We start from the raw sequence: 115343 nt of genomic DNA, 5'->3' as shown, positions 1-115343 counted from the left end.
GCCCACGGTCAGCACGACCATGTCGCCGTGCGAGGCAAAGCCCTTGCTCACCACCACCTCGATGGCTTGCTGCAGCGCCGTGTCGCGGTCGCTGCTCGTATCGAGGTGCAGCGGCGTGACATTGCGGTAGAGCGACATGGCGCGCTCGCTGCCCGCGCGCGGCGTGAGCGCAAAGATCGGCACATGGGTCCAGTGGCGCGACATCCAGAGCGCGGTCGAGCCCGACTCCGTGAGCGCGACGATCGCCTTCGCGCCCAGGTGGTAGGCCGTAAACAGTGCGCCCATGGCGATCGACTGGTCGATGCGCGTGAAGGTGCGGTCGAGGAAGTCCTTGTCCAGCTCGGATTGCTCCGACTTCTCCGCTTCCAGACAGATCGCGGCCATCGCCTCGATGGTCTGCACCGGGTACTTGCCCGCCGCCGATTCTGCCGAGAGCATCACCGCGTCCGTGCCGTCGAGCACGGCGTTGGCGACGTCCGAGACTTCGGCGCGCGTGGGTACCGGCGCGTGGATCATCGACTCCATCATCTGCGTGGCCGTGATGACGAGCTTGTTCGAGTCGCGCGCCATGCGGATCATGCGCTTTTGCAGCGCCGGCACGGCGGCGTTGCCCACTTCCACGGCCAGGTCGCCGCGCGCGACCATGATGCCGTCCGACGAATCGAGAATTTCCTGCAGCGCCGGAATCGCTTCGGCGCGCTCGATCTTCGCGATCATCTTCGGCTTGATGCCGTACGGCGCGCCCGCGATGTTCGCGAGCTGGCGCGCCATTTCCATGTCGGTGGCGTTCTTCGGGAACGACACGGCGACGAAGTCCGCGCCCAGCGACATGGCCGTGCGGATGTCTTCCATGTCCTTCGCGGTGAGCGCGGGCGCCGTCAGGCCGCCGCCCTGGCGGTTAATGCCCTTGTTGTTCGACAGGTCGCCGCCCACGCGCACGACCGTATGGATCTCGCTTCCGATCACGCGCGAAACGTCGAGCACGATCAAACCGTCGTTGAGCAACAAGATGTCGCCCGGCTTCAGGTCGCGCGGCAGGTCCTTGTAGTCGAGACCGACGCGCTCGTCATTACCGAGCTCGCATTCGGCGTCGAGGATAAAGGGATGACCCGGCTCGAGCGTCGTCTTGCCATTCTCGAATTTGCCGACGCGAATCTTCGGACCTTGCAGGTCCGCCATGATCGCAACTTCGCGGCCAGCCTGGCGGGCGCAGTCCCGCACCATTTCAGCACGCTGACGGTGGTCGTCGGCGGTGCCGTGCGAAAAGTTGAGGCGCACCACGTCCAGTCCTGCGCGGATCATTTTCAGCAGGATGTCCGGCGTGCTGGAAGCCGGACCGATGGTGGCGACAATCTTGGTGGCGCGATGCATGAGTCTCCTCGTCTGGATAGGATCGCTGGGAAAACCGTTGCTGCGAGAAGTGCTGGCCGGCTGCGCCGCGGGTGCGGATGCGCCGGAACGCGCACCGGGTGTACCCGGCGTCGCTTTCTTGGAGGACGCCGCGGGGCTCACACGAGCCGCTGCGGCGCTTTCTACCTGCGTAGTCATGTTCGATGCGGGCGTGGCTGTGCGCCCTGTCGGATTCTGTGCGGCTGTCGATTCAGCAGTCGACTGCGTCGCCGCAATGTCCATTTCGGCAGCGGCGGCGGGCGGCGCGTCCGTCCTCGCCTTATCCGCTTCTGCCTGGGGCGCTGCGCGCCCCTTCTGTTTTGCTGCGGCCCCGGCTGCGCTGCGCGACTTCTGTGCGCTTGCACGAGGAAGTTTGCTCATGGCCTTCCCGGCCGGGGCGCGCGGCGCCACTTAACCGGCCGCCCGCGTTTCGAGCACCTCGACCGCCGGCAGCTTCTTGCCTTCGAGGAACTCGAGGAAGGCGCCGCCGCCAGTGGAGATATAGCTGACCTTGTCGGCAATGTTGTACTTCGCGATGGCGGCGAGCGTGTCGCCGCCGCCGGCGATCGAGAACGCGCCCGAACTGGCGATCGCATCAGCGAGCGTCTTCGTGCCGTTGCCGAACTGGTCGAACTCGAACACGCCGACCGGGCCGTTCCACACGATCGTGCCGGCCTGCGCGAGTTGCGCGGCGAGCGCGTTGGCGGTGACGGGACCGATGTCGAGGATCATCTCGTCGTCGGCCACGTCGGCCACGTTCTTCGTCTCGGCCTTGGCCGTCGGCGAGAATTCCTTCGCGGTCACGACGTCGGTCGGGATGGGCACCGAGGCGCCGCGCGCGCGCGCCGCTTCGATGATGGCCTTCGCATCGTCCACGAGATCCACTTCGGCAAGCGACTTGCCGATCTTCAGACCCGCGGCCAGCATGAACGTGTTGGCGATGCCGCCGCCGACGATCAGCTGGTCGACCTTCTCGGCCAGCGACTTGAGGATGGTGAGCTTGGTCGAGACCTTCGAGCCCGCCACAATCGCCACCAGCGGGCGCTTGGGCGCGCCGAGCGCCTTGCCGAGGGCGTCGAGTTCGGCCGCCAGCAGCGGACCCGCGCAGGCGACGCTCGCGTACTTCGCGATGCCGTAGGTCGTGGCTTCGGCGCGGTGGGCGGTGCCGAACGCGTCGTTCACGTAGATATCGCAGAGCTTCGCCATCTTTTGCGCAAGCTCGTCCGAGTTCTTCTTCTCGCCCTTGTTGACGCGGCAGTTTTCGAGCAGCACCACGTTGCCCGGCTCGACGTTCACGCCGTTTTCAACCCAGTTCGCAACCAGCGGCACGTCGCGGCCGAGCAGTTCGGCGAGGCGCCTGGCGACCGGCGCGAGGGAGTCTTCGGGCTTGAAATCGCCTTCGGTCGGGCGGCCCAGGTGCGAGGTGACCATCACGGCCGCGCCGGCGTCGAGTGCGGCCTTGATGGCCGGCACGGAGGCGCGCACGCGGGTGTCTTCGGTGATGTTGCCGTGATCGTCCTGCGGCACGTTCAGGTCGGCGCGGATGAATACACGCTTGCCCTTCAATTTGCCTTCGGAGATCAGATCGGAAAGACGCAGAACCTTGTTCATGGGCATGTCATCTTGATGGTGGGAAGGCGGTGGCAAGGCGATGCGGCGCCGCAGGCCATACTCTGGCGCGGCAAGACGTGCGGGGCGGCACGGCGCGGGATCCGGTTTCGAACGCTGTCTCGGGTCGCGGCTCCGGGTCGCTGCTCGTCGCTGGCACGAGCCGGCATCGAATTGCGAGATCGGTATTTTAGCTGATAGCCAGGACGATCTGAGACGTGTCCAGGCGAATCTCCCGTATTTGGGCAGACGCTGCTCGCCGGGCGGGCGTTCTCGCGATTTGCTGCGATGCAGCATGCGTTAACCCCGAAAAAAAATCGCCGGGAAACGGCGCGAAACGACCCTAAAATCGCCCGAATACCCCGCCCCACGCGCCCGCGGGCGCGCTGGAAGGCGTCAAATGACGCTAAAATAATCATCTTTGCCAACCGCAACCACGCGGCGCGCGGCGAAACCCCTGTATAAGCCCGATATTTACTGCACTTGTCTGGAGAATCGTATGTCAATGGCCGACCGCGACGGCAAGATCTGGATGGACGGCAAGCTGATTGATTGGCGCGACGCCAACATTCACGTGCTGACCCACACGCTGCACTACGGCATGGGTGTTTTCGAAGGCGTACGCGCCTATCAGACCGCCGACGGCAGCACCGCCATCTTCCGCCTCGCCGAGCACACCAAGCGTCTGCTCAACTCGGCCAAGATCTTCCAGATGGACGTGCCGTTCGACGCGAAGACGCTCGCCGACGCGCAGCTCGAAGTCGTGCGCGCGAACAAGCTCGAGTCGTGCTACATCCGCCCGATCATCTGGGTCGGCTCGGAAAAGCTCGGCGTTTCGGCCAAGGGCAACACCATTCACGTGGCCATCGCCGCATGGCCGTGGGGCGCCTATCTCGGCGAGGACGGCCTCGCCAGGGGCATCCGCGTGAAGACGTCGTCGTTCACGCGCCATCACGTGAACGTGTCGATGGTGCGCGCCAAGGCTTCGGGCTGGTACGTGAACTCGATCCTCGCCAACCAGGAAGCCACCGCCGACGGCTACGACGAAGCGCTCCTGCTCGACGTGGACGGCTATGTCTCGGAAGGCTCGGGCGAGAACTTCTTCCTCGTGAACAACGGCAAGCTGTACACGCCGGACCTCGCGTCGTGCCTCGACGGCATCACGCGCGACACCGTCATCACGCTCGCGCGCGACATGGGCATTCCGGTGATCGAAAAGCGCATCACGCGTGACGAGGTGTACACCTGCGACGAAGCGTTCTTCACCGGCACCGCCGCCGAAGTCACGCCGATCCGCGAGCTCGACAACCGCACCATCGGCAGCGGCTCGCGCGGTCCGGTCACGGAAAAGCTGCAATCGGCCTTCTTCGACGTGGTTTCGGGCAAGAACGAGAAGTACGCGCACTGGCTCGCGAAGGTCTAAGACATAAAGGTCCGGGCGCCCCTTCGCCCGGCCCCCACAGCTACACAGAGAATCGTCCTCATGAGCGAAATTAAGGAAATGCCGCTGGTCGAACTTTCGGCCAAGGATCTGCCCGCTTACTGCCCGAATCCGTCGATGCCGCGCTGGAGCAACCACCCGCGCGTGTTCCTCGACGTGACGCACGGCGAAGCGAAGTGCCCGTACTGCAGCACGCGTTACAAGCTGCGCGCGGGCGAGGTCGTCCACGGCCACTGACGCGTTTCGCCTCACTCGCGGCGCGCCGCCGTGCATGCGGCGGCGCGTCTTTCCGTGATGCCGCTGCCGGTTCATCGGCGCGCGGCTCGTCCTCTTTTTCCCAACCGTGTTTCGCGCGCGGCCCGATACGCCCCCAAGCCGGCCCCGAGCCGGTCCCAGGCGGGCACGCCGCACGTGCAACCTTTACCCTCTCCGGACCCTGACTCCCGATGCGTCGCGCGCTGGTAATCGCACCGAACTGGATCGGTGACGCACTCATGGCGCAGCCGCTTTTTTCGCGGCTCGTGAAACTGCACCCGCGCATTCAGATCGATGCGCTCGCGCCAACCTGGGTTGCGCCCGTACTCGAGCGCATGCCCGAGATCCGCGACGTCTACGCCACCGACCTCGGCCACGGCAAGCTGCAGCTGCTGCGCCGCTGGCAACTGGCGGGCGATTTGCGCGCCGAGCGCTATGACGCCGCCTACGTGCTGCCTAATTCGCTCAAGTCCGCGCTGATCCCGTGGCTCGCCAATATCGGGCTGCGCATCGGCTACACGGGCGAGAACCGCTACGGCCTCTTGAACGTGCGTCATGCGAATCCGCCGAAGGACGAGCGAGCGCCAATGGTCGGGCACTACGCCGCGCTCGCCTACGCGCCCGGCGCGAGCGTGCCCGATGACCTGCCGATGCCGCGCCTCGAGTCGGACCCGAACGAGGCGTCGCGTGTGTCGGCGCGCTTCAATCTCGATACGCGCGTGCCGCTGCTCGTGTTCTGCCCCGGCGCCGAGTACGGCCCGGCCAAGCGCTGGCCGCCCGAGCATTTCGCGGCGCTCGCGAAGATGGTGGGCCAGTCGTTCCCGTATACGCAGATCGTCGCGCTCGGCTCGCCGAAGGACGCCCCGCTCGCCCAGGCCATTGCCGATCGCGCGCCGAACGTGCGCAACCTGTGCGGGCAGACCGCACTCGGCGAAGCGTGCGCGCTGATCTCGCGCGCGAATGCCGTGGTGACCAACGATTCGGGCCTGATGCATGTGGCCGCCGCCCTGCGCCGCCCGCTCGTCGCGCTGTACGGTTCGACGGATCCGCGCCACACGCCGCCCTTGTCCGAGCTTGCAAAGGTACAATGGCTGCATCTCGAATGCAGTCCCTGCTTTGCGCGCGAGTGTCCGCTCGGGCATCTGAACTGCCTGCGCGAACTGAGCCCGGAGCAGGTTTTCGGCGATCTGCGCGGCATGCTGCTCGGGCAGCGATAAGCATCAGGCATCGCCAGCAGCGTTGGGCGGCTATGTACCGCCCGCCACGCTGAAAACATCGCGCACACAAATGGATGTGCGCCACGCAACGGACGCCACGCGCGTTGCGCGCGCCCAATAGAGGCATCGAGGCGCGGGAGGGACCAAAGCGCCGCATCGGAGCACGTCACAGGCCTGTCTCGCGAAAGCGGCATGCTCGCGGCAAACGCGCGGCACGCAGCGACAGCCGCGCAGCGACGCAACCGATCAATCGCCAACCCGCGCCCAGGTAGACGCCGAATGCAACACCGAGCGCACAAGACCAACGAGCCATGCCACGTTTTGCCCACATCTTCGAAGCCGCCGCGGACACCCTCAACGCGTACTACCAGGCCGTCGCGGAAGTCAACATCGACAGCTTGATGGGTCTGTGGATCGATGAAGAATTCGTGAGCTGCATCACGGCGGAAGGCGCGCATCTGCACGGCCTGTCGAGCATCCGCGCGGGCCTCGCCGCGCAGCTCGAAGCGGCGCCGGTGTCGATCGAGCCGCTCGACATCCGCGTGTACGACAGCCTCGGCACCGTGGTCTACGCGATCGTGGAAGCGCACCGCCCGGTCGATCCCAGCGCGATTCCCACCATGGTCTTCACGACCTACGTGATGGTTCACGAGCGCGGCGAATGGCGCATTGCGCACATTCACGCGAGCCGCATGCCCGACGACGCAGCTACGCAGTTCTCGGCCAAATTGCGCCACGGCCAGGGCGCGCTGCACTGACATAAGGGCGCAAAGCAGGGGGCAGTGATGAGTACGACCGACGACACCAGCAGGCCCGGCGAGGCAGCCCGCGTCGCGGCCGCGCTCGATGCCCAGACTGCCCTGCTCGGCCCCCACTACGACAACGACTACCGCGCGCCGTTCTGGCTGCCCGGTGCGCACATCCAGACCATCGTGCCGGCGCTGTTCTCGCGCCTGCCCGCGCCCGCCTACCGGCGCGAGCGCTGGGACACGCCAGATGGCGACTTCATCGAAGTGGACTGGCTGGACGGCAAGCAAGCCGGTGCGGATTCACGCAACGCCCCCAACGTACGTAACGCCCCGCTGTTCGTCCTGTTCCACGGCCTGGAAGGCGGCTCGAGTTCCCACTACGCGCGCGCGCTCGCTGCCGCCGCGCAGGCGCGCGGCTGGCATGCGGCGATCCCCCACTTTCGCAGCTGCAGCGGTCCATTGAACCTGCTGCCGCGCTTCTACCATCTCGCCGATTCCGCCGAAGTCGACTGGGTGCTACGCCGCTTCGCCGCCCGCCACGCAGGGCCGCTCGTCGTCGCGGGCGTGTCGCTCGGCGGCAACGTGCTGCTGCACTGGCTCGCGCAGCGTCGCGAGGACGCCGCGATCGTCGCGGCCGCCGCCGCGATCTCCACGCCGCTCGATGTGCATGCAGGCAGCGAGATGCTGACGCAGGGCTTCGGCATGATCTACACGCGCAGCTTCCTGAGGACGCTGAAAGTGAAGGCGCTCCAGAAACTCGAGCAGTACCCCGGCCTGTTCGACGCGCAAGCCGTGCTCGCCAGCCGCACGATGTACGAATTCGACAACGTCGTGACCGCGCCGCTGCACGGTTTTCGCGACGCCCACGACTACTACACCCAGGCGACGATCCGCCCGAAGCTCGGCGAAATCGCCGTTCCCACGCTCATTCTGAACGCGCGCAACGATCCGTTCCTGCCGGGCCGCGCGCTGCCCGCGCGCCACGAAGTGAGCGCCGCCGTCGAGCTCGATCAGCCCGCGCACGGCGGCCACGTCGGCTTCATGACGGGGCCGTTCCCCGGCCGCAGCGACTGGCTCGCGCAGCGCGTGTTCACCTATCTCTCGCCTTTCGTCTCTCATGGATGACATCGTCAAACAGGCGCTCGCGCGCTGGCCCAACGTCCCGCATTGCACGGGTTGGCTGCTGCTCGACGCACGCGGCAACTGGCGCATGCGCGACGAGGCCGCCCAGGCGCAGAACGCACCCGGCGCGGCGATCCGCCACGAAGCGCTGCTCGGCTTCATCAACCGCAATTACGAGCGCGACGAACAAGGCCAGTGGTACTTCCAGAACGGGCCGCAGCGCGTGTACGTCGAGCTCGAATACACGCCGTGGATCGTGCGTCTCGCCGCGGGTCATGACGGCGGCGATGACGCGTTGACGCTCACCGATCAGGGCGGTCAGGCGTTCGAGCCCCTGGCGGCCTACCTCGACGAAGCGGGCAGCGTGATTTTCGCCGATGCAAGCACGCCACCGCGCGCGGCGCTGCTGCACGACCACGACCTCGACCTCTTCACGGACCACGCCACGCTCGCGGACGACGCCGAGAGCGGCACGTTCCACTGGCGCGCTGGCGCCGCGCTACCGCTGCAGCCGATCAAGCGCGCCGACGTGAGCGCGCGCTTTGCCTTCGTGACGAGCCCGGCGCGCGCCGAGCGCGAGGCGCTGGCCGCGCAGCACGGCGCGAGCGGCGCGCCGCCTGCATCCGCAGACTGAGCGCCGGCTCAGCCGCGACCCTCGTCCTTCTCGTCCTGACGCTCCTGCTTGTAGCGCGCCTCGAAATCGTGGAGGCGCGCTTCGATGGTCGACAGATCGTAGTAGCCCACCGATTTCATGTCGCGCGCCTCCTTGAGCTGACGGATGGCCGAGGGCCAGGCGCCGTCAAGCGCGAGCTTCTCCGCCATCGCCCGATGCTGGGTGAGCGCGTCGCCGAGTCCGGCGCTCGCCTGCGCCAGATAGAGCCACCATGCGTCCTGCTGCGGTTCGGCCTCGGTTGCGCTGCGCGCGAGCGTCTGCGCCTCCTTGAAGCGCCGCGCCGCGATCAGCGCCTGCAGCAGCGCATCGGTGGCTGCGTGGGAGTCTGGCCACGCCTTGTGCGCGGCCAGGGCCAGCCGCACGGCGTCGTCGGTGCGGCCTGCGCGGCGCGCGATGTCCACGGCGAGCACGTCCAGACTCGGCGAGTTGCGTGTCTTGCTGCCATCCGCTGCCTCGAACTGCGCGAACGCCGCGCGCGAGTTCGCGAGCGACGCCGTGGCGTCGTCATAGCGCTCCAGCAGCATCTGCGCGCAGGCAATGCCATACCAGTTCGCGGCGACGTTGAGCGCCGTGCGGTCCTCGAGTTCCGAGCGCAAACGCGAAACCTCGTCGATGTACTCATTGCGCGTGCGGTCCTGAAGCACACGCACACGTGCGCGCACGAAACCGTACTCGGGCGCCTGGCGCGGCTGACGGTATGCGGCGCGGCGCGCGCGGTCCTGCATGTCGGCGATGCGCTCGCCGGTCAGCGGGTGCGTGCGCGCGTAGGCCGGCACGCCCGTGTCTTCCATCGAATCGCGCTCGAGCCGCTCGAAAAACGCCACCATGCCCCACGGGTCGTAGCCCGCGCCGGTGAGCAGCTGGAAGCCCACTCGATCGGCCTCGTGCTCCGCGGCGCGCGAGAAACGCAACTGGCTGTCCACGGCATACGCCTGGCTGCCGAGCGCAATTCCGGCGCCGAGATCGCCGCTGTGCGCGAGCACGCCCGCGAGAATGCCGAACAGCACGCCGGCCAGCGCGGCAAGACCCGTGCGCTCGCTCTGCGAAAGCATACGTGCGATGTGCCGCTGCAATACGTGGCCCATTTCGTGACCGAGCACGGAAGCGAGTTCGGATTCCGTTTGCGTGACGACGATGAGCCCCGAGTTCACGCCGATGAAGCCGCCCGGCAGCGAGAACGCGTTGATCTGGCCATCGCGGATCGCGAACAGATCGAAGTCGGGCCGATACCCGCCGATGAACTGCGCGCTAGCGGCCGCGGCGAGGCGCGCGGCGACCGAATTGAGGTAGTCGCGCACGAGCCAGTCGCCGATGTAGTCGGGGTCGCGGCGAATCTCGCGCATCACGCGCTCGCCGATACGGCGCTCGGCCTGCGGCGTGAGTGCGCCGCCCGAGCCGTCGCCGAGGTCGGGCAGTGGCGGCACCCAGGCGGGGGCGCGCACGCTGGTATTGCCGCTCGAAGACGAAGCTGCGCCTGCGTGGCCTTGGGTCGCAAAGCGGCTCTGCGCGCCGCCGTAAGTGCCGAACACGCCCTGCGCGATCGAGGCGGGGACGACGGGGTCCGCCGCGTCGTCGAACGGGCCGCTCACGAGTGCGGGCGCCGCATTGGCTGCATTCGGTGCGGGTCTGGCGGGGGCCGGGACGGGCTGCACGGCTGTCGGCGGGGCCACGCCGAGATTGAGCACGGCGGCATTCGACGCCTGCGCGTACGCTTGCGGCGAAACCGCGAGCGACGCGCACAACCATGCAGCAAGCAGCCGTTTCAGACGCATTGATGACAGGATCGGGGAATGCGGAACACTGGCGCGTCGGTGCGCCCGGTGCGGACCGCCTGCGCGCTTGCGCCAACCGATCGATTGTAGCCCGCCTTACAACTCTTGCGGCGCGGCAAGACGCGTAGAAAGCGCGGCGTGCCGCACTGTTAAGATAGGTACCCCTCAAGGAAGAACCCACCATGCCTGAACTCACGCATTTTGACGCCGCCGGCGACGCTCATATGGTCGATGTCGGCGGCAAGGCAGAGACGAAGCGCATCGCGCTCGCGAGCGGCACGATCCGCATGTTGCCGGAAACCTTCGCGCTGATCCGCGACGGCCACGCAAAAAAAGGTGACGTGATCGGCGTTGCGCGCATCGCCGCAATCCAGGGGGCGAAGCGCACCTCGGACCTGATTCCGCTGTGCCATCCGCTCGCGATCACGCGCGTGAAGGTGGACTTCGCGCTCGACGAAACGCTGCCCGGGGTTCACTGCACGGCGCAGGTGGAAACGCTCGGCCGCACGGGCGTGGAGATGGAAGCGCTGACCGCCGTCCAGGTCGGACTGCTGACCGTCTACGACATGTGCAAGGCCGTGGACCGCGGCATGACGATCACCGATGTGCGCGTGCTGGAAAAGCACGGCGGGAAGTCGGGGGATTGGGTGGCGGAGCGCTGACGCCATGACGCTCGACGAACTGCTCGCGCAGGTTCTGGCCTTCCGCGACGAGCGCGACTGGAAGCAGTTTCACACGTTGCGCAACCTGATCGTCTCGACGAACATCGAGGCCGGCGAGCTACTGGAAACGGTCCAGTGGAAAACCGATGCGCAGATCGACGCACAGCTCGCCGATCCCGCGCATCTCACGCATCTCAAGCACGAATGCGCGGATGTCTTCATGTACCTCTTGCTGGTCGCGCATACCGCCGGCATCGATCTGGTCGAGGCGGCAGCGGAAAAGCTCAAGCTGAACGCGCAGCGCTACCCCGTGGAGAAGGCGAAAGGCAGCGCCACGAAATACTCCGAGCTTTGATTGCCGCAGCGGCGGCGCAGAACGCGGCGGCGAACTGACGCGCCGCCGCTTCCGTGGGCTGCTCGTCGAGCAGGCCGTAGAGCGAAGCGAGTTGCGTCTGCCAGTCGTGTAGCTCCGAGGCGAAAATGCGCAGACGCTCCACCGTGTCGAATGCGCCCGCCGTGTCGCCGTCCAGCGCCTGCAAGACCGCGTAGCGGCGCAGCACCGTCTCGCCGGGCAGCAGCGCGATGGCGCGCTGGTGCGCGTAAAGCTTGCTCGGCAGGCTCGCGGCGTTCATCGGCAACAGCGTGGCCATGCCGTAGTCGCCCCACGCGCCGAACAGGCGCGAAGGATCGTCGCCGTAGTCGCGCGCCGGGTGCTGTCCGTAATACAGCACCTCGGCGCGGTTGTAGTCGCGCAGCACCGGGTACAGCGCCGCGACGCCGCCGAACACGACCACCGCATACACGCCGAGCGAGACGCGCGACGGCACGGCACGCAGCGGCTTCGTCTCCAGCAGACCGAACACGAACATCGCCGGCAGCAGGAAGAACATGTACTGCTGCGGATACTCGACGAGTGCATGCATGACGACCACGCCGATCAGCATGAAGCCAAACACGCGCTCGGCGGTGTGCGGCGCGCGCAGCCCGCGCACGAACCACGCGACGAGCCCGATCACGACGATGGCAAGACCGACGAGGCCAGTCTTCGCGAGCAGGTCGAGGAAGATATCGTGCGCGTTGTTGGCGATCTCGACGCCGCCAAGCGAGCGCACCAGCTCGAACTGATGCATCGGGAAGTCGCCCCAGCCGACGCCGAGCACCGGATGCGACTTGAACATCGTCCAGCCGTAGCGCCACAGCGCGAGGCGCGGCGCAATCTGGCTGGCGTCCTTCATGCGCTCGGCGGCCGACTGCGCAAGGTCGAGGCCATAGTGGACGTTGGCCCAGCGCACGCATGCATTCATGCCGAAGAAGATCAGCACGAGCACGACCGGGATGGCCCAGGCGCGCACGCCGCCAGCCTTGCGGCCCGAGCCCGCCGCCGATGAGAAGCCTTGCGCGAGCGCACCGCGTCCCTCGTCTGCTTCGCTGCGGCAGCCCGCAAGCGCGATCCACAGCCCCGCGACGAAAATCACGCCCATCTGCAGCCACGGCCCGCGCGACACGGTGAGCGCGAGACCGCCCGAATAGATCGCAGTCAGCGCGCCCCAGAGCAGCATGTTCAGACGCCGCGTGAGCACGAGGTACATCGCACCCGCCATCGCGAAGGCGATATAGGTGGCGAGGTGATTGGCTTGCGCCATGTTGCCGAACGGCCGGCGATCGACGGTAATGTTGTACGCCACCACGAGCGGCGTGACCTTCGTCTCCAGGTGAAAGAGCTGGATCCCCTGGGTGAATACGGCGAAGAGGCCGCCGAACTGCAGCGCGAACGCCCCCCACACGAGTGCGGACTGCATGAGGCGCGCGCGCGTGATGGTGTAGCCCGCGTGCGTCGCCACGAAGGCGGCGAGCAGATAACCCGCGCCGAGCCAGTTCATCGAAGGCTCGGCGAGCGGCAGTGCGAAGGTCTGCACGATCAGCAGCAGACCGAAGAAAAACGGCACGAGCGCGACCGCGGGCGACGCGAAGCCCCCGCCCGTGCGCGCCGGACGAACGAGCAGCAACGTCGCGGCGCCCATCAGCACATAAAGTGTCAGTGCAACGAATTCCGCGTAGAAAGTCGGAATCGGATAGGTGTGGTTGACGACCGCATAGGGCAGCGTCAACGCGAGGGCCAGCAAGACGAACGTAAGGTAACGCGCAAAATTGGAAGGCATGGTTGGGCGGGGGCGTTCAGCAACGGGGCACTATACAAAACTTTTCCCCCGCTGTGCGGGTGTGGCCGGTTGGGTCGCATCGGCGTGCGGTTGCGCGCATGCGCTCGAAAGCGCTCATGGTTGCCCCCGCACCTGTGCGCAAACCTTATGCGCGGCAATCCGGCGGCGCGAGATTGCTCGCCAGCGTTGCGGCGTCCACTGGCGCTGGGCCCGCGCCGGGCGCCCCCAGCGACGAAGCCGCCTTGCCCGCTGCGAAGCACTCCCACGTGAGCGTCCCGCCCTGCACGCTGCCCTGCGCGAGCGCGACGCGCGCGGTGGGCGCATCGGCATTGTCGGGCACCGAGGGCACGAGCACGATGGTGTTGCTGCCCTCGGGCGCCACGCGCGAGGTGAAAGCAACCGTGATCTGACCGGTCGTATCGTCGATATGCAGCGACTGCACGTTGCGGGTGGCGGGCGGCACCGTGTAGCCCGCGCCGAACGCGTTGCCGCTCGCCGCGTTCTCCGCCACTGCAAGGCGTGCGGAAGACGCGAGCGAAAGGCCCTCGCCCACGCGGCTGCGGGCGAGGTAATCCTGGTACGCGGGAATGGCGTAGGCGGCGATCACACCGACGATCGCGAGCACGATCATTAGTTCGATCAGCGTGAAGCCACGCGCGGTCCAGCGCGCGGCAATGCTGGCGAGGCGCGAGAGTCTGGCAAAACACGCGCAGCCGTTGCGCGGCGGCGGGCTCATGGAAAGGGGGGATACGGTCATCGTCAGGGCTCCTGAAACAAGAAACGCCTGCTCACAGTCGTGAACAGGCGTCTTGATCGTATCGGCGGCCCGCTTTGCGCAGCAGTCGGCCAGATGGCCCAGGCGCAATGGCACAGCCATGCGCGCTCAGTGCGACTGCGGCCCCTGCGCCGCGCTGCGCCGCGCGTTGCGGCGCCTGAGCCACGACCCGAGCGCGACGACGAACACTGCCCCCGCCACGGTCATGCCATATTCGGCCGCAGGCGTATCGAGCAGCGGCCAGCGGTCGCCGGCGGGATCGTTGATGATGAGCCCGCCCGCGATCCAGCCGAGCAGCGCTGCGCCGAGCGTCACGATCACCGGGTAGCGGTCGAGCAGCTTGAGCACGAGCTGGCTGCCCCACACGATGAGCGGAATGCTCACCATCAGCCCGAAGATCACGAGCGCGATGCGATGGCGCGGATCGGCAGCTTCGGCAGCGCCCGCGATCGCGACCACGTTGTCGAGGCTCATCACCGCGTCGGCGACGATGATCGTCTTGATCGCGCCCACCAGCTTCTCGGCAGGCTTCACGTTGGCGTGCTCGAGATGACTGGGCGCGAGCAACCGAACGCCGATCCACAGCAAGAGCAGGCCGCCTGTGAACTTGAGGAACGGCACGTTGAGCAGCACCACGGCGAACGCGATCAGCACCACGCGCAGCGCGATCGCGCCTGCGGTGCCCCACAGAATGCCGCGCATGCGCTGCTGCGAAGGCAGGTCGCGGCAGGCGAGCGCGATCACCACGGCGTTGTCGCCGCCGAGCAGGATGTCGATGACGATGATCTGGATGACAGCGCCCCAATGGAGCGTCGCGAAAAACTCGAGCATGGAGACGAAGACTCAGCCGTGACTCAGGATGGGCGGCTCATACGGCGAGCCAAATAAAAAAGCGAGGAGGCCATGACTGGCTCCCTCGCTTTTGTTCGGAAACCTCGTGAAAGGATTCCGCAAGCATATCAAAAAACGCCGGGCGCCCGCGCATGCATGATGCACGAGCGGCAGCGCATTTCGCAATTTACAGCATCGCCTTCAGCAGACGGCCCATTTCCGACGGGTTGCGCGTCACCTTGATGCCGCACGCGTCCATGATTTCCAGCTTCGCGTCGGCCGTATCCGCACCGCCCGAGATCAGCGCGCCGGCGTGGCCCATGCGCTTGCCCGGAGGCGCCGTGACGCCCGCGATGAAGCCGACGACCGGCTTCTTCATGTTGCCCTTGATCCACTCGGCGGCGTTCGCTTCGTCCGGACCGCCAATTTCGCCGATCATGATCACGGCGTCCGTATCCGGATCGTCGTTGAACATCTTCATGACGTCGATGTGCTTCAGACCGTTGATCGGGTCGCCGCCGATACCGACTGCCGACGACTGGCCGAGGCCGATCGCGGTCAGCTGGGCAACCGCTTCATACGTCAGCGTGCCCGAACGCGACACAACGCCGATGCGGCCCTTGCGGTGGATGTGACCCGGCATGATGCCGATCTTCAGCTCGTCCGGCGTGATCGTGCCGGGGCAGTTCGGGCCCAGGAGCAGCGTCTTGCGGCCTTCGCGGCGCATACGGTCCTTGACTTCGATCATGTCGCGGACGGGAATGCCTTCCGTGATACAGATCGCGAGATCGAGGTCGGCCTCGACGGCTTCCCAGATCGCAGCAGCAGCGCCTGCCGGCGGCACGTAGATGACCGAAACGGTCGCGCCGGTGGCGTCCTTCGCTTCACGCACGTTCGCGTAGATAGGAATGCCTTCGAAATCTTCGCCGGCCTTCTTCGGGTTCACGCCAGCGACGAACGCTTCACGGCCGTTCGCGTACTCACGGCAAGCGCGGGTGTGGAACTGACCGGTCTTGCCGGTAATGCCCTGCGTGATGACCTTGGTGTCTTTGTTGATCAGAATCGACATGTATTGACCTCTGTTCGTCTGGCGTCATGTAGCCCTGCCACTTTCATTACAGTGGCCGCGCCGGCACCACGCCATTCGTGTCCGGTGAAAATTACTTGCCTTCGGCAGCCGCGACGACCTTCTGCGCGGCTTCTTCCATGCTGTCTGCCGAGATGATCGGCAGGCCCGATTCGGCCAGCATCTTCTTGCCGAGGTCCTCGTTCGTGCCCTTCATGCGCACGACGAGCGGCACCTTCAGGTTCACGGCCTTCGAACCGGCGATCACGCCTTCTGCGATCACGTCGCAGCGCATGATGCCGCCGAAGATGTTCACGAGGATCGCCTTCAGGTCCGGGTTCTTGAGCATGAGCTTGAACGCTTCCGTAACCTTCTCGGTCGTGGCGCCACCGCCTACGTCGAGGAAGTTGGCCGGCTCGCCGCCGAACAGCTTGATGGTGTCCATCGTGGCCATCGCGAGGCCTGCGCCGTTCACCAGACAGCCGATGTTGCCGTCGAGCGAGATGTACGCGAGGTCGAACTTCGAGGCTTCGATTTCGGCCGGATCTTCTTCGTCCAGGTCGCGGTAAGCGACGATTTCCGGATGACGGGCCAGTGCGTTGGAGTCGAAGTTGAACTTCGCGTCGAGCGCGATAACCTTGCCGTCGCCGGAGACGTTCAGCGGGTTGATTTCAGCCAGCGATGCGTCGGTTTCCCAGAATGCCTTGTACAGGCCTTGCAGGATGGCGCGGGCTTGCGGAATCGAAGCAGCCGGCACGCCGATCTTCGCGGCGAGGTCGTCGGCCTGGGCGTCGAGCAGACCCGTCGACGGCTCGACGATGACCTTGTGGATCAGTTCCGGGTGCGTTTCGGCGACTTCTTCGATGTCCATGCCGCCTTCGCTCGAACCCATCAGAACGATCTTTTGCGACACGCGATCAACGACGAGGCTGACATACAGTTCCTGCTTGATGTCGGCGCCTTCTTCGATCAGCAGACGGTTGACCTTCTGGCCTTCCGGGCCGGTCTGGTGCGTGACGAGCTGCATGCCGAGGATCTGGTTCGCGTATTCGCGGACTTGCTCGATCGTCTTGGCGACCTTCACGCCACCGCCCTTGCCGCGGCCGCCAGCGTGGATCTGCGCCTTGACGACCCAAACCGGACCGCCCAGCTCTTGAGCGGCCTTGACCGCGTCATCCACCGAAAACACCGGGATGCCGCGCGGGACCGCGACTCCGAATTTCCGCAGGATTTCCTTACCCTGGTACTCGTGAATCTTCATGCGTGATTCCTTCAGTCTGAGAGTTGGAGTGAACTTCGATTCCGCTGTTGTTATTCATGCGAGACGGCGTCGGCCCTGCCCTCTTGGCCCGGGCTCCGGCTGTCGCGCACGCTGGGGATTTCCGCGCCGCGTGCTATCGAACGCGGCACATGGCCATACCAGCGCGGATAAAACTGCTTCACCGCCTCCCCGTCGAACCGCAGCGCATGGCAGCGGCCAAGCTGGAAGGGCGGCTTTTCACCGGCGGCCTCATTGCCTCCGGCGGTCTTGCCGAGTTCCGGTCCGGGCGCTTCACCCGGCGAGCCATTCGATGTGTCCCACACTGCCCCGACGAACGCCTGGACCGCAGCCGTTGGCAAAACGCCCAACATTTCTGTGAGGTGTGTGCAGCCGAGCGTGCCGGCGAGGAGCCGGCCCGCTTCGCGGCGGAAGTTGTCGAGGAGATTGAGCCCGATAAGGGCCCGATAGGCGGGATTAGCGTTCTGGCACTGACCGTCGTAAGGCACCCAGTCGGACGACGCTTCGGCGTCGACGACGTTGAGCTTGCGATCGATCGTAATGCGCAGCCAGAGTTCATGGATCGGCAGACCATTGGGCCGGACACCGGCGGCGAGCGGCACGTCGCGTGGCTTGTGGTCGGTCAGGCACGCGTCGATGTCCCACAGGCCGTCTTCGCGCTCATAGGCAACCGCCCGGATGGCGCGCTGATGGCGCAACTGGCGGGGCACGGGCGGAGAAAGCGGCATGCTAAAGGTAAGACCGGATGGGAAAACCTCGCGATTTTAACATACCGGGTATTTGAGACAGCCGCGAACACACAGGCCGGGCGGGGACTTGCCTGCGCGGATTTTCGAGACGGCCGGCTCAGTTGTCGGACCAGTCTTCCTCGATTCCCTTGAGGATCTTGCCGATGATCGACATCGAGAAGCCGCGCGCCGCGAGAAAGCGCGCCTGGCGCGCGCGTTCGGCAGGCGTCTCGGGCAACTGGCCGTACTTCTTTTGCCAGACCGTGCGGGCACGCACGAGCTCGGTCTCGCGCAGTTGCGAGCTCACCTCTTCGATGAGCGCTTCGCCCACCGCGTGACGCTTGAGTTCGCTGACGATACGCCCCGCCCCCACGCGCGACGCGCGCCGGTGCACGACGCTTTCGGCAAAGCGCGCGTCGGAGAGCCAGCCTTCGCGTTCGAGCGAATCGAGCAGGACTTCGAGTGCGTCGGCGTCCTCCGTGTACGGCATGAGCTTGCGCGAGAGTTCGGCGCGGCTGTATTCGCGGCGCGAAAGATAGCCGAGCGCGCGGCCCTTGAGGGAGCGCTCGGGGCGCTGCTTCGCCGTGGACGATTGTTCGCGCTCGCTAGCGCGTGCGGCGCGGCTGGCCGAGCTACGCTCGTATTGGTCGGCTTGCGGCGCACTGGATTCGCGCGCCGTTTCGAGAGGCGCGCGACGCGATCGCTTGAATGTTGGTTCGGACAGCGGCGGCTCTGGTGGCATGTTTGCCGCGGCTTCATCGGCCCCGCTGAAGAAAGCCTCGAACGGGACTTCGAAGACCGCGCCGCCATCGTCGCTGAGATCGGCGGGCGGGGAATACGCCGCACCAGAATGCGCGAAGCCGCGATCGCCCGCCTGGGCGTCGCGGCTTAAATGGCTTGAGCGGCTCGTGCGCGACTCGGCAGGCTTGACGGCGGAGCGCCGCTCGGCGCCCCTGTCCACAGACGAACCCGCACGCGGGTTAGCCTGCTCGCCGGAAGGCGAGGACATGTGTGACCCGCCCTTGCGCATCAGCTTGCCTTATCTACGAGAGCCTCGTGGACTTACTCTTCGCCAGCGACTTCGACTTCGCCGGAATCCTTGACGCCGTCCGGCATCGTGCTCACGCCAAGCGATTCGCGGATGCGGTTTTCGATCTCGCGAGCAATGTCCGCGTTCTCGCGCAGGAATTCGCGTGCGTTGTCCTTGCCCTGGCCAATGCGCTCGCCGTTATAGCTGTACCACGCACCCGCCTTGTCGACGATCTTGGCCTGCACGCCGAGGTCGACGATTTCGCCCTGACGCGAGATGCCCTCGCCGTAGAGAATGTCGAACACGGCTTCGCGAAACGGCGGCGCGACCTTGTTCTTCACGACCTTCACACGCGTTTCGCTGCCGATCACTTCGTCGTTCTTCTTGATCGAACCGATGCGGCGAATGTCCAGACGCACCGACGAATAGAACTTGAGCGCGTTGCCGCCCGTGGTGGTTTCCGGGTTGCCGAACATCACGCCGATCTTCATGCGGATCTGGTTGATGAAGATCACCATGCAGTTCGTCTTCTTGATCGTGCCGGTGAGCTTGCGCAGCGCCTGCGACATCAGACGCGCCTGCAGACCCGGCAGCGAGTCGCCCATTTCGCCTTCGATTTCGGCCTTCGGCACGAGCGCCGCGACCGAGTCGATCACGATCATGTCGATCGAGCCCGAGCGCACCAGCGCGTCGGTGATTTCGAGCGCCTGCTCGCCCGTGTCCGGCTGCGAGATGAGCAGTTCGGGCACGTTCACGCCGAGCTTGGCGGCGTATTGCACGTCGAGCGCGTGTTCCGCGTCGATGAACGCCGCCGTGCCGCCGAGCTTTTGCATTTCGGCGATCACCTGCAGCGTGAGCGTGGTCTTGCCCGACGATTCCGGACCGTAGATCTCGACCACCCGGCCGCGCGGCAGACCGCCTACGCCGAGTGCGATGTCGAGGCCGAGCGAACCGGTGGAGACTACCTGGATGTCCTCGACCGCATCGCCGTCGCCGAGTCGCATGATCGACCCCTTGCCGAACTGCTTTTCGATCTGCGCGAGCGCGGCGGCCAGCGCCTTGCTCTTTTCAGCAGTCAGCCCAGCCGAGCCTTTCTTGCTATCTTCCATGAATCGTCCTTTGCTATGATGAACGGCGTCTCGTGACCATGCGCACGCCTCATTCGGGCTAATGCACACGAACGCAGACACTGTATAAAAAAACAGTGGTTTTGGCAAGCCTTTCTGGCTATCCAGAACCGCAAATTTCGGGAGACCGCCGCGCGTCGCCTGACCGCGCCTTCAAGGACGCGGCGCGGCGCGGGTGTTACGAGCCTAACTACGAGGTCAAAAAGCCTCGAAGGCGACGCTGGCGCAACATGCGAATCCTCATTGCCGAAGACGACAGCATACTCGCGGACGGGCTCGTGAGATCACTCCGCCAATCGGGCTATGCCGTCGATCACGTGCGTAGCGGCGTGGATGCCGATACTGCCTTGTCGATGCAGTCGTTCGACCTCTTGATTCTCGATCTGGGCCTGCCGAAAATGCCGGGCCTCGAAGTGCTGCGCCGTTTGCGCGCGCGCAATTCCAACCTGCCCGTGCTGATCCTCACCGCCGCCGACAGCGTGGACGAGCGCGTCAAAGGCCTCGACCTCGGCGCCGACGACTACATGGCCAAGCCCTTCGCGCTCAACGAGCTCGAAGCGCGCGTGCGTGCGCTCACGCGGCGCGGCGCGGGCGGCGGCCCGACCGTCGTGCGGCATGGCGCGCTGGCGTTCGACCAGGTGGGGCGCATTGCGCGCATCAACGACCAGGTGCTCGATCTTTCCGCGCGCGAACTGGGCGTGCTCGAAGTGCTGCTGCAGCGGCTCGGGCGGCTCGTCTCGAAGGAGCAGCTCGTCGACCACCTGTGCGAATGGGGCGAGGAAGTCAGCAATAACGCCATCGAAGTCTACGTGCACCGGCTGCGCAAGAAAATCGAAGCGGGCGGTGTGCGCATCGTGACCGTGCGTGGGCTCGGCTACTGCCTCGAAAAGGAGGCAAAGGAAGCGCAGGCCGGCGCAGGCCAGACGCCCGCCCGGACCGAGGCCGGCGCGCCCGACGCCGCGCCGGCGATGCCCCCCAGCCACTACTTCAAGTAGGCAGGATCGACGATGGCCGGGCGTCCTCCCATCGCGCGCGCCGTGCCGCCCAAGGGCGCCGCAGGCGTGGCCGGTTCGGCCGGCGACAGCGCCCCGGGCGCGAGCGCATTCGCGGCCGACGCCCTCGACGACGACGCGCGCGACGCCCGCTACGCCAATCCGTTCGCCCCGCCCGACGAAGCCGAAGCCGTCGCCGAGGCGCGCCCGCGCTCGCTCTTCGGCGAGATTCTCGACTGGATGCTCGCGCCGTTGCTGCTGCTCTGGCCGATGAGCATCGCGGTCACGTATCTGGTAGCGAAGTCGATCGCCAACGGCCCCTTCGATCGCGCGCTCGAGACCGATGCCTACGTGCTCGCGCGCCAGATCCAGCCCGTCAACGGCGTGGCCGAGCTGACATTGCCCGCCTCCACGCGCGACTTCCTGCGCGCCGATAACGTCGACAGCGTGTTCTATCAGGTGCTCGGCAGCCGCGGCGAACTGATCGGCGGCGATCGCGACATGCCGCTGCCGCACGACGACGACCGACCGCCGCCGGGTCTCGTCGAATTCCGCGACGACACGCTGCGTGGCATCGACATCCGCGTCGCCTATACAACGGTGGAGCCGACGCATCCCAGCGCCGCCGATCGGCAAGGCCAACCCGTGCTCGTGCAGGTCGCGGAAACGCTCGACAAGCGCCGCCAGCTCGCCAACGACATCATCAAGGGCGTGATCCTGCCGCAGTTCGTGATCTTGCCGCTCGCGATCCTGCTCGTGTGGTTCGGCCTCTCGCGGGGCCTCGCTCCCCTGCACGCGCTGCAGTCGAACATCCGCATGCGTCGCCCCGACGATCTTTCGCCGCTCGAAGCGCGCCGCGCGCCGCCCGAAATCGAGCCGCTCGTCACCTCGTTCAACGACCTGCTCACGCGGCTCGAACAGAACATGGAACTGCAAAAGCGCTTCATAGCCGACGCCGCGCATCAGATGAAAACGCCGCTCGCGGGCCTGCGCACCCAGGCCGAACTCGCGCTGCGCCAGAACGCGCCCGCCGAAGTGCACCGCTCGCTCGAGCAGATCGCGACGAGCTCCGCGCACGCCGCGCGGCTCGTCACGCAGCTGCTCGCGCTCGCGCGCGCGGAAAACCGCATGTCGGGGCAGGTCTTCACGCCGGTGGACGTAGCCGACGTGGCGCGCCACGCCGTGCGCGACTGGGTGCAGCCGGCGCTCGCCAAGCAGATGGACCTCGGCTACGAAGGCCCCGAAACGGCCTACGGCAGCGAGGAAGTCGATGGCGAAGCGGCGGCGCGCGTCGAAGTGGACGGCAACCCGGTGATGCTGCGCGAGATGCTCTCGAACCTCATCGACAACGCGATCCGCTATACGCCCGCGGGCGGGCGCATCACCGTGCGCGTGCGGCCCGAGCCCGCGGCGGGCGTGGTCCATCTCGAGGTGGAAGACACGGGCATGGGCATTCCGAGCGCCGAGCGCGAGCGCGTGCTCGAGCGCTTCTACCGCATTCTCGGGCGCGACGGTGAAGGCAGCGGGCTCGGGCTCGCGATCGTGCGCGAGATCGTCACGATGCACGGCGGGACACTCGCCATCGACGACCACGTCTATCAGGATACGCCGCGCCTCGCCGGCACGCTCGTGCGCGTGACGCTGCGGCTGCGCGCGCTCGCTTGAGCGGCCGCGCCGGCGCTTTGGCGGCGAAACCACTGCGAAACCAACTGATCGCGTCAGAAAACCGGGATGGGACTTACCCTTACCCGATCCGCGGCGCATGGCTCAAAGATCAAACTTTATAAGACGTTCCAATCGGAATGCGTGATTTTACTCGCGCATTCGGCGAATATAGCAGATCAGACCCCATTCCTATACCACATTCAGAAACCCACACGCGCGTCAGAAGCCCGTAAGTTTCCATTCCAATAATGCTCCGCAGGACCGCGGGTCTAAGAGTCGCCTGCCCGACGGACCACACGCATATCAATACTGGAGACATCTATGGCAACCGTTGGCGGACACGCCTCGCACGCGCCGATGACCAGCGACGAAAAACGCGTGATTTTCGCGTCGTCGCTCGGCACCGTGTTCGAGTGGTACGACTTCTACCTGGCCGGATCGCTTGCGGCCTTCATCAGCAAGAGCTTCTTTTCCGGCGTCAATCCCACGGCCGGCTTCATCTTCACGCTGCTCGGCTTCGCCGCCGGCTTTGCCGTGCGTCCGTTCGGCGCGATCGTGTTCGGGCGCCTCGGCGACCTCGTGGGCCGCAAGCACACGTTCCTCGTCACGATCGTCATCATGGGTATCTCGACCTTCGTGGTCGGTTTCCTGCCCGGCTACGCGGCGATCGGCATTGCGTCACCGGTGATCTTCATCGGCATGCGTCTGCTGCAGGGTCTCGCGCTCGGCGGCGAGTACGGCGGCGCTGCGACCTACGTCGCGGAACACGCTCCGCCCGGACGCCGCGGCTTCTACACCTCGTGGATCCAGACGACCGCCACGCTCGGCCTGTTCCTCTCGCTGCTCGTGATCCTCGGCGTGCGCACGTTTGTTGGCGAAGAACAGTTCGCCGCATGGGCCTGGCGCATTCCGTTCATCGCCTCGATCCTGCTGCTCGCGGTTTCGGTGTGGATCCGTCTGCAGCTCGACGAATCGCCGGCGTTCAAGCGCATCAAGGCGGAAGGCAAGATCTCGAAGGCGCCGATCAAGGAAGCGTTCGGCCAGTGGAAGAACCTCAAGGTCGTGCTGCTCGCGCTCTTCGGCCTCACGGCCGGCCAGGCCGTGGTCTGGTACACGGGCCAGTTCTATGCGCTCTTCTTCCTCACGCAAACGCTCAAGGTGGACGGCTCGAGCGCCAACATCCTGATCGCGCTGGCGCTGTTGATCGGCACGCCGTTCTTCCTGTTCTTCGGCGCGCTTTCGGACAAGATCGGCCGCAAGCCCATCATCATGGCTGGCTGCCTGATCGCGGCGCTCACCTACTTCCCGATCTTCAAGGCGATCACGCACTACGCGAACCCGGCGCTCGAAGCCGCTACGCAGCGCGCGCCGATCGTCGTGATCGCGGATCCGGCCGAATGCTCGTTCCAGTTCAACCCGGTCGGCACCTCGAAGTTCACGAGCTCGTGTGACATCGCCAAGAGCGCGCTTTCGAAGGCCGGCCTGAACTACGAGAACGTCGCCGCCCCGGCGGGCACGCTCGCGCAGATCAAGGTGGGCGACGCGACCATCGACACATTTGACGGCAGGGCGCCCGGTGCGAAGGAAGCCGGCTCGCTGTTCGAGAAGACGCTCGCGGCCACGCTGAAAGCGGCAGGCTATCCGCTGAAGGCCGATCCCGCGCAGCTGAACTGGCCGATGACGGTGGTGATGCTGACGATCCTCGTGATCTTCGTGACCATGGTGTACGGGCCGATCGCGGCGATGCTGGTGGAGATGTTCCCGACCCGCATCCGCTACACCTCGATGTCGCTGCCCTATCACATCGGCAACGGCTGGTTCGGCGGCTTCCTGCCGGCGACGGCCTTCGCGATCGTGGCGGCGCGCGGCGATATCTACTCGGGCCTCTGGTACCCGATCATCATCGCGCTGGGTACGTTCGTGATCGGCATGCTGTTCGTGAAGGAAACCAAGGACTCGGATATTTACGCGCAGGATTGAGGCTGTGAGCGCCGCGGGGAGGGGCTTCTCGCCCGGCGAGCGCCTTCCCTGCAGAAAAGATGACGAGGGGGTTGACAACTTCCGGCGGTACCGCGATAATTCTTTTCTTCGGCGAATTAGCTCAGCCGGTTAGAGCGACGGAATCATAATCCGCAGGTCCGGGGTTCGAATCCCTGATTCGCCACCAGTTGCAAAAGAAAGCCGCTGTCCCACAAGGACAGCGGCTTTTTTCATTTCCGGATTCCGTGCTCGCGCCTGGCGAACCGATTAACCGCAGTCCGCCAGACAGCGGCACCGTTCACCTAACCTGCTTGCGCTCCCGCTTCGTTTCGTACATCGAACGATCCGCGTATTCGATCAGCGCCGTCATCTCGGTGCCGTCTTCGGGCAGGATCGCAACGCCCACGCTCACGCCGAGATCGATGCGATGTCCTTCGAACTCGAACGGCTCGCCCACGGTGTCCACGAGCCGGCGGCTGTAGGCCTCGGCGTCCCCGCGCCCCGCGATGCCCGGCAGGATCACGGCGAACTCGTCGCCGCCGACGCGCGCGGCCGTGTCCACGCGGCGGCTGTGACGTGCAATGCGCGCCGCAGTCTCGCGGATCGCCGCGTCGCCGGCGCGATGGCCGTAGCGGTCGTTGATCGGCTTGAGGCCATCCATGTCGAGATTGAGCACGCCGAGTCCGCCCGACGAGCGCACCGCGAGATCCACCGACTGGCGCAGGCGATCGTAAAAGAGCGCACGATTGGGCAGACCCGTGAGCGCGTCATGCGTCGCGCGCAGATAGAGTTCGCTCGTCTCGTGTCGCGCGGCATGGAACATCGCCGCGGCGATGAGCTCGGACATCAGCGAGAGCGTGCGGATGTCCTCGTCCTTGAAGGCGTCGACTTCCGAATTCGTGACTTTCAGAACGCCGACGATCGTCTCGAGATGCTTGAGCGGCGTGACGATCATCGAACGCAGGCCGGCGCGCCGGCAAGCTTCGCGGTCCACGCGCGGGTCGCTTTCGGAGTCGTCGCAGCGCAGGATCTCGCCCTCGCGCACGCACATGCCCGACAGGCTCGTTTCGCGCGCGAGGCGCAATCCAAGGAGGTCCGCGACGTTGCCCGAGGCCGCGCGGTACACCATGTCCTCGCCTTCGGCTAGCTCGACGACCGCGCCTTGCGCTCGCGTGAGCTGCTCGGTGCGCTCGGCCACGTAGGCCATCACGCCGCCGAGATCGAGCCCGAGCTTCGCGATGTCCGACTGCGCCTTGATGATTTCCAGCAGGGTTGCGTTGTCCAGTTGCGTGTCTTTCGCTTCGCTCTTCTTCATCGCTTAACCGTTAGCCTTGCCTTTGACTTGTTGACGGCACTGAAAGCCAAAGCGCCGTGCGATCGGGCTAAAGCATAGCAAACGCTATTGATTGTGCCAGCGCAAACGTTTTACATCTGCAATTCGCTGCGCTTTATGCGATTCGTTGCGAAGACACCCATTAGGCATACGCGTTCAGCGCTCGATGCGCTCGCGCGTCACGCGCAGCAGCGCCGCCATCGCGCGGCTCGCCGCATGGGCGTCGCGTTGCGCGATCGCGTCGTACACGAGGGTGTGATCGGGCAGCGCAGCGTTGAACACGTCGGCGCGCTTCGCATTCACGCGCAACTGGCCTTCGAGCGTGCGCTCGATCAGCGTGCCGAGCGGCACCAGCAATTCGTTGCGGCAGGCGCCCAGCACCGCGAGATGGAAGCGCAGGTCCGCGCGCACCCACTCGTCTACATTGCGCGCCCCAGCCATGGCCGCGTGCGCGGCGGCGATCGAGGCAAGCGCATCGGCGTCGTGCGCGTTCGCGGCCAGTCCTGCCGCAAACGGCTCGATCATCTCGCGCATTTCCTGGAGCTTGAGCGCGAAAGCGAGCGGCGGCGCCACGCGCGCGTACCAGTCGAGCACGTCGGCATCGAGCAGGTTCCACGCTTCGCGCGCCCGCACCCGCGTGCCCACGCGCGGGCGCGACTCCACGAGCCCTTTCGAGGTGAGCGTGCGCAGCGCCTCGCGCAGCACCGTGCGGCTCACGTCGAACGTTGCCATGAGTTCGGCCTCGCGCGGCAGGACCGTCGCGGGAGGGTAGTCGCCGCGCAGGATCGCGCTGCCGAGTTCGTAGGCCACCGTGCCGTGCAGATCGCGTTGAATCGCCGTTCTCCTGGATATTGGGAAGCGTTGCTAAATAATACTATTAATAGCACTTAAAGGCGAATTTTGCAGTAGCATGTGCGCTTGAAGACGTTGCCGCTCGCGCGTAGCGCGAGCGCCGCCCTACCGCTTAAGGTCATGGAGACACCGCATGAAAATCACCAGGCTCGAAACCTTCGTCGTCCCGCCGCGCTGGCTCTTTCTGAAGATCGAAACGGACGAAGGGATCGTCGGCTGGGGCGAGCCGATCGTCGAAGGCCGCGCGCATACGGTAGCCGCCGCCGTCGATGAACTCGCCGACTATCTGATCGGCCGGGATCCGCTCCTCATCGAAGACCACTGGCAGGTGATGTATCGCGCGGGCTTCTACCGCGGCGGCCCGATCTCGATGAGCGCCATTGCCGGTGTCGATCAGGCGCTCTGGGACATCAAGGGCAAGCACCATGGCGTGCCGGTTCACGCGCTGCTCGGCGGCCAGGTGCGCGACAAGATCAAGGTGTATTCGTGGATCGGCGGCGACCGTCCGAGCGACGTCGCCAACAACGCGCGCGCCGTGGTCGAGCGCGGCTTCAAGGCCGTGAAGATGAACGGCTCGGAAGAGCTGCAGATCATCGACACCTTCGACAAGGTGCAGGGCGTCATCAACAACGTCGCGGCCGTGCGCGAGGCCGTGGGCCCGAACGTCGGCATCGGCGTGGACTTCCATGGCCGCGTGCACAAGCCGATGGCCAAAGTGCTCGCGAAGGAACTCGATCCGTTCAAGCTGATGTTCATCGAGGAGCCCGTGCTCTCGGAGAACGTCGAGGCGCTGCGCGACATCGTCAACCAGACCAGCACGCCGATCGCGCTGGGCGAGCGTCTGTATTCGCGCTGGGATTTCAAGCACATTCTCGCAGGCGGCTACGTGGACATCATCCAGCCCGACGCCTCGCACGCGGGCGGCATCACCGAGTGCCGCAAGATCGCCGCGATGGCCGAAGCCTATGACGTCGCGCTCGCGCTGCACTGCCCGCTCGGGCCGATCGCACTCGCCACCTGCCTGCAAATCGACGCGGTGAGCTACAACGCGTTCATCCAGGAGCAGAGCCTCGGCATCCACTACAACAAGGGCAACGACCTGCTCGACTACATCAGGAATCCCGAAGTCTTCAAGTACGAAGACGGCTTCGTCTCGATTCCGCAGGGCCCGGGTCTCGGCATCGACGTGAACGAGGAGAAGGTGCGCGAAATGGCGAAGACCGGTCACCGCTGGCGCAATCCGGTGTGGCGTCACGAGGATGGCAGCGTCGCCGAATGGTGATGCACAAATGAACGCAGAAACGCGCGGCGCACAGCGTAACGTGACACGCCGGGCGTCGCGCGTTTCGGCGAGGTAACGTTTTGCGCGGCTTTGCGCGCTCAGGCGCGCGCGCTCGCGACACGCGCGAACGGCTTATGTCGTTTGCGCACACAGCCAGTTCATGGAAGGCCGCGCCGCGCAAGGCGTGGCCATCAGCGAACGCATTCTCCGCCAGAGAACGCCACCCACTGGCCTGCTCCTTGCTGATTCCTTTTGCAACCCAACTTCGGTGTTGCAAAGGATTCCATGGACGCGTCGCTTCCCGACTATCTGATCCGCGAACAAGCCGCCGTCGGCGCACTCGTCGCCTTCGGCTTCCTGCGCGTGTTCGCTGCCGCAATCGCCTTCACGCGCGGCTGGCGCATTCGCTGGGTCGAGTACGCCGCGATCGGCGCCGCGGCGCTGTGGTGCGCGCCGCAGCTGATTGCGCTGATCGCCAATCCAATGTCTGTGGCCGCGCTCGCGGAACTCGAAGGCAACGCCACGGGCTGCGCCCTCGCCCTCTTCTTCTCACCGATCCTCAGTCACCGGCTCGGCTACGAATAGGTTGCAGCGACGACGTTTCAGCCCTGCAACACGTAGGCCGGCACGCTGTGCGCGAGCGCGGCCGCGGCCACCAGCACGCCGATCATCACGATCGCTTCGAGATGGATCACGTTGACGAAACGGCGCGCCGCCGCTGTCGACGCCGCGCGCCGCAACTCGGGCATCGCCACGAGCCGGTTGAAGCCGCCCATCGCGAGCGCGAGCAGGACGAGCACGGCCTTGAGCATCAGCACGCGGCCCCAGGTGCTGCCGACGATGGCGTCGATCGAGCCGCCGCTGCCGCGCAGCGCGTCGAACACGCCCGTCGCGATCACGAAGCCGACCGCAAAGAACGCCACGTTCGAAATCTGGCCCGCCGTGCGGATCAGCACGCCGCGCGCCGTCGATGCGCCGAGCGCCGGCAGCACGGCAAGTCCCCCCGCCATGACGATGCCGCTCCACGCGCTCGCACTGAGCAAATGGAGGGTGTGCAGCCCGAGCGCGGCCGAGGGGAAGCCCGCATCGGCCGCGTGCCCGAGCCCCGCCCGCCCGGCGGCGATGGCGACGAGCGCGAGCCACAGCACGCCGTCTCGCGCCACACTCGAAGCCGCGAACGCGCAGCCGAGCAGCACGAGCGCGCCGACGAACGCAACGCTCCACGCGTGGCCAACGTGCGTTTGCGAGAGCACCGTGCCGACCACGCCGAACGCGCTGGGCAACGGTTCGCCGCTGACCGACGCACTCTCGTAAAGCATCCACAGGATGAGCGCCGCCACGAGCACGAATGCCGCAGCGCGCAGCGAGCGTTGCGCACGCAGCCATGCGAGGCGCGCGGGCGCGACGGCCGTGCGGCCGTCCTTGTCGAGCCACGCGCCATAGAACGCCGAGCCGAGCGCGAATGCGTAGGCAATGTTGACGATGGCCGCCATTGCGACCTGCCCGATCCAGAGCCAGTCAGCTTTCATCGGACCTCGCCCTCCCGCGTGTTGCGGGTCGCACGGACTTCGCGCGAAGGGGATCGGTCGGCTTGATGCAACGATAGGGAAAGTGCAATTGGAGTCATCGAGACAAGTGGCAAGGAAACAACATGAAAACGGCAACAGCAGCAAGCACACGCATCACATCGCGTGTCCCGCAAGGGTGCCTGCTTCGATAGCCGGCGCGCCATTCGGTTCAATGCGGGCTCGATGCGGCTTCAACGCGCGTTCCATGCGCGAGCATCGAGCCGAGGCACGACACCGAAAGCAGCGGCGGCATGCGCCCGGCATCAGGTCATGCATGAGCCCGGCAACGAGCGGCTCGCCGAGTGTGGCGCGGGTGCGGGACAACCCCGTGTCACCGATCGGCGAACAGGTGCAGAATCATAACCGGCACCGCCGCGACGATCGGCCGCAAGCGCGTCGCGGTGGCGCCGCGAAGGCATCGGCGGGCGCTTGTGGCGCATGTGGCAAATGGTCACTATGAGTTCCCGATGCTAGAATCTGCTGCGTCGCCGCAGCGCGCACGGTCTTCTGCTTTCATCGCGCGCAGCCTAAAAGCCGGGCCGTTCGAAGCCTGGTCAGGTCCACGATAAAGATGGAGTTACGCGTGTCCCCAAGACGTATCTTCCGGCCGCTCATTCCGCTCGTCGCGCCTCTGGCAGCAGCACTTTTGCTCGGGACGACCGGCGTTCTCAGCGCTGCACATGCCCAGACGGCGGCCTCCGCGCCGCAGCCCAACGCCCCGGACACGATCGCCTCACGCGTGCAGGGCTGCACCGCGTGCCACGGCTCGCACGGGCAGGGCACCGACAACGATTACTTCCCGCGTCTCGCCGGCAAACCGGCCGAATACCTGTTCAACCAGCTAATGAACTTCCGCGAGGGGCGCCGCAAGTACCCTCCGATGAATTATCTGGTCACCTATCTCTCCGACGACTACCTGCACGAGATCGCGACGTTCTTCTCACAGCAGCGGCCGCCCTACCCACCGCCCGCGAAACCTTCGGTCGGCAGCGACACGCTCGCGCGCGGTCAGCAGATCGTCCTGCACGGCGACCCGGCCAAGCAGGTGCCCGCCTGCGCGGCCTGCCACGGTGCGAAGCTCACCGGCATGGAGCCGGCCATTCCGGGTCTGGTCGGTCTGCACATGGATTACATCAGCGCGCAGATCGGCGCCTGGCGCTCGGGCTCGCGGCATGCGAAGGCGCCCGACTGCATGCATGAGATCGCCACGCGCCTCACCGACGAAGACGTGAACGCGGTCGCGGCCTGGCTCTCCACGCAGAGCGCGCCGCAGAACCCCGTGCCGGCGCCGGCTGGCTCACTCAAGACGCCGCTTGCCTGCGGCAGCGAACCGCAATAAGGCGCCGGGGAGACAGCCAATATGAACCGCAAGTCCCTGTTCGCACTTTCCGCCGTCGTCGTGGCCGCCGCCGCGGCCCTCGTGCCGGTGCTCTGGTCGGGCACCCACTATCTGCACAATGGCGCAGCGCAGGCCGCGACGCCCGTCGACCAGGCCGATCTCATCAAGAAGGGCGAGTATCTCGCGCGCGCCGGCGACTGTATCGCCTGCCACACCGTGCGCGGCGGCCAGATGTTCGCGGGCGGCCTGCCGATGGCCACGCCGTTCGGCACGCTCTACACCCCCAACATCACGCCCGACGACCAGTACGGCATCGGCAAGTGGAGCGCCGACGACTTCTATCGCGCCATGCACACGGGCCGCTCGAAGGACGGCAGCCTGCTCTATCCGGCGTTCCCGTTCGCGAGCTACACCAAGGTCACGCGCGCCGACGCCGACGCGATCTTTGCCTATTTGCGCTCCGTCCCGCCAGTCAACGTGCCTAGCCGCCCGCACGAACTCAAGTTCCCGTTCAACAACCGCAACCTGCTGATCGGCTGGCGCACGCTGTTCTTCCGCGAAGGCGAATACAAGCCCGATCCGACCAAGTCGGTCGAATGGAACCGTGGCGCGTATCTCGTGGAAGGCCTCGGCCATTGCGGCATGTGCCACACGTCCATCAACGCGGTGGGCGGCCCGGTCAACTCGGCGGCCTTCGCGGGCGGCCTGATCCCGTTGCAGAACTGGTATGCGCCGTCGCTCACGGGCAGCGAAGGCGGCCTCGGCGACTGGGACATCAAGGACATCGCAAGCCTCTTGAAGACCGGCGTTTCGCAGCGCGGCGCCGTGTTCGGTCCGATGGCGGACGTGATCCACAACAGCCTGCAATACCTCTCGGACGACGACATCCACGCGATGGCCTCGTATCTGAAGACCATCCCGCAGAAGAAGGAAGCGCCCGAAACGATGCAGATGGAGACTTCGGAAGCGTTCGGCGGCGAACTCTTGCAGCAAGGTCAGAAGATCTACCATGACCAGTGTGCGAAGTGCCACGCGGAGAACGGTCTCGGCATGCCGCCGAACTTCCCGCCGCTTGCGAACAACCAGTCGATCCAGATGCATTCGGCCGTGAACCCGATCCGCATGGTGCTCAACGGCGGCTATCCGCCGAGCACGGGGGGCAATCCGCGCCCGTACGGCATGCCGCCGTTCGCGCAGGCGCTCTCGAACCAGGAGGTTGCGGCGGTGGTGACGTTCATCCGCATGTCCTGGGGCAACAAGGGCACGCCGGTGTCCCCGCAGCAGGTCTCGGACCTGCGCTCGTCTCCGCTCGACTGACGCCTGTGTCGACCAGAGTTAGCGTGTCGACCGGAGTTGACGCTTTAGCGCCTGCTCCGGTCCCGTAGCGCTTACTCTGGTCCCATGCAAAGCCGACCGCCGCCGTTAGGGCCCCAGCCCTTACGGCGGTCCCACGCAAGTGGTTACTGCTATAGTAACGATTGCCTGATAAGGGCGCAGTCCGCAAAGCGCGGGCTGCGCCCTTCGCTATTTGGCGCCGGGCCGTGCGGTGAAAACGGCTCCGTGGCCCGTCAGGCCTGGTTTTGAACGCTGCGCTCGAGCACGGCGCCGTACGGGGCGGAACACTGTTCCACCGGCGCGCCTTGCGCTCAAGAAGAACAAGGAGTGGTCGTCATGCACGCCGGTGAGCGTCTGAACAGCATTACTCACCTCGTGGGCGCGATGTTGTCGATAGCGGGGCTCGTCTCGCTCGTGACGCTCGCGGCGCTGGATCACGACGCCTGGAAGGTCGTGAGCTTTGCGGTATACGGGGCGATGTTGTGCGCGCTGTACACGATCTCGACGCTGTATCACGGCGTGCGCGGCATCCGCCTGAAGGCGGTGCTGCAAAAGTGCGACCATGCCGCGATCTATCTGCTCATCGCGGGAAGCTATACTCCGTTCACGCTGGTGACGCTGCGTGGACCCTGGGGCTGGTCGCTCTTCGGCGTAAGCTGGGGGCTCGCGGCCCTTGGCATCGTCCAGGAACTCACGCTCGGGCGGCGCACGAGAGTGCTTTCGATGGTGCTCTACGTGGTGATGGGGTGGCTCGCGGTGGTGGCGGTTCGCCCGCTCATCGAAGCCTTGCCGGCCGCGGGCGCGGCGTGGCTACTGGCCGGCGGCGTCATTTACAGCGTCGGCATTTATTTTTTCATCAATGACGAGCGCATCCGGCACGGACATGGAATCTGGCATCTGTTCGTGCTCGCCGGGAGCGTCTGTCAATTCGTGAGCGTCGCGCGCTACGTCGCGTGACGCGTCAATGCGAAGACATCGCACGGCCGCCGCAGTGTCCGCGGCCGCACGATGCAACTTAACGCCAGACGACGGGTCTTGATAGACCCGTCCGTTCCATGAAGAAAAAACGCGGCGCGCGCACTGGCGCGCCGTCCGAACAACGCGAAAAGGCGGCTTCACCGGGCGCATTCGAACCCGGCAACACCGCTTTGGCTGCGCAGCGCGCCTTCGGGCCGCGAAGCGACGCCCGCGCTACTGCAATACAACAGGTGTTTATGTCTTTCGATTCTCTCGGCTTGTCCGAACCGCTGGTCCGCGCAGTCAACGAACTTGGGTACAGCACGCCCACGCCTATCCAGGCGCAGGCGATTCCCGCCGTGCTCGGCGGCGGCGACCTGCTCGCCGGCGCGCAAACCGGCACCGGCAAGACCGCCGGCTTCACGCTGCCGATCCTGCAACGCCTCACGGACATGGCGCCGGCAGCGGGCGGCAAGCGCGTGGTGCGCGCGCTGATCCTCACGCCCACGCGCGAGCTCGCCGCGCAGGTCGAAGAGAGCGTGCGCGCCTACGGCAAGTATCTGAAGCTCAAGTCCACGGTGATGTTCGGCGGCGTGGGCATCAATCCGCAAATCGACGCGCTCAGGCGCGGCGTGGATATCGTGGTCGCGACACCGGGTCGCCTGCTCGATCACATGCAGCAAAAGACGATCGATCTTTCGCAGCTCGAGATTCTCGTGCTCGACGAAGCCGACCGCATGCTCGACATGGGCTTCATCCACGACATCAAGCGCGTGCTCGCGAAGCTCCCGCCCAAGCGCCAGAACCTGCTCTTCTCGGCCACCTTCGCCGATGAGATCAAGGCGCTCGCCGACAGCCTGCTCGATTCGCCCGCGCTCATCGAAGTCGCGCGCCGCAACACCACGGCCGAAACCGTGGCGCAGAAGATCTATCCCGTCGACCGCGACCGCAAGCGCGACCTGCTCACGCACCTGATCCGCCAGCACAACTGGTTTCAGGTGCTCGTGTTCACGCGCACCAAGCACGGCGCGAACCGCCTCGCCGAGCAGCTCACGAAGGACGGCATCAGCGCGCTCGCGATTCACGGCAACAAGAGCCAGTCGGCACGCACGCGCGCTTTGAGCGAGTTCAAGGACGCCACGCTCCAGGTGCTCGTCGCGACCGACATCGCCGCGCGCGGGATCGATATCGATCAGCTTCCGCACGTCGTCAACTACGATCTGCCCAACGTGCCCGAGGACTACGTGCACCGCATCGGCCGCACCGGCCGCGCGGGCGCGACGGGCGAAGCCGTGTCGCTCGTGTGCGTGGACGAGCATCAACTGCTCAAGGACATCGAGAAGCTCATCAAGCGCGCGGTGCCCCAGGAGGTCATTGCGGGCTTCGAGCCGGACCCGAACGCGAAGCCCGAGCCGATCCAGCGCCGCAGCCAGCCCCAAGGGCGCTCGCCGCGCCAGGGGCAAGGCCAGGGCCAGGGCCGCGGTGCGTCGAATGGCGCGAATGCCACGAACGGCGGACGGCCCGCGCAGGCGCGTGAACCGCGTGAGTCGCGCGGCGGTAATCGCGAAGGTGGCCGCGAAGGTGGCCGCGAAGGTGGCCGTGAAGGTGGCCGTGAAGGCAACCGCGAAGGTGGCCGCGACAGCAACCGCGCGCAGCCAGCCAGCGGTGGCGGCAACGGCGGCCAGCGCCCGGCCAAGCCGGCCTCGAACGGCGGCGTGCGCACCGCCAAGCCCGTGAAACAGCAAGGCGCGAATCACGGCGCACAAGGCGCGCGCGGCGAGCATACGCGTCGCGAAAGCCAGCGCGGCGTTTCGCACGAGAGCGCCATGGGCCGCCCGCAACAACGCAAGCCGCAAGGCAACCCGGGCGCACTGCTCGGCGGCCGCCCAGGCGGCAATTCGCGCCGCGACGGCAACGGCCAGCGCGATCGCTGATCTTCGCTTCCAGGAACGAAAAAGCCCGCTCGAGCAGCGGGCTTTTTGTTTTCGCGCGCCGATGTCCTAGCGGAAGAAGACGTGTTGCGTGATCTTCGCGAGCGGATAGTGCACGCCGGGCCGGATCTTCGCAGGCAGGTTGAGCGGCTTGAGCAGCATCTTCACGCACATGTCGGCGGAAAGATTGTGGCGCACCAGCTTGTTCACGCGCGCGGTGAGCTCGCGGCTATAGGCATCGTCGCGCACGCGGTCGGGGTAGCGGCTCGCGTACACATGGCGCAGCGCGATCTCGGAATCCTCGTTCTTGATCTCCATCACGCGGCGCATGAGCGCACCGAGTACGGCGAGACGCCCGTGCCCTTCTATCTGGTTGTACTTCTTGAAATAGCGGAAAAAGTGCTTGTAGTGGCGCACTTCGTCGCTGCGAATGTTGTCGGTGATTTCCTTGAGCACGGGCTCATCCGAATACTCGCCGATCGCGCGGTAAAGCGTGGCGGTGCCGGTTTCGACCACGCAGCGCGCAACCATTTCGAGCGCGCGCGTTTTCTCGAACTCCTCGAATGAACAGGTCTTCGAATACTCTTCGATGAAGGTCTGAAACGCCGCATCCCAGTCGAACTCGGGCCACACGTACTGGATGTACGTCTTCAGCGCACGCCCGTGCTGAAGCTCCTCGGGCTCCCATTCGCGGTTGAGCCACTCTGAGACCTCGGGGTCGCCGTTGAAGAATACGTTCAGGTTACTGGTGTAAAGGTCGGAACCGCTTTCAATGAACGAAGAGGCGGCGAGGAGCAGCATCAGGTCTTCGTTGGCGGCGGCACGTTGACGGTCGATACGTGTGAGATCGATGTCTTCGATGCGCCAGGGCATCACATGGCGAGGCTCATTGTCGTTACGCATTGTGTCCTACTCCAGAAGCGGCGTTTTACGCTCACGACGCGCGGCGCCCGGCCGGAAGTCCGAGGCCCGGCGAACTGCGCCAGTCACGCGCGACGAACGTTACAAGCCATCCCTATTTCCATCTTAGCTGTACTTTCGCGTAGCTGCAGTCACAAAGCACAGACCGGGCCCGGTTCCCGCAGTTCCGCGAATTGACGACCTCTTCGCGTTACGTCATGTGACGATCACCGGCCGAGGCGCAAACGCATCACCCGCGGGCATACCGTGCGTTTGATGCGTAGCGTATCGAAGCGGATTCGCTCGCTGCGTGCCGCGCTGCGGCACGAACCTCAAGTGATTTCGCGAATCCAGGCGGCTCGCACTACCGCTGCGTGCGGGCTCGAATGTCAAAGGGAAAATTTTCGGGGCGTGGTTTGTACAACGCAGCGGCGTTGACTACACTCCAGTTCCCCGAGGTAGATCCCGGGCTGGATGCCGTTTTGGCCGCGCACAGGCGGCCCGGGCGGCCGGTCCCTCCAGCCAGCCGATCTGCACGGTCGCAGGCTTTCGCTCATACCACCGCATTCCTGTCGCTGCGCCGCCCTGCGGGCCGCAACCGGCGACCTCTGATGCGGCAACACGGAGAGAACGATGCTGAGTCCGCATGAATTCGCCACCCTGCTGCTAGTACAGGACGCCCCCAACCAGCTCGACATGGAGCGAGAAGAACTGGACGCCTTGCTCGAACGACAGCTCGTCCAACTGGAGCGCCTTGCATCCGGCCTTCAGCAATGGCGACTAACCGAAATCGGCGACTCTGCGTTGCGCGCCATCAAACGGTGTTCGTAGCCTGATCCCGCGGGCCGAGCACCCGCGTAGCCACAGGCTCCATTGCCCTCTATCGATTTGCGCGGACGCGTGAGTCGTCCGCCAGCCCGGCTTGTCGGGCACGTCCCCGATGCAGGCGCACGGCAGTAGACGTACGCGCCTGCAGTGCATGGTCACGCGGACCCGCGCGCTTCATGCCCGCGTGACCATCTTTTTGCGCGTGCTGCTTTGCACGCGCGGACGCGCGCACCCTGCCACGGCACTATTCGCCTACCCGGCTCTCAGCGTGGGGTCGACCGCCGCCCGCCAGCTCAGCGCCTGGGCGCGCTGCGTATTGAGGAAGTTCACCCACTCACCCCGCGCCTCGCCGTTGCCGCTCTTGCCGAGCGTGGTGTATTGCTGCGCGAGCTGAGCCTGGAAGCCGCAAAACTGGTCCTGGGGCAGCCTGCCGCGCCGATTGGCGACCCACGCATCGAAAATGGCCGCGTAGACGCCCGGCGCATACGCACCGAAATCGACCGCCTGACCGCCGCACATCTGTTGCAACGCGGCCAGCGACGGTGCGCGCCCCCCGCCTTCCGGGCCCGGCGGCGCGCCCACGCACCCCGCGAGCAGCACGGCCGCACCGATCATTGCCATTGCACGCATGATTGCCTCGTTATCGTTTTCGACTGGTTGGAACGACTGCATCCCGACTCGGTTATTGTCGCACCGCGCCGCGCGAGCGACACCCTGGCCGTTCCGTCGCGCCGAGTCGAGCGCAAATCGCTTTCGGGCTATGCTGGATTCGATGCCACGCGCCTCGTTGCGCGCCGGTCGACGGCCGGTCGACGCGCGTACCGCCGCGCACCCTCCACGGAGACTGCACGATGCCTCAGTCGCACGCCGAGTCGTACATCCTCGCGCTGGACCAGGGCACGACGAGTTCACGCGCCCTGCTGCTAGAGCGCAGCGGCGCAATCGTCGCGCTCGCACAGAAGGAGTTTGCGCAACTTTACCCGCGGCCCGGCTGGGTCGAGCATGACCCGCGCGACATCTGGTCGAGCCAGGCAGGCGTCGCGGCGGAAGCGCTCACGCGCGCGGGCGTCGGGGCCGCGGCGATTGCGGGCATCGGCATCACGAACCAGCGCGAAACGACCATCGTGTGGGACCGTGAAACGGGTCAGCCCGTGTACAACGCCATCGTCTGGCAGGACCGCCGCACGGCCGGCTATTGCGACGAACTGAAGGCGCGCGGCCTCGAGCCAATGGTGCGCGCGAAAACCGGCCTGCCGATCGACGCGTACTTTTCGGCAACGAAAATCCGCTGGATTCTCGATCATGTCGAGGGCGCGCGCGAAAAGGCGCGCGCGGGCCGGCTCGCGTTCGGCACCGTAGACGCCTGGCTGCTGTGGCACTTCACTCGCGGCGCGCTGCACGCCACCGACATCACGAACGCTGCGCGCACGATGCTCTTCGACATCCACACGCTGCGCTGGGACGACGACCTGCTCGCGCTCTTCGAGATTCCGCGCAGCATGCTGCCGCAGGTGCGTTCGTCGTCGGAGGTCTATGCACGCACGGCGGCAGCGCTCTTTGCAGCCGAAATCCCGCTTGCCGGCGTGGCCGGCGACCAGCATGCGGCGCTCTTCGGGCAGATGTGCATGCATCCCGGCATGGTGAAGAACACCTACGGCACCGGCTGCTTTCTCGTGATGAATACCGGCGCGCAGCCTGTCGAGTCGAGCCACAACCTCGTCACGACCATCGCGTGGCAAGCGCTCGGGCAAACGCAATACGCGCTGGAGGGCAGCATCTTTATCGCGGGCGCGGTGGTGCAATGGCTGCGCGACGGGCTCGGCATCATTCGCAGCGCAGCGGAAATCGAACCGCTCGCGGCCAGCGTGCCGCACAGCGATGGCGTGTATCTCGTGCCCGCGTTCGCCGGCCTCGGCGCGCCGCACTGGAACGCGCACGCGCGCGGCACGCTGTTCGGGCTCACGCGCGGCACGACCGCGGCGCATATCGCACGCGCGGCGCTCGAGTCGATCGCCTATCAGTCGTTCGACGTGCTCGCCGCCATGGAGGCCGATTCCGGTATGCGCGTGAACGAGCTGCGCGTGGATGGCGGCGCCAGCGCGAACGATCTGCTCATGCAGTTTCAGGCCGACCTGCTGGGCGTGAACGTGTTGCGGCCGCGCTCGAGCGAAAGCACCGCGCTGGGCGCGGGATATCTGGCCGGGCTCGCGGTTGGGTTCTGGCGCGATATCGACGAACTCCAGCAGCATTGGAGCCTCGAGCGCCGCTTCACGCCCTCGTTGCCGCGCGACGATGCGGCAACGTGCCTGGCCGGCTGGCAGCGCGCGATACGCGCGGCAAAAGCATGGGCCGACACCCGCGAGGCAAACGCAATGGACGACGGCTGAGCCTCGCAGGCCGCGAGTGCGCTGCGTGCAAAAAGCAAAAGCACGTATGATGGGAGTTTCCACCTTCCCGCCTGCCTGGCTCAGGCGCACGCACCGGCCGCCGACCGCTGGCCGCGCGCTGCCCGGCCTCTCGTTTCACGCATGATCGACCATCTCATCTGCGACTGTGACGGCGTGCTCGTCGACAGCGAAGTCATCGCCGACCGCGTTCTGTTCGACACGCTCAGCAGCACCTTTCCCGGCATCGATTTTCACGCCGCCGTGAACGCGGCGTTCGGCCAGCAGACCTCGCGCTTTCTCGCCGACGTCGCCGCGCGCTTCGACCTCACGATGCCCGAGGACTTTCTCGAGACCATCGAACATCGTTGCGAAGCCGCCATTGCCGAGTCGGTGAGCCCGATCAACGGCGTGCGCGACGCCTTGCGCCGGGTGACGCTGCCTGCCGCCGTTGTTTCGAACAGCCGGCTCACGCGCGTGCACGCTTCGGTGCGGCGCGCCGGGCTCGACACCATCTTCGGTGAGCGCATCTTCAGCGCCGAGCAGGTCGCGCGGCCCAAGCCTTATCCGGACGTATACCTGCACGCGGCGAAGCAGCTCGGCGTGGAGCCGGCGCGCTGCATCGTCGTCGAAGACAGCATTTCGGGTTTGAACGCCGCGCGCGCGGCAGGCATGAAGACGATTGCGTTCGTGGGCGCGAGCCACATTCCGTCGGGCTACGCCGATGTGCTGCGCGAGATGGGCATCACGCGCATCATGGCGCACATGGAAGAGCTGCCGGCGCTCGTCGAGGCCGGCGTGCGCGGCGAATTCGGCGACGTGCAGTCGTAAGGCTGCGCGCCCCAAAGGCGCGCAGATCGCACAAGTCGCACGCGCCGCAATGAAAACGGGACGCGGCGCCCATCGGCCGCCACGTCCCTCACCCCGCTACTTTCAACGCGCCTCAGGCCGGCTCGGCGCAGCGCTCGCGCGCCACGGCGAGCGACTCGCGAAACGCCACCAGTTCGGCAATCGAGAGCACCGGCAGATTGTGCAGCTTCGCGAAGTCGTCGACCTGCTTGCCGCGCGCCATCGTGCCATCCGGGTTCATCAGCTCGCACAGCACGCCGGCGGGCGCGAGGCCCGCGAGCACCGCCAGATCGACGGTGCCTTCAGTATGGCCGCGGCGCGCCAGCACGCCGCCCTTCTGCGCGCGCAGCGGGAACACGTGGCCCGGGCGCACGATATCGGCAGGCTTCGCGTCCGGGGCAATCGCGGCGCGGATCGTCGTCACGCGGTCGGCGGCCGAAACACCCGTGCTCACGCCGTCGCGCGCTTCGATCGAGACCGTGAACGCGGTGCGGTTGCGGCTCTCGTTGTGGGCCACCATCGGCGGCAGTTCGAGCGCGCGCACCTTTTCGTCGGACAGACACAGGCAGACGATGCCGCTGCATTCGCGGATGAAGAGCGCCATCGTTTCGGGCGTGAGGCGTTCGGCCGCGACGATCAGATCGGCCTCGTCCTCGCGGTCGTGGTCGTCCTGCAGCACGACCGGGCGGCCTTCGCGCATGGCTTGCAACGCGGCGGCAATGCGCGGCGGCACCGGCTCGGAATCGATGAACGGGAGATCGGCGGCGGCGTCGAGCGGCGCGTCCTGGGATGAAGCGAGAGTGGTACTGGCAGTAAGGGACATGTGAAACGCTCCTCGCGAGAGTTAGGCGAAAAACGTTTCAGGGCATTGCAAACAGACAGGAATCCCCGGCACGCGTGATTCGCACGGATGCGGCGCGCCCCGAAAATGGGGACGCACGCGCATCGGCCAAAACGCCGCGGCGGATGGGCAAACATGACCATCTGCACATCTTCTTTCATCCGGACTATGACCGTCGGCTCTGGCTTCGCACCAGATCTGCTGACCCTGCGCACGACACAATGAGGCTCGCGCAGGCGCTCGCGGGCTCGTCGACCTTGCCTTGCGGCGCGGCCGGCATACCGCCGGTGGGGAATTTCACCCCGCCCTGAAGACGCACTGATTACCGGCTTATTACCTGACTTAACCGGCGGGCAAAGGATACAACAGGCTGCGCATCTGTGCAGCGCGAAAAAGTACGAGTAGACAATTTTCTCGAAAATGCGACGCGGCTCATGCCGGCTGCGCCGCCACGGCTGCGACCGACTCGACCGACTTGACCGCCTCCACCGCGTCGACCGTCCTGACCGCTTCGACTGCCGACGCCGCTTCGCCGCCAGCCGGCGCGGCTGGCACGTCCCAGCGCGGCGGCGTCTCGGCGTTGAGCGTCACGCGAAACACACGCGCCTCGGTGTCGCCCGGGTTGCGCAGGCTGTGCGGCTGGTCGGCGTCGAAAACGATCGCGTCGCCGGTTGCGAGCAGTTGGCGTCGATCGTGCACGCTCACTTCGAGCGTACCCTCGCTCACCACGAGGTTCACCGTCGTGCCGGGCGGGCGGCGCACGCCGGGCTCAGTATGCAGCGGCGCGATGCGCAGTTCGTGGAATTCGGCGGCGGCGGGTTCCCCTTCCGGATAGAGCGCGCGCGCCGAAAAACGGCCGTCGGCGGAAACGAGGCGCGACGCCCGCTCGGCGGGCAAATGCTCGAAGCCGTTCACGGCATGGCGCCGCAGGAACGCCGAAACCGAGACTTTGAGCGCCGCCGCCACCTTGCACAGCACCTTGATCGACGGCACGCTGCGCGCCGACTCGACTTGCGCGAGCATCGCGCGCGAGACACCCGAGGCGCGTGCGAGCGCATCGAGCGAAAGCTGGCGTTCGGCGCGCAGCCGGGCGAGGTTCACACCCACGAGATGCTCCAGCGTCTCGTAAGATCCTTCGGTGTGCGCAATATCGGGTCGTGCATCGCGGACGAGCGCGAGGGGTGAATGCATGGCTGCCTCCAGGCGCGCCGCGTGATTGCGGCGCAAGAGCATGAATGGAGGCAAGACTAGCATCGCGATTTGCCGGGCCCAACGAAGTTATCTTCACACTGTTATCAGCATTGCAGAGCGCCAATCCTGGATTGCTTTCGCGTCCTGCGCATAAGGCGCATTGCCCGCTGCACCGCCTTGCGCCTTGCCCTCATCGGGCGCTCACGTATTCTGCCGCGCCGCCACGCTCGCTTCGCGCAGCGGTACGGCGCGCGTGTCGAGCCGCGCCGCCGCCGAGGTGAGCACGAGCGCCGCCACCGAGACGCCTGCGGCCACCCACGGCAGCGAGTCGAGCGCCACGCCGTGCGCAATGGCGAGACCGCCCATCCACGCGCCCATTGCGTTGCCCACGTTGAACGCGCCGATGTTCAGCGTCGAAGCGAGGTTCGGCGCCGCCGCGGCCTTCGCGACCACGCGCATCTGCAACGGCGGCACGGTCGCGAACGCGGCGACGCCCCACACGAAGACGGTGATCGCGGCGGGCCACATGGCGTGGCTCGTCTTCGTGAAGATGGCCATGACCACGGCGAGCATCACGAGAATGCCCATGAGCGAAGGCATCAGCGCGCGGTCTGCGAGCTTGCCGCCCAGGGTGTTGCCGAGCGTCAGGCCCACGCCGAACAGCACGAGCATCAGCGTCACGCCGCGCGGCGAGAAGCCGCCCACCTGTTCGAGAATCGGCGCGATGTAGGTGAACACGACGAACACGCCGCCGAAGCCCAGCACCGTCATGCCGAGCGCGAGCCACACCTGCGGGTCGCGCAGCACGCGCACTTCGTGGCGGAGTCCGGCCGGGCCGCTGTCGTGATGATTGGGCACCAGCGCCGTCACGCCGCCGAGCGAAATCACGCCAAGGCCGCTCACGATCCAGAACGCCACGCGCCAGCCGAACTGCTGGCCAATGGCGGTGCCGAACGGCACGCCCAGCACGGTGGCGAGCGTGAGTCCCGTGAACATCAGCGCGATGGCGCTCGCGCGCTTTTCCTGCGGCACGAGCGAGGCGGCCACCACGGCGCCGATGCCGAAGAACGAACCGTGCGCGAACGACGCGACGACACGCGCGACCATCAAGAGCGAATAGTTCGATGCGACCGCGCACATCACGTTGCCGACGATGAACACGCCCATCAGTAGTTGCAGCGCGAGCTTGCGGGGCATGCGGCTCGTCAGCACGGCAAGCAGCGGCGCGCCGGCCGCTACGCCGAGCGCGTAGCCCGTCACGAGCAGGCCCGCGGCGGGAATCGTCACGTTCAGATCGCGCGCCACATCGGGCAACAGGCCCATGATGAGGAACTCGGTGGTGCCGATGGCAAAGGCGCTGATGGCCAGCGCGAGTAAGGGGATAGGCATCGAAATCTCCGAAAATCAGCCTGGATTCAAATGGGCTTCAGTGGCATCCAGCGGCCATCAAGCCGCCGCGCCAACCGGCAGCGACGTCACGAACTCGACGACGACACCCGGCGCGAGCGCAACGAACAGCTGCACTTCCGCGCTCGCGGGCACCTCCGCCAGTTGGTACGGCACGCGGTGCGCGGCAAGCCGCTCGACGAGTGCGCGCCACTCAACGCCCGGTGCCACGCGAAACGCCACGTGGTCGATGCGCGGCGCGACGAGCGCAGACGATCCACCTGACAAGCCGGCGGGCCCGGTCGCATCGACCAGATGGATGACCGGGCGGCCGTTCGCGTAGAGCCAGTGGCCGTTCGCGCGAAACGGCGGCCGCGGGCCGTCATCGAGGCCGACGATGTCGCGAAAGAAGCGGCATGTGCCTTCGAGGTCGGGCGTGACGAGGGCGACGTGATCGAGTTGCATGGCGTGCGGGCCGCGGCGGTTGTCCTGAAAACACGCGCATTGTCGCGGCTACGCTCGAATTTGATAATTGGCGTAGCATTTGAATCATTTTCAATCTATTTCTAATAATCGCGCGATGGACAACCTCGGCGACGTGCGCCTGTTCGTGGAGGCAACACGCCTCGGCAGCCTTTCCGCGGCGGGCCGCAAGCTCGGCCTCACGCCCGCGGCGGCCAGCGCCCGGCTCGCGCGGCTCGAAGCGGAGCTTCGTGCGCGTCTTTTCGACCGCACCACCCGCCAGCTGCGCCTCACCGACGAAGGCCGCCTCTACCTCACCTGCAGCGAGCACGCGCTGCGCTCGCTCGACGACGCCAAAGCGGCCTTGCAGGAGGGCCAGAACGCAGTGCGCGGCAAGGTGCGCATTTCGGCGACCTCGGATTTCGGCCGCAATCTGCTGATGAGCTGGCTCGACGAATTCCGCGCCCTCTATCCCGACGTGCGTTTCGCGCTGATGCTGACCGACTCGCTCTCGAATCTCGTGCTCGAAGACATCGATCTCGCGATCCGCTTCGGCACGCCGCAGGACAGCTCGCTCGTGGCGCGCTGGCTCGCGCCGAACCGCCGCGTGCTGTGCGCCTCGCCCGACTACCTCGCGCGCTGCGGCGAGCCGAAGGACCCGAACGATCTGGCCCGTTTCGACTGCATCGTGATCGGTTCGGCGGCGGGGCCGGTAAACGAATGGCGCTTCACGCGCGGCAGCGGATCGCAGGCCGAAACGCAGACCTATACGGTGCCGCTCGATGGCGCACTCGAATCGACGGATGGCGAAGTCGCGCGCCAGTGGGCGCTGTGCGGCTACGGCCTCGCGGTGAAGTCGATCTGGGATGTCGCGGACGATCTGCGCGCCGGGCGGCTCAAGACCGTGATGCCCGAGTGGCGCTACCCCGACGCGCCGCTGCACGCGCTCTATCACCGCAACCGCTTTCTCGCGCCGCGCGTGCGGGCGCTGCTCGATTTCCTCACCGAGCGTTTCGCGCAGACTTCGGGCGAACTGGAGGCGCTCGTCCCCTGCACGGATCCAGCCGTTGCGACGCAAAGCCGCAGACGCAAACGGATATAATGTCGGATTGCGCAGAACGTGATCCGCAGCCGCATCCGCATTGGTAAATATCGGCAAATGCGGCGCCGGCAGAAAGAAGCGAAAAACGACGCGGAACGTCCCAAGTTGCTAGACGCGCCTGGCCAGAAACAGGATGCCGAAGCCGGCTCACAGCCGACATCGCCGCGCCCCGATTCGGCCCCTTAAAACACCGTAGTCCTGACGTGCAGACCGTGCATCACGCGCGTGCATCAAGCGGACGACGCCCCCAGGTCAACCACTGCGAACGGCGAAACCCGATGACCAAGAAAGTTTATGTAAAGACCTTTGGCTGCCAGATGAACGAGTACGACTCCGACAAGATGGTCGACGTACTCGGCGCCGCCGAAGGTCTCGTGAAGACCGACACCCCCGAAGACGCGGACGTCATCCTCTTCAACACCTGCTCGGTGCGCGAAAAGGCGCAGGAGAAGGTCTTCTCCGACCTCGGCCGCGTGCGCGAGCTCAAGGAAGCGAACCCGAACCTGCTGATCGGCGTAGGCGGCTGTGTGGCGAGCCAGGAAGGCGCGGCGATCGTCGCGCGCGCGCCGTACGTGGACCTCGTGTTCGGCCCGCAAACGCTGCACCGCCTGCCGCAGATGATCGACGCGCGCCGCGCCTCCGGCCGCGCGCAGGTGGACATCTCCTTCCCCGAAATCGAGAAGTTCGACCATCTGCCGCCCGCGCGAGTGGAAGGCCCGAGCGCGTTCGTCTCGATCATGGAAGGCTGCTCGAAATACTGCAGCTACTGCGTCGTGCCCTACACGCGCGGCGAGGAAGTCTCGCGTCCGCTCGACGACGTGCTCACCGAAATCGCGGGCCTCGCCGACCAGGGCGTGCGTGAAGTCACGCTGCTTGGCCAGAACGTGAACGCCTATCGCGGCGCTTTGACGGCCGGCGCGCACGACGTGGCCGACTTCGCCACGTTGATCGAATACGTCGCCGAAATCCCCGGCATCGAGCGCATCCGCTACACGACTTCGCACCCGAAGGAATTCACGCAGCGCCTGATCGACACCTACGCGAAGGTGCCCAAACTCGTGAGCCACCTGCATCTGCCGGTGCAGCACGGCTCGGACCGCGTGCTGATGGCGATGAAGCGCGGCTACACCGTGCTCGAGTACAAGTCGATCATCCGCAAGCTGCGCGCGATCCGCCCGGATCTGTCGCTCTCCACGGACTTCATCGTCGGCTTCCCCGGCGAGACCGAAGAGGACTTCCAGAAGATGATGGCGCTCGTCGAAGAGATGAGCTACGACACGAGCTTCTCGTTCATCTACAGCCCGCGCCCGGGCACGCCCGCCGCGAATCTCGAAGACGACACGCCGCGCGAGGTGAAGCTCAAGCGCCTGCAGCACCTGCAGGCCACGATCGAAGAGAACGTGGCGCGCATCAGCCAGTCGATGGTCGGCCGAGTCGAGCGCATTCTCGTGGAAGGCCCTTCGCGCAAGGACCCGAGCGAACTCTCGGGCCGCACGCAGAACAACCGTGTGGTGAACTTCCCGGCGCCGCTCGCTTCGCACGCTCGCCTGATCGGCCAGATGATCGACGTGAAGATCAACCACGCGTACCCCCACTCGCTGCGCGGCGAACTCGTGCTCGCGCACGAAGACGCTTCGACGCTCGCGCATTAATCGGCGCATCGCAGGAATTCAGGAGTTCAGAGACACCTTGAAGCCCAATCAGCAGCATCTGGAATTCACCGCGCCGCGCGACGACAACGCGCGGCTCGCCAACCTCTGCGGCCCGCTCGACGAAAACCTGCGACAGATCGAGCAAGCGCTCGACGTGACGCTCGCGCGGCGCGGCCATCGCATCACCATTCGCGGGCGTGGCGCCAAGCTGGCGCTCGCGGCGCTCGAGAACTTCTACAACCGGGCGCGCGATCCGCTCTCCGTCGACGACATTCAGTTGGCGCTCGTCGAAGCCCGGCACCCCGTGAACTTCGGCAGCAATTCGGCGAACGATCCGCGCGGCAATGGCAACGGCGGCGTGCGCGGCAATGTGAACGGTGGCAACAGCGGTGGCATTGACGCCGCCGAGATCGACCCGCGTTTTCGCGGCGACCCCGATCATCCGTTCGACGAGCCCGCGCGCGAAGGCGTCGACGTCGAGGAACTGGGCCCGAAGCTCTACACGCGCCGCGCCGACCTGCGCGGCCGTACGCCCGCGCAGCGCGAGTATCTGAAGCAGATCATCTCGCACGACGTGACGTTCGGTATCGGGCCCGCGGGCACCGGCAAGACCTATCTCGCCGTGGCCTGCGCCGTGGACGCGCTCGAGCGCGACCAGGTCAAGCGCATCGTGCTCACGCGTCCGGCCGTGGAAGCGGGCGAGCGTCTCGGCTTCCTGCCCGGCGATCTGTCGCAGAAGGTCGATCCGTATCTGCGTCCGCTGTACGACGCGCTTTACGACCTGCTTGGCTTCGACAAGACCGCGAAGATGTTCGAGCGCCAGATGATCGAAATCGCGCCGCTCGCCTACATGCGCGGGCGCACGCTCAATCACGCGTTCATCATTCTCGACGAGGCGCAGAACACCACGCCCGAGCAGATGAAGATGTTCCTCACGCGTATCGGCTTCGGCTCGAAGGCGGTCGTGACCGGCGACACCACGCAGATCGACTTGCCGCGCGGCCACAAGAGCGGCCTGATCGAGGCGCAGCATGTGCTGAAGGACGTGCGCGGCATCGCCGTCACGCACTTCACGAGTGCGGACGTGGTGCGCCATCCGCTCGTCGCGCGTATCGTCGAGGCTTATGACGCGCATTCGAAAAAGGACGAGGGCGTTGGCGACGCGCGCTAACGCCGCCGCCTGCGTCGTTTGACAGCTTTAGCCCCATGCCCCGCGCACCGAAACTCAAACTGACCGTGCAGTTCCCCGCCGCGAAGGCGTTCCCCGAGCACAAGGCCGCGCTGCCGCGCGCCACCGTGGCGGCGTGGCTCAAAGCCGCGCTCTTCGCGGACGCGGAACTGGCCGTGCGCTTCGTCGACGCCGAGGAAGGCCGCACGCTCAACCGCACGTATCGCGGCAAGGACTACGCGACCAACGTGCTCACCTTCGCGTATGCCGAGAGCGAGGACGATCCGGTCACGGGCGATCTGATCCTGTGCTGCCCCGTGGTGGAAAAGGAAGCCGCCGAGCAGGGCAAGCCGCTCGCCGCGCACTACGCGCATCTGCTCGTGCACGGCGCGCTGCACGCGCAGGGTTACGATCACGAAAACGAGACCGAAGCCGAAGAGATGGAAGGCATCGAAACCGAGGTGCTCAACTCGCTAGGCTTTCCGGATCCGTACAAGTAAGTAAGCCTCCGCCATGAACGACAAACGCACGCCCGATTTCGCCGAACCCTCAGCACTGCCCGAGGCGGGCGATGCGAGCGTGCCCTGCCCCGGCTACCCGCCGGCGCTCGGCGAGTCGCGGCTCCTGAGCGAAGACGAATTGCGCGCCTCGCTCGCCTGCACGCTGAAAGCGCGGGGCTGGGACGGCGCGAGCGACATCTGGCTGTTCGGCTATGGCTCGCTGATCTGGAACCCAGGACTGCCCACCGTCGAGAACATGCGTTCACGCGTGCACGGCTACCATCGGGGGCTTTACCTGTGGTCGCGCGTGAACCGCGGCACGCCCGAGCAGCCCGGCCTCGTGCTCGCGCTCGACCGCGGCGGCTCGTGCGCGGGCGTCGCGTTCCGTCTTGCGGCCGAAGGCGCGATGCCGCACCTCGAAGCGCTCTGGCGCCGCGAGATGCCGATGGGCTCGTACCGCCCCGCCTGGCTGCCCTGCGTGCTCGCAGACGGCCGCCGCGTCGCCGCGCTCGCATTCGTCATGCGGCGCGATGTGTCGTCTTACACCGGCAAGCTTTCCGAAGCCACGGTGCGCACCGTGTTCGGCTGCGCGTCTGGCCGCTACGGCACGACGCTCGACTACGTGCGCCGCACCGTCGATGCACTGCGCGAGAGCGGCATGCGCGACCGCGCGCTGGAGCGGCTGCTCGCGCGTTGCGCTTGAGGTTGCGCTGGTCACGTTGACCAAACGGCGGCTGGCGTCACGGCGCGCCGCTTTTTCGTCCACCGGGCGGCGACGCCGCATCTGCGTTAGGATTGATCTGCCGGTGTGTGTCCTTTGTGTGGCATTACACGGTCGCGCCACAGGCGTGTTGTATCCTTAACCCTCCGCAACAGCGCGCCCTGCCCCCAGCGGCAAAGGGCGCACCACCATGAACGACTCTTATCCCAGTCGACGCCAGACCGACAAACCGCAGGAAAAGCGCTCCCTACTCGAGCGGCTGACCGACTTCATCTCGCCCGAGCCCGACTCTCGCAGCGAGCTTCTCGAAATCCTCCAGGACGCGCACGCGCGCAACTTGATCGACGCCGATTCGCTTTCGATGATCGAAGGCGTGTTCCAGGTGTCCGAGCTTTGCGCACGCGACATCATGATCCCGCGCGCCCAGATGGACGCGATCAACATCGCGGAAAGTCCTGACGAATTCATTCCGTTCGTGCTCGAGAAAGCGCACTCGCGCTACCCGGTGTACGACGGCAACCGCGACAACGTGATCGGCGTGCTGCTCGCCAAAGACCTGCTGCGCTATTACGCCGAAGAGGAATTCGACGTGCGCGGCATGCTGCGTCCGGCCGTGTTCATCCCCGAGTCCAAGCGCCTGAACGTGCTGCTGCACGACTTTCGCCAGAACCGCAATCACATCGCTATCGTCGTGGACGAATACGGTGGCGTGGCCGGTCTCATCACGATCGAGGACGTGCTGGAGCAGATCGTGGGCGACATCGAGGACGAATACGACTTCGACGAGGAAAGCGGCAACATCATCGCCTCGCCCGACGGGCGGTTCCGTGTGCGCGCGCTCACCGAAATCGAGCAGTTCAACGAGGCGTTCGGCACCCATTACTCCGATGAGGAAGTCGATACGATCGGCGGCTTCGTCACGAATCACTTCGGGCGCGTGCCGCATCGCGGGGAGAAGGTGCGCATCGACGACCTGATCTTCGAGGTGCTGCGCGCCGACGCGCGCCAGGTTCACATGCTGCTGGTGCGGCGCGACCCGATGGCAGGACAGCGCGAAGCCGCGCTGCAGCCGCCGGGTACCTGACGCAACGCGAGCGCGCCGCCTATGCGCAGACGACGCCAGCCTCCGGGCTGGCGTTTTTGCTTCGAGCGCGCCGAAGCTTCGATCCGCCCCCAGGAGACCATCCCGGTAACGTCGCACGAAAGTGCTATCGTTGCGCTCGTCGCGCAATCCGCACTCGCGCTTTTCAGCGCGCTTTCCATCGCATTCCACAGCACCGCATGGCCGAACCGATCGATACCCGCACCGAGACGCGCGCGAGCGAAACCGCCAACGGCGCCGCGCGCCGCGCGCTGCCCTTCTGGCACTATCTCGCCGCCGCCGCGCTGGGCGCGCTCAACACGCTGTCGTTCGCGCCCACGCCGCACGGCGGCTGGCTCGCCATTGCGATCTTTGCGCTGTTCTACTTCTGGCTCACGCGCACCAGCGGCTGGAGGAGCGCGCTCTTCACGGGCTGGGCATTCGGCTTCGGCAACTTCGTGAGCGGCGTCTGGTGGCTTTACGTGAGCATGCACTTCTACGGCGGCATGCCCGCGGTGCTCGCGGGCGCCGCGCTCGTGCTGTTCTCGCTTTACCTCGGTCTGTATCCGGCGCTCGCCGCGCTCATCTGGTCATTTTGCGCGGGGCACGCGAAGAATGGACGCAGCGGCGAGTTGCCGTTCTCGCCCACGTGGCACGGCGCCTTCGCATTCGCGAGTGCGTGGGCGCTCGGCGAATGGGCGCGCGGCTATGTGTTCACCGGCTTTCCCTGGCTTTCGAGCGGCTACGCGCAAGTGGACGGTCCGCTCGCCGGTTTTGCGCCGATCGTGGGCGTCTATGGCGTGGGCTGGGTGCTCGCGCTCGTCGCGGCGCTCATCGCGCAGGCGGTTTTGCGCGCGCGCGACATGAAGGGGCATGGCGCGACGCCTCGGCGCGGCGCAGCGGCGACGCCGGCGCTGCTCGCGCTCGCCGTGATCGCCGCCGGCCTGCTGCTCTCGCTCGTCTCGTGGACGCAACCCTCCGGCACGCCACTCAACGTGCGGCTGCTGCAGGGCAACGTCAAGCAGGACATGAAGTTCTCCGAGCAGGGCATGAACGATGCGCTCAACGAGTTCCAGAAGCTGATTACCGAAAAGCCCGCCGATCTCGTCGTCACGCCCGAAACCGCGGTGCCGGTGCTCGTGCAGGAAATTCCCCAGAAGTTCGGCCGCGATGTCCGCGCCTTCGCCGACGGCACGAACACGGCCATCCTGTTTGGCGCAGTCGGCGGCACGATCACGTCCGATGGTCGCGTGATCGACTACACCAACAGCCTCTTCGGCATCACGCCGGGCCAGAACGGCCTCTATCGCTACGACAAGCATCACCTCGTGCCCTTCGGCGAATTCGTGCCCTGGGGCTTCCGCTGGTTCGTCAATCTCATGAACATCCCGCTCGGCGACTTCGCGCGCGGGGCGCCCGTGCAGCCGCCCTTCCGCGTGCACGGAGAGCTCGTGGCGGTGAACATCTGCTACGAGGACATCTTTGGCGAGGAGATCGCGCGCACCGTGCGCGAGAGCCCGACCTCGCCGGGCATCCTCATCAACTCGACGAACCTCGCGTGGTTCGGCGACACCATCGCGCTCGACCAGCACCTGCAGATCGCGCGCATGCGCTCGCTCGAAACCGGCCGCCCGATGCTGCGCGCGACCAACACGGGCGCCACCGCCGCCATCGACGCGAAAGGCCGCGTGATCGCGCGTTTGCCGACGTTCACGGTCGGCTCGCTCGACGTGAAGGTCGAAGGCACGAGCGGCTTCACGCCCTACGTGACGAGCGGCAACAACACGGTGATCGCCATGTCGTTGCTGCTGCTGGCGCTCGGCTTTGCGTTCGGACCGGCCTTCAAGGGCGCGAAGGACCGCAAGCCGGCGAACAAAAAAATCAGCCGCGCAACGCCCCGCTGACGACGCAACCACACCGCTGCCGCCCGCCCGAACCCCGTCCAGGTCTCAAGGCTCCGGCAATCCGGTAAAATTCAATGTTTTAGCACCTGGCCGCCTCCCGGCCCGGGCCAGGCAAGGGGAAGGGGCAAGGCGGAGGATCGCCGCCCCGCCGGCGCGCTCGCCTGGCTCCGGCCGCCGCATTCCGCCCCCGAAAGCCCGAAAGACACTGCAGGCACACATGCTCACGTTTCAGCAAATCATCCTGACGCTCCAGTCTTACTGGGATAAGCAGGGCTGCGCACTGCTCCAGCCGATCGACATGGAAGTCGGCGCCGGCACCTCGCACGTCCACACCTTCCTGCGCGCAATCGGCCCCGAGCCGTGGCGCGCGGCCTACGTGCAGCCCTCGCGCCGCCCGAAGGACGGCCGCTACGGCGAGAACCCGAACCGTCTGCAGCACTACTACCAGTACCAGGTGGTGCTCAAGCCCGCGCCGGAGAACATTCTCGACCTGTACCTCGGCTCGCTCGAGGCGCTCGGCTTCGACCTGAAGCAGAACGATGTGCGCTTCGTCGAAGACGACTGGGAGAACCCCACGCTCGGCGCCTGGGGCCTCGGCTGGGAAGTGTGGCTCAACGGCATGGAAGTCACGCAGTTCACCTACTTCCAGCAGGTGGGCGGCATCGACTGCAAGCCGGTGCTCGGCGAAATCACCTACGGTCTCGAGCGTCTCGCGATGTATCTGCAGAAGGTCGAGAACGTCTACGACCTCGTCTGGACCGAGTGGGAAGAGCAAGGCCCGAACGGCCCGGAAATGCGCCGCCTCACGTATGGCGACGTCTACCACCAGAACGAAGTCGAGCAATCGACCTATAACTTCGAGCACGCGAACGTCGACCTGCTGTTCACGTTCTTCAACGCGTACGAAGCCGAAGCGAAGCGCATGATCGATCTGCAGCTCGCGCTGCCCGCCTACGAACTCGTGCTCAAGGCCGGCCATACGTTCAACCTGCTCGACGCGCGCGGCGCGATCTCCGTGACGGAGCGCGCAGCGTACATCGGCCGCATTCGCGCGCTCTCGCGCAGCGTGGCGCAGTCGTACTACGAGTCGCGCGAAAAGCTCGGCTTCCCGATGCTCGGCAACCCCGTGCACGGCGTGCCGGGCCTCACCACCGACGAACAGGACGCCGCGATGCCCGCCTGGGCGCCGCCGCTGAAGGTCGAACGCAAGTTCGACGAGGAATGAACGGATCTCAAGAACAATGACGCAAGCTCATCACGCCACTCTCCTCGTCGAACTGCTGACCGAGGAACTGCCGCCGAAGGCCCTCGCGCGCCTGGGCGACGCGTTCGCCGAAGGCATCGCGCAGCGCCTCGCCGCGCGCGACCTGATCGAAGGCGACCTCTCGTTCGAACGTTACGCGACGCCGCGACGCCTCGCCGTCACGATCAAGAACGTGCGCAGCGTCGCGCCCGAAAAGCAGGTGCGAGAAAAAGTGCTGCCCGTTTCGGTCGCGCTCGACGCCAACGGCCAGCCCACCGCGCCGCTCGCGAAGAAGCTCGCGGCGCTCGGCTTCCCTGATTTCCCCGTGAGCGACCTCGAGCGCGTGAGTGACGGCAAGAACGAAGCGTTCTTCCTGCGCTACTCGGCGCCGGGCGCCACGCTCGCCGACGGCCTGCAAGCCGTACTCGACGAAGCGCTCGGCAAGCTGCCGATCCCGAAGGTCATGACCTACCAGCGCCCGGACGGCAGCAACGTCCAGTTCGTGCGCCCGGTGCATCGCCTCACGGTGCTGCACGGCGACCAGATCGTGCCGGTCACGGCGTTCGGCGTCGATGCCGACGACACCACGCGCGGCCACCGCTTCCTCTCCGAAGGCCTGATCGCCATCCAGCACGCCGACGAGTACGCGCACACGCTCCAGCACAAGGGCTTCGTGATCGCGAGCTACGCCGACCGCCGCGAATCGATCCGCGCGCAACTCATCGAACAGGCTGGCAGCGACAAGGTCGTGATGCCCGAGTCGCTGCTCGACGAAGTGAATTCGCTCGTCGAATGGCCGGTCGTCTACGCCTGCAAGTTCGAGGACGAATTCCTGCAAGTGCCGCAGGAATGCCTGATCCTCACGATGCAGACGAACCAGAAGTACTTCGCGCTCACCGACGACCAGGGCCGGCTGCGCTCGCGCTTCCTGATCGTCTCGAACATCGCGACGCAAACGCCCGACGAGATCGTCGAGGGCAACGAGCGCGTGGTGCGCCCGCGTCTGGCCGACGCGAAGTTCTTCTTCGAGCAGGACAAGAAGAAGCCGCTGGCCGACCGCGTACCGCTGCTCGCGAACGTGGTGTATCACAACAAGCTCGGCTCGACGCTGCAGCGCGTGGAGCGCCTCGAAGCGCTTGCCGGCCGGATTGCCTTGATGTGCAGCGCCGATATCGCGCTCGCGGAACGCGGCGCACGCCTCGCGAAGGCCGACCTCCTGACCGACATGGTGGGCGAGTTCCCCGAGCTGCAAGGCACGATGGGCACCTACTACGCACGCCACGACGGCGAGCCCGAAGAAGTGGCGGTTGCGTGCTCCGAGCACTACCAGCCGCGCTTCTCCGGCGACGTCCTGCCCGCCACCACCACGGGCACGATCGTCGCGCTCGCGGACAAGCTGGAAACGCTCGTCGGGATCTGGGGCATCGGCCTCGCGCCCACGGGCGAAAAGGATCCGTTCGCGCTGCGCCGTCACGCGCTGGGCGTGCTGCGCATTCTCGTCGAGAAGCAGCTGCCGCTCGACCTCGTCGAGCTGCTGCGCGCGACCTCCGCGCAATTTGCCGGCATCGAGGCCGTGACGGAATCGACCCAGGCCATCTACGAGTTCTGCATGGACCGCCTGCGCGGCATGCTGCGCGAACGCGGCTTCGCGGCCACCGAGGTGGACGCGGTGCTTGCGCTGAACCCCACGCGCTTCGACGACATCGTTTCGCGTCTGGACGCGGTGCGCGAATTCGCAGCGCTCGCGGAAGCGGCCTCGCTCGCGGCGGCCAACAAGCGCATCTCGAACATCCTCAAGAAGTCCGAGGGTGCGGAAGATGCGGGCGTGCAGATCGCACTTTTCGTCGAAGCCGCCGAGAAGGCGCTCTACGCGCAGCTCGAACAGGTCGCGCCGCGCGTGGAAACGCAACTCGCCGCACGCGAGTACACGGGCGCGCTCACCGCGCTCGCGGCGCTGCGCGAAACCGTGGACACGTTCTTCAACGACGTGATGGTCAACGCCGAAGACCCGGCGCTGCGTGCGAACCGCCTCGCGCTGCTCAAGGCGCTGCATCGGCAGATGAACAGCGTCGCGGACATCTCGCGGCTGGCTGCGTAAGCGCAAACAAGCGGAACTGAGCGAGACGCCATGCCGACCAGCACTACCAGAAAACTCGTGATCCTCGACCGCGACGGCGTGATCAACGTCGACTCCGACGCGTTCATCAAGTCGCCGGACGAATGGGTCGCGATACCCGGCAGCCTCGAAGCGATCGCGCGCCTGAACCAGGCGGGCTATCGCGTCGCGGTGGCGTCGAACCAGTCGGGCATCGGGCGCGGACTGTTCGACATGGCCGCGCTCAACGCCATGCACGCGAAGATGCACCGCCAGGCGGCAGCCGTGGGCGGCCGCATCGACGCCGTGTTCTTTTGCCCGCACACGGCACAGGACCATTGCGAGTGCCGCAAGCCGCAGCCGGGCATGCTCAAGATGATCGCGGAGCGCTTCGAGATCGAACCGGCCTATACCCCGGTGGTAGGCGACTCGCTGCGTGACCTCCAGGCAGGCGCGGTACTCGGCTTTCGCACGCACCTCGTGCGTTCGGGCAAGGGCGAGAAAACGCTCGCCGCCGGCGGCCTGCCCGACGGCACGCTGATCCACGACGACCTGCGCGCTTTCGCGCTCGACTTTCTTGCGAACGTCCCTGCGTAAAGGCGCAGGCGGCACACGCGAACACTAACCCGGCTCGACCGATGCGCTTTCTCCGCTCCCTGCTGCTGTTCATCTATTTCATCGTCTACACGATGCCGTACGCCACGGCGTGCTTTATCGCGTTCCCGTTCATGAACGCGACGCGGCGCTACTGGATGGCCGTGGGCTGGTGCCGCTCCACGCTGTTCGTTGCGCGCTACCTCAATGGCATTCGTTACCGCATCGAGGGCATGGAGAACCTGCCCAACGGGCCGGCCGTGCTGCTCTCGAAGCACCAGTCCGCATGGGAGACGCTGGCGTTCCCCGCGCTCATGCCGCGGCCGATGTGCTACGTGTTCAAGCGCGAGCTGCTGTTCGTGCCGTTCTTCGGCTGGGCGCTGGGCATGCTGAAGATGGTTCATATCAACCGCAAGGAAGGCAAGAACGCGTTCACCTCGGTGATACGTCAGGGCAAGCAGCGCATGGCCGAAGGCGCATGGGTGATCATGTTCCCCGAAGGCACGCGCATACCGGTGGGCAAGCAGGGCAAGTACAAGACCGGCGGCCCGCGCTTCGCCATTGAAACGGGCGCGCCCGTGGTGCCGATCGCGCACAACGCGGGCCACGTCTGGCCCCGAAACTCGTTCATGAAATATCCGGGTATAGTCACGGTGTCGATCGGCAAGCCGATCGAGACGACCGGACTCACGCCCGACGAAGTGAACACGCGCGTGGAAACGTGGATCGAAACGGAAATGCGGCGGATCGATCCTGAGGCATATCGCGAAACGGATGGCGCAGCGGCGAAAGCGGCACGGATTTGAGGCGCAGGGCGAACTGGCTCGCGTCGCGCGAAGCGTCGTGGCGCGGATGTGGGCGCTGCTCGCCGCACGGTTGGGCGCGCCACGCGACAGGGCGCCAGAAGCCCCGCGCAAACGACCCGCGAACGGCGCACGCCCACGCCGCGCACGCCCATCCGCACCAGGCCTGACGATGCAGAAGTCCCCCACGCCGCGCCCAAACGCGGCACTCGACAACCGGCAACTCGACTTGCCGCTCTTTGCTGAACCGGCGCCTGTGGTGCCGCCTGATGCGTCCTCCCCCTCTCTCACACCGCAGCCTGCGACTCCGCACTCGCCCGAAAAGCCCGGCAAGGCACCGCTTGCGCCCGATGGCACGCGCCTGCGTACTATCGTGCTTGGCGCGCGCACGCTGCATTACCGGCTCAAGCGCTCGTCGCGCAAATCGATCGGGTTCGTGATCGACGGCACCGGGCTCAGCATCACGGCCCCCAGGTGGGTCACGATCGCCGATATCGAGACCGCGATCGCCGAGAAGCAGCGGTGGATTTTCGCCAAGCTCGCCGAATGGCAAACGCGCACGGAGCAGCGCGCCTTGCCGCGCGTGGAATGGAGCGACGGGGCAGAGCTGCCTTATCTTGGCAAGCCAATTACGGTGAAGCTGGGGGCTTCCTTGCTCGCGTTCGATCAGGAGACGCGCGTGCTTGCGTTGCCGCTGCCGCCGCATGCTGACGCGCAGCAGATCAAGGACCGCGTGACTGGATGGCTGCAGAGCGAAGCGACGCGGATTTTCGGTGAGCGGCTCGAGGTGTATGCCGAGAAGCTTGGGGTCTCGTTCCGGTCTTATGGGCTTTCTTCGGCGGCGACGCGGTGGGGGAGCTGTTCAAGCGAAGGGAGAATTCGCTTGAACTGGCGGCTGATTCATTTTCCGCTCTCCGTCGTGGACTATGTGGTGGCGCATGAACTCGCGCATTTGCGCGAGATGAATCACAGCCCAAGGTTCTGGGAAACCGTTGAATCGATCTTTCCGGAGTTTCGCGAGGCGAGGAAGCAGCTTAAGCAGCATCCGCCCGAGATGGTGCCCGGGATGTGAGCGGGCGCCGCAGGTTTCCCACTCCTGCCAGCGATGACGACGTTCGGTGAAATGATCACGTTGTCCCCGATTAATGCACCTGCCTTCGCGGCATGCGCAGTATCGCCTTGAGCAGCAGGCCGGCGAATTGCAAATTCGTAGTCAGGTATCTACGCCACATGCGACCCGGCTCCTGAATGACACGATAGAGCCATTCGAGGCCGTAACGTTGCATCCACACTGGCGCCCTGCGCACTTTCCCCGCGACGACATCGAACGTGCCCCCCACTCCCATGACGAAATCCACGCCAAGTTGCGCGCGCCAGCGATCGATGAAGTTCTCCTTCTTCGGCGACGTAATCGCAACGAACAAAAGGCGTGCGCCCGATGCACCGATCTTCTCGACGATCGCGGGCTCATCGTCCCAGAAGTAGCCGTGGTGATAGCCCGCCACGATCAGGCGAGGATGACGCCCACCGATGGTCTCCGCAGTGGCCTGCACCACCTCGGACGTGGCGCCAAGCAGAAAGACCGGAAAGCCGCACTCGGCAGCCATCGCGAGCAGGTCGTCAAAGAGATCGACGCCGGCAACCCGCTCCGGCACGTCAACGCCGAGCATGCGCGCGGCCCAGACGACGCCCATGCCGTCAATATTGATGATGTCACATGCGCGAATCGACGCCGCAAGGACGATATCGCGCTGCATGTGCACGACCTTCGCCGCGTTGACGACGACATGCTGCGTAAACTGCCTGGCCTCGACCCGGTTCCTGATCAACTCGACGGTCTCGCGGCCGGTAGCCACGTCCATCGGGCAGGAAAACAGCTCTATTCGTTTCATTGTGCAACTCGCGTGCGCCGCTCGGCGTCGGCGCCATACAGACTCAGCGCGTAGAACGCCCACGCCTGAGTCCATCTCATGTAATTCACCTGGTTGGAAAAATAGCGCCCCTGTCGATAGACAAAGCGTTCCCTGCTTCGCAGATAGAGGCGTTCGATCGCGCGATGGATAACTCGTCGCGCAAGTTCATGGTCTTCGTCGGACCCGCCGACACGCAGCAGCGTGATGACAGCTTGCGCAACCGAATGCATGTCGAGTGGATACGTCCGGCTCGCGTAGTACTTCACATCGCCGTTCGGCTCGAAAAATGCTTGTCGGTAGAACCCCATGCCCCGCTCCACGACTTGCTCGAACTCACGCGTCGCCAACGCCCCTTGCAGTGTGGACAAAGCCTCCAGGTTATAGCCGGTGTGGAATCCGTCGACGAACCCGTGATGACTGCGTTCGCCGTACCGCCACGCGCCATCCGCGCCCTGCGCGTGGGCCGAATGACGTGCCGCGAGCAGCGCCTGCTCGCACGCCGCGCCATCCCCTACGTGACTCGCCGTCAATGCGACGATCGCAGCCGACCAAAGGTTGGCGTTGTGAACCATCACGCTCTCGCCGGGCACATAGCGATAGAAAACGCCTTCTTCCTGCACCATGTACAGGGTTTGCAGGAATTTTCCTGCGTCCAGCGCGCTCTCGACAAACCGGCGCTCGCCCGTCACCCGCCATAGCGCGAGAAGCGCTCGCGCGACATAGCACGTCGTAATCGCATTTGGCTTGCCACGCGGTACGTCGAATGCTCGCGCAGCCCAATGGAAGTTGTATCCCCATGCACTGTGCGGCCAGGCCTGTGGATTGGCCCGCTGGGACAACAGCCAGTCGCCCAGCCTGATCGCCTCGTCAAGGTCGGCATTGCTTCGCCGCTGCTCAAAGCGCTCGATCAATCCGAGCACCATCAACGCAATCCCCTTCGGATTCCTGGCTTTTTCAATCGCGCAGAGCGCCCTTAGATTGATCGGACTGCGCCTATGCAACTGCTGCCAGGCAATTCTGGCCATCCGAAGGCGCATGCCTCCGAGCGTCGAGAACAGACTGCTGTTCAACGCATCGTAGGGATCGTAACCGCAGTAATCGTCACTTTTGATCCTATGCAATAGCGCATCGCAAATCCCTCCGACCTGATCCCGTCCCTTCTTACGTGATATTTCCATAACTGATTTATCGCTTGAAGATTGAGACAGGTCCATAGAACAATGTTTGGACTTCCGCGTCGGATGGCTCTTTCTCCCATCCGGCCTTATACAATCCGACTTTCATATAGGCATGCTGATCATCGGGATAGGCATTGGCGACGTGTTCGGAACGAAAGACCGATTCGCCATTCTTCCAAAGCTGCGTAAGCGACTGCTGGCCAGAGTCGTCTGGGATATAGCGAAGCATCCAATAGACCCACTTCCCTTTGTCGCCATCAGCGCAGCAAAGTTTTGCGCCGGCGGTCGTCTTCTCCACCTGCGTGCCGCCGCGCGTCGAAATGTAGTAGTTCGTCGCGAGTAAGGTCAACGCGAGCGTCGGCCCTCCCTCCCTCGCCGACTGATGAATCTGCGAAATGATCACCATTTGCTTACCGTCGAATTCGAAATCGCGCGGAATGTACGTGCTCCATCGGACGAGATAATCGGACCCTTGTGCGAACGTCGCCGGCTCGCGGAACAGCAATTCAGCTCGCGGCGTACCGTTCGCGACATGCGTATAGCTTTCGCGGCGCGCAATCGTCGACCGCAAGACCTTGCGCGCCGCATTTTCCGGATCGGACACGATCTCGATCCCCCCGGGATTCGCTTGCAGCGATACCACACTACCAAATCCGGCGTCCCAATCCACGTGGATCATTCGCGTTCCTGCGGGGTCGACCGGTGGCAGATCCGCATTTGTCAGCGCCGGCATCATGAGCGCGCACGCGAGCAGCGTCACGCCGCACAAACCAAAGCGCGGTAATTGCAATGATGCAAGCTTCATATGTGTTCCTAAATAGCTTGATCTGGCACTCGAATGGGTTGTCACCGTAGCCCACGGTAACAAAGAACATATTCGGCGCACACACTCCTGACCGAGTAACACGCAAGGCCGTACCGACGCCCCGCCTCGCCCATCTGCCACGCCATGCGGGGATTAACGCAGACCTGTTCGAGCGCCTCAGCAAGCTGCCCGGCATTGCCCGATTCGACCAGAAATCCCGTCTTCCCTTCCTTGACGAGATCGAAGAATCCTCCCGTCCTTGTGCCTACGACCGCAAGACCGCAAAGCATTGCCTCGAGGGTCGCGATGCCGAACGACTCACGATGACTGGGCAAACACAACACCCGCGCGTTGCGGTAGAAGTCCATCAGTTCGTCGCCGCGCAGCCAGCCGACAAACGAAATGCGATCCTCTATTTCGAACTGCCGGGCAAGCTCGGCCCATTGATCCGTTTCGCCCGTCCCGGCAAGCTTCACGTGAATGTGCCGCTGTTTCTTCTTCAAAATCGCAACCGCGGCGAACAGCTCGGACAGCCCCTTCTCTTCGGAGAAGCTTCCCGAAAACGCGACGTATGACTGAGGATCGCGTGCGTTCATCGCTTTCGCCGGCCCAAGCGACGCAATGCGCTCCGCATTGAGCGCACAGTTGCCGACGACCCGAACGCTTGCTCCATTTCTGAACTTGCGAATGTCCGCGGCCATTGCGGTCGACACGCCGATGGCCTCGTCGGACGACTCGATGAAGTCCCGCAAACCCGACTTGATCCATCCGTTGGACTGCTCGATGCAATCGGGAAGGTTGTTCGAGTGCCAGTGAAAAATCACCTTTCGTTGGAGCATGCGAGTGACCCGATAGAGGACCAGATTCCTCAGCACCGAGCCGCGCGCCGAAACGTGGAAGTGAATGACGTCAATTCCATTCAACACACGCAGGAAGAATCGCGGTATGTCCAGCACGAAGAACAGCAGTCTGTCCTTCGTCGCCTTGAAGCCGCGCGTCTCGAAGAATTCGACTCGAATCGCGTTCTCCTCGAACAGCGCTTTCGCGGCTCGCAACTCGTCGAGCACGGAGGCGACACCCCCTCGCTGGCCTAATCCAGGACCCACGTGAAGCACACACATTGCTTTACCCATGACACTGGCACTCGCTTTTCATACGTTCATCGCCCGTCCGCAATTGCCCTGCGCTCCTCGTCGGACCATCGGTGCACCAGGTCCGCGATCACGGCGAGATAAGGCGCAACGATCGCAGACGTCAACACGTGACCGGCCGAGCACGCGATCATCATCAGCAAGAGGAGGAAATAACTTCCGTAGTGCGAGATATGCCCATCGCCGTGCTGTGCGTACAGCCTGAAAATATCCCGCAGGTACAGGCAGAACACCGGGATCCCCATGATCAACGTGAGGTCGGGTCCGTCCATTTCGATGAGGTAACGAACGATCGGATAACCGCCTGTGAGCAGAGGCAGGAAGTCTCGACTGGCGAGTTCGTCCCATACATTCGAGAACTTTATGTCGCGACCGGACATGAGCACTGTCGCGATCTTGCCGCCGCCCGCGTGATCGCTTTGATAGCTGAAGTATTGAATGCTTAGATCAACCGCCTGGTGCACGGAGGGCACGATGAAATAGACCGCAACCGCAATCACCGACATCATCGCGACGACAACGACGAGCCGGACACTCGCCTTGATAACGCCGTATCGCGCATAGGAGTACGCCGCAACGACGCCGAAGCCGGTGACCAACGCACCCTTCGTGCCCAACAGGAACGCCGCCACGAAAAGCGCCACGATTAGCCCGATGCGCCTTGCGCTCCAGCCATTCCGGACGACGTGCAGGTACGCCAGCGCCAGCCCCGAGAGCAGTAACCCCGACGCCTCGTTCTGCGCATAGATGATGCCTTTGTAGCCCGCGCGGATCTGCGTGCCGCCCCGATAGCTGCGGAAGATATCAATCGAGAACACGGCGCCTGCGAGAATCGCGAGCGCGTACACCAGCAACGTCACGCGCATCAAGGCTTCGACTTTCTCCAGTTGAGCGTCCGTGAGTTCGGAGAATGCCGCGACATAGACGAACAGCGAAAAGACCTTCGCGATCACGATGACTTCTTCGACGAATTCCCCCCCAGCCATTTCGTCGAACGCCAACGAGGCGCACGACATGGTGACCACAACCAGCGCCAACAAGCAGATGCGCCAGTTCGAGAGCCGTACCCGTCCGCTGAACAGCATCATGGCGATCAACCCGGCGACCATCGCGCCTCGCACGAAAAGCGAATAGCGCGCGCCCATGTCGCCGCCGACCTGCCCCTTCAGCGCATAAACGGAAAGGAAGTCTGAGAGCGGCGACAGTGCGATACCGGCCAGGAGGATGAGCCAGATCATCGCCCTCACCGATTTGTCCCAAGCGCCCGCGCGTGATTCGCGCATCGGGACTGCCGAGTCAATCATTGCGCGCCGCCGTGCCGCTTGCCGCTGCCACCGGCAGACTCGACGAGGCGAATCACCGCCGCGACTGTCCAGCGCGCGATGAGTCTCACTGTGCGCAAGGGCTCGAGCAGGCAATCGCGCCATCGGGCTCTCGTCGGCGCAAGGCGGATGCGCTCGCCTTCCAGGTCGCTCGCCAGTGATTCGAACGCCTCCCATACCACGTAGGGCCGCAGTTCCTTGATGATCATTGCGCCGTCGTCACGATGCCACGGCCAGTCGTCGAGTAGCGCCCGCACCGGCCCTTCCGTATGAGCCAGCGCGAGCATCGCGCCGCGCGGCGAGATCCAGTAGCCGACAGAACCCGAAGTCCATTGCTTGAAGGGCGTACCAATCCGCATGCCGTCGATGCGCTTGGCTCGCTTGAGCGGCTCGTAGAGGTACGCGCGCGCCGCGCTTGATCGGCTCAGCTTCGACCGCCCCAGCAGCACGACGTCGGCAATGCGCGCAAGCGGGCCCTCGGGCCACGTCAACACCTTCGCGAAGAACGCGTGATCCAGCAACGCGTCGTCTTCGAGCACGATCACGCTCCTGCCGCCACTTACGACGCGCTGCCAAAGCAGCCGATGACTGAGGAAGCACGCCACCTCGCCCCGGGTCAGCGCTCGCCGGTAGCGCGAGCGCGCCGCCGAGTCGTCGTAAAGACGGGCGAGTTCGTCGCTCTCGAAACGCCGGGCATCGATCGCGTCAATAAACGAAAAATCAACGCCATATCTAGACATCACCTCTGCGATGCGCTCGCGCCGCCCCGAGCGCGCAAGCGAAACGATCATGACCGGAAATCTTGCTGCCATTCATGCCCTCAGCAATTGTGTGAAATGCGCCCGCATGCGGGTCGATCTCGCGATTACCAGGACGAACACCGTGAAGATCACCGCCTCGGCGATCAGCAACGCCCACGCGCCGCCGCGTGCGCCGAAGCGCGGAATCAGCGCGCACGACAATCCAATGTTGAGGATGCCCGCGAGCAGCATGACGATCGACCTCAACTTGCCGTTCGTGAACGGCACCAGCACCTGGAGGCCGAGCAGATAGGCGAGATTGCCGAACACCGTCGCGAGGCAGAGCAATGTCAACACCGGCGCCGCCGCGCCGAAGCCGCGCCCGAGAATTACGCTCGTCACGTAGCCCGAGAGCGCGGTGACGGCAAGCACGCCCGCGCCAGTGATGGCGAGCGTTGCGGCGGCGCCAAGCGCCGTGAGTTTCGCCGCGGACCTCGGCCTGTCCAGCATCAGCGCCGACACCCGCGGATACAACACGGTATTGATCTGGGCGGGCACCATGTTTCCCACGGTCTTGACCGTGCCGCCGAGCGCCATGCTCGGCCCGGCAGGCCCAGCAGCCCGAGTGGGCGTACCATCAGCAGCGAGAAGAGACCCGTCAGGCAGGGTGCAAGCGCCTGAATCGCCGCCGCGATCGCAATGTCGTCAGCTGATTTGACGAATACGAAGATCAGCGGCAGGGTCGCGAAGCGCCCCGCCAGCGACACCACCGCGAACAGCGAAAATCGCTCCAGCCCTTGCAGCACCCAGTTGAGCGTGAACACGTTGCTCACGACGGTGATCCACGACATCAGCACGACGGGTAGCGCGGCGGCGGCGTGCCTGTCGAAGCGCATCGCGATGCCCAGCGCGAGCAGAGAAACAAGACAAAGCAGCGCCTTCGCGAAGATGATCGACCAGATCAGTTCGTTGATGGCGGCCTTGTCGCCGCGGCATTCCACGATCGCACGCGGCCCACTGAGGTTGAAGCCCCAGTCCGTCCACAGCACACCGTAGACAGCAATGGCCGACGCATAGCTGAGGATGCCGAAATTCGTCGGCCCGAGCATGCGCGTGAGATACGGGAACGTTGCCAGCGGCACGAGGTAATTGCCAACCTGCCACGCGATCATCGCGAACAAGTTGCGGCTGAGGCGCGGCGCTCGCGCCATCCGTCCCGCTGCGCCCAGGATTCGCGGCGAGCATCCTGCCTTATCCATTTGCGGTCTGATTGCGCGGTGAAAACGCTTGCTCTCCGTTCACGCCAACACCCCACGCGTATCAATCACCACCTTCGCCTGCAACCGGACCGGATCGACCTGTTTGAACTGCGAGTGATCGACCAGAATCACAATCACATCGGCCTCAGCTAACGCGGCACGCAGATCACACAGATGCAGGACACCCTGCAACCCCTCCGGCAGTTCGCGAATATTCGGCTCGACCGCCACCACCTGCCCCGGAAAACGCTGGGCCAGTTCCTTCGCAATCTCCACAGCCGGGCTTTCACGCAGATCGTCGATGTTCGCCTTGAACGCGAGCCCAAGACACGCGATCACCGGCTCACGAAAGCGCTTCGCTGCGCGCGCCACACGCTCGACAACCCAATGCGGCTTGTCATCGTTCACCGTACGCGCGGCACGAATGAGACGAGCCTGCTCAGGTGCCGAATCCACGATGAACCACGGATCGACGGCGATGCAATGCCCGCCCACGCCCGGCCCCGGCTGGAGGATATTCACGCGCGGATGCCGGTTCGCCAGCTTGATCAATTCCCACACGTTGATATCCAGTCGGTCGCAAATCAGTGAAAGCTCATTCGCGAACGCGATATTCACATCGCGGAACGAGTTCTCGGTGAGCTTGCACATCTCGGCGGTTCGGGCGTCCGTAACGATGCATTCGCCACGCACGAACACTTGGTAAAGCTCGCGCGCCGCCTCGCTGCAACGCGCCGTCATGCCGCCAATCACCCGATCGTTTTCAACGAGTTCCCGAATCACGTGGCCAGGCAACACCCGCTCAGGGCAGTGTGCAATACGCACGTCGGACGCATCTCCCATTTGCTGCGGGAAGGTCAGGTCCGGACGCATCCCCGCCATCCACTCGGACATTTGCGCGGTCGCACCAACCGGCGAAGTCGATTCGAGCACAACCAGGTCGCCCTTTTTCAGTACCGGCGCGACGGCACGGCTTGCCGCTTCGATGTATGAAAGGTCGGGTTTGTGGCCGTCCGAAAACGGCGTCGGAACGGCGATGAGAAATGCGTCGGCGGGTTCGGGCTGCGTCGTCGCGCGCAGATACCCCTGCGATACCGCCGCCTGAACCAGCATGTCGAGTTCCGGCTCGAGAATATGAATGGCGCCGCGGTTGATCGTGTCGACTGCGTGCTGGTTGACGTCAACGCCAATGACTTTCTTGCGGCGCGCAGCGAACGCTGCCGCTGTGGGGAGGCCGATATAACCCAGACCAACAACCGAAATCGTTTCGAAGTTCATGGTAGCCAAGCCTCTATTCTTCATGTCCTCACGCCGCGCGAGCGGCGGTACCCCACCAGTCATTCAACGCACTCGTAATGCGCTCGCATGCGTGTCCGTCCCCGTACGGGTTATCGCCGCGGCCCATCGACGCGTAAGCCTTCCCGTCTTCCAGCAAGTGCGTCACGCCCTGCACGATTGCGCTTACGTCCGTCCCAACGAGCCGCACCACGCCCGCATCGACTGCCTCCTGGCGCTCGGTCGTTTCACGCATTACGAGCACCGGCTTGCGCAGCGAGGGAGCCTCCTCCTGGACTCCGCCCGAATCCGTCAGGATCAAATGCGCGCGGTCCATGAGGCTGACGAAGGGCAAATAATCAAGCGGCTCGATCAAATGCACATTCGCAATTCCGGTGAGCAGGCGATTGACGGGTTCGCGCACGTTCGGGTTCAGATGAACGGGATAGACGACGTCCACGTCCTGCCACGCCCGCGCGACTTGCGCGAGCGCCGTGCAGATGCGTTCGAAGCCATCACCGAAACTCTCTCTGCGGTGGCCCGTTACCAGAATGAGCGGACGCTTGGGGTCGAGTTTCGGGAGAGCATGTTGTGCTTGCTCGTTCAGCTTTGCATCCGTCGCGAGGCGCTCTCTCACGTGCAGCAACGCGTCGATGACGGTATTGCCCGTAACAATGATTGATTGCGCCGAAACGCCTTCGCGCAGCAAGTTGTCCCGCGCAGTTTCAGTAGGTGCAAAATGAAGCGACGCGAGCGCGCCCGTCAGCTTGCGGTTGGCTTCTTCCGGCCAGGGCGAAAGCAGGTTCCCAGTCCGCAATCCCGCTTCAACGTGTGCGACCGGCGTACGGTTATAAAACGAGGCCAATGTTGCCGCCATCGTCGTGGTCGTATCGCCATGCACGAGCACGAGATCGGGTTGCTCTTGTTCGAGCACGTCACGCATGCCCGCCAGAATGGAAGCCGTGACGTCGTAGAGATCCTGACCGTGCTTCATGATGTTCAAATCGAAGTCGGGCTCAACGGCGAACAAGCTGAGCACCTGATCCAGCATCTCGCGATGCTGCCCGGTAACGCACACCCGACACCGAACGCCCGGCTCGCGTTGGAGGCGCTTGACCAGAGGCGCCATCTTGATCGCCTCTGGTCGCGTTCCAAATGTTAGTAGTACATTTTTTTCCATCAGCATTGCCTTAAACGGTTCGTGCGACGCGGCGCCCCGTCTTAGTTGGACTTCCTGGTGTAGTTCGAGTACGCGCCGTAGGATGTGCCACGTCCAGGCACATCCGTCAGCAGAAAGCCATCGACATCGATGCCAGCGCTCGCAAGCTGGCGCGTGCATTCGCGCAACTCGGCGGCGGAATGGCGCCCATAGCGCACGACCATTAGCGTGGCGCCTGCGTGCTTGCCTATCAGGACTGCGTCGGTCACCGCTAGCACAGGCGGTGAGTCGATGATGACCATGTCGTATGTCTGTGCCAGCGCCTTCAGCATTTCGCCAAGTCGCTCTCGAACGAGAAGTTCCGCCGGACGCTCGGGTATCGAGCCTGACGTCACCACGTCCAGGTTGGGCAGCGCTTCGTGATGAATGACATCCTTCGCCTCGCGCCCAGTCAGTAGCTCGGAGAACCCGGGCTTGCGATTGATGGAGAAGTACACGTGAACGTCGCCGCGTCGCATGTCGGCATCGATCAGTAGAATGCGCTTGCCGGTTGCCGCCAGCACCGTTGCCAGGTTCACCGATACAAACGATTTGCCGACGCCCGGCCGCGGCCCGGTAAGCATCACGATGTTGTTCTCGGGCTTGAGTAGCCCAAATTGCATGGCGGTACGCAAACTGCGCAATCCTTCCACCGCCACATCGTCTGGATACGCCGCTGCGAGAACGGCTGGCCTCGTCGGGTTGCGGCGCACGGACTGACGCAGTGCAAGTTCCTTGTCGCTGTGCGAGATGATTGCGTATACGGGAATATCGACGGCGTGCTCAATTTCCGCCGGGGTCTCCAGCCCACGCTTGAACATGCGGCGTGCGAGCGCGAGCCCACACCCAAGCAGCAGACCTAGCATCAGGGCTAGAGGCAGGACCAGAAGCTTCAGCGGGCGCACAGGCGCTTCGGGCACGACGGCGTAATCGACCGTCCGCACGTTGCCAAGCTGGCCCGCCTTCAGCACGCGCAATTGCTGCGTGCTATCAAGCAGTTTCATGTAGAGACCGGTACTGACTTTCACGTCGCGCATGAGCCGCAGCGCCTGCTGCTGCGTGTCGGGTAGCGCCGTCACCTGCTTCTCGTATTGATCCTGCTGGCGCTCCAGTTCCGCAATACGCGCGTCCACCGCCGCGACCATGGGATGCGATGCCGTGTATCGCTGGACAAGGTCAGCGCGCTGTTGCTGAAGCTCCGTCAAACGCGTTTGTGTATCGACGACCGTTTGCAGGAGGAGCTTGCCCTGCGCGTCGAGATCGATCGCGCCGGACATCGCCCGAAATGCGTTATAACGAGCTTCCGCCTTGTCCAGGTCAGCGCGCAGTTGCGGCAACTGCTCACCAAGGAAGCTGAGCATCTGCTCCGCCTGCGCCGATTTGCGATCGACGTTGCGCTGCACGTAGAGGCTCGCAATCATGTTGACGATAGCCGTGACGCGTTGGGCGTCGATGCCATCGAGCTTCATGCCGATGATCCCCGACTGCTTCGTCTTCTCGGCAATGTCCAGGTTTTTCTGGAGTTCGGCGACGGTTAGCTGCGTCGAGAAGCGCTTCAAATCGAAACGCGCGCCGGAATGAGCCAGCAACGACGTCACCTTGAGCGTGATCGGACCATACTCCGTTCTGCCGTTGACTATCGTTCCGACGCGTCCCCGAAGCACCACATTGTTGTCAGGATCAACGAGTTCAAACGCTTCGTCATCAAGGGCCGTTAGCTTGAACTTCTTCTCGTAAAGCGCCGCGGGTACGGTGAACTGCGCGACGCCGATGCGCTCACCGCCCCACGCGAAGCTTTTCATCGCGAGCATGGGCGGGAGCAATCCATCGCTGAATTGCGCGCGATAGCGCGCGATCGGCGCACCAATCAGCGGGAAATAGTGGGGACGCGCGTCGATATCGACATGGAGCTTGTCGACCGTCTCGCCTACCACGGTACGCGAGCGAATCAACTCGATTTCCGCGTCCGCAGTCGCCTTCGACTGGAACAGCGATGCCAGGTCACCCAGCTTGTCGTTGATCGAACCCATGCCCGAGTCGTCGTCCACCTGAATCACCGCATCCGCGCGATAAACAGGCGTGCCGAGAAACGCGTAGAGCGCCCCGGGTACGAACACGATTGCCGTGACGATACCAATCAAGCAAAGGTTCTCGCGAAGCACGGCAAACAACTCCGAGAGGTCGATTTCATCGTCGTCCGCGGTATTGGTCTGCGGATTTTTCTTCAGAAGAGTCATGATTCAATTAACTTGCTGTCCTGCGAGGACGTCGCGCCAGTGCGCGACGCCGTGTTCGATCTGTGCAACCGCGAGGTCGAACGTCGCGCGATGTCGCCGATACGGGTCGACGATGTCGACGCCTTCCGTTTCGATCAACCGATACACCTTGCCACGCACGAACGGCCAGGCGCGCTCGATATGCTCCCGCTGCAACTTCGTCATGGTGAGGATCAGGTCGGCGTTGCGCACGCGCTCGTCGGTAAGCGGCGTCGCTACGTGACCCTCGAGTCCCACGCCACGAACGCGCGCCATTTCGATCATGAGCGGGTCCGCGCCCTCGCCTGTCAGCGCATGCGTACCCGCCGAACTGAAAGTGATGCCCGGGACCGAACGCGTCAGCATGGCGCACGCCAACGGGCTGCGGCAGATGTTGCCTTCGCAAACGACCAGAACGCTCTCGATCATTTCGCCATCACCCCCGCAGTCAAGCCCGCGTTGATCACAGGAATCAACAACGTCAATACGCGATTGAAGCGGACAAGGCCATTGCCATCGACATACACGACATCTTTGGGCTGAAGATCAAACTCCTTCGCAACGAGCATTGCCACCGGCGAACGACCATCCAGATGGAAGACTTCAGGCTTGCCGCTCAACGCGCCACGAATGACGAACATTTGCGCTGCGTCTGCGGTAGACGAATTGACGCTGCCCGCCTGTGCGATGGCGTCAGCCAGGGTGATACGCCCCGTACGACGCGGAATGGCGGAGATCGGCTTGTTGACTTCGCCCATCACGTAGACGTCGTTTTCGTCGCGCGCGACGACCCGTAACATGTCGCCCGGCTTGAGATAGAGGCGCGACGGGCTGAGGCCGCTTGCCACCATCTGCGTGAGATTCACGCGGTGCGATTTGCCGTCGCGCACGAGCACGAGGTCGCTTTGATCGGCCGTGTCCGCGAAGCCGCCCGCGCGCGAAATCGCTTCATAAAGCGACATCGGCACGTCATTGACTGCAACCACACCTGGGTTGCGCACTTCGCCGTCCACATAGACTTCGTGCGCGCGATAGGAGGCCATGCGCACCGTCACCTGCGGTTTGACGAAATAGCGGCCAAGCGACGTCGTCAAGCGGCGTTGAACTTCCTCGGTGCGAAGTCCGGCAACGCGCATCGCACCGGCGTAGGGAAACGTGAGGTCGCCCGATTGATCGACGATGAAGCCGGAGAACGGATCGCCGGGCCGCGTGGAGGCTTGCGACTGCGTGCTGCCTACGGCCGCGGAGAGTTCAGGATGGTCCCATACGACGATCTGGAGCACGTCGCCGGCGCCAATCGTGTAAGCCTGCGGAGTCGTCGAAAGCAAATCGACCTGCTGTTGTTGCTGCTTCTGCCGCGCTTCCTGGAAGCGCTTTACGGTGTCGACATTGAGTTCCGTGATGGCCACTTCGGGCGTGGAGGAAGTCGCACTGGCGACTTGCGTGCCTTCGCCGCCTGGAGATGCCTCGGATGAAGCAGTCGCGGCATTCGTGCCGGTGGCGGCGCCCGGCGCGGCTTGAATCGTTCCCGGCGAAACCAGCATGCGCATGCCCGGCGCGATGGCACAAGCGCCCAGCGCTACACAGAGCGCGATTGCAGTAGCGCTAGTCGCAAGCCGGGCGGCGGCCTCGTGCAGTTGCCTGCGACCTGCGCGACTAGACGGTTGATTGATTCGTGTCAGCACGTCCACATTCCGGCTATTCAATACGCGTTGCGATGTACCAGTCCCTTGAAGATCGTTGCGACTATGATTCGCATGTCGAGCCAGAAGGACCAGTTGCTGAGGTAATAGAGATCGTGTTCGACGCGGCCCCGCATCTTCTCGACAGAATCCGTTTCGCCGCGAAAGCCGTTGACTTGCGCCCAGCCTGTAATTCCCGGCTTGATGCGATAGCGGTGAACATAGTCGTCCACGATGTTTTGATAGAGCGCGTCATGCTCGATGGCGTGTGGGCGCGGCCCGACTACCGACATTTCGCCGCGCAGTACGTTTAGGAATTGCGGTAGTTCATCGAGACTCGTACGACGCAGGAAAGCACCAATACGCGTAATACGGGGGTCGTTACGGGTTGCCTGCCTGACGACGCCGTGCGCCGTTTCATGCACTCGCATGCTGCGGAACTTGTAGATGTTGAAGACCTTGCCGTTCGCACCTTTGCGACGCTGCGTGAAGAGCACAGGCCCCGGCGAGGAAAGCTTCACGGCGAGCGCGATGATGAAAAGCGCTGGAGCCAGCCCGATGACAGCCAGCAATGCAAACACGCGATCGAAAATATCCTTCGACACGAGGGCGCCAGACGAAAACGGTGAACCCACGAGGTTGATCGCAAACGTGCCGTCGAGGTTGACCATTTCACCTTCGAAAAGCGCCAGGCCACTGACATCGGGAACGAACCGGATGTTCACGAGGTCGTTGCGAAACAGGTCGATGAATTCGCGAATCGTGTTCTCTTCCGAGAGCGGCAACGCGAGCCAGACTTCCGCGACGCAATAATGCCGCACGTATTCGGCAAACCGTTCCCGGTCGCGAAACGCCGGTACGACGCTGGGCGCCATGGCAGTCCCGGGGCCGGTGTCCAAGATGGTCGACACGCTGTAAATCGAATATGGCATTGTTTCGACCTTGCGCAGCAAGTGGTCGCAATACGCCCCGCTGCCGACGATCGCAACCGCGTGCGTACGTGCGCCCTGCTCCTTCCGGCGCAGACAAAGGCTGCGTTCGGTGATCCGGCAGATCACGAGGCCCAGACCGGAGAGGTACATCCACCGCACGAACCAGTCACCCGCCGGTCGATACGGGTCGAGCAACGTGGTCGCGATCAGCAATGCGACGGCGAAAGCGAGCACCAAGGCGACTACAGGCGCGCAAACGCAGCGCCAGAAGATGTGGCTGCGAATGGCCTGATACAGGCCGAAGAGCGGAAAGAGGAAGACCGACGCCAATAGTGCGAAGGCGACAAGCGCGTTGTCGTAGCCGGGCTGAGCCGCTGTTGCCTCCAACCGCAGCGCAATGAACGCGCACGCTGCGATCACAGCAAAGTCCACCAAACGCATCAGTGCGCCAAAGCGGCGTCTCGATGTGGTGGGATTGCCTTGAGCGGGCAGATGCATTGGGCTTTCCACGAATGAATCGATCGCCGCGTCTCTGCAGACGGGGTTCATCACCGCTGGCGCACTCGACTCGTCGTCAGTGACTGCAGGTTGATTCGTGAAATGTCCAGCGATGCCATGAATCCACTAAGGATAAGAAACGAAATACGCGGAAACTGGTTGCTTGCCTGCACGCTGCACTCCCTCGCTCGACGAATTCGATTACGCTCGCGCGGATACGCACAACCTGCGCGTGCCAGCCCGAAGGTGGCTACCCCGCGCGTGGGAGCGCCTTGCCGAATCCGTTTCATGTTTAATGACAGGGGAGAGAGTTTCTTCCGCCGATACTTCTACGTATATAGGAAGAGTCTGAAATGGAGTCGTAGGGGATCGCACCCAGGTAGTCCCGGCAATCCAAAATCCACCGAAACAAGCGCCTGGCAATGACATACGAAATCAATCACCAATAATGATGAGACGCGCAATCGACAAATAGCCGCACTCATATCCAAAACGAGATAGAGATAACGGAATATTCAAATTCTCACAAATCGCCCAATATTTTCTTTTTAATTCCGGACGATTGCCAATTCGACTTAATGCTCAATGAGCCTCAAGCGACGGCATCGGGCAATCCCGACACCGCCACGAGAAAGACTTTACTTCTTCCTCTGAATAAACTCGATCTTGTACCCGTCCGGATCGGTCACGAACGCGATCACCGTGGTCCCATGCTTCATCGGACCGGCTTCGCGCACCACCGTCCCGCCCTGCTCCTTGATCTTCGCGCAGGCAGCGTAGGCATCGTCCACCTCGACCGCCAGATGGCCGAAGCCAGTCCCAAGATCGTACGAAGCCGTATCCCAGTTATGCGTAAGTTCGATCACGGTGCCATTGCGCTCGTCCGTGTACCCGACGAAGGCCAGCGTGAACTTGCCATCGGGGTAGTCTTCGCGGCGCAGCAGTTTCATGCCGAGCAGTTCGGTATAGAACTTGATCGAGCGATCGAGGTCGCCGACCCGGATCATCGTGTGCAGCAGGCGCATGGTGTACTCCGTTTTGCCGTCGTCAAAAAACGGACTGTACCAAAAACGCGCCGGCCCTGCCGGCGCCGGCAAGATACGCCGATTTGCTCTAGCATGGACGCCATCCCGAAATTGCCGCGGCAATTTTGCTAACTAAGCGTAAGCAAGGCGCGTAAGCCAGGCGTCTACGCGATGAACGCGAGAACGAGGAGTAGACATGCGAATTCTGGTAGTCGGCGCGGGCGCGACGGGCGGCTATTTCGGCGGCCGGCTCGCCGCTGCGGGGCGTGACGTGACGTTTCTGGTACGTGAGGCGCGCGCCGCGCAACTGCACGAAGCGGGCCTTGTCATTCGCAGTCCGGCGGGCGATCTCACGCTGCGCGACGTCAAGACCGTTACGCGCGAAGCGCTCGAGCCGCAAGGCGTTCAACCGTTCGATCTCGTGCTGCTGAGCTGCAAGGCCTACGACCTCGACAATGCCATCGATTCGTTCGCCGCAGCCGTCGGCCCGAACACGTTGATCCTGCCGCTGCTCAACGGCATGCGTCATCTCGAAGTCCTGCAGGCGCGCTTCGGCACGCAGGCGGTGCTGGGCGGCGTCTGCCTGATCGCGTCCACGCTCAACGACAAGCGCGAGATCGTGCATCTGAACGACGTGCAGGCCATCACGTTCGGCGAACTCGGCGGCGGCGTCTCACCGCGTGTGCAAGCCGTGGCGGATCAGTTCGGCAATGCCGGTTTCCACGTGAAGGCGAGCGATCACATCCTTCAGGAGATGTGGGAGAAGTGGGTGTTCCTCGCGTCGCTCGCGGGCAGCACGTGTCTTTTCCGCGCGCCCATTGGCGCGATTCTCGCCACGTCCGACGGTGCCGCGATCATCGAGCGCCTGTTCGCCGAATGCCGCGCGATCGCAGCTGGGCACGGCCACGCCGTGCGCGACAGCTTCCTCGAGCGTTCGCGTGCGATGCTGTTCGCCAGGGGTTCGTTGCTCACCGCCTCGATGCTGCGCGACGTGCAGAACGGTTCGCGCATCGAGGCCGATCACGTGCTCGGCGACCTGATCCAGCGCGGCGGCGCGGCACAGCACGCGTCGAGCGAGCTTTCGGTGCTGCGCATCGTCTACAGCCAGCTCAAGGCCTACGAGGCCCAGCGCGCCGAGGCGGCCTGAGCGGCGGATAGCGCACCGGCGAGGCGGCGCACCACGCGCACATCAAGCGCCCCCAGCCCCTTCCAGCGCCTGCGCGAGACTCACATATTCCTCAACGGGCACTTCCTCGGCACGGCGCGCCAGATCGAAGCCTAACGCGTCGAAATCGAGGCGCTCGCGGTAATCGCTGAGCGTATTGCGCAGCATCTTGCGGCGCTGCGAGAAGGCCGCCGTCACGAGTTCGCCAAGCACGGCGTCGTTGACCTTCGGCAGTTCGTGCGGCGCGTAGGGAATCATGCGCACGATCGCGGAATCCACCTTGGGCGGCGGCTGGAACGACTCGGGCGGCACGTCGATCAGCTTGTCGATCACGTAGCGGTACTGGAGCATCACCGTGAGACGGCCGAACGCCTTGCTGCCGGGCTCCGCCACCATGCGCTCGACCACTTCGTTCTGCAGCATGAAGTGCTGGTCGATCACGCGTTCGGCGAAGCTGGTGAGATGAAACAGCAGCGGGCTCGAAATGTTGTACGGCAGGTTGCCGACAATGCGCAGCGAGGGCTTCTCGCCCGGCGCCGCGAGCGAGCCGAAGTCGAACGCGAGCGCGTCGCCCGCATGGAGTTCGAGCAGCGGGCCGAACTTCTTCGTGAGGCGCGCGATCAGGTCGCGGTCCAGCTCGACCGCGTGCAGCGGCGATTCGGGCGTGGCGAGACGCTCGATGAGCGGCTCGGTGAGCGCGCCGAGACCCGGCCCGATCTCGACCATGCGCTCGCCGCGCTGCGGGCGGATGACGTCGACGATCGAATCGATCACGCCTGTGTCGACGAGGAAGTTCTGGCCGAAGCGCTTGCGCGCGAAATGGCCCTGGTGCTGTCTGCTGCTGTTGGACATCTTCTCTGGAATCAATCAGATGGCGCGCCGGTGGCGCGCCATCGAAACGGCGGTGTCGAGGGCGGCGATCAGGCTGCCCGCGTCCGCGCGGCCAGTGCCGGCGAGATCGAGTGCGGTGCCATGATCGACCGAGGTGCGCACGATCGGCAAGCCGAGCGTGACGTTGATGCCTTCGCCGAACGTCGCGTATTTCAGGACCGGCAGGCCCTGATCGTGGAACATAGCCAGCACGCAGTCCGCGTCCTTGAGGTAGCGCGGCTGGAACAGCGTGTCGGCCGGGTACGGGCCGCGCGCGTCGATGCCTTGCGCGGCAGCGGCGGCCAGCGCCGGCGAGATCGTGTCGATCTCCTCGCGCCCCAGGTAGCCATTCTCGCCCGCATGCGGGTTGAGGCCGGTCACCAGGATGCGCGGCAGCGGCACGCCGAAATGATGGCGCAGGTCGTGGTCGATGATGCCGAGGGTTTCGACGAGCCCCTCGACGGTGAGCGCCGCCGACACGTCCTTGAGCGGCAGATGCGTCGTGGCGAGCGCCACGCGCAACGGACGCGCGCCGGTGCCCGCCAGCATCATGACCACGCGCGGCGTGTGCGTGCGTTCGGCGAGGTATTCGGTGTGGCCGGTGAACGGCACGCCGGCGTCGTTGATGGTGCTCTTTTGCAGCGGAGCGGTGACGATCGCGTCGAATTCGCCGGCCAGCGCGCCGTCGATGGCGCGGTCGAGCAGCGCCAGCACATAGCGGCCGTTCGCGGGGTCGAGTTTGCCTGGCTTGGCGGGCGTGGCCAGCGCCACATGCTCGACCTGCACGGGCTGGTTCGCCAGCACGGCGGCCCAGTCGACGCTCACGGCCTGCGCGCGCGCTTCGAGCAGCGCGCTGTCGCCGAGGACGACGAACTGCGCGTCGGGCCAGTGCGCCGAGGCGCCCGCCAGCGCGGCGGCGGTCAGCTCGGGACCGACGCCGGCCGGCTCACCCGTGGTGATGGCAATGCGGATCGGCCCCGCCCTCCGCGGAGCCGGCGACGACGATGCGGAGGCGTTCATGGCTCGATCCCTGTGTGACTCTTAGTTGTGCGGCGGCGTCATGCCCGCGATCTTGTAATCGACGTAGGCGCTGTCGCGCAGCTGGCGCAGCCAGTCGGCGTAGGCCTGCTCCGCCTTGCGCTGGCCGATGGCCTGGCGCGCGAGTTCCATTTGCTGCGCGATCGAGCCTTCGGCGTCGCGGCGGCCCAGCACCTGGATCAGGTGGTAGCCGTACTCGGTGCGTACCGGCTCGCTCAACTGGCCGTCCTGCAGCGTATTCATGGCGCGCTCGAATTCAGGCACGGTTTCGCCCGGGCTGATCCAGCCGAGGTCGCCGCCCTGCGAAGCCGAGCCGTCCTGCGAGTAGGTGCGCGCAAATTTGGCGAAGTCGCCGCCCGCCCCGATTTCCTGGCGGATTTCGAGCAGCTTCTGGCGCGCCTGGGGCTCGGACATGCCGTCGCCCACACGCAGCAGGATGTGGCGCACGTGCGTTTGCACGAGCTTGGGCGCGTCGGCGGCCGTGCCCTGGCCCTGGCGGCGCTCGACGAGGCGCACGATCTCGAAGCCGTCGCTGGTGCGGATCACCGAGGGGTTCACCTCGCCCGGACGCAGCGTGGAAGCGGCGGTCACGAATTCGGGCGGCAGCTTCGTCTGCGGCAGGAAGCCCATGTCGCCGCCCTTGCCCGCGTCGCTCGCCTGCGAGTTCGACTTCGCAAGGCTCTCGAATTTGCTACCCGACTGGGCCTCCTTGAGCAGCGCATTGGCCTTCGCCTGCGCGGCTTCGATGTCGGTTTCCGAGGCGTTCAGCGGCGCCTTGATGAAGATGTGCTGGAAATGCAGGTCGCTCGACTGGCCCGCGTTCGGTCCGCGCTGGCTCGCGATGTAGTTCGCGACTTCGGCGTCGGTCACCGTGACCTTGCTGTCCACCTCCTTCTCGCGCAGCTTCGAGAGCGTGAGCTCGGTGCGCGCGTCGCGCATGAAGGTGGTCCAGGGCACGCCAGCCGCCTCGATGCGCGCGCGATAGGTGGCGAGATCCATGCCGTTGGCCTGGGCGAGGCGCTCGAGCGTGCGCTGCACGCCGGCGTCGTCGACGGTGATGCCGTCTTCCTTGGCCTTCTGGAGCTGAATGCGCTCGAGCACCATCTGGTTGAGCACCTGCGCGCGCAACTGCTCCTCGGGCGGAACCGGCGCATTTTGCTGCTGCAGCCGGTGAGCAATCATTTCGGCGCGGCTGTCGAGCTCGCGCTGCGTGATCACGCCGTCATTGACGACTGCGGCGATCGTGTCGACCGTCTGGCCGTTGCCAGCCGGGAGACCTTGAGCTTGCGCCGGCGCGGCCGGCAACACGCCTGCGACGGCGAAGAGACTCGCAGCGTACGCTGCCAGGCGAAGCTTTTTCATGATTCCCACAGATACTCCAATGTTGGCGGGCACGCTTCGCCCGTCTCTATGCAACCGACACCGCGTTGCCCCGAGGCGCCTCGCGCAAGCAAGGCGCTCCGGATCACGCGTTATTGATAATCAGTGAAGCGCGAATCCGGCGGCGACTGAGCCGGCAGCTGCGTGTACCCCGGCACTGCGGTCCTGAACGCCGCCACCAGCCCGTTGTCGACGTTCGACAGTCCCTTGAGCGTAAGCTGCGCGAGAAACCGCGTTGACGAATTCGGCGTGCCCGACGTATTGAGCCCGTTCGCGTAACGCTGCAGGCCGACCCCGAGCACCCAGCAGTCGGCGTCGTACTGCATGCCGACCAGGCCGTCGACGATCCGATGGCCGTTCAGATCGTAGTTGAAGCGGCCCACGGCGTACACCCGGTGCGAGAACGGCCATTGAGCCGAGATCAGAACCTGATTGATCGGCTGGAAGTCGAGCGTGGTGTTCGCGCGCGTGTAGCGGTAGGCCACGTTCAGCACGCGGCTCGTTCCCGGGCTGTACCCGAAACCGATGCTCGCCTTGGTGAGCTGGTTGCTGTCGGCATTATATTGGAACGCCGTTTCGGAAGCGAAACCGGCCCCGATTTTCAGGGCCGCGCCCGCAATCAGGTCCGAGTGCGTTGCCTGACTCGTGCTCTCGCCCGAGTTGAGCGTGACGCGCTGATCCTGGAAGTAGTACTGCTGCGCGATCACGAAGCGCGCGCGCTCGTCGCCCGAAGCCGGGTCGATGAAGCGCGTGGTAAGCGCGGCCGTAAGGCGGTTCGCGTCGGCAATGCGGTCGTTACCGACGAAGGTGTTCGGCGTGAAGATTTCCGCGAGGCCGAAGTCCGACTCTGCGGTATCGAAAAGGGGCGCGAACTGCTGGTTGCGGTACGGCGTGTACACGTAGTACAAGCGCGGTTCCAGCGTCTGGATGTAATCCTGACCGAACAGGTGGACCGAGCGGTCGAACACGAGGCCCGTGTCGAAGCTGAAGGTCGGGATCGATTCGGTGAAGCTCTTCGGCGTGCCGACCGGCGAGCCGAAGGTCGTGCCCGCCGGGCCGATGTTGCTCAGGTTGTACGACGCGAAGTGCCACTGAACCTTCGGCGTGACGAAGTAACCCGGCCCCATCAAGGAGTACGACAGGTACGGGTTGAAGACGACGCGGTCGCCTTGGGTCGCATTGTCTTCCGTAATGCGGAAGCGCGAATAGTCGGCTTCCATGCCGTAGTCGAAGCCGCCGACGTTGTACTTCGCGTACTTCACGTTCAACTGCGGCTCACGGCCATAGGGCGGCGTCGACGACTCGACCGTCTGCCAGTGCTGGTAGCGGCCCAGCACGGACCACGGCCCGTTGTTGTACGTGAGGCCGGCTTCCTGCTGGTACAGCGTCTGCGTGCCGTTCAGGAACTGGTTGGCCGGCGACGACAGGTCCGACGGATAGGTGTTGTCCGAGACCTTGTTGTAGTAGACGTAACCGCCGAACCCGTTGCCAAAGTTCTGGTTGTGCTGGATGAACAGCGCGTAGCGGTTCGTCTTCGTGATCGCGTCGTCGGGCAGGAAGGTCCCGGTGATCGAACCCGAGTAATTCGTCGAGAGATACCGGTAGTTGCCCTGCAGGAACACGCCGCGCTTCGAGATGATCTCGGGCGTGAACGTGAAGTCGCGGTTCGGCGCGATGTTGAAGTAATACGGCAGCGAGATTTCGTAGCCGTTCGTCGAGCTGACCGAAAACGTCGGCGGCAGCAGGCCGCTGCGACGGTCACCCGAAAGCGGGAACGACAGCCACGGGCTCGCAAAGATCGGCACGTCCTGGAAGAACAGCACGGCATTGTGCGCGACGCCTTCGTCGCTGCCGGTGTCGAAATCGAACTCGCTGCCCTTGATGTACCACGCCGGATTGGTCGAGCAGTGGCACGCCGTATAGGTGCCGGTCGTGAGCACCGAGCGCTCGCTGTCCAGCAGGTCGGCGCGCGCGGCGCTGCCCGAGCCGCCCGTGAGCGTGAAATGGTACTTCGGCGCGGGCATGAAGCCCTCGTTCGCCTCGACCTTCAAATGCGCCTCGGGCCCCGAGAACGTCGTGCCGTTCTGCACGACCGTGACATTGCCGTAAGCATTGGCCATGTCGGTGTCCTGGTCGTAGTGCAGGGCGTCGCCCTTCACCACGTTCGAACCCTGGCGTAGCTCCGAGGCCCCTTTGACGGCGAGGTCGGTATCCACCGTGCCGGTCGTCGAATCGCCGAGCACGAACGTCGCCGGGTGCTGGCCCGACGCATTGGGGTGATCTTCGAGTTGCGGTGCGATCCGCAGGCTCCACGGGCCGTCCAGCTGCTCGGGCTGCGCGGCCGCGCCCGAGAGCTGGGCGTGCGCGAGCGCGGGCACCAGACCCGGTACGGCCAGGAGTGCCGCGATGAGCCGCCGCTTGCCCGGCACGCCGTCGTCACTAAGGGAGATCGTCTGGAAAAGCTGTCTGGGCGGCATGTATGGTTTTGGCGAATCGGCCCGGCCGCCTGCCCTCTCCATGATGGTGGCCCGCCTGGGCACCCGCCTCCCGATGAACCGGATCGAGGCCGGGCTGCAAACAATTAATTACAATTCATCGTCCCCCTGGAGCGACGATGAATGCGGCGAGCGAACCGTCATGCGGGCTTTGGCGCGAGTCGCGTCAAAAAAGTCGTGGGGTATTATATGGCAAGACGTTGATCCACTGATTTTGCCTCTGGCTTTCATGACCTTTTCCGCCGCGCATTCTCCCGCCGCTTCCTCTGGCGCCTCTCCGACCGACAATCGCCGCGACCTGCTCGCCGCCTGGCTCGGCAGCCACGCCGGCCAGTACGCCCTCGACCTCGCAACGCTCGCCCCGGCCTCGGCCGACGCGAGCTTTCGGCGCTATTTCCGCCTCGCGAGCGCGGGCGCGCACGGCGCGACGCTGATCGCCGTCGACGCCCCGCCGCCCGAAAAGAGCCGCGAATTCGCCCAGATCGCGCAGTGGCTCGAGGCGGCCGGCGTCCACGTGCCGCGCGTGCTCGAAGCCGATTTCGACGCGGGCTTCATGCTCGTGACCGATCTCGGCACGGCGCCCTACCTGAAAGCGCTGCAGGAAGCCGGCCCCGGTGCGCGCTCGCGCGAGCTGATGCGCGACGCGATCGACGCGCTGATCCGTTGGCAGCTCAGCTCACGGCCTGGCGTGCTGCCGGACTTCGGCGAAGCCTTCATGCGCCGCGAGATGGAGTTGATGCCCGAGTGGTATCTGGAGCGCCATCTGGGCCGCAAGGTCGACGAAGCCACGCGCGGCGTGCTCGATCGCACCTTCGCCCTGCTCGTGGCGAGCGCCCGCGCGCAGCCGCAAAGCTTCATGCTGCGTGATTTCATGCCCCGCAACCTGATGATCGCCACGCCCAACCCCGGCGTGCTCGACTTCCAGGACGCCGTGTACGGCCCGATCACCTACGACGTCGTCTCGCTGCTGCGCGACGCGTTCCTGAGCTGGGACGAGGAGTTCGAGCTCGACTGCTTCGCGCACTACTGGGAGCGCGCCAAGAAGGCGGGACTGCCTGTCGATGCCGACTTCGGCGAGTTCTACCGCCAGCTCGAGTGGATGGGCCTGCAGCGCCACATCAAGGTGCTCGGCCTGTTCTGCCGCATCAACTATCGCGACGCCAAACCGCATTACATGGCCGACCTGCCGCGCTTTCTCGCCTACGCGAGCAAGGTCGCGCACCGCTACCGCCCGCTCGCGCCGTTCGCACGGCTCATCGACGAGCTGCAGGGCAGCGCCGTCGAAGTCGCTTACACCTTCTGAAGCGGGCCGTCATGACCCAATCGAATCACACGCCGGCCAAGGCGGGCCACGGGCGCACCGCCATGATCTTCGCAGCCGGACGCGGCGAACGCATGCGCCCGCTCACCGACGCCTGCCCGAAGCCGCTCCTCACCGTGGGCGGCAAACCGCTCGTCGTGTGGCAGATCGAGCGGCTCGCCGCGGCGGGCTACACGCGCATCGTCATCAATCACGCATGGCTTGGCGCACAGATCGAAGCCGCGCTCGGCGACGGCGCGCGCTTTGGCGTGACGCTCCACTATTCGCCCGAGCACGACGCGCTCGAAACGGCGGGAGGAATTGCTCAGGCGCTGCCGCTCATCGAGTCGATGGGCACGCCCGAGGTGTTCCTCGCGGTGAGCGGCGACGTCTACAGCGCCTACGATTTCGCGCGCCTGAAGACGCACGCGCAAGCGCTCGCGGCGCAGGCGCAGCCGGGCATGCATCTCGTGATGGTGCCGAACCCGCCGTTCCACCCGAAGGGCGACTTCGCGCTGGGCGTCGACGGCCGGTTAGCGCTCGAAGGCGCGCCGCGCTACACGTTCGGCAATATCGGCCTCTATGACACGCGCATGTTCCGCGACCTCGCGCCCGGCACGAAGCGCGCGCTCACGCCGTACTATCGCGAGGCGATCGCGCAAGGGCGCGTGAGCGGCGAGCTATACGAAGGCGTATGGGAAAACGTCGGCACACCCGCACAACTCGAAGCGCTCGACGCCGCGCTGCGCAATTCGACCGACGCGCACCCCGGCTGAAACCCGCGACGCGACGCGCCATGCCAATGCCGGCGCGGCGCGCCTCTTCAGTTTCCACCCGCCGCCGGCAACTCCACCTGCCCCTGTTGTGACTGGGACTGGGGCGCCTCAGCCGCCTTCTGCTGCTGAAGCGCCCACATCTGCGCATAGTGTCCGCCCGCATGCAGCAATTGCGCATGCGTGCCGCGCTCGACGATGCGCCCGTGATCCATCACGATGATTTGCTGCGCGTGCACGACGGTCGAGAGCCGGTGCGCGATCACGAGCGTCGTGCGCTCGCGCGCGATCTGGTCGAGCTCGTGCTGGATGGCGCGCTCCGAACGCGAATCGAGCGCTGACGTCGCCTCGTCGAACAGCAAAATGGGCGGATTCTTGAGCAACGTGCGCGCGATCGCCACGCGCTGCTTCTCGCCGCCCGAAAGCTTGAGGCCGCGCTCGCCCACGGACGTGTCGTAGCCCTTGGGCAGGCTCTCGATGAACGCGTGAATGTGCGCCGCGCGCGCCGCCGCGATCACTTCCTCGCGGCTCGCCGTGGGCCGGCCATAGGCGATGTTGTAGTAGATCGAGTCGTTGAACAGCACCGTGTCCTGCGGCACGATGCCGATCGAGGCGCGCAGCGAATCCTGCGTCACATCGCGGATATCCTGGCCGTCGATCGTAATCGCCCCCCCGCTCGCTCGATCGAGATCGTAGAAGCGGAACAAGAGCCGCGCGAGCGTGGACTTGCCCGAGCCGCTATGTCCCACCACGGCCGTGGTCGTGCCCGCCGCAATCGTGAAACTCAGGTCGTGCAGAATCTGGCGCGACGGCTCGTACGCGAAGTTCACGTGCGAAAAGCGCACCTCGGCGCCGCGCACCGCAAGCGCCTGCGCGCCGGGCACGTCGGCCACTTCGCGCTCGACGGTGAGCAGCGTGAACATGCGGTCCATGTCGGTGAGGCTCTGCTTGAGCTCCCGATACACCACGCCGAGAAAATTCAGCGGAATATAGAGCTGCAGCATGAAGGTATTGATGAGCACGAGGTCGCCGAGCGTGAGCCGCCCCGCCATCACGCCCTGCGTGGCGCGCCAGAGGATGAACACGAGCCCGGTGCCGATGATCGCCTGCTGCCCGAAGTTGAGCGCGGAAAGCGAGTGCTGCGACTTGATCGCGGCCTGCCGGTAGCGGTGCAGGTTTTCGTCGTAGCGCTTCGTCTCCCACTCTTCGTTGCCGAAGTACTTCACGGTCTCGTAGTTGATGAGCGAATCGATTGCACGCGCGTTGGCGCGCGAATCGAGCTCGTTCATCGTGCGGCGGAAATGCGTGCGCCACTCGGTCACCTTCACCGTGAACACGATGTACGCCACGAGCGCGATGAGCGTGACGATCGCGTAATACGCCTCGTACTTCACCGCGAAGAAGCCAAGGACGAGGCCCACTTCCACGAGCGTCGGCAGGATGCTGTAGAGCGAGTACGAAATGAGCTGCGTGATGCCGCGCGTGCCCCGCTCGATGTCGCGCGACATGCCGCCCGTCTGCCGTTCGAGGTGAAAGCGCAGTGAGAGCGCGTGCAGATGGCGGAACACCTTGAGCGCGAGTTGCCGCACGGCGCTCTCGGTCACCTTCGAAAACAGGATCTCGCGCAGCTCGGTGAACAGCGACGTCGACAGACGCACCACGGCGTACGCCACCACGAGCAGTCCGATGCCGCCCGCGAGCACGATGCCGGGCGCGTGCTCCGCGCGACCGAGCGCCGTGAGATGGCGCACCGGGGCGAGACCGTCGACGATGTGCTTCATCACGATCGGCACGCCGAGGTTGGCCACCTTCGCGCCGATCAGGCAGGTGAGCGCGAACGCCACGCGCCAACGGTAAGCGGTGAGGTAAGGCAGCAGCGAAACGATCGTCTGCCAGTCGTTGCGCGGCCCGGTGGCGGGCAGCGGGGGTTCGTTGGAAGCGGGAAAGCGGCGCATTGGGCGAGCGGCGTGAAGCCTGTGCCAGGCGGCGCGTCAAGGCCGGTTCGGGAACCGGAAGCTGGCGCGGCGCAAACGGCACGGCGAGTCATGTGGGGCGGATGTGAGTTCCTGGCGACGGGTTTCGCGAAGGTGGAGGGCTCTAATCGACCCGGCCGCCGCGCCTTAAGCTTTCCCGTACAATTCCTGATCAACGTATTGTCGCAGAAGGCGGCGCACGCCGCTGAGCGCCCCACGCCGGCCCCGGGTCCGCGCCGCAGCGCCATCCGCCGTTCGATCCCTTTTCATGGAAGCCCGATGACCGACTCCTTCCCGCTCCCCCAAAAATCGCCTGCGCTGCGCGTCGTGCCACAGCCTTCGGACGCCAACGTTCACGGCGACGTCTTCGGCGGCTGGATCATGGCGCAGGTCGACATTGCCGGCTCGATTCCGGCAAGCCGCCGCGCCAACGGACGCGTCGCGACCGTCGCGGTGAACTCGTTCGTGTTCAAGCAACCGGTGTTCGTGGGCGATCTGCTGAGCTTCTACGCCGATATCGTCAAGACCGGTAACACCTCGGTGACGGTCGAGGTCGAGGTGTACGCGCAGCGTATGCGCCTCCAGGAGGAAGTCGTCAAGGTGACGGAAGCCACGCTCACCTATGTCGCGACCGGCACGGACCGCCGCCCGCGTCAGTTGCCGCCGATCGAATAACCAGGCCGCAAGCGCCCCCGGCGCTTGCACTCGGCTCAAACCCGGCTCAAACCGTCCACACAAGCCCAGGCGCGTCCTCGTACGTAGCGCTCGCGCGCAACAGCGCCGCGGCCTCGTCGCCGGGTAGCGGCGGCGCGAAGAAGTAGCCTTGCAGCTCGTCGCACGCGCGCGCGCAGGAAGGCGAACTGCGCCGAGGTCTCCACCCCTTCCGCGATCACCTGCAACTGCAGCTCGTGCGCAAGCGCAATGATGGCCGCCGTGATCGTTTCGTCGTCGCTGCTCGTGCCGATGTCGGCCACGAACGAGCGGTCGATCTTGAGCCGGTCCACGGGCAGACGCTTCAGATAGCTCAAGCTCGAATAGCCGGTGCCGAAGTCGTCGATGGCAATGCCGATGCCCAGCGCGTGCAGCTCGTTCAACATCGACACGGCTTCTTCGGCATTGCGCATGAGCGTGCTTTCGGTCAGCTCGATTTCGAGCCAGCAGGCTTCCAGCCCGGTTTCCTGCAGCACGTCCTTCACGAGTTGCGCAATGTCGCGCTGGTGGAACGTCTTCGCCGAGAAGTTCACGGACACGCGCACGGGCGGCAGCCCCGCGAGCTGCCACGCGCGATTCTGCCGGCAGGCCTCGCGCAGCACCCAGTCGGAGAGCGGGCCGATCAGGCCGCTTTCCTCGGCCACGGGAATGAACTGCGCAGGCGAGACGAGCCCGACCTCGGGATCGCGCCAGCGCACGAGCGCCTCCATGCCGATGATGCGCCCGCCCTCGATCTCCACCTGCGGCTGGTAGTGCAGCAGGAACTCGCTGTCGCGCAGCGCCCGGCGCAGGCGCCGCTCCAGATTCAGGCGCGCCCCCACATTCGCGTTCATTTCGGGCTGGAAGAACTGGAACGTGTTGCGGCCCATGTCCTTCGCGCGGTACATCGCGACGTCGGCCTTCTTCATGAGCGTCTCGGCATCGTTGCCGTCCTGCGGGTAGACGCTCGCGCCCATGCTGCAGCCCACATACAGCTCGGTGCCGTCGATCCACACCGGCTCCGAGATCAGCGCGCGCGCCCGCTCCATCCAGCCGATCAGCGACTTCTCGTCGATGGTGTCGGTGAGCACGATCACAAACTCGTCGCCGCCGTGGCGCGCGACCGTATCGGTCGTGCGTGTGCAGCGCTGGAGCCGCTCGGCCACCACACCCAGCAGCCGGTCGCCCACGCTGTGGCCGAGACTGTCGTTGACGTTCTTGAAGCCGTCGAGGTCGATGAACACCACGGCCACGCCCGTGTCGTGCCGCTGCGCCGCGAGCAGTGCGTGCTGGAGACGGTCGCGCAGCAGGTTGCGGTTGGGCAGCAGCGTGAGGCTGTCGTAGTTCGCCTGGTATTCGAGCTGCTCCTGGTAGCGGATCAGCTCGGTCACGTCGTTGATGATGCCGATGTGATGCGTGATGCGGCCATCGAGATCGGGCACCGGCGCGATCAGCAACTGGTTCCAGAAGAGCGCGCCGTCCTTGCGGTAGTTGCGCAGCACGGCGCTCACTTCGCGATTGGCAAGCAGCGCCTTGCGCACCGCGATGAGTCCGTCCTGATCGCGGTCGTCGCGCTGCAGGAGGCGGCAGTCCTGGCCGATCACCTCGGCCGGATCGAAGCCCGTGATGCGGCGAAACGCCGGATTCGCGTACTCGATCAGATTACTGCCGCCCGGGCCTGGCGCGGTGATCAGAATGGCGTTGACGCACGCGTCGAGCGCGCGGCTTTGCAGGCGCAGCGCGAGGTCGGCGCGCTTGCTTTCGGTGGTGTCCGAGTACGAGCCGAGCACGCCGATCACGCGGCCGTCGCCGTCGAGCAGCGGCAGCTTGCTCGTGAGCGTCGTGCGGTGCAGGCCGTCGATCGTGTGGTTGTCCTCGTAGTTGATGCGCGGCAGCCCCGAGTCGATCACCTCGCGGTCCTGTTCGCGCATCCCGTCGGCGTAGGCGCGCCACGGCAGGTCGTCGTCGGACTTGCCGATGATCTGCTCGGGGTACGCGAGGCCTGCGTCGCGCGCGAAGGTCATGTTGCAGCCGAGATAGCGCGACTGCGCGTCCTTCCAGAAGATGCGCTGCGGGATGTTGTCGATCACCGACTCGAGCATCTGGTTCGAGCGCTGCGCCTCCGCCTCGGCCTTGATCTGCTCGGTCACGTCGTCGGCGAGCACGAACACGGCGTCGCGGCCGAGGAACGTAAGCGAGTGATGCGAGATGTCGGCGCTGATGATCGAGCCGTCGCGGCGGCGATGGTGCCAGATGCCGGCCATCATGCGCACGTTCTGCGTGACCATGTCCGAGCGCGTGAGGTGTTGCTCGAGCCGCGAGACGTCCTCGGCGGGACGGATATCGCGGATCGTCATGGTGAGGAATTCTTCCTCGCTGTAGCCGTACTGCTGGATCGCGGCGGCGTTCACGGCGAGAAAGCGCAGCGTCTCGCGGTCGAACACGTACATCGGCACCGGATGCGCGTCGAACAGGCCCTGAAAGCGCTCGCTGCGCAGGCGCATGCCGCTCACGGCGCGCAGCTTCTCGCGGGCGGCGCTCTCGCGCGCGCCGAACGTGTAGATGAGGAGCGTCGCGCCCGCGAGCATCGTCACGATCAGCAGTAACAGTGCGCGGCCGCCCGAGCGCGCCGAGTCTGCGAGCGCGGCGGCTAGCGCCAGATCCTCGGCACGTTGCAGCGACGCGAGCTGCCCGTCGAGCTGATCCACGAGGTTGTCGATGCGGATGTATTCGCCGGCGAGCCACGCGGCCGTGGCGGGCGCCGTCGTTGCCGGGTCAGGCAGCCCAGCGGTCGCCGTGATGGGGTTCTGGGCGCCATTCTGGACAGCCGGCGCCGCAGTGAGCGTGTCCAGAGTCACGGCACTCGCCGCCTCATCCGCCGCGGCGTGCAGCGGCAAGATCGTGCCGGTCACGACATGACCGGCCATGCGCGCGTCTGCGGTGTTTCCGGGTTGAATCGTCTTCGCGGCGGCGGCGTTGCGGGCGAGCGCCTCGCGCGCGCCCCACGGCGCCGCGGGCGAACGCGCGGCATTCGCGGGCATGGCCGTGCCGAACTCCTGGCTGGCCGCACCGTCAGCCGGCACAGCCTGCGCTGCCGCGCTCCCGCTCGCCCCCGCCGCCACGCCCGCCTGCCCGCGCTCGTCGGCAACGCGCTGCTCGGCGCGAGCGAGCGTCACGTCGATCTCGCTCGCCATCGCGCTGGCCTGCCCCGCCAACGCGTCGAAACGGGCTGCGAGGTCGGCGTTGCCGGCCAGCTCCGCGCGCAGCGCGCGGGCGGTTTCGTCGAGCATGGCGGCGCGCGCGTCGTGGGCGGCGGCTGACTCCGTCTGGCCCTGTGCTGCGAAACGGCCCAGCGCGCTCACGCCGCCGCCAAGCGCATCGCGATAGCGGTCGAGGTCGTGACGGATCGTCGCCGCCTGGCTCGCGCGCAGGTCGATCCCGCGCTGACCGTCGATCTGCGTCCACGCGACAAAAGCGTTCGCGCCAACGGCCGCCGCAACGACGGCCAGATTGATGAGTTGGCGCTTCGAAAAAAGAAGGTTCATGAATGCCGAGCGTCGTTCGCGCCCACGCCGTGAGCGCGGGATGATGGGTCACGACTGCGCGCGACCGGTCGGCGCCTGACGCGCCAACCCGAAATAACGGCAGGGCCGGCCGGGTCTTGAGGGTAAATGTGGAGAAAGAAGCGGAAAACGACCCGCGGCGGCGCAAGCCAGCCGCAGTTAGCGGGAATCGGGTAGGGATCGGCTATGAATCGTGGCGGGCAGGATCGGCGGGACCCAGCGGGTAAACATCACCGCGGCACCGCCAGCCCGAACTCGTGCATCGCCGGCGCGAAATCGTGATTGCTCTCGGGTTTGCGCGCGAGCTTCGCAAGCACGTAGCGCCGGAACGGGTCGAGCTGCGCCCAGTCTTCGAGGCCGGGCGCCTGCAGGCTGGCAAGCTCGGATTGAAGCGCAATGCCGCCCGGCACCGCGTTCACGTCACGCCAGGCCGGTGCTTCTTCGGGAGCGAACCATTCGGGTTCGACGTTCGCGTGCGTGCGCATCATCTCGAAGAGCGCGTGGTCGAAATTGGGCTCGATTTGCGTGTCCTCGTCCACGGGGAAACACGCCAGCAGCCGGCGGTCCTCATAGGGCAGCAACTGCCATTGGGCGAGAGAAATGCGCAGACCAAAGCGATCCAGGTTGAAGCGCACGCACATCGGAATATAGGTGAGGTTTTCCGACGAGTCGACCTCGAACCGGAAAAGCAGCGGAGCTTCGTTCAATGCCATGACGGTATCCTCGCGAGGCGGACATAAGCGCGGGCGGCCCGCTTGAGGTATTTTAGAACCTTCCGCGCGCGGCGCGGCCCCGCTGTCCCCCGGCGGCGCTGCGGTACCGCGCCGCACAAGGACCGATGGAGTTTTGCGCTTGACCACCCCAACCCCCACGCCAATGAGCACCGCAAACCGGCCGCAGATCACGACGACGAATCCGCCGACGCATCCCGTCGAAACCGAAGGCCAGCCTGGCGCCATCGAATTGCGCGTGCATCGGCACCGCGGCGGCGGCGTAGAAACGCGTGAGGACCACGTGGGCCAGGAATGGCCCGTCGCGCTCGTCTTCAACGGCATTTCGCACGCGGTCATGATGTGCACGCCGCGCGACCTCGAAGCGTTCGCCGTGGGCTTCGCGATCTCCGAAGGCATCGTCGGGCGCAATGCCGACATTCAGGACATCGAGGTGTACTGGCATGCAGAGTCGGATCTGCCGCACGCCGAAGTTCACTTGACCGTGGTGCAGCAGGCGTTCGTCGAACTCAAGGAAAGGCGCCGCGCGCTCGCCGGGCGCAGCGGCTGCGGCGTGTGCGGCATCGAGAGCATCGACCTGCTCGATCTCGAACCGGAACAGGTGCCCGATACGGGCTTCGCCGCGCGCCTCGCACCCGACGCCATCGCGCGCGCCGCACGCGAGCTGCCGCAGCATCAGGCGCTCACGAAGCTCACCGGCGGCCTGCACGCGGCCGCGTGGTGCGACGAAAACGGCGCGATCCTGCGCGCCTTCGAGGACGTGGGCCGCCACAACGCGCTCGACAAGCTCATCGGCCAGCTCGTGATGGAGCGCGCCGACACGCAGCAGGGCTTCGTCTTCCTCTCCAGCCGCGCGAGCTACGAACTGGTGCGCAAGGCCGCGCGCGTGGGCATTCCGATGGTCGCGACGATCTCGGCGCCCTCCTCGCTTGCCATCACCATTGCAAAGCGCGCCGGACTGCGGCTCGTGAGCTTTTGCCGCGAGTCCGGGTACGTCGATTACGAAACGGCCTGAAGCGCCGTTAGCGCTCAATCGAACTGCCGGAAATCCGGCCTGCGCTTTTCGAGGAAAGCCGTGAACGCCTCGCGTGCTTCGGGTGCGAGCAGCATCTTGCCGAAGTGCACGAACTCTTCGCTCATGCGCGTCTTGATCTCGTGCGTATCCGCGCGCTTCATAAGCGACTTCGTCACGCGCAGCGACGAGGCGGGCAGCGCCACGAGCTTCGCCAGTTGGCCGCTAACGAACGCGTCGAGTTCGGCCGCCGGCAGCACGCGGTTCACGAAGCCCATGCGATGCGCTTCCGCCGCATCGAAGGTCTCGCCGAGCAGCAGCTTTTCCGCCGCGCCCTGGTGGCCCGCAATGCGCGGCAGCAGCAGCGACGAAGCCGCTTCGGGGCACAGCCCGAGTTGCGCGAACGGCACGGCAAAACGCGCGTTGTCGGCCGCATAGACCATGTCGCAATGCAGCAGCAGCGTCGTCCCCACACCGATCGCCGGCCCTTTCACCGCGGCGACGAGCGGTTTCTCAAAAGCCGCGATGGCGTCGAGAAAGCGGATCACGGGCGAATCGGCGCCAGCGGGCGGAGCCTTCAGAAAGTCTTCGATGTCGTTGCCGGCCGTGAAGATCTCGGCGTGGCCGCGCAGCAGCACCGCGCGCACCGAGGCGTCCTTGTTCGCGCCGGTGAGCGCGTCGGCCATCGCCTGATACATCGCGGGCGTGAGCGCGTTCTTGCGCGCGGGCCGGTCGATAGTGATCGTGAGCACGCCGTTTTCGTGTGCTACCTGGATTTCGTTGCTCATGTGCCTGTCTCCTCGCATCCCAATCGTGATACGAAAAACGGTCCGCAGACCGCGAAGTCTGCGAACCGTGTCGATAACGCCAATGCGCTAATCGGATGAACGCTTACAGCCGCTCGATGATGCCCGCCGCCCCCATGCCGGTGCCGACGCACATCGTCACCATGCCGTACTTGTAGTTGCGGCGACGCAGGCCGTGCACGACCGTCGAGGCGCGGATCGCGCCCGTCGCGCCGAGCGGGTGGCCGAGCGCAATTGCGCCGCCAAGCGGGTTGATCTTCGAAGGATCGAGGCCGAGGTCCTGGATCACGGCCAGCGACTGCGCGGCGAACGCCTCGTTCAGCTCGATCCAGTCGAGATCGTCCTGCTTCAGGCCCGCGGCCTTCAGCGCCGCCGGAATCGCTTCCTTCGGACCGATGCCCATGATCTCCGGCGGCACGCCGCGCACCGCGAAACTCACGAAACGCGCGAGCGGCGTGAGGTTGAACTGCTTGAGGATCTTCTCGGAGACGACAATCAGCGCGCCCGCGCCGTCCGAAGTCTGCGAGCTGTTGCCGGCCGTGACCGAGCCCTTGTTCGCGAACACCGCGCGCAGCTTCGCGAGGCCTTCGAGCGTGGTATCGGCGCGCGGGCCTTCGTCGAGTTCGATCAGGCGCTCCTTCGCCTTCACTTCGCCCGAAGCGAGATCCGGGAAACGCTCGACGAGCGTGTACGGCGCGATTTCGTCCTTGAACTCGCCGGCCTGCTGCGCGGCAAGCGCGCGGCGGTGCGATTCGACCGAGAACGCGTCCTGCGCCTCGCGGCTCACCTTCCAGCGCTCCGCCACTTTCTCGGCCGTGAGGCCCATGCCGTAGGCAATGCCAACGTCTTCGTTGCGGTCGAAGATATGCGGCGAGAGCGACGGCTTGTTGCCCATCATCGGCACCATGCTCATCGACTCGCAGCCGCCCGCGATCATCGCGTCGGACTCGCCCACGCGGATGCGGTCCGCGGCCATGGCGAGCGCCGTGAGGCCCGATGCGCAGAAGCGGTTGACGGTCACGCCGCCCACGCTCTGCGGCAGCCCCGCGAGCAGCGCGCCGATACGCGCCACGTTCAGGCCCTGCTCGGCTTCCGGAATCGCGCAGCCGACGATGGCGTCTTCGATCACGCTCGTGTCGAGGCCGGGCACCTGCGCGACGGCCGACTTGATTGCGTGAACCAGCAGCTCGTCGGGGCGGGTGTTCCTGAACATGCCGCGCGGCGCCTTGCCGATGGGCGTGCGGCTCGCGGCGACGATGTATGCGTCCTGCAACTGTTTGCTCATCTCTTACTCCAGTATCTGGTGTGCGTCGTGCCGCTTAGTTGCGCACCGGCTTGCCGGTTTGCAGCATGCCCATGATGCGTTCCTGCGTCTTCTGCGTGCCGAGCAGATCGACGAAGGCGCGGCGCTCTAGCTTGAGCAGCCATTCTTCGTCGACGAGACTGCCGGCCTCGACGTCGCCGCCGCACACTGCTTCCGCGATGCGGCTCGCGATCAGGAAGTCGTGATCGCTGATGAAGCGGCCGTCGCGCATGTTCACGAGCGAGGCCTTGATGGTCGAGATCGCCGAGCGGCCCGCCACCGGAATCTGCGTGGCGCGCAGCGGCGGGCGGTAGCCCGCAGCGGAGAGTGCGCGCGCTTCCTTCTTCGCCGTATCGAGCAGTTCGAACACGTTGAAGACGATCGTGTCCGAAGGCTTCAGATAGCCCATTGCGCGTGCTTCATGCGCCGAGGCCGAAACCTTCGCCATCGCCGCGTTTTCGAACGACTTCTGCAGGAACCGGAGCAGATCGCTCGGTGCCGCGCCAATCGCCTGCGCGCCTTCGGCAGCACGAATCGCCGCTTCCTTCAGGCCGCCGCCAGCAGGCACGAGACCCACACCCACTTCCACGAGGCCGACATAGCTCTCGACGTGCGCCACGCGCTTCGCGCTCTGCAGCATGATTTCGCAGCCGCCGCCGAGCGCGATGCCCGACACCGCCGCGATCACCGGCACGTTCGCGTACTTCACGCGCAGCATCGTGTCCTGGAACTTCTTCACGAACGGCTCGATGCCCTTCGCCCCGCCCATCATGAACGCGGGCATCGCCTCTTCGAGGTTCGCGCCAGCCGAGAACGGACCGCCCGGCGCGCCGAGCTTGAGCGACGTCGGTTGCCAGATCACGAGGCCCTTGTAGCCGTCTTCCGCGATGTCGATGGCCTTCACGAGGGAGTCGAGCAGGCCCGGGCCCATCGTGTTCATCTTGCTTTTGTACGAGACGATGACGACGTCGTCCTCGCCCGCGCGGTCGTCCACCCAGGCGCGCAGGTTGTCGTTCTCGAACAGCGTCTTGCCGTAGGTCTTCGGATCGCGTGCGCTCGTTTCACCGAACAGCGCCGCACGGAACACCTGACGCTCGTACACCGGCAGCGTCGAGCGCGGCACGAAGCGCGCTTCAGCGGGCGACCACGAACCTTCCGCACCGTGCACGCCGCCGTTCGCGGCGACCAGGCCTTCGAACACCCAGGCGGGCAGCGGTGCATTCGACAGCGCCTTGCCCGCGTCGATGTCTTCCTTCACCCACTCGGCGACCTGCTTCCAGCCCGCGGCCTGCCAGCCTTCGAACGGACCTTCGTTCCAGCCGAAGCCCCAGCGGATCGCGAGATCGACGTCGCGCGCGTTGTCCGCGATCGACTGCAGATGCACGCCGATGTAGTGGAACACGTCGCGGAAGATCGACCACAGGAACTGCGCCTGCGGGTGCTGCGTTTCGCGCAGCAGCTTCAGGCGCTCGGCGGGCGGACGCTTGAGGATGCGGCCCACCAGTTCGTCGGCCTTGCCGCCGCCATCGACGTACTCGCCCGTGTTGGCGTCGAGCACCTTGATCGACTTGCCTTCCTTGCGATAGAAGCCGCCGCCCGTCTTCTGGCCGAGCGCGCCCTTCGCCACGAGACCCGCGAGCACGGCCGGCGTTTCATACACAGGGAAGAACGGATCGTTCTTCAGGTTGTCCTGCATCGTTTTGATGACGTGCGCCATCGTGTCGAGACCCACGACGTCCGCTGTGCGGAACGTCGCCGACTTCGCGCGGCCAAGGCGCGCGCCCGTGAGGTCATCGACTTCGTCGAAACGCAGACCGAACTTCTTCGCCTCGGCGATCACCGCGAGGATCGAGAACACACCCACGCGGTTCGCGATGAAGTTCGGCGTATCCTTCGCGCGCACCACGCCCTTGCCCACCACGCTCGTGAGGAACGATTCGAGCTGGTCGAGGATTTCGGGCTTCGTTTGCGACGTCGGGATCAGCTCGACGAGGTGCATGTAGCGCGGCGGGTTGAAGAAGTGCACGCCGCAGAAGCGCGCCTTCAACGCATCGTCGAAGCCATGCGAGAGTTCGGTGATCGACAGGCCCGAGGTGTTGGTCGCAAAAATCGCGTTCGGGCCGAGGTGCGGCGCGACCTTCTTGTAGAGGTCGTGCTTCCAGTCCATGCGCTCGGCGATCGCCTCGATCACCACGTCGCATTCCGCGAGCTTCGCGATGTCGTCTTCGTAGTTCGCAGGCGTGATGTATTGCGCGTCGTCCTTCACGCCGAACGGCGCGGGCGAGAGCTTCTTGAGCGTCTCGATCGCCTTGAGCGCGATGGCGTTTTTCGGGCCTTCTTTCGCGGGCAGATCGAACAGCAGCACGGGCACGCGGGCGTTGATCAGGTGCGCGGCCATCTGCGCGCCCATCACGCCGGCGCCGAGCACGGCCACCTTGCGAATATTGAGGTTGCTCACGTTGTTCCTCCAGCGGGTATGCAATGTCGAGCGGATTGAGGTGTGGGGGCGGCGTGCCTCAACGGGCGCCGCCTCTGGACATCGTGTTGACAGGGCGCGCGCCTTTGAAAAGCGCACGCCCGTTGGCTTTTAGAACAGCGCTTCGTCGATTTCCATCAGCGTCTTCGAACCCGCGCGCGCCTGGCGGATCGACGTGGCGGTTTCGGGCAGCAGCTTCGCGAAGTAGAAGCGCGCCGTGGCCAGCTTCGACTTGTAGAACGGATCGCCCGAGCTTTCCTTGTCGAGCGCGATGCGCGCCATGCGTGCCCAGAAGTAGGCGAACACGAGGTGGCCCGCCGTGCGCAGGTACGGCACCGCGGCCGCGCCCACTTCGTCCGGGTTCTGCATCGCCTTCATGCCGATTTCCATCGTGAGCTTCTGCATCTTGTCGCCGATGTCGGCGAGCGGATTCACGAACTCCTGCATTTCCGGCTTGATGCCTTCGGCTTCGACGAAATCCGTCACGAGCTTGCCGAACTTCTTGAGCTTCGCGCCCATGTCGCCCAGCACCTTGCGACCCAGCAGGTCGAGCGACTGGATCGTGTTGGTGCCTTCGTAGATCTGGTTGATACGCGCGTCGCGCACGTACTGCTCCATGCCCCACTCGGAGATGAAACCGTGGCCGCCAAACACCTGCATGCCGAGGTTGGTGCTCTCGAAGGCGTTGTCGGTGAGAAAGGCCTTGATGATCGGCGTGAGCAGCGCGACGAGGTCACCGGCTTCCTTGCGCTCGCTTTCATCGCCGTGCGAGAGTTCCTTGTCGATCTGCAGCGCCGACCAGTACGTGAAGGCGCGCGCGCCTTCGGCCCAGGCCTTCTGCGTGAGCAGCATGCGGCGCACGTCCGGATGCACGATGATCGGGTCCGCGGCCTTTTCGGGCGCCTTCGGACCGGTCAGCGCGCGCATCTGCAGACGCTCCTTCGCATACACGAGGGAGTTCTGGTAAGCGACTTCGGTGAGACCGAGACCTTGCATGCCGACGCCCAGACGCGCGGCGTTCATCATCACGAACATGGCGTTCAAGCCCTTGTTCGGTTCGCCGACGAGCCAGCCCTTCGCGCCGTCGAGATTCATCACGCAGGTCGCGTTGCCGTGAATGCCCATCTTGTGCTCGATCGAGCCGCACTTGATGCCATTGCGCTCGCCCACTTCGCCCGCTGCCGTGGGGATGAACTTCGGTACGACGAACAGCGAGATGCCCTTGGTTCCCGGCGGCGCATCAGGCAGACGCGCGAGCACGAGGTGGATGATGTTCTCGGCCATGTCGTGCTCACCGCTCGAGATGAAGATCTTCGTGCCGGTGATCGCATACGAGCCGTCGCCGTTCGGCTCGGCCTTCGTGCGCAGGATGCCGAGGTCGGTGCCGCAGTGCGGCTCGGTCAGGCACATCGTGCCGGTCCACACGCCTTCGACGAGCTTCGGCAGATAGGCCTTCTGGAGTTCGGGCGTGCCGTGCGCATGCAGACACTCGTAGGCGCCATGCGAGAGACCCGGGTACATGGTCCACGCCTGGTTCGCCGAGTTCAGCATTTCGTAGAGCGCGTTGTTCACGAACGCGGGCAAGCCCTGGCCGCCGTATTCGGGATCGCAGCCGAGCGCGGGCCAGCCGGCTTCGACGTATTGCCTGTACGCTTCCTTGAAACCAGCAGGCGTGGTGACGACGCCGTCGCCGGCGTAGGTGCAGCCTTCACGGTCGCCGACCTGGTTCAGCGGAAACAGCACCTCGGAGCAGAATTTGCCGGCTTCCTCGAGCACCTGGTTGATGGTGTCGGCGTCGAGGTCGGCGTGCTTCGGCATCTGCTTCACTTCGCCTTCCACGTTCAGCAGTTCGTGCAGAACGAACTGCATGTCGCGCAGCGGCGCGGTGTACTGTCCCATGTCTTCTCTCCAAAATTTGAGCTTCGGGTCCCTCGCGCGCCGCCGCGACTTCGATGTTGCAGCTTGGGCGCTACTGGGTCTCGCTCTGATACGAAACAATCAGCTTCTCGAACGCGGCCCACGTATGCTCGACCGCGTCCGGCAGATGCAGGAAGCGGCCGTCATGATGCAGGCCGAGCGTCACGCTATACAGTTCGAAGAGCATCAGCGCGGGATCGGTCTCCTTGCGCAAATGGCCTTCTTCAATTGCCTGCGAAATGGCCCTCAGGAGCGCAGCACGCCACATCGACACGCTCGCGACCAAGGTCTCGCGCACCTGGCTGTCGGCGCGGTCGTCGTACTCGACGGCGCCGCTGATGTAGATGCAGCCGGTCGTGACTTCGTGAATGCGCTTCTCGAACCATCGCGACAGCATCGCACGCAGACGCGGCAAACCGCGTGGCTCGCGCAAACTCGGAAAGAAGACTTCTTCCTCGAATCGACGGTGGTACTCGCGCACCACCTCGACCTGCAGGTCTTCCCGAGACCCGAAGTGAGCGAAGACGCCACTCTTGCTCATCTGCATGCGCTCGGCGAGCAGGCCGATGGTCAGGCCTTCAAGGCCATCGCGACCTGCCAGGTCGAGTGCTGCGTCCAGAATGGCGGCTCGTGTCTGTTCGCCTTTTCGCATAGCTTTCTTTACCGTAACGATGTGGCCGCGATGTCGCTGTCAACTGCTCATTAACTGCTTACATCTGGGCTCGAATTAAATCGAACGGCCGTACTATTGTTGAGGACAGCCGTCCGCGAAACAAGGACTTTATTAGAAACCGGTTTCTAACCGGTACTCTAATTTTCGGGGTTCGGGCGCCGCGCGCAAGCCGACATTCTCTCGATTGCACGTGCGCTGATTCGTATGGCAGCGTTCTGTTTCTAGTCGTAGCCGCCCACGGTGATCAGCTTCATGAGCGCGCGATAGAACGCCCAGGCGAACCAGTTCACGGCGCGCACGTGCCACGGCCGCGCCTCGTAACGCGCGCGGTCGATCTGCGCGGCGTCGCCGAAAGCCGCGAGGATCTCGCCGCGCAGCTGTTCGATCTGTGGATGCTGCACGAGCAGCACGTTGGCCTCGTTGTTGAGCACGAGGCTGAGCGCATCGAGGTTCGAGGAACCCACAGTGCCCCAGCTCGAATCGACGACGGCCACCTTGCCGTGGAGCATCGTTTTCTCGTACTCAGCAATCTGCACGCCCGCGCTCAAGAGCTGGTGATAGAGGAACGGCACTCCGTAGTCGAGCACCTTGAATTCCTTTCGTCCGACCAGAAGCTTGACCGCCACCCCGCGCTCCGCGGCGCTCACGAGCGCGCGTCGCAGCCGCCGGCCCGGCATGAAGTACGGATTGGCGAGCAGCACCTCCTTGCGCGCCTCGCCGATGGCGTCGAGATAAGCCTTTTCGATGGCGCGCCGGTTCACCACGTTGTCGCGCGCGACGAACGCCACGCAGGGCACCTGCGCCGCGCGCGGATCGCGCACGCTCGCGCGCAGGCGCTCGCGCAGACGCGTGAAAAAGCGTTTCGCGCGCGACGAGCGCACGGTGGGCGCAAGCGCGCGAAGCGCGTCGTCGACGATCTGCGTGGGGCGCCCCACCGTGTGCCCGGTGGGATGCGGCGACATGAAGCCCGCGCTCGCGGGCACGCCGGGCGACAGTTGCTGGGGCAGCGGCGGCCGGTAGCCGAGCCGGATACGCCGCCACTGCTGCTCGATCGCGAGGCGCACGTCCACGACCACGGGGCCATACAGCTCGACGGCGAAATCCCAGCGTGCATACGGCAGCCGGTGGCCGTCCTGCTCGAAATCGTCGATCACGTTGATGCCGCCACAAAAGGCGAACTGGTCGTCGATCACGGCGAGCTTGCGGTGCGTGCGCGAAAAGCCAAAGCGCCCGAAGATGTGCGGGTTGTAGACGCGGTGCTCCACCCCCGCGCCCGGCCAGGTCTCGAACAGCGCAATGCGCGGCGAGCCGATGCCGTCGGTGATCACGCGCACGCGCACGCCGCGCGCCGCCGCGCGCATGAGCGCGTCGGAGAGCGCACGGCCGATGTCGTCGTCGCAGAAGATATAGGTTTCGAGCGCGACATCGCGCACGGCGGCGTCGATGCGTTCGATCATCGCGCCAAACAGACCGGCGCTCGAGCCGAACAGGCGCACGTCGTTGCCGCTCGTGAAGCGATAGCGCGAACGATAGCGCCGGCCAAGCAGCGCCTCGCGCAGCCTCACCATGCGCTGCGATTCAATGCCGGGATCGGTACTGGTTTCGCTCATGTTGCGCTCACCCGCGTCCCTCACATCCTTCGCGCCCTTCGCGTAGCCGCATGGGCAGTTGCAGAATGGCCTCGCGGTTCGACCACGAGAAGCACTTCGCCGCCGCCTGCTCGTAGGGCAGCCATACATAAGCCGTATGCTCGCGCGGCGCGAGCGTGACGACTGTGCCCGTGGGCACTTCCAGGCTGAACCAGTGCTCGGTGTTGCGCGTGACGCCGGGCGCATAGCGATGGCGCCACACAGGATAGATTTCGTACTCGATCTCGTGGTGCCAGTCGAGCAGCGCCGCCTGCGGAACGCCCACCGCGCCGACAGCAATACCCGTCTCCTCGCCCACCTCGCGCACGGCGGTTTCGGCGAACGGCTCGCCCGGGCGATCTTTCGAGCCGGTGACCGACTGCCAGAAACCCGGGCGGTCGGCGCGTTCGATGATCAGGACCTCCAGTTGCGGCGTATGGATGACGACGAGTACGGATTCCGGAATCTTCGGCGGCTTCTGCATGGTGTTGGAGCGTGGGGAGGAACGCGCGCTGCGCGCTTGCGGCGCGTCTAAAGGTAATTTAACGCAAAAAGCAAAAAAGGCGCACGATGCGCCTTTTTTGTTGTTGCGATGCAAAAGCCCTGACGGGCCTTCGCAGCCAGGGAGTGCGGCTTACTGCGCCGTCTTCTGCTCGGGTTGACGCAGACGGATGTGCAGTTCGCGCAGCTGGCGCTCGTCCACCGGGCTCGGGGCCTGCGTAAGCAGGTCCTGCGCGCGTTGCGTCTTCGGGAACGCGATCACGTCGCGAATCGAATCGGCGCCGGCCATCATCGTGACGATGCGGTCCAGACCGAACGCAATACCGCCATGGGGCGGCGCGCCGTATTGCAGCGCGTCGAGCAGGAAGCCGAACTTCGCGCGCGCTTCTTCCGCATTGATCTTGAGCGCGCGGAACACCTTGCTCTGCACGTCTTCCTGATAGATACGCACCGAGCCGCCGCCGATCTCCCAGCCGTTCAGCACCATGTCGTAAGCCTTGGCGAGGCAGCGGCCCGGATCCGTTTCGAGGTATTCCAGGTGCTCGTCCTTCGGGCTCGTGAACGGGTGGTGCGCGGCCACGTAGCGGTTTTCTTCCTCGTCGTACTCGAACATCGGGAAGTCGACCACCCACAGCGGCTTCCAGCCCTTCTCGACGAGGCTGTTGGCCTTGCCGAACTCCGAGTGGCCGATCTTCAGGCGCAGTGCACCGAGGCTGTCGTTCACGACCTTCGCGCGATCTGCCGCGAAGAAGATGATGTCGCCGTCTTGCGCGCCGGTACGCTCGAGGATCGCGGCAATCGCGGCGTCGTGCAGGTTCTTGACGATCGGGCTTTGCAGACCGTCACGGCCTTTCGCGGCTTCGTTGACCTTGATCCACGCGAGACCCTTCGCGCCGTAAATGCGCACGAATTCCGTGTAGCCGTCGATGTCGCCGCGCGACAGCTCGCCACCCTTCGGCACGCGCAGCGCCGCGACGCGGCCGTCCTTCGTGTTGGCCGGTGCGCTGAACACCTTGAAGTCGACGTCCTTCATGGCGTCGGTCAACTCGGTGAATTCGAGCTTCACGCGCAGGTCCGGCTTGTCCGAACCGAAGCGGCTCATGGCTTCCGAGTACGGCATGATCGGGAATTTCGCGTCGAGCTCGACGTCGATCGTTTCCTTGAACACGTGACGCGCCATATCTTCGAACAGGTCACGGATTTCCTGCTCGCCGAGGAACGACGTTTCGCAGTCGATCTGCGTGAATTCGGGCTGACGATCGGCGCGCAGGTCTTCGTCGCGGAAGCACTTGACGATCTGGTAGTAGCGATCGAAGTTCGCCACCATCAGGAGCTGCTTGAAGAGCTGCGGCGACTGCGGCAGCGCGAAGAACTGGCCCGCGTTCACGCGCGACGGCACGAGGTAGTCGCGCGCGCCTTCCGGCGTGCTCTTCGTGAGCATCGGCGTTTCGATGTCGATGAAGCCGAGCGCGTCGAGATACTTGCGCACGGCCATCGTCACGCGGTAGCGCAGACGCAGGTTGTGCTGCATCTGCGGACGGCGCAGGTCGAGCACACGATGCGTGAGGCGCGTGGTTTCCGAGAGGTTGTCGTCGTCGAGCTGGAACGGCGGCGTGACCGACGCGTTGAGCACCACGATTTCGTGGCACAGCACTTCGATCTTGCCGCTCGTGAGGTTCGCGTTGACCGTGCCTTCCGGACGATTGCGAACGAGACCCTTTACCTGCACGCAGAACTCGTTGCGCACGCCTTCGGCGATCTTGAACATTTCCGCGCGGTCCGGATCGCAGACGACCTGAACGAGGCCCTCGCGGTCGCGCAGGTCGATGAAGATGACGCCGCCATGGTCGCGGCGGCGCTGCACCCATCCACACAGCGAAACAGTTTGGCCCAGCAGCTGTTCGGTCACCAGACCGCAGTATTCAGATCTCATCGACATGATGTTCGTCTTTCGTTATGCATGAATGAACGGGAGCGGCGCGCAGCAGCGCGTCGTCCGGTATTAAAGCGGAGGATCGATGGGGCGGCGTGGTGAGGTTGCCGGCGCGACCACGCCCATCGAAACAATATACTTGAGCGCGGCGTCGACGGTCATGTCCAGCTCGACCACCTCGCTCTTTGGCACCATCAGGAAAAAGCCCGACGTCGGATTCGGCGTAGTCGGGACATACACGCTCACGTGATCTTCCTGCAGGTGGTTGACCACGTCGCCGCCGGGAATGCCGGTGAGAAACGCGATCGTCCACGAACCCTTGCGCGGGTACTCGATCAGGAGCGCTTTGCGAAATGCATTGCCGTTGCTCGAAAGCAGTGTATCGGAAACCTGCTGGATGCTGCCGTACAGCGGTCCGATGATCGGAATGCGGCGCACCAGCGCGTTCCACCACTCCACCAGCTTCTGGCCGATGAAGTTGTGCGTGAGCAGACCGACCCCGAAGATGAACGCAAGCGTAAGCACCGCGCCGAGTCCCGGCAGGCGCACACCGAACATGCGCTCCGGCCGCCACGATTCGGGCAGCAGCAGCAGCGTCTGATCCATCGTGCCGATGACGAGGTTCAGCACCCACAGCGTGATGGCCAGCGGCACCAGCACCAGCAGGCCGGTCAGGAATACCGATTTGAACGTCGCTTTCTTGATCGTCATGTACACCGCCATGCGGGCCGCGCGCAGCAAACGGGCTGCCGGCACGGCTACGGCGCGGCGCGTGTCCCCGGGAATGCAGGAATCGCGCCGCAGGTTTTTCAGGTCGAGGCTGCCGGGCTGGGCGTGCTCGCTGGGCTGCTCGCGGCGGCCGCGGCTGGGCTCGAATCGCTGGAAGCGCTCGCGGCGCCCTCGCCGGCCGGCTTGCTGGCCTCCGGCGACGGCGCGTTTTCGCCAGCCTCCTTCGCGCCGGTCGCCGCGCCGCTCTTGCCGCCGTTGCCGCCGCGGAAATCGGTGACGTACCAGCCCGAACCCTTCAGCTGGAAGCCCGCTGCGGTGACCTGCTTGCGAAATGCGTCCGCGCCGCAGCTCGGGCACTGCGTCAGGGGCGCATCGCTCATCTTTTGGAGCACGTCCTTGTCGAAGCCGCACGACTCGCAGCGATAAGCGTAGATCGGCATGATCTCTATCCTGATGAAAATCTGATAATTGCTTGCAAAGCCTTGAATTATAGCCGCAAACCAGGATCGCCCCTGGCATTTACCGGGGTTGGGTATCCAGCGCAGAGGGTCGGAGGGTTGCGGCCGCCTCAAGTCAGATGAGGGCAGGTTGCGCGCACATCAAGAGCGCGCGCGGCCATGCAAGGCGGCGAGCCCATGGCGTGCCTGCCTAAAGACAGCTCAAACGGGCGACGGCGCGACGTCGTTGCGGCGCCACACGAGCCAGCGCTCGCGCCCGACGAACACGGGCAGCGAGTCGGCCACGGGCTGATCGTCGGCCAACGAGAAGTACGGCGTGAGCAAGGCGTCGAGTTCGTCGCGCGCGATGGCGAACGGCGGCCCTTTGGGCGTCTCGCCGATGAAGAAGTAGCCCGCGAGCAACGCGCCGGGCTGCAACAGCTGGGCCATGCGGGTGGCGTAGCTCGCGCGCTGCGCTTTGGGCAACGCGCACAGGAACGCGCGCTCGAACACCCAGGCCGGCGTGAACGGCGGCGTGTAGGCGTAGAAGTCCGCCTCTTCGACAACGCCGGCGTACTGCCCCAGCGCCGTACGCGCGCTCGCGACCGCGGCTGGCGCGAAGTCGATGGCGCGCACCGTGCGGCCGTGCTCGGCGAGCCAGCGTGCCTCCCAGGCGTTGCCACAGCCCGGAATCAGCACGGCGGCCTCAGGGTGCGCCGTGGCGAAAGCTTCGAACTGGCGCTGCACGCCCGCCTGATCCCATGGCGTGAAGCCGCGCGCGAAGCGCTCGTCCCAGAACGAGGGCGACGCCGGGTCGCGGGTTTCGAACTCGGGCACTTCGCCCGGTTGCGGCGGCAGGGTCGGGTCGCTCATCGTCTCACTCCTTGTTCTCGTGGTCCGTCAGCCGCCGTAGGCAAACGCGAGCCACACGCGCGCGGCCACCATGCCCACGCCCACGGCCACGCCGAACACGAGCAGGCCCTGCAGCAGGCGGTTCGTGCGGCGTTGCTCGGCGAGCATCGCGCGGATCGTCTCGTCGTTCGCGAAACCGCCCGGCTCCTGGCGGTGCAGCAGCGCCTGGTGCACGAGGCGCGGCAATTGTGGCAGCGTCTTGCTCCATTGCGGCGCTTCGATCTTGAAGCGCTCGTACCAGCCGCGCAGACCGATCTGCTCGGTCATCCAGCGCTCGAGATAAGGCTTCGCCGTTTTCCAGAGATCGAGCTCCGGATCGAGCGAGCGCCCGAGGCCCTCGACGTTGAGCATGGTCTTTTGCAGCAGCACGAGCTGCGGCTGGATTTCCACGTTGAAGCGCCGCGAGGTCTGGAAGAGGCGCAGCAGCACCTGGCCAAGCGAGATGTCCTTCAACGCCCGGTCGAAATACGGTTCGCACACGGCGCGAATCGCGCTTTCTAGCTCTTCCACGCGCGTATGGGGCGGCACCCAGCCCGATTCGATATGCAGCGTCGCCACGCGGTGATAGTCGCGCTTGAAGAACGCGAGAAAGTTCTGCGCGAGGTAGTTCTTGTCGAAGTCCGACAGCGCGCCGACGATGCCGAAATCGAGCGCGATATAGCGGCCGAAATGCGCGGGATCGAGACTCACCTGTATGTTGCCGGGGTGCATGTCGGCGTGAAAGAAGCCGTCGCGGAACACCTGCGTGAAGAAGATCTCCACGCCCTCCCGCGCGAGCTTCGGAATGTCCACGCCCGCCGCCCGCAGCTTGTCCACCTGGCTGATCGGCACGCCGACCATGCGCTCCATCACGAGCACGTTGGCCGTGCTGAATTCCCAGTACATTTCCGGCACGAGCAGCAAGTCGAGGCCCGCGAAATTGCGGCGCAACTGGCTGCCGTTGGCGGCCTCGCGCATGAGGTCGAGCTCGTCGTGCAGGTACTTGTCGAATTCGGCCACCACTTCGCGCGGCTTCAGGCGCTTGCCGTCGGCCCACAGGCGCTCGGCCCATACGGCGATGTCGCGCAGCAGCGCGAGGTCGGAATCGATCACCGGACGCATGTTCGGGCGCAGCACCTTCACCGCCACCGGCTTGCCCGCGTGCTGGCCCGACTTCACTTTGGCGAAGTGCACCTGGGCAATCGACGCGCTCGCCACCGGCACGCGTTCGAAATCGTCGAAGATCGTGTCGACCGGCGCGCCCAGCGACTTCTCGATCAGGCCGATCGCCACGTTCGAATCGAACGGGGGCACCTGGTCCTGCAGCTTCGCAAGTTCGTTGGCGATATCGGGCGGCAGCAGGTCGCGGCGCGTAGACAGCACCTGGCCGAATTTCACGAAGATCGGGCCGAGACTTTCCAGCGCGAGACGCAGACGCAAGCCGGGCGGGTCGTCGAAGCGACGGCCGATCGTGGTGATGCGCAGGAGCAGCGCCACACGCCGGTCGTTGATCCGGCTCAACATCATCTCGTCCAGGCCGAAGCGGATGACGGTGAAGAAAATCTTGAGGAAACGCAGAAAACGCATGTCTGGGGGGCCTGTTGACTAGCGCGAGCCGCGCGGCGCAGCGCTTTGGCTCCCGCCGCTGGCCAGTGATTTTTGTTCGAGCCGCTCGATGCGCTTTTCCACGCGTGCCAGCGCATCGCGTGCGCGCGACAGTTCTTCATTGAAGCCGTCGAGTTCGCCGCGCCGCACGAGCTGCGGATTTTCGTCGAGCAGATATTCCGTGACCGAGCCGAACACGTTGCGCCCGGTGCGCAGGGCCTGCTCGCCCGCGGCGCGCGCGAGCGTGGCGATGCGTGAAGCCGGCGCGTCGCCAATCAGCTTCGCGAGGTCCTCTTCGGGCTCCCAGCGCAGATGCTCGGCGAGCTTGCCGATGACCTGGGCAAACTCGGCATCGCCCTCGATCTTCACGTGTTTCATCACGGCCGCCTGGCCGCCCTGCACGAACGACGAGAGCGCGCCTGCGGGCAGCGACAGCGTCACATCGACATCGCCTGCATCGTGGTCCTCGACCGCACCCAGATAGCCGTCCGGCTGCACGAGCAGCGTGAGCACGACGGGCGGGCACGTGAGGCGGGCCGTCTTGCCGGCATAGGGGGCGAGACGCTCACGGGCCCACGTTTCGCGGGCGAGCAGGTGATTGACGGCAGCGGCGAAGGGCTTGGCGGCAAGAGTCATCGGCATGGAATAAGAAAACCCGCTCGGGCACAAGCCCGGGCGGGTTCCTATTGTAACGTTCGAGCCACAGGATCGCGCCGCCGTCCTGCCCTGTCCAATGCCGCGCGGCCGCTCGAAGGCGCCACACTCCGTGATCTGAATCAAATCACGAGACGCGCGGCCCCAGTGCTGGCTCAGTGAGATTCGACCTGCTGGATGCCCGCGAGCAGCCAGCCTTCGCCCGACGTACGCGATTTCGAGAGATTCCACACCTCGACGAACGGTGCGGCCGGCTCGCCCATGGCTTCGCGAATCAGGCCGGAGAAGCGCACGCTCGCAAGGTACTCGCTGCCGCGCTCTTCCACGCCGAGCAGGTCCGCGTTGAGCTGCACGACGTCGGTCTGGTTGGACTGCGCGCCGCGCCCCGCGAGATCGACGCGGATTTCGGCGAACATCTCGGGCGTCGTGAATTCGCGGATGTCGTCCATGTTGCCCGCGTCCCACGCGGCCTGCAGACGCACGAAGTAGACCTTCGCATTCCGCACGAAGGCTTCCGTGTCGAAGCCGGCCGGGATCGACGCAGCTGCCGGCGTATCGACTTGCGGCGTGCTCACCGGATTGGCTTCGGGCGCGAGGTACTGCCCCGTGGGCGGCGCGGTGTAGCGCGGCTCCTGCGGCTGAAACCCGCCCGACGACGGGTTCACGCTACTCGACGAGTACCCGCCCTGGTACGCGGGTTCCGCGGCACGGCGGCGGCTCATGAACTTGCGGATCAGCCAGACGGCGATAAAGGCGATGATCGCGATCACGATCATGTTGGCCATCATGCCGGCAAACGCCTCGCCAAGACCGAAGTGCGAAAGCAGCGCGGCGATGCCGAGACCGGCCGCGAGGCCCGCGATCGGCCCAAGCCAGCGATTGCGCGCCGGTGCGGGCGCAGGCGTGGGAGCCGGCGTGCCGGGAGCGCGCTGGGCCCCGGCCTGCTGCGCGGGATTCGTGGGGCTGGGCTGGGCAGGCGGCGGCGTGGTGCTGCGCTGCGAGGCCACCGACGACTGCTTGCCGAAACTGCGGCCGCCACCCATACGGCGAGCCTCCGCATCGAACGACGCGAGGCTGCCGGCAATCATCACGCCGGCGAGAGCCAGGACGCCGATTCGTCTGGCCCATGACGATGAAAGCTTTTTGGAAGCATCGATTCGGGGCTCAGACATGGTGGAAATTCCTTTAAAGACAGTAAGTTGGGAACACTAATACTTTGTGCCGACGTGCAAGGCTACCACGCCAGCTGACAAATTGTAATATTTGACAGCTTCGAGGCCGACTTGTTCCATCATCGTCTTGAGCGTTTCCTGGTCCGGATGCATGCGGATCGATTCCGCGAGGTACTGGTAGCTGTCCGCGTCCTGTGCAAAGCGCCGGCCAAGCCACGGCAGGACCTTGAACGAATACACGTCATACGCCTTCTTGAGCGGCTCCCAGACCTTCGAGAATTCGAGCACGAGCACGCGGCCGCCCGGCTTGAGCACGCGGCGCATCTCGGCGAGCGCGGCGTCCTTGTGCGTCATGTTGCGCAGCCCGAAAGCCACGGTCACCACGTCGAAGTAGTTGTCCGGAAAGGGAATTTTCTCGGCGTCGCAAAGCAGCGCCGGCGTGATCACGCCATTGTCGATGAGGCGGTCGCGCCCCACGCGCAGCATCGACTCGTTGATGTCGGTGTGCCAGACCTCGCCCGTCGGGCCCGCTTTCTTCGCGAACGCCATGGAAAGGTCGCCGGTGCCGCCCGCGATGTCGAGCACCTTCGCGCCGGGCCGGATGTTCGCTTGCGCAATCGTGAACGCCTTCCACGCGCGGTGCAGCCCGCCCGACATCAGATCGTTCATCAGGTCGTAGTTCGAGGCGACCGAGTGAAACACGCCGGCCACCTTCTTCGCCTTGTCCTGTTCGTCGACTGTCTGATAGCCGAAGTGGGTTTTGCTCATCGCGCTCGTCCTTTCGCGGAAGGGTGTTCTATTGGTGTGCTGCGCCGCTTCAGAGAAGCGGCGGGGCTGGATCGTAACAGGAAGCGTCAGTGGCAGTGGCCATGCGCGGCAGGGGGCGCCGCCATGGGAGCGTCGCGCTCGACGCCCGCCGCCTTCAGGCTGGCGAAATATTCCGCCCAGAGTTCGTCCTGGCGCGTGGCGAGCTCGTAGAGCTGGTCCCACGAGTAGATGCCGGTATTGTGGCCATCGGAGAACGTGGGCTGCAGCGCGTAGTTGCCGACCCCTTCGAGCGCCGTAATCGTCACCTCGCGCTTGCCGGTCTGCAGCGTTTCCTGGCCGGGGCCGTGCCCGCGCACCTCCGCCGAGGGCGAATACACGCGCATCAGCTCGAAGGGCACGCGGTAGCTCTCCCCGTTCGCATACTGGAGTTCCAGCACGCGCGAGACGGCGTGCACCACGACGCCGGTTGGCACCGGCGTATCGGATTTCAGTCCACTCATGATCGTTCCCGCTGTTGGACGCGCGACGGACGCGCATTGGACGCTCACCGCCCCGCCCGCTCAGACCTTAAGCCTGCTCCATTTCCTGTCGCACCGCGTCACGCAGCAGCGTGGCTTGCGCGCGGCGTTGGCCCAGCATCGCCTCGGACACCGTGCGCTGGCGCGGCGCCCAGACGGGCAGCGGGAAATGGGCGTCGTTCGTGAAGCGCGGAATGACGTGCCAGTGCACGTGCGGCACCTGGTTGCCGAGGCTCGCCAGATTCACCTTCGAAGGCTGCATGACACGGCGCAGCGCACGCTCGACGGCGTAGACCGCGCGCATCAGATGTTCCCGGTCGGCCGCGCCCAGGTCCGAGAATTCGGCGACGTGCGCATTCCAGATGACCCGGCAAAAGCCGGGATAGTCGGCCTCGGCAGTCGCGAGCACGACACGCATGCGCTCGTCCTGCCACAGCACATCGCCGCCTTCCTCACTGCAGAATACGCATGTCATCGTCGTCCTCGAACCCGTTCACCGAAAATTGAGCGCTGCCATTAGACCAGCACGCGCTCGATTCCGCCATTGTTCGCGTTCTGAACGTAGTCCGCCATCCAGTTTTCGCCAAGCAGGTGTCGGGCGATTTCCACCACGATGTAGTCGGCTTCGATGTTGGCGTCTTCGTTGTACCGCGACAGACCCTGGAGGCACGACGGGCAGCTCGTCAGAATCTTGACGTCCTGCGTCGTACCCTGCCCGCCCGCTTCCTGCTGCGTCGCTGGCTGCACCCCGTTCGCGCCGTTGCCGACGATCGGAATGCCGCGCAGCTTCGCCGCGCCCTTGCGGATTTCCTCTTCCTTGCGGAAACGCACCTGCGTCGAAATGTCCGGGCGCGTCACGGCCAGCGTGCCCGATTCGCCGCAGCAGCGATCGTTCTTCTCGATCTTGTAGCCGTCGTGTTCAGAGCCCATCAGCTCGTTGACGAGCTTGACCGGATCGATCGTCTTGATCGGCGTGTGGCACGGGTCGTGGTACATGTAGCGCGTGCCCGTCACGCCGTCGAGCTTGATGCCCTTCTCCAGCAGGAACTCGTGGATGTCGATGATGCGGCATCCAGGGAAAATCTTGTCGAATTCATAACCCGCGAGCTGGTCATAGCACGTCCCGCACGACACCACGACGGTCTTGATGTCGAGGTAGTTGAGCGTGTTCGCGACGCGATGGAACAGTACGCGGTTATCGGTGACGATCTTCTCGGCCTTGTCGTACTGGCCCGAGCCGCGCTGCGGATAGCCGCAGCACAGGTAGCCCGGCGGCAGCACCGTCTGCACGCCCGCTTCCCAGAGCATGGCCTGGGTGGCGAGACCCACCTGCGAGAACAGACGCTCCGAGCCGCAGCCGGGGAAGTAGAACACCGCTTCCGAATCGACGTTCGTCGTCTTCGGGTTGCGGATGATCGGCACGATCTTGTTGTCTTCGATGTCGAGCAACGCGCGCGCTGTCTTCTTCGGCAGGTTGCCCGGCATCTTCTTGTTGACGAAGTGGATCACCTGCTCGACCACGGCCGGCTTGCCCGTGGATGCGGGCGGATGCGCCGTCTGCTTCTTCACGACCTTCTTGAGCAAGTCGTTGCCAAGGCGCTGCGCCTTGTAGCCCACGCCCATCATCGCGGTACGCGCGAGATTGATGGTCTGCGGGTTCGTGGCGTTCAGGAAGAACATGCCCGCCGCGTTACCTGCGTTGAACTTCTTCTTGCCCATCTTGCGCAGCAGATTGCGCATGTTCATGGTCACGTCGCCGAAGTCGATCTTGACCGGGCACGGCGTCACGCACTTGTGGCAGACCGTGCAGTGGTCGGCCACGTCGTTGAACTCGTCCCAGTGCTTGATCGACACGCCGCGGCGCGTCTGCTCTTCGTACAGGAACGCCTCGACCAGCAAGGAGGTCGCGAGAATCTTGTTGCGCGGGCTGTAGAGCAGGTTCGCGCGCGGCACGTGGGTCGCGCACACCGGCTTGCACTTGCCGCAGCGCAGGCAGTCCTTCACCGAATCGGCGATTGCGCCAATGTCGGACTGCTGCATGATGAGCGACTCGTAGCCCATCAGGCCGAACGACGGCGTGTAGGCGTTGCGCAGGTCGGCGCCTTCGAGCAGCTTGCCCGCGTTGAAGCGGCCTTGCGGATCGACGCGCTGCTTGTAGGCGCGGAACTCGGCGATCTCGTCGTCCGTGAGGAATTCGAGCTTCGTGATGCCGATGCCGTGCTCGCCCGAGATCACGCCGTCGAGCGAACGCGCGAGCTTCATGATGCGCGCCACCGCGACATGCGCGTCCTGCAGCATCTCGTAGTTGTCGGAGTTGACCGGCAGGTTCGTGTGCACGTTGCCGTCGCCGGCGTGCATGTGCAGCGCCACGAACACACGGCCGCGCAGCACCTTCTTGTGTATCGCCTGGGCCTCGTCGAGGATCGGCTTGAATTCGCCGCCGTTGAAGATCTTGCGCAGTTCCGCGCGGATCTCCTGCTTCCACGAGATTCGTACCGTGCGGTCCTGGGTCACGTGGAAGACGTTCGCGTCCGGCTGCGCATCCACGCGGTCGGCGAACTTTTCCGCCAGCGCCTCGTAGCCCAGTTGCACGAGATAGTGCTGCGCCTCGCGCAGCGACAGATCGAGCTTCTCGCCCACGAAGGTCCAGCGCTCGCGCACGCGCTTGAGCAGGTCGAGCGCTTGCTGCACGCGGTCTTCGAGGAGTTCCGCGGACGGAATCTCGTTCGCGTCGTCCGTCTTGCCGAGCGGCAGCTTGCCCGCCTTGAAGAACGCTTCGAGCGCGTCGACCAGTTGCAGCTTGTTCTTGAGCGACAGCTCGATGTTGATGCGCTCGATGCCGTCCGTGTACTCGCCCATGCGGTCGAGCGGGATCACGACGTCTTCGTTGATCTTGAACGCGTTGGTGTGCTTTGCGATCGCGGCCGTGCGGCTGCGGTCGAGCCAGAAGCGCTTGCGCGCCTCGGCGGACACCGCGACAAAACCTTCACCGCTCTTGCCGTTCGCCATGCGGATGACTTCCGAAGTCGCGGTAGCCACGGCATCGGCGTCGTCACCGACGATATCGCCGATCAGCACCATCTTCGGAAACGCGTTGCGCTTGCTCTTGGTCGCGTAGCCCACGGCGCGCAGATAACGCTCGTCGAGATGCTCGAGGCCCGCGAGAATCGCGCCGCCCTGTTTCGACGTTTCGAACAGGTAGTCCTTGATCTCGACGATGCTCGGAATCGCCTCGCGCGCCTGGCCGAAGAACTCCAGACACACCGTGCGCGTATGCGCGGGCATCTTGTGCAGCACCCAGCGCGCGGACGTGATGAGCCCGTCGCAGCCTTCCTTCTGCACGCCCGGCAGGCCGGCGAGGAACTTGTCGGTGACGTCCTTGCCGAGACCTTCCTTGCGGAAGCGCTTGCCTTCGATATCGAGCGATTCGGAGCGCAGCAGCTTTTCGCCCGGCGCGTATTCGCCGTCGAACCACTTCAACTCAAAGCGCGCCACGGGAATGTCGTGGATCTTGCCCATGTTGTGGTCGAGGCGCGTGACTTCCAGCCAGTTGCCCTGCGGGTCGACCATGCGCCACCAGGCGAGATTGTCGAGCGCCGTGCCCCACAGCACCGCCTTCTTGCCGCCTGCATTCATCGCAACGTTGCCGCCGATGCACGACGCATCGAGCGAAGTCGGATCGACTGCGAAGACGAAGCCCGCGGCGTCGGCGGCCTCGGTCACGCGGCGCGTAACCACGCCCGCGCCCGAGAAAATCGTCGCCACCTTGCGGTTCACGCCCGGCAGCTCGGTCATTTCGACGGGACCAAGCTGCTCAAGCTTTTCGGTGTTGATGACGGCCGAGAACGGGGTGAGCGGCACCGCACCACCCGTGTAGCCCGTGCCGCCTCCGCGCGGAATCACGGTGAGCCCCAGTTCGAAACAGGCCTTGATGAGGCCGGCGATTTCGGCTTCGGTATCGGGCGTGAGGACGACAAACGGATATTCAACGCGCCAGTCGGTCGCGTCGGTCACGTGCGAGACGCGCGCGAGGCCGTCGAAACGGATGTTGTCCTTGGCCGTGCGCTTGCCGAGCACCTTCGTCGAGCGGCGGCGCAGGTCGGCCACCTTCTCGAACTCGCCCGCGAAGGCGTCGATGGCGCGGCGCGTGGCGCTGACCAGTTTTTCCACGCGCGCGGCACGGTCCACGCCTTCCTTGTCTGCATGCTCCTGCAGGTCGGCGCGGCGGCGCTTCTCGATTTCACCGAGGCGGTGGTTCAACGCCTCGATCAGGAGCGCGCGGCGTTTCGGATTGTCGAGCAAATCGTCCTGCAGATACGGATTGCGGCGCACGACCCAGATGTCGCCCAGCACCTCGTAGAGCATGCGCGCCGAGCGGCCGGTGCGGCGCTCCGCGCGCAGCACGGCGAGCGCGTTCCAAGCCTCTTCGCCAAGCAGGCGGATGACGATTTCGCGGTCCGAAAAGGACGTGTAGTTATAGGGAATCTCGCGCAGGCGCGGTTCGATGTCGGCGGCCACGGCGGCGGGGGCGCCGTGAGGATCGAAAACTTGAGGTGCGTTCATGGTTGGACGACTCTTTGGGCCAGTCCCGCGCACGGCTCGCGGCCGCTGCGACGGATACTGACGGGGCGCGTGGGGCGCTATTCTGAAATCGTGTCCGCCTGTGGCAGGCTGCGGACGAAAGGGGTGGGGAGGCACATGGCGGCAACGCTCACGCCGATGGTTCCCCGGCGCTCGGATTTAGCGACACGATCGTGCGTGGCGGGCGTGCCGCTGCGCCGCCGGGCGGGTCACGCGCCGTGCGGGCATCAAATGGGCTCTCCGAGGTTGCCAGTGCATCATCCGATCCTTGTTTCGAAAAAGGATTTTACCGCATGATCCGCACCCGCGCTGACGCGGCGTAGGAACTTGGTGAACACACAAGATTCACTTGCGTAGACGGGTGATTCGCGCCGGATTGCGCGCGCTTTGACGATGATTTGCCTTCCGGCCGGTCGGTGAATAGCGCTGCCGCATCGAGCGCCAGCCGCCTGCCCGCGCCGCCAGCGCGGGAGCCGTTGGCGCTATCATTTACGCTTTCCCGCCCTAAACCCGCGCCCGGCGCGCCCTCGCATGGCCTCCCACGACGATTACCTGAAGAAAATCCTCACCGCCCGCGTCTACGATGTCGCCCGCGAGACCGAACTCGAGCGCGCCCCGAATCTCTCGGCGCGCCTGCGCAACGCCGTGTTCCTCAAGCGCGAGGACAACCAGCCGGTGTTCTCCTTCAAGCTGCGCGGCGCGTACAACAAGATGGCGCATCTCACGCCCGCGCAGCTCGAGCGCGGCGTGATCACCGCCTCGGCGGGCAATCACGCGCAGGGCGTGGCGCTTTCGGCGGCGAAGCTCGGCGTGAAGGCCGTGATCTGCGTGCCGGTTACCACGCCGCAGGTGAAGGTCGATGCGGTGCGCGCCCACGGCGGCGCGACCGTCGAGGTCGTGCAGGCCGGCGAGTCGTACAGCGACGCCTACGCCCACGCCGTGCGCCTGCAGGAAGAACGCGGCCTGACCTTCGTGCACCCGTTCGACGATCCCTACGTGATCGCCGGCCAGGGCACCGTCGCGATGGAAGTGCTGAGCCAGCATCAGGCCCCGATTCACGCGATCTTCGTGCCGATCGGCGGCGGCGGGCTGGCTGCGGGTGTCGCGGCGTACGTAAAGGCCGTGCGCCCCGAGATCAAGGTGATCGGCGTGCAGACCGATGATTCCTGCGCGATGGCGCAGTCAATCCAGGCGGGCAAGCGCGTGGAACTCGCCGAAGTCGGCCTGTTCTCGGACGGCACGGCCGTGAAGCTCGTGGGCGAGGAAACCTTCCGCCTGTGCCAGCACTACCTCGACGAAGTGCTCACCGTCGATACCGACGCCCTCTGCGCCGCGATCAAGGACGTCTTCCAGGACACGCGCAGCGTGCTCGAACCCGCCGGCGCACTGGCCGTGGCGGGCGCGAAGCTGTACGCGGAGCGCGAGGGCATCGAAGGCCAGACGCTGGTGGCGATCACCTCGGGCGCGAACATGAACTTCGACCGCATGCGCTTCGTGGCCGAGCGCGCCGAGGTGGGCGAGGCGCGCGAAGCGGTGTTCGCGGTGACGATCCCCGAGGAGCGCGGCAGCTTCAAGCGCTTCTGCGAGCTGGTCGGCACGCGCAGCGTGACCGAGTTCAACTACCGCATCGACGACGCCGAGCGCGCGCACATCTTCGTGGGCGTGCAGATCCGCAACCGCGGCGAGTCGCAGCAGATCGCGAAGACC

At 65.2% G+C, this 115343-nt stretch carries 98 protein-coding genes, 1 tRNA gene, 1 pseudogene and 1 riboswitch (1 of these 101 running past the window's edge); of the genes and pseudogenes, 40 read left to right on the top strand and 60 right to left on the bottom strand.

The window, feature by feature from the left end; all coding sequences use genetic code 11:
* Positions 1-1371 carry the 5' portion of a pyruvate kinase gene (pyk, locus tag M3A49_RS37355; protein WP_254352212.1) on the bottom strand. The gene continues 66 nt to the left of window position 1, outside the view, so the window shows 1371 of its 1437 coding nt (coding positions 1-1371); its start codon is at positions 1369-1371; its stop codon lies off the left edge, out of view.
* Between pyk and M3A49_RS37350 the strand changes: the two genes are divergently transcribed.
* On the top strand, positions 1370-1804 hold the full coding sequence (locus M3A49_RS37350) for a hypothetical protein (protein WP_266233322.1): 435 nt from the start codon (positions 1370-1372) through the stop codon (positions 1802-1804). The two genes, pyk and M3A49_RS37350, sit on opposite strands and share 2 nt — an antisense overlap.
* Here M3A49_RS37350 and M3A49_RS37345 read toward each other — a convergent pair.
* Positions 1801-3000 (bottom strand): phosphoglycerate kinase, encoded by a 1200-nt coding sequence (locus M3A49_RS37345; protein WP_254352215.1) that lies wholly within the window; start codon positions 2998-3000, stop codon positions 1801-1803. The two genes, M3A49_RS37350 and M3A49_RS37345, sit on opposite strands and share 4 nt — an antisense overlap.
* Before the next feature lie 496 nt (positions 3001-3496).
* Here M3A49_RS37345 and M3A49_RS37340 point away from each other — a divergent pair, with 496 nt between their 5' ends.
* From M3A49_RS37340 to M3A49_RS37315, 6 genes are all read left to right on the top strand, one after another.
* Complete coding sequence (locus M3A49_RS37340) at positions 3497-4420, top strand: branched-chain amino acid transaminase (RefSeq protein WP_254352217.1); 924 nt, start codon at positions 3497-3499, stop codon at positions 4418-4420.
* A 60-nt stretch (positions 4421-4480) separates the two neighbouring features.
* Positions 4481-4675 (top strand): zinc-finger domain-containing protein, encoded by a 195-nt coding sequence (locus M3A49_RS37335; protein ID WP_028205950.1) that lies wholly within the window; start codon positions 4481-4483, stop codon positions 4673-4675.
* A 209-nt stretch (positions 4676-4884) separates the two neighbouring features.
* Complete coding sequence (waaF, locus tag M3A49_RS37330) at positions 4885-5910, top strand: lipopolysaccharide heptosyltransferase II (protein WP_028205951.1); 1026 nt, start codon at positions 4885-4887, stop codon at positions 5908-5910.
* 311 nt (positions 5911-6221) lie between these two features.
* A complete protein-coding gene (locus tag M3A49_RS37325) occupies positions 6222-6668 on the top strand; it encodes a nuclear transport factor 2 family protein (protein ID WP_028205952.1) in 447 nt (148 codons plus the stop codon).
* Positions 6669-6695: 27 nt separating this feature from the next.
* Positions 6696-7784 carry a YheT family hydrolase gene (locus M3A49_RS37320; protein ID WP_266233319.1) on the top strand — a complete coding sequence of 363 codons (1089 nt, stop codon included), beginning with the start codon at positions 6696-6698 and terminating at the stop codon, positions 7782-7784.
* Positions 7777-8415, top strand: a complete 639-nt coding sequence (locus M3A49_RS37315) for a DUF2946 family protein (RefSeq protein WP_266233317.1) — start codon at positions 7777-7779, stop codon at positions 8413-8415. The genes M3A49_RS37320 and M3A49_RS37315 overlap by 8 nt, the downstream gene beginning before the upstream one ends.
* An 8-nt stretch (positions 8416-8423) precedes the next feature.
* Here the strand turns inward: M3A49_RS37315 and M3A49_RS37310 are convergent, their stop codons facing one another.
* Positions 8424-10226, bottom strand: coding sequence for a M48 family metalloprotease (locus M3A49_RS37310; RefSeq protein WP_266233316.1), 1803 nt, complete (start codon positions 10224-10226; stop codon positions 8424-8426).
* A gap of 182 nt (positions 10227-10408) precedes the next feature.
* On the opposite strand from M3A49_RS37310, the gene moaC reads away from it, so the two are divergent.
* Both moaC and M3A49_RS37300 read left to right on the top strand, forming a co-directional pair.
* Positions 10409-10888 carry a cyclic pyranopterin monophosphate synthase MoaC gene (gene moaC, locus M3A49_RS37305; protein WP_254336372.1) on the top strand — a complete coding sequence of 160 codons (480 nt, stop codon included), beginning with the start codon at positions 10409-10411 and terminating at the stop codon, positions 10886-10888.
* A gap of 4 nt (positions 10889-10892) precedes the next feature.
* On the top strand, positions 10893-11243 hold the full coding sequence (locus M3A49_RS37300; RefSeq protein WP_266233315.1) for a nucleotide pyrophosphohydrolase: 351 nt from the start codon (positions 10893-10895) through the stop codon (positions 11241-11243).
* Here the strand turns inward: M3A49_RS37300 and M3A49_RS37295 are convergent.
* From M3A49_RS37295 to recA, 8 genes are all read right to left on the bottom strand, one after another.
* Positions 11173-13047, bottom strand: a complete 1875-nt coding sequence (locus M3A49_RS37295) for a PglL family O-oligosaccharyltransferase (protein WP_266233314.1) — start codon at positions 13045-13047, stop codon at positions 11173-11175. The genes M3A49_RS37300 and M3A49_RS37295 overlap by 71 nt on opposite strands.
* Before the next feature lie 145 nt (positions 13048-13192).
* Entirely contained in the window at positions 13193-13804 is a 612-nt protein-coding gene (locus M3A49_RS37290; protein WP_266233313.1) for a pilin, read from the bottom strand.
* A 126-nt stretch (positions 13805-13930) separates the two neighbouring features.
* Positions 13931-14653, bottom strand: a complete 723-nt coding sequence (locus tag M3A49_RS37285; protein ID WP_254352230.1) for a TerC family protein — start codon at positions 14651-14653, stop codon at positions 13931-13933.
* Positions 14654-14840: 187 nt separating this feature from the next.
* On the bottom strand, positions 14841-15722 hold the full coding sequence (sucD, locus tag M3A49_RS37280; RefSeq protein WP_028205961.1) for a succinate--CoA ligase subunit alpha: 882 nt from the start codon (positions 15720-15722) through the stop codon (positions 14841-14843).
* A 91-nt stretch (positions 15723-15813) separates the two neighbouring features.
* Positions 15814-16980 (bottom strand): ADP-forming succinate--CoA ligase subunit beta, encoded by a 1167-nt coding sequence (gene sucC, locus M3A49_RS37275; RefSeq protein ID WP_028205962.1) that lies wholly within the window; start codon positions 16978-16980, stop codon positions 15814-15816.
* Positions 16981-17030: 50 nt separating this feature from the next.
* Positions 17031-17726: a DUF2889 domain-containing protein gene (locus M3A49_RS37270; protein WP_266233310.1), complete on the bottom strand. Its 696-nt coding sequence runs from the start codon at positions 17724-17726 to the stop codon at positions 17031-17033.
* 118 nt (positions 17727-17844) lie between these two features.
* A complete protein-coding gene (recX, locus tag M3A49_RS37265) occupies positions 17845-18735 on the bottom strand; it encodes a recombination regulator RecX (RefSeq protein ID WP_266233308.1) in 891 nt (296 codons plus the stop codon).
* Positions 18736-18788: 53 nt separating this feature from the next.
* Positions 18789-19865, bottom strand: a complete 1077-nt coding sequence (gene recA, locus M3A49_RS37260) for a recombinase RecA (protein WP_254352235.1) — start codon at positions 19863-19865, stop codon at positions 18789-18791.
* 248 nt (positions 19866-20113) lie between these two features.
* Here recA and M3A49_RS37255 point away from each other — a divergent pair, with 248 nt between their 5' ends.
* The 4 genes from M3A49_RS37255 to M3A49_RS37240 all read left to right on the top strand — a co-directional run bounded on the left by M3A49_RS37255 (position 20114) and on the right by M3A49_RS37240 (position 24707).
* Positions 20114-20878, top strand: a complete 765-nt coding sequence (locus M3A49_RS37255) for a response regulator transcription factor (protein ID WP_266233306.1) — start codon at positions 20114-20116, stop codon at positions 20876-20878.
* 12 nt (positions 20879-20890) lie between these two features.
* The gene (locus M3A49_RS37250) at positions 20891-22540 is read left to right on the top strand and encodes a sensor histidine kinase (protein ID WP_266233305.1); all 1650 of its coding nucleotides are present in this window, start codon (positions 20891-20893) and stop codon (positions 22538-22540) included.
* 321 nt (positions 22541-22861) lie between these two features.
* On the top strand, positions 22862-24520 hold the full coding sequence (locus M3A49_RS37245; RefSeq protein ID WP_266233304.1) for an MFS transporter: 1659 nt from the start codon (positions 22862-22864) through the stop codon (positions 24518-24520).
* 110 nt (positions 24521-24630) lie between these two features.
* A tRNA-Met gene (locus M3A49_RS37240) sits at positions 24631-24707 on the top strand.
* A gap of 111 nt (positions 24708-24818) precedes the next feature.
* Here the strand turns inward: M3A49_RS37240 and M3A49_RS37235 are convergent.
* On the bottom strand, positions 24819-25835 hold the full coding sequence (locus M3A49_RS37235) for a sensor domain-containing diguanylate cyclase (RefSeq protein WP_254352240.1): 1017 nt from the start codon (positions 25833-25835) through the stop codon (positions 24819-24821).
* Positions 25836-26009: 174 nt separating this feature from the next.
* Positions 26010-26705 carry a FadR/GntR family transcriptional regulator gene (locus tag M3A49_RS37230; protein ID WP_266233350.1) on the bottom strand — a complete coding sequence of 232 codons (696 nt, stop codon included), beginning with the start codon at positions 26703-26705 and terminating at the stop codon, positions 26010-26012.
* A gap of 133 nt (positions 26706-26838) precedes the next feature.
* On the opposite strand from M3A49_RS37230, the gene dgoD reads away from it, so the two are divergent.
* Positions 26839-27987 (top strand): galactonate dehydratase, encoded by a 1149-nt coding sequence (gene dgoD / locus M3A49_RS37225; protein WP_028205969.1) that lies wholly within the window; start codon positions 26839-26841, stop codon positions 27985-27987.
* A gap of 285 nt (positions 27988-28272) precedes the next feature.
* Positions 28273-28572 carry a hypothetical protein gene (locus M3A49_RS37220; protein WP_266233301.1) on the top strand — a complete coding sequence of 100 codons (300 nt, stop codon included), beginning with the start codon at positions 28273-28275 and terminating at the stop codon, positions 28570-28572.
* Positions 28573-28589: 17 nt separating this feature from the next.
* Here the strand turns inward: M3A49_RS37220 and M3A49_RS37215 are convergent, their stop codons facing one another.
* Complete coding sequence (locus tag M3A49_RS37215) at positions 28590-29516, bottom strand: CopD family protein (RefSeq protein ID WP_266233300.1); 927 nt, start codon at positions 29514-29516, stop codon at positions 28590-28592.
* A gap of 610 nt (positions 29517-30126) precedes the next feature.
* Here M3A49_RS37215 and M3A49_RS37210 point away from each other — a divergent pair.
* The 4 genes from M3A49_RS37210 to M3A49_RS37195 all read left to right on the top strand — a co-directional run bounded on the left by M3A49_RS37210 (position 30127) and on the right by M3A49_RS37195 (position 35120).
* Positions 30127-30894: a c-type cytochrome gene (locus M3A49_RS37210; protein WP_254352246.1), complete on the top strand. Its 768-nt coding sequence runs from the start codon at positions 30127-30129 to the stop codon at positions 30892-30894.
* A 21-nt stretch (positions 30895-30915) separates the two neighbouring features.
* Positions 30916-32211, top strand: coding sequence for a c-type cytochrome (locus M3A49_RS37205; RefSeq protein ID WP_266233299.1), 1296 nt, complete (start codon positions 30916-30918; stop codon positions 32209-32211).
* Between the two features lie 354 nt (positions 32212-32565).
* The gene (gene trhA, locus M3A49_RS37200; RefSeq protein ID WP_266233298.1) at positions 32566-33186 is read left to right on the top strand and encodes a PAQR family membrane homeostasis protein TrhA; all 621 of its coding nucleotides are present in this window, start codon (positions 32566-32568) and stop codon (positions 33184-33186) included.
* 257 nt (positions 33187-33443) lie between these two features.
* Positions 33444-35120, top strand: a complete 1677-nt coding sequence (locus M3A49_RS37195) for a DEAD/DEAH box helicase (protein WP_266233297.1) — start codon at positions 33444-33446, stop codon at positions 35118-35120.
* A gap of 66 nt (positions 35121-35186) precedes the next feature.
* Here M3A49_RS37195 and M3A49_RS37190 read toward each other — a convergent pair whose 3' ends face one another.
* On the bottom strand, positions 35187-36020 hold the full coding sequence (locus tag M3A49_RS37190) for a ferritin-like domain-containing protein (RefSeq protein WP_028205976.1): 834 nt from the start codon (positions 36018-36020) through the stop codon (positions 35187-35189).
* A 630-nt stretch (positions 36021-36650) separates the two neighbouring features.
* Between M3A49_RS37190 and M3A49_RS37185 the strand changes: the two genes are divergently transcribed.
* Positions 36651-36848, top strand: coding sequence for a hypothetical protein (locus M3A49_RS37185; protein WP_028205977.1), 198 nt, complete (start codon positions 36651-36653; stop codon positions 36846-36848).
* Between the two features lie 249 nt (positions 36849-37097).
* On the opposite strand, the gene M3A49_RS37180 is transcribed toward M3A49_RS37185, so the two are convergent.
* Positions 37098-37475 carry a hypothetical protein gene (locus tag M3A49_RS37180; RefSeq protein ID WP_266233296.1) on the bottom strand — a complete coding sequence of 126 codons (378 nt, stop codon included), beginning with the start codon at positions 37473-37475 and terminating at the stop codon, positions 37098-37100.
* A gap of 221 nt (positions 37476-37696) precedes the next feature.
* On the opposite strand from M3A49_RS37180, the gene glpK reads away from it, so the two are divergent.
* Positions 37697-39232: a glycerol kinase GlpK gene (gene glpK / locus M3A49_RS37175; RefSeq protein WP_266233295.1), complete on the top strand. Its 1536-nt coding sequence runs from the start codon at positions 37697-37699 to the stop codon at positions 39230-39232.
* A 141-nt stretch (positions 39233-39373) separates the two neighbouring features.
* On the top strand, positions 39374-40060 hold the full coding sequence (locus tag M3A49_RS37170; RefSeq protein WP_069262876.1) for an HAD family hydrolase: 687 nt from the start codon (positions 39374-39376) through the stop codon (positions 40058-40060).
* A 112-nt stretch (positions 40061-40172) separates the two neighbouring features.
* Here the strand turns inward: M3A49_RS37170 and ribB are convergent, their stop codons facing one another.
* The 4 genes from ribB to M3A49_RS37150 all read right to left on the bottom strand — a co-directional run bounded on the left by ribB (position 40173) and on the right by M3A49_RS37150 (position 43961).
* Positions 40173-40901: a 3,4-dihydroxy-2-butanone-4-phosphate synthase gene (gene ribB / locus M3A49_RS37165; RefSeq protein WP_254352254.1), complete on the bottom strand. Its 729-nt coding sequence runs from the start codon at positions 40899-40901 to the stop codon at positions 40173-40175.
* A gap of 163 nt (positions 40902-41064) precedes the next feature.
* Positions 41065-41238, bottom strand: a riboswitch (FMN riboswitch).
* Between the two features lie 113 nt (positions 41239-41351).
* A complete protein-coding gene (locus M3A49_RS37160) occupies positions 41352-42110 on the bottom strand; it encodes an XRE family transcriptional regulator (protein ID WP_266233294.1) in 759 nt (252 codons plus the stop codon).
* Between the two features lie 201 nt (positions 42111-42311).
* On the bottom strand, positions 42312-43499 hold the full coding sequence (locus tag M3A49_RS37155; RefSeq protein ID WP_266233293.1) for an MFS transporter: 1188 nt from the start codon (positions 43497-43499) through the stop codon (positions 42312-42314).
* A 57-nt stretch (positions 43500-43556) separates the two neighbouring features.
* Positions 43557-43961 (bottom strand): VOC family protein, encoded by a 405-nt coding sequence (locus M3A49_RS37150; protein WP_266233292.1) that lies wholly within the window; start codon positions 43959-43961, stop codon positions 43557-43559.
* A gap of 115 nt (positions 43962-44076) precedes the next feature.
* Here M3A49_RS37150 and M3A49_RS37145 point away from each other — a divergent pair, with 115 nt between their 5' ends.
* From M3A49_RS37145 to M3A49_RS37090, 12 genes are all read left to right on the top strand, one after another.
* On the top strand, positions 44077-45060 hold the full coding sequence (locus M3A49_RS37145; protein ID WP_254352261.1) for a LysR family transcriptional regulator: 984 nt from the start codon (positions 44077-44079) through the stop codon (positions 45058-45060).
* 278 nt (positions 45061-45338) lie between these two features.
* Positions 45339-46712: a tRNA (N6-isopentenyl adenosine(37)-C2)-methylthiotransferase MiaB gene (gene miaB, locus M3A49_RS37140; protein ID WP_028205984.1), complete on the top strand. Its 1374-nt coding sequence runs from the start codon at positions 45339-45341 to the stop codon at positions 46710-46712.
* Positions 46713-46749: 37 nt separating this feature from the next.
* Positions 46750-47883: a PhoH family protein gene (locus M3A49_RS37135; protein WP_266233291.1), complete on the top strand. Its 1134-nt coding sequence runs from the start codon at positions 46750-46752 to the stop codon at positions 47881-47883.
* Positions 47884-47918: 35 nt separating this feature from the next.
* Positions 47919-48380 carry an rRNA maturation RNase YbeY gene (gene ybeY / locus M3A49_RS37130; protein ID WP_266233290.1) on the top strand — a complete coding sequence of 154 codons (462 nt, stop codon included), beginning with the start codon at positions 47919-47921 and terminating at the stop codon, positions 48378-48380.
* 13 nt (positions 48381-48393) lie between these two features.
* The gene (locus M3A49_RS37125) at positions 48394-49083 is read left to right on the top strand and encodes a gamma-glutamylcyclotransferase (RefSeq protein ID WP_266233289.1); all 690 of its coding nucleotides are present in this window, start codon (positions 48394-48396) and stop codon (positions 49081-49083) included.
* Positions 49084-49291: 208 nt separating this feature from the next.
* Positions 49292-50185 (top strand): HlyC/CorC family transporter, encoded by an 894-nt coding sequence (locus M3A49_RS37120; protein ID WP_254352264.1) that lies wholly within the window; start codon positions 49292-49294, stop codon positions 50183-50185.
* Positions 50186-50382: 197 nt separating this feature from the next.
* Entirely contained in the window at positions 50383-52086 is a 1704-nt protein-coding gene (lnt, locus tag M3A49_RS37115) for an apolipoprotein N-acyltransferase (RefSeq protein WP_254352266.1), read from the top strand.
* Between the two features lie 217 nt (positions 52087-52303).
* Entirely contained in the window at positions 52304-53311 is a 1008-nt protein-coding gene (glyQ, locus tag M3A49_RS37110; protein WP_081771794.1) for a glycine--tRNA ligase subunit alpha, read from the top strand.
* A 16-nt stretch (positions 53312-53327) separates the two neighbouring features.
* A complete protein-coding gene (gene glyS / locus M3A49_RS37105; RefSeq protein ID WP_266233288.1) occupies positions 53328-55427 on the top strand; it encodes a glycine--tRNA ligase subunit beta in 2100 nt (699 codons plus the stop codon).
* Between the two features lie 30 nt (positions 55428-55457).
* A complete protein-coding gene (gene gmhB / locus M3A49_RS37100; protein WP_254352270.1) occupies positions 55458-56021 on the top strand; it encodes a D-glycero-beta-D-manno-heptose 1,7-bisphosphate 7-phosphatase in 564 nt (187 codons plus the stop codon).
* Between the two features lie 41 nt (positions 56022-56062).
* Positions 56063-56824 carry a lysophospholipid acyltransferase family protein gene (locus tag M3A49_RS37095; RefSeq protein ID WP_028205992.1) on the top strand — a complete coding sequence of 254 codons (762 nt, stop codon included), beginning with the start codon at positions 56063-56065 and terminating at the stop codon, positions 56822-56824.
* A gap of 169 nt (positions 56825-56993) precedes the next feature.
* The gene (locus M3A49_RS37090; RefSeq protein ID WP_266233287.1) at positions 56994-57893 is read left to right on the top strand and encodes a M48 family metallopeptidase; all 900 of its coding nucleotides are present in this window, start codon (positions 56994-56996) and stop codon (positions 57891-57893) included.
* 70 nt (positions 57894-57963) lie between these two features.
* On the opposite strand, the gene M3A49_RS37085 is transcribed toward M3A49_RS37090, so the two are convergent.
* From M3A49_RS37085 to gloA, 15 genes are all read right to left on the bottom strand, one after another.
* The gene (locus tag M3A49_RS37085; protein WP_266233286.1) at positions 57964-58713 is read right to left on the bottom strand and encodes a WecB/TagA/CpsF family glycosyltransferase; all 750 of its coding nucleotides are present in this window, start codon (positions 58711-58713) and stop codon (positions 57964-57966) included.
* Positions 58710-59948 (bottom strand): aspartate-semialdehyde dehydrogenase, encoded by a 1239-nt coding sequence (locus tag M3A49_RS37080; RefSeq protein ID WP_266233285.1) that lies wholly within the window; start codon positions 59946-59948, stop codon positions 58710-58712. The genes M3A49_RS37085 and M3A49_RS37080 overlap by 4 nt, the downstream gene beginning before the upstream one ends.
* Complete coding sequence (locus M3A49_RS37075; RefSeq protein WP_266233284.1) at positions 59920-60717, bottom strand: heparin lyase I family protein; 798 nt, start codon at positions 60715-60717, stop codon at positions 59920-59922. Before M3A49_RS37075 ends, M3A49_RS37080 begins: the two co-directional genes overlap by 29 nt.
* 41 nt (positions 60718-60758) lie before the next feature.
* Positions 60759-61784, bottom strand: coding sequence for a glycosyltransferase family 4 protein (locus tag M3A49_RS37070; RefSeq protein WP_266233283.1), 1026 nt, complete (start codon positions 61782-61784; stop codon positions 60759-60761).
* Positions 61785-61876: 92 nt separating this feature from the next.
* Positions 61877-63106, bottom strand: coding sequence for an O-antigen ligase family protein (locus tag M3A49_RS37065; protein WP_266233282.1), 1230 nt, complete (start codon positions 63104-63106; stop codon positions 61877-61879).
* 62 nt (positions 63107-63168) lie between these two features.
* Positions 63169-64002, bottom strand: a complete 834-nt coding sequence (locus M3A49_RS37060; RefSeq protein WP_266233281.1) for a glycosyltransferase family 25 protein — start codon at positions 64000-64002, stop codon at positions 63169-63171.
* Complete coding sequence (locus tag M3A49_RS37055; protein ID WP_266233280.1) at positions 64003-64440, bottom strand: polysaccharide biosynthesis C-terminal domain-containing protein; 438 nt, start codon at positions 64438-64440, stop codon at positions 64003-64005. It abuts the gene before it with no gap.
* Positions 64440-65189, bottom strand: a complete 750-nt coding sequence (locus M3A49_RS37050) for an oligosaccharide flippase family protein (protein ID WP_266233279.1) — start codon at positions 65187-65189, stop codon at positions 64440-64442. The genes M3A49_RS37055 and M3A49_RS37050 overlap by 1 nt, the downstream gene beginning before the upstream one ends.
* A gap of 39 nt (positions 65190-65228) precedes the next feature.
* On the bottom strand, positions 65229-66467 hold the full coding sequence (gene wecC, locus M3A49_RS37045) for a UDP-N-acetyl-D-mannosamine dehydrogenase (RefSeq protein WP_266233278.1): 1239 nt from the start codon (positions 66465-66467) through the stop codon (positions 65229-65231).
* Positions 66468-66495: 28 nt separating this feature from the next.
* Positions 66496-67644 carry a non-hydrolyzing UDP-N-acetylglucosamine 2-epimerase gene (wecB, locus tag M3A49_RS37040; protein ID WP_266233349.1) on the bottom strand — a complete coding sequence of 383 codons (1149 nt, stop codon included), beginning with the start codon at positions 67642-67644 and terminating at the stop codon, positions 66496-66498.
* 41 nt (positions 67645-67685) lie between these two features.
* Complete coding sequence (locus M3A49_RS37035; RefSeq protein ID WP_266233277.1) at positions 67686-69899, bottom strand: polysaccharide biosynthesis tyrosine autokinase; 2214 nt, start codon at positions 69897-69899, stop codon at positions 67686-67688.
* A 3-nt stretch (positions 69900-69902) separates the two neighbouring features.
* On the bottom strand, positions 69903-70346 hold the full coding sequence (locus tag M3A49_RS37030) for a low molecular weight protein-tyrosine-phosphatase (RefSeq protein ID WP_266233276.1): 444 nt from the start codon (positions 70344-70346) through the stop codon (positions 69903-69905).
* Complete coding sequence (locus tag M3A49_RS37025; RefSeq protein WP_266233275.1) at positions 70343-71467, bottom strand: polysaccharide biosynthesis/export family protein; 1125 nt, start codon at positions 71465-71467, stop codon at positions 70343-70345. The genes M3A49_RS37030 and M3A49_RS37025 overlap by 4 nt, the downstream gene beginning before the upstream one ends.
* A gap of 152 nt (positions 71468-71619) precedes the next feature.
* Positions 71620-73029 carry an undecaprenyl-phosphate glucose phosphotransferase gene (locus M3A49_RS37020; protein WP_416339090.1) on the bottom strand — a complete coding sequence of 470 codons (1410 nt, stop codon included), beginning with the start codon at positions 73027-73029 and terminating at the stop codon, positions 71620-71622.
* 638 nt (positions 73030-73667) lie between these two features.
* Complete coding sequence (gloA, locus tag M3A49_RS37015) at positions 73668-74054, bottom strand: lactoylglutathione lyase (protein ID WP_266233274.1); 387 nt, start codon at positions 74052-74054, stop codon at positions 73668-73670.
* Between the two features lie 196 nt (positions 74055-74250).
* Between gloA and panE the strand changes: the two genes are divergently transcribed.
* On the top strand, positions 74251-75201 hold the full coding sequence (panE, locus tag M3A49_RS37010; RefSeq protein WP_266233273.1) for a 2-dehydropantoate 2-reductase: 951 nt from the start codon (positions 74251-74253) through the stop codon (positions 75199-75201).
* A 42-nt stretch (positions 75202-75243) separates the two neighbouring features.
* On the opposite strand, the gene rsmA is transcribed toward panE, so the two are convergent.
* The 4 genes from rsmA to M3A49_RS36990 all read right to left on the bottom strand — a co-directional run bounded on the left by rsmA (position 75244) and on the right by M3A49_RS36990 (position 80984).
* A complete protein-coding gene (gene rsmA / locus M3A49_RS37005) occupies positions 75244-76071 on the bottom strand; it encodes a 16S rRNA (adenine(1518)-N(6)/adenine(1519)-N(6))-dimethyltransferase RsmA (RefSeq protein WP_266233272.1) in 828 nt (275 codons plus the stop codon).
* A gap of 15 nt (positions 76072-76086) precedes the next feature.
* Positions 76087-77109 carry a 4-hydroxythreonine-4-phosphate dehydrogenase PdxA gene (gene pdxA, locus M3A49_RS37000; RefSeq protein WP_266233271.1) on the bottom strand — a complete coding sequence of 341 codons (1023 nt, stop codon included), beginning with the start codon at positions 77107-77109 and terminating at the stop codon, positions 76087-76089.
* Between the two features lie 21 nt (positions 77110-77130).
* Entirely contained in the window at positions 77131-78498 is a 1368-nt protein-coding gene (locus M3A49_RS36995) for a peptidylprolyl isomerase (protein WP_266233270.1), read from the bottom strand.
* A 101-nt stretch (positions 78499-78599) separates the two neighbouring features.
* Positions 78600-80984 (bottom strand): LPS-assembly protein LptD, encoded by a 2385-nt coding sequence (locus M3A49_RS36990; protein ID WP_254352301.1) that lies wholly within the window; start codon positions 80982-80984, stop codon positions 78600-78602.
* Between the two features lie 247 nt (positions 80985-81231).
* Between M3A49_RS36990 and M3A49_RS36985 the strand changes: the two genes are divergently transcribed.
* Both M3A49_RS36985 and murU read left to right on the top strand, forming a co-directional pair.
* Entirely contained in the window at positions 81232-82305 is a 1074-nt protein-coding gene (locus M3A49_RS36985; RefSeq protein WP_266233269.1) for an aminoglycoside phosphotransferase family protein, read from the top strand.
* Between the two features lie 11 nt (positions 82306-82316).
* The gene (gene murU / locus M3A49_RS36980) at positions 82317-83078 is read left to right on the top strand and encodes an N-acetylmuramate alpha-1-phosphate uridylyltransferase MurU (protein WP_266233268.1); all 762 of its coding nucleotides are present in this window, start codon (positions 82317-82319) and stop codon (positions 83076-83078) included.
* Positions 83079-83125: 47 nt separating this feature from the next.
* Here the strand turns inward: murU and M3A49_RS36975 are convergent, their stop codons facing one another.
* Complete coding sequence (locus M3A49_RS36975; protein ID WP_266233267.1) at positions 83126-85030, bottom strand: ABCB family ABC transporter ATP-binding protein/permease; 1905 nt, start codon at positions 85028-85030, stop codon at positions 83126-83128.
* A gap of 297 nt (positions 85031-85327) precedes the next feature.
* Here M3A49_RS36975 and M3A49_RS36970 point away from each other — a divergent pair, with 297 nt between their 5' ends.
* A complete protein-coding gene (locus M3A49_RS36970) occupies positions 85328-85723 on the top strand; it encodes an acyl-CoA thioesterase (protein ID WP_158758619.1) in 396 nt (131 codons plus the stop codon).
* Between the two features lie 46 nt (positions 85724-85769).
* On the opposite strand, the pseudogene M3A49_RS36965 reads toward M3A49_RS36970, so the two are convergent.
* Together M3A49_RS36965 and M3A49_RS36960 are read right to left on the bottom strand one after the other, a co-directional pair.
* Positions 85770-88404: pseudogene (locus M3A49_RS36965) on the bottom strand (EAL and GGDEF domain-containing protein); the annotation flags it as partial.
* Between the two features lie 1127 nt (positions 88405-89531).
* Positions 89532-90014 carry a nitrate reductase associated protein gene (locus M3A49_RS36960; RefSeq protein WP_266233266.1) on the bottom strand — a complete coding sequence of 161 codons (483 nt, stop codon included), beginning with the start codon at positions 90012-90014 and terminating at the stop codon, positions 89532-89534.
* A gap of 163 nt (positions 90015-90177) precedes the next feature.
* On the opposite strand from M3A49_RS36960, the gene fdhD reads away from it, so the two are divergent.
* Complete coding sequence (gene fdhD / locus M3A49_RS36955) at positions 90178-91047, top strand: formate dehydrogenase accessory sulfurtransferase FdhD (protein ID WP_266233347.1); 870 nt, start codon at positions 90178-90180, stop codon at positions 91045-91047.
* Positions 91048-91061: 14 nt separating this feature from the next.
* Here the strand turns inward: fdhD and M3A49_RS36950 are convergent, their stop codons facing one another.
* From M3A49_RS36950 to M3A49_RS36865, 18 genes are all read right to left on the bottom strand, one after another.
* On the bottom strand, positions 91062-91832 hold the full coding sequence (locus tag M3A49_RS36950) for an enoyl-CoA hydratase (RefSeq protein ID WP_266233264.1): 771 nt from the start codon (positions 91830-91832) through the stop codon (positions 91062-91064).
* 103 nt (positions 91833-91935) lie between these two features.
* Positions 91936-93135 carry an acetyl-CoA C-acyltransferase gene (locus tag M3A49_RS36945; protein ID WP_266233263.1) on the bottom strand — a complete coding sequence of 400 codons (1200 nt, stop codon included), beginning with the start codon at positions 93133-93135 and terminating at the stop codon, positions 91936-91938.
* Positions 93136-93169: 34 nt separating this feature from the next.
* Complete coding sequence (locus M3A49_RS36940; RefSeq protein ID WP_266233262.1) at positions 93170-95611, bottom strand: 3-hydroxyacyl-CoA dehydrogenase/enoyl-CoA hydratase family protein; 2442 nt, start codon at positions 95609-95611, stop codon at positions 93170-93172.
* Between the two features lie 129 nt (positions 95612-95740).
* A complete protein-coding gene (locus M3A49_RS36935) occupies positions 95741-97528 on the bottom strand; it encodes an acyl-CoA dehydrogenase C-terminal domain-containing protein (protein WP_266233261.1) in 1788 nt (595 codons plus the stop codon).
* Between the two features lie 70 nt (positions 97529-97598).
* The gene (locus M3A49_RS36930; RefSeq protein ID WP_028206015.1) at positions 97599-98198 is read right to left on the bottom strand and encodes a TetR/AcrR family transcriptional regulator; all 600 of its coding nucleotides are present in this window, start codon (positions 98196-98198) and stop codon (positions 97599-97601) included.
* Between the two features lie 242 nt (positions 98199-98440).
* Positions 98441-99829, bottom strand: a complete 1389-nt coding sequence (locus tag M3A49_RS36925) for a phospholipase D-like domain-containing protein (protein WP_266233259.1) — start codon at positions 99827-99829, stop codon at positions 98441-98443.
* Positions 99830-99836: 7 nt separating this feature from the next.
* Positions 99837-100331 (bottom strand): dihydroneopterin triphosphate diphosphatase, encoded by a 495-nt coding sequence (nudB, locus tag M3A49_RS36920; protein ID WP_266233258.1) that lies wholly within the window; start codon positions 100329-100331, stop codon positions 99837-99839.
* Positions 100332-100481: 150 nt separating this feature from the next.
* Entirely contained in the window at positions 100482-102287 is a 1806-nt protein-coding gene (aspS, locus tag M3A49_RS36915; protein ID WP_266233257.1) for an aspartate--tRNA ligase, read from the bottom strand.
* 63 nt (positions 102288-102350) lie between these two features.
* Entirely contained in the window at positions 102351-102992 is a 642-nt protein-coding gene (locus M3A49_RS36910) for a DUF502 domain-containing protein (protein ID WP_042266455.1), read from the bottom strand.
* Positions 102993-103090: 98 nt separating this feature from the next.
* Entirely contained in the window at positions 103091-103450 is a 360-nt protein-coding gene (locus M3A49_RS36905) for an FmdB family zinc ribbon protein (protein WP_266233256.1), read from the bottom strand.
* Positions 103451-103669: 219 nt separating this feature from the next.
* Positions 103670-104320, bottom strand: coding sequence for a methyltransferase domain-containing protein (locus M3A49_RS36900; protein WP_266233255.1), 651 nt, complete (start codon positions 104318-104320; stop codon positions 103670-103672).
* A gap of 27 nt (positions 104321-104347) precedes the next feature.
* The gene (gene ubiB, locus M3A49_RS36895; protein WP_254352320.1) at positions 104348-105925 is read right to left on the bottom strand and encodes a ubiquinone biosynthesis regulatory protein kinase UbiB; all 1578 of its coding nucleotides are present in this window, start codon (positions 105923-105925) and stop codon (positions 104348-104350) included.
* Between the two features lie 18 nt (positions 105926-105943).
* The gene (locus M3A49_RS36890; protein ID WP_266233346.1) at positions 105944-106579 is read right to left on the bottom strand and encodes a ubiquinone biosynthesis accessory factor UbiJ; all 636 of its coding nucleotides are present in this window, start codon (positions 106577-106579) and stop codon (positions 105944-105946) included.
* Between the two features lie 173 nt (positions 106580-106752).
* Entirely contained in the window at positions 106753-107769 is a 1017-nt protein-coding gene (locus tag M3A49_RS36885) for a Tim44 domain-containing protein (protein ID WP_266233254.1), read from the bottom strand.
* A gap of 36 nt (positions 107770-107805) precedes the next feature.
* Positions 107806-108537: a bifunctional demethylmenaquinone methyltransferase/2-methoxy-6-polyprenyl-1,4-benzoquinol methylase UbiE gene (gene ubiE / locus M3A49_RS36880; RefSeq protein WP_069262911.1), complete on the bottom strand. Its 732-nt coding sequence runs from the start codon at positions 108535-108537 to the stop codon at positions 107806-107808.
* 86 nt (positions 108538-108623) lie between these two features.
* Entirely contained in the window at positions 108624-109037 is a 414-nt protein-coding gene (locus M3A49_RS36875; protein WP_028206026.1) for a gamma-butyrobetaine hydroxylase-like domain-containing protein, read from the bottom strand.
* Positions 109038-109104: 67 nt separating this feature from the next.
* On the bottom strand, positions 109105-109530 hold the full coding sequence (locus M3A49_RS36870; protein WP_266233253.1) for an HIT family protein: 426 nt from the start codon (positions 109528-109530) through the stop codon (positions 109105-109107).
* Between the two features lie 41 nt (positions 109531-109571).
* Positions 109572-113618 (bottom strand): FAD/FMN-binding oxidoreductase, encoded by a 4047-nt coding sequence (locus M3A49_RS36865; RefSeq protein ID WP_266233252.1) that lies wholly within the window; start codon positions 113616-113618, stop codon positions 109572-109574.
* A gap of 549 nt (positions 113619-114167) precedes the next feature.
* Between M3A49_RS36865 and ilvA the strand changes: the two genes are divergently transcribed.
* Positions 114168-115343, top strand: a 1176-nt coding sequence (ilvA, locus tag M3A49_RS36860) for a threonine ammonia-lyase, biosynthetic (protein ID WP_266233251.1), incomplete at its 3' end; no start/stop codon positions are given.

Source organism: Paraburkholderia sp. CNPSo 3076, assembly GCF_026343935.1.
GTDB lineage: Bacteria > Pseudomonadota > Gammaproteobacteria > Burkholderiales > Burkholderiaceae > Paraburkholderia > Paraburkholderia nodosa.
This window is presented reverse-complemented; position numbering and strand designations above follow the sequence as displayed.

What these genes read in the sequence shown, in the direction of transcription:
- M3A49_RS37350 (WP_266233322.1), top strand. Translation starts at nt 1,370, where the DNA reads ATGAGTCTCCTCGTCTGGATAGGATCGCTGGGAAAACCGTTGCTGCGA.
- M3A49_RS37345 (WP_254352215.1), bottom strand. Translation starts at nt 3,000, where the DNA reads ATGAACAAGGTTCTGCGTCTTTCCGATCTGATCTCCGAAGGCAAATTG.
- M3A49_RS37340 (WP_254352217.1), top strand. Translation starts at nt 3,497, where the DNA reads ATGTCAATGGCCGACCGCGACGGCAAGATCTGGATGGACGGCAAGCTG.
- M3A49_RS37335 (WP_028205950.1), top strand. Translation starts at nt 4,481, where the DNA reads ATGAGCGAAATTAAGGAAATGCCGCTGGTCGAACTTTCGGCCAAGGAT.
- waaF (WP_028205951.1), top strand. Translation starts at nt 4,885, where the DNA reads ATGCGTCGCGCGCTGGTAATCGCACCGAACTGGATCGGTGACGCACTC.
- M3A49_RS37325 (WP_028205952.1), top strand. Translation starts at nt 6,222, where the DNA reads ATGCCACGTTTTGCCCACATCTTCGAAGCCGCCGCGGACACCCTCAAC.
- M3A49_RS37320 (WP_266233319.1), top strand. Translation starts at nt 6,696, where the DNA reads ATGAGTACGACCGACGACACCAGCAGGCCCGGCGAGGCAGCCCGCGTC.
- M3A49_RS37315 (WP_266233317.1), top strand. Translation starts at nt 7,777, where the DNA reads ATGGATGACATCGTCAAACAGGCGCTCGCGCGCTGGCCCAACGTCCCG.
- M3A49_RS37310 (WP_266233316.1), bottom strand. Translation starts at nt 10,226, where the DNA reads ATGCGTCTGAAACGGCTGCTTGCTGCATGGTTGTGCGCGTCGCTCGCG.
- moaC (WP_254336372.1), top strand. Translation starts at nt 10,409, where the DNA reads ATGCCTGAACTCACGCATTTTGACGCCGCCGGCGACGCTCATATGGTC.
- M3A49_RS37300 (WP_266233315.1), top strand. Translation starts at nt 10,893, where the DNA reads ATGACGCTCGACGAACTGCTCGCGCAGGTTCTGGCCTTCCGCGACGAG.
- M3A49_RS37295 (WP_266233314.1), bottom strand. Translation starts at nt 13,047, where the DNA reads ATGCCTTCCAATTTTGCGCGTTACCTTACGTTCGTCTTGCTGGCCCTC.
- M3A49_RS37290 (WP_266233313.1), bottom strand. Translation starts at nt 13,804, where the DNA reads ATGACCGTATCCCCCCTTTCCATGAGCCCGCCGCCGCGCAACGGCTGC.
- M3A49_RS37285 (WP_254352230.1), bottom strand. Translation starts at nt 14,653, where the DNA reads ATGCTCGAGTTTTTCGCGACGCTCCATTGGGGCGCTGTCATCCAGATC.
- sucD (WP_028205961.1), bottom strand. Translation starts at nt 15,722, where the DNA reads ATGTCGATTCTGATCAACAAAGACACCAAGGTCATCACGCAGGGCATT.
- sucC (WP_028205962.1), bottom strand. Translation starts at nt 16,980, where the DNA reads ATGAAGATTCACGAGTACCAGGGTAAGGAAATCCTGCGGAAATTCGGA.
- M3A49_RS37270 (WP_266233310.1), bottom strand. Translation starts at nt 17,726, where the DNA reads ATGCCGCTTTCTCCGCCCGTGCCCCGCCAGTTGCGCCATCAGCGCGCC.
- recX (WP_266233308.1), bottom strand. Translation starts at nt 18,735, where the DNA reads ATGTCCTCGCCTTCCGGCGAGCAGGCTAACCCGCGTGCGGGTTCGTCT.
- recA (WP_254352235.1), bottom strand. Translation starts at nt 19,865, where the DNA reads ATGGAAGATAGCAAGAAAGGCTCGGCTGGGCTGACTGCTGAAAAGAGC.
- M3A49_RS37255 (WP_266233306.1), top strand. Translation starts at nt 20,114, where the DNA reads ATGCGAATCCTCATTGCCGAAGACGACAGCATACTCGCGGACGGGCTC.
- M3A49_RS37250 (WP_266233305.1), top strand. Translation starts at nt 20,891, where the DNA reads ATGGCCGGGCGTCCTCCCATCGCGCGCGCCGTGCCGCCCAAGGGCGCC.
- M3A49_RS37245 (WP_266233304.1), top strand. Translation starts at nt 22,862, where the DNA reads ATGGCAACCGTTGGCGGACACGCCTCGCACGCGCCGATGACCAGCGAC.
- M3A49_RS37235 (WP_254352240.1), bottom strand. Translation starts at nt 25,835, where the DNA reads ATGAAGAAGAGCGAAGCGAAAGACACGCAACTGGACAACGCAACCCTG.
- dgoD (WP_028205969.1), top strand. Translation starts at nt 26,839, where the DNA reads ATGAAAATCACCAGGCTCGAAACCTTCGTCGTCCCGCCGCGCTGGCTC.
- M3A49_RS37220 (WP_266233301.1), top strand. Translation starts at nt 28,273, where the DNA reads ATGGACGCGTCGCTTCCCGACTATCTGATCCGCGAACAAGCCGCCGTC.
- M3A49_RS37215 (WP_266233300.1), bottom strand. Translation starts at nt 29,516, where the DNA reads ATGAAAGCTGACTGGCTCTGGATCGGGCAGGTCGCAATGGCGGCCATC.
- M3A49_RS37210 (WP_254352246.1), top strand. Translation starts at nt 30,127, where the DNA reads ATGGAGTTACGCGTGTCCCCAAGACGTATCTTCCGGCCGCTCATTCCG.
- M3A49_RS37205 (WP_266233299.1), top strand. Translation starts at nt 30,916, where the DNA reads ATGAACCGCAAGTCCCTGTTCGCACTTTCCGCCGTCGTCGTGGCCGCC.
- trhA (WP_266233298.1), top strand. Translation starts at nt 32,566, where the DNA reads ATGCACGCCGGTGAGCGTCTGAACAGCATTACTCACCTCGTGGGCGCG.
- M3A49_RS37195 (WP_266233297.1), top strand. Translation starts at nt 33,444, where the DNA reads ATGTCTTTCGATTCTCTCGGCTTGTCCGAACCGCTGGTCCGCGCAGTC.
- M3A49_RS37190 (WP_028205976.1), bottom strand. Translation starts at nt 36,020, where the DNA reads ATGCGTAACGACAATGAGCCTCGCCATGTGATGCCCTGGCGCATCGAA.
- M3A49_RS37185 (WP_028205977.1), top strand. Translation starts at nt 36,651, where the DNA reads ATGCTGAGTCCGCATGAATTCGCCACCCTGCTGCTAGTACAGGACGCC.
- M3A49_RS37180 (WP_266233296.1), bottom strand. Translation starts at nt 37,475, where the DNA reads ATGCGTGCAATGGCAATGATCGGTGCGGCCGTGCTGCTCGCGGGGTGC.
- glpK (WP_266233295.1), top strand. Translation starts at nt 37,697, where the DNA reads ATGCCTCAGTCGCACGCCGAGTCGTACATCCTCGCGCTGGACCAGGGC.
- M3A49_RS37170 (WP_069262876.1), top strand. Translation starts at nt 39,374, where the DNA reads ATGATCGACCATCTCATCTGCGACTGTGACGGCGTGCTCGTCGACAGC.
- ribB (WP_254352254.1), bottom strand. Translation starts at nt 40,901, where the DNA reads ATGTCCCTTACTGCCAGTACCACTCTCGCTTCATCCCAGGACGCGCCG.
- M3A49_RS37160 (WP_266233294.1), bottom strand. Translation starts at nt 42,110, where the DNA reads ATGCATTCACCCCTCGCGCTCGTCCGCGATGCACGACCCGATATTGCG.
- M3A49_RS37155 (WP_266233293.1), bottom strand. Translation starts at nt 43,499, where the DNA reads ATGCCTATCCCCTTACTCGCGCTGGCCATCAGCGCCTTTGCCATCGGC.
- M3A49_RS37150 (WP_266233292.1), bottom strand. Translation starts at nt 43,961, where the DNA reads ATGCAACTCGATCACGTCGCCCTCGTCACGCCCGACCTCGAAGGCACA.
- M3A49_RS37145 (WP_254352261.1), top strand. Translation starts at nt 44,077, where the DNA reads ATGGACAACCTCGGCGACGTGCGCCTGTTCGTGGAGGCAACACGCCTC.
- miaB (WP_028205984.1), top strand. Translation starts at nt 45,339, where the DNA reads ATGACCAAGAAAGTTTATGTAAAGACCTTTGGCTGCCAGATGAACGAG.
- ybeY (WP_266233290.1), top strand. Translation starts at nt 47,919, where the DNA reads ATGCCCCGCGCACCGAAACTCAAACTGACCGTGCAGTTCCCCGCCGCG.
- M3A49_RS37125 (WP_266233289.1), top strand. Translation starts at nt 48,394, where the DNA reads ATGAACGACAAACGCACGCCCGATTTCGCCGAACCCTCAGCACTGCCC.
- M3A49_RS37120 (WP_254352264.1), top strand. Translation starts at nt 49,292, where the DNA reads ATGAACGACTCTTATCCCAGTCGACGCCAGACCGACAAACCGCAGGAA.
- lnt (WP_254352266.1), top strand. Translation starts at nt 50,383, where the DNA reads ATGGCCGAACCGATCGATACCCGCACCGAGACGCGCGCGAGCGAAACC.
- glyQ (WP_081771794.1), top strand. Translation starts at nt 52,304, where the DNA reads ATGCTCACGTTTCAGCAAATCATCCTGACGCTCCAGTCTTACTGGGAT.
- glyS (WP_266233288.1), top strand. Translation starts at nt 53,328, where the DNA reads ATGACGCAAGCTCATCACGCCACTCTCCTCGTCGAACTGCTGACCGAG.
- gmhB (WP_254352270.1), top strand. Translation starts at nt 55,458, where the DNA reads ATGCCGACCAGCACTACCAGAAAACTCGTGATCCTCGACCGCGACGGC.
- M3A49_RS37095 (WP_028205992.1), top strand. Translation starts at nt 56,063, where the DNA reads ATGCGCTTTCTCCGCTCCCTGCTGCTGTTCATCTATTTCATCGTCTAC.
- M3A49_RS37090 (WP_266233287.1), top strand. Translation starts at nt 56,994, where the DNA reads ATGCAGAAGTCCCCCACGCCGCGCCCAAACGCGGCACTCGACAACCGG.
- M3A49_RS37085 (WP_266233286.1), bottom strand. Translation starts at nt 58,713, where the DNA reads ATGAAACGAATAGAGCTGTTTTCCTGCCCGATGGACGTGGCTACCGGC.
- M3A49_RS37080 (WP_266233285.1), bottom strand. Translation starts at nt 59,948, where the DNA reads ATGGACCTGTCTCAATCTTCAAGCGATAAATCAGTTATGGAAATATCA.
- M3A49_RS37075 (WP_266233284.1), bottom strand. Translation starts at nt 60,717, where the DNA reads ATGAAGCTTGCATCATTGCAATTACCGCGCTTTGGTTTGTGCGGCGTG.
- M3A49_RS37065 (WP_266233282.1), bottom strand. Translation starts at nt 63,106, where the DNA reads ATGATCTGGCTCATCCTCCTGGCCGGTATCGCACTGTCGCCGCTCTCA.
- M3A49_RS37060 (WP_266233281.1), bottom strand. Translation starts at nt 64,002, where the DNA reads ATGGCAGCAAGATTTCCGGTCATGATCGTTTCGCTTGCGCGCTCGGGG.
- M3A49_RS37055 (WP_266233280.1), bottom strand. Translation starts at nt 64,440, where the DNA reads ATGCTGGACAGGCCGAGGTCCGCGGCGAAACTCACGGCGCTTGGCGCC.
- M3A49_RS37050 (WP_266233279.1), bottom strand. Translation starts at nt 65,189, where the DNA reads ATGGATAAGGCAGGATGCTCGCCGCGAATCCTGGGCGCAGCGGGACGG.
- wecC (WP_266233278.1), bottom strand. Translation starts at nt 66,467, where the DNA reads ATGAACTTCGAAACGATTTCGGTTGTTGGTCTGGGTTATATCGGCCTC.
- wecB (WP_266233349.1), bottom strand. Translation starts at nt 67,644, where the DNA reads ATGGAAAAAAATGTACTACTAACATTTGGAACGCGACCAGAGGCGATC.
- M3A49_RS37035 (WP_266233277.1), bottom strand. Translation starts at nt 69,899, where the DNA reads ATGACTCTTCTGAAGAAAAATCCGCAGACCAATACCGCGGACGACGAT.
- M3A49_RS37030 (WP_266233276.1), bottom strand. Translation starts at nt 70,346, where the DNA reads ATGATCGAGAGCGTTCTGGTCGTTTGCGAAGGCAACATCTGCCGCAGC.
- M3A49_RS37025 (WP_266233275.1), bottom strand. Translation starts at nt 71,467, where the DNA reads ATGCGCATGCTGGTTTCGCCGGGAACGATTCAAGCCGCGCCGGGCGCC.
- M3A49_RS37020 (WP_416339090.1), bottom strand. Translation starts at nt 73,029, where the DNA reads ATGCATCTGCCCGCTCAAGGCAATCCCACCACATCGAGACGCCGCTTT.
- gloA (WP_266233274.1), bottom strand. Translation starts at nt 74,054, where the DNA reads ATGCGCCTGCTGCACACGATGATCCGGGTCGGCGACCTCGATCGCTCG.
- panE (WP_266233273.1), top strand. Translation starts at nt 74,251, where the DNA reads ATGCGAATTCTGGTAGTCGGCGCGGGCGCGACGGGCGGCTATTTCGGC.
- rsmA (WP_266233272.1), bottom strand. Translation starts at nt 76,071, where the DNA reads ATGTCCAACAGCAGCAGACAGCACCAGGGCCATTTCGCGCGCAAGCGC.
- pdxA (WP_266233271.1), bottom strand. Translation starts at nt 77,109, where the DNA reads ATGAACGCCTCCGCATCGTCGTCGCCGGCTCCGCGGAGGGCGGGGCCG.
- M3A49_RS36990 (WP_254352301.1), bottom strand. Translation starts at nt 80,984, where the DNA reads ATGCCGCCCAGACAGCTTTTCCAGACGATCTCCCTTAGTGACGACGGC.
- M3A49_RS36985 (WP_266233269.1), top strand. Translation starts at nt 81,232, where the DNA reads ATGACCTTTTCCGCCGCGCATTCTCCCGCCGCTTCCTCTGGCGCCTCT.
- murU (WP_266233268.1), top strand. Translation starts at nt 82,317, where the DNA reads ATGACCCAATCGAATCACACGCCGGCCAAGGCGGGCCACGGGCGCACC.
- M3A49_RS36975 (WP_266233267.1), bottom strand. Translation starts at nt 85,030, where the DNA reads ATGCGCCGCTTTCCCGCTTCCAACGAACCCCCGCTGCCCGCCACCGGG.
- M3A49_RS36970 (WP_158758619.1), top strand. Translation starts at nt 85,328, where the DNA reads ATGACCGACTCCTTCCCGCTCCCCCAAAAATCGCCTGCGCTGCGCGTC.
- M3A49_RS36960 (WP_266233266.1), bottom strand. Translation starts at nt 90,014, where the DNA reads ATGGCATTGAACGAAGCTCCGCTGCTTTTCCGGTTCGAGGTCGACTCG.
- fdhD (WP_266233347.1), top strand. Translation starts at nt 90,178, where the DNA reads ATGAGCACCGCAAACCGGCCGCAGATCACGACGACGAATCCGCCGACG.
- M3A49_RS36950 (WP_266233264.1), bottom strand. Translation starts at nt 91,832, where the DNA reads ATGAGCAACGAAATCCAGGTAGCACACGAAAACGGCGTGCTCACGATC.
- M3A49_RS36945 (WP_266233263.1), bottom strand. Translation starts at nt 93,135, where the DNA reads ATGAGCAAACAGTTGCAGGACGCATACATCGTCGCCGCGAGCCGCACG.
- M3A49_RS36935 (WP_266233261.1), bottom strand. Translation starts at nt 97,528, where the DNA reads ATGGGACAGTACACCGCGCCGCTGCGCGACATGCAGTTCGTTCTGCAC.
- M3A49_RS36930 (WP_028206015.1), bottom strand. Translation starts at nt 98,198, where the DNA reads ATGCGAAAAGGCGAACAGACACGAGCCGCCATTCTGGACGCAGCACTC.
- M3A49_RS36925 (WP_266233259.1), bottom strand. Translation starts at nt 99,829, where the DNA reads ATGAGCGAAACCAGTACCGATCCCGGCATTGAATCGCAGCGCATGGTG.
- nudB (WP_266233258.1), bottom strand. Translation starts at nt 100,331, where the DNA reads ATGCAGAAGCCGCCGAAGATTCCGGAATCCGTACTCGTCGTCATCCAT.
- aspS (WP_266233257.1), bottom strand. Translation starts at nt 102,287, where the DNA reads ATGTCGATGAGATCTGAATACTGCGGTCTGGTGACCGAACAGCTGCTG.
- M3A49_RS36910 (WP_042266455.1), bottom strand. Translation starts at nt 102,992, where the DNA reads ATGACGATCAAGAAAGCGACGTTCAAATCGGTATTCCTGACCGGCCTG.
- M3A49_RS36905 (WP_266233256.1), bottom strand. Translation starts at nt 103,450, where the DNA reads ATGCCGATCTACGCTTATCGCTGCGAGTCGTGCGGCTTCGACAAGGAC.
- M3A49_RS36900 (WP_266233255.1), bottom strand. Translation starts at nt 104,320, where the DNA reads ATGAGCGACCCGACCCTGCCGCCGCAACCGGGCGAAGTGCCCGAGTTC.
- ubiB (WP_254352320.1), bottom strand. Translation starts at nt 105,925, where the DNA reads ATGCGTTTTCTGCGTTTCCTCAAGATTTTCTTCACCGTCATCCGCTTC.
- M3A49_RS36890 (WP_266233346.1), bottom strand. Translation starts at nt 106,579, where the DNA reads ATGACTCTTGCCGCCAAGCCCTTCGCCGCTGCCGTCAATCACCTGCTC.
- M3A49_RS36885 (WP_266233254.1), bottom strand. Translation starts at nt 107,769, where the DNA reads ATGTCTGAGCCCCGAATCGATGCTTCCAAAAAGCTTTCATCGTCATGG.
- ubiE (WP_069262911.1), bottom strand. Translation starts at nt 108,537, where the DNA reads ATGAGCAAAACCCACTTCGGCTATCAGACAGTCGACGAACAGGACAAG.
- M3A49_RS36875 (WP_028206026.1), bottom strand. Translation starts at nt 109,037, where the DNA reads ATGAGTGGACTGAAATCCGATACGCCGGTGCCAACCGGCGTCGTGGTG.
- M3A49_RS36870 (WP_266233253.1), bottom strand. Translation starts at nt 109,530, where the DNA reads ATGACATGCGTATTCTGCAGTGAGGAAGGCGGCGATGTGCTGTGGCAG.
- M3A49_RS36865 (WP_266233252.1), bottom strand. Translation starts at nt 113,618, where the DNA reads ATGAACGCACCTCAAGTTTTCGATCCTCACGGCGCCCCCGCCGCCGTG.